Origin of the sequence: Pantoea sp. C8B4, from assembly GCF_051336905.1 — a bacterium.
In the GTDB taxonomy this organism is placed as follows: Bacteria; Pseudomonadota; Gammaproteobacteria; order Enterobacterales; family Enterobacteriaceae; genus Pantoea; species Pantoea rwandensis_B.
The window spans coordinates 57,672-170,646 of record NZ_JBGMNK010000005.1; the positions used below are offsets into that span (position 1 = coordinate 57,672).

Consider the following 112,975-nt stretch of genomic DNA (forward strand, 5'->3'; position numbering starts at 1 on the left):
CACCGCACTGTCATACAGGCGCTCCAGCTCATCCAGTGCTTGCTGGCTACTCAATCCGTTCCGTTGCGTATTCATAGATTCTCCTTCAGGAAACGTGGACCGATTTGACCAGAGCATAGCGGATAAACACCCCAGCACGATGAATAATCTGTGATCGACCGCATTCTGCACCATCACGGTGCTGGTATGCGGCTTAACTCTGGCTATGTTTATGATTAGCAGGGATGTCAGCTCGCGCCTTGTCTGCCCTGGCGCGATGTCACTGCAAAAAGCTGCCACCGACCGTCTTCTTTGGCGAGTTTCTTGCTTATTTCATAACCGTGGCCCTACCAGCCACACAATGCGCTGCAAAAGTTTCAGAAATTGATTTCTCCCAGGCCGTGGTATGGCTCCGTTCCTGACCCGTTGAGGATTGAAAGCATGTCTTTGAAATTCATGAAACACCCAGTGAAGGTGGTACTTGCAGGTTGCCTGAGCATGGCATTTTACGCTCAGGCAGATATCAAGATTGGTGTGGCAGGCCCGTTCTCTGGCCCGAATGCGACCTACGGGGCGCAATATTGGAAGGGCGCAAGTCAGGCAGCCGATGATATCAATGCCGCTGGCGGTATTAACGGCGAAAAAATTGTGCTGGTGCAGGGCGATGATGCCTGTGAACCCAAGCAGGCGGTGTCGGTAGCAAACCGACTCGTCGATCAGGACAAAGTGATGGCGGTGGTGGGGCACTTCTGCTCCTCTTCCACCATGCCCGCGTCAGAGGTGTATGACGAAGCTGGCGTGCTGGCGATTACTCCCGGATCAACCAACCCGCAAATTACCGAGCGCGGCATGAAAACCATGTTCCGCATGTGTGGCCGTGACGATCAGCAAGGTGCGATTGCAGCGGACTTCATTATCGACAAACTGAAAGCGAAAAAGGTGGCGGTCATCCATGACAAAGACACTTACGGTCAGGGGCTGGCCGATGCCACCAAAGCTGCGCTGGAAAAACGCGGAGTAAAAGAGGTGCTTTATGAAGGGCTTTCTCGCGGTGAGAAGGACTTCAATGCGCTGGTCACCAAGATTGGCGCGGTGAAACCCGACGTGGTCTATTTTGGTGGCTGTCACCCGGAAGCCGGTCCTCTGGTGCGCCAGATGCGTGAACAAGGTGTGAATGCCGCCTTCTTCTCCGGTGACTGCATCGTGACGGAAGAGATGGTAACAGCGGCAGGCGGCCCTCAGTACACCAAAGGGGTATACATGACCTTTGGCAATGACCCGCGCACCATCCCGGATGGCAAAGCGGTGATTGAGAAGTTCCGTGCCAGCGGTTTCGAACCGGAAGGTTACACCCTGTACGCTTACGCCTCTGTGCAGGCCATTGCGGCGGCTTACAAAGCGGCGGGTAAAGACAACGCGAAAGCCAGCGATTGGTTGAAAGCGAATAGCGTTGACACCGTCATGGGTAAAAAAGCCTGGGATGGTAAAGGCGATCTGAAAGTCTCGGATTATGTGGTTTATCAGTGGGATGACAAAGGCAAATATCACCAACTGTAATTCGATACGCGGCCCCATATCACGGGGCCTTTCGCCATTGGGCGCGAGGTATGCGCTCCCTTTACGCGCGGGATGGATTTATGGACGCCTTCTTCTTACAGCAGTTGATCAACGGCCTGACGCTGGGCGCAGTGTATGGGTTGATCGCCATCGGTTACACCATGGTTTACGGCATTATCGGCATGATCAACTTCGCGCATGGCGAGGTGTATATGATCTCCGCCTATTTGTGCGCGATAGGCTTAGCACTCCTGAGCTTCTTCGGTATTCACTCCTTCCCGTTGCTGATTTTTGGCACTTTGCTGTTCACCATTATTGTCACGGCGGCTTATGGCTGGGCCATCGAGCGTATTGCTTATCGCCCCCTGCGTAACTCGACACGTCTTGCACCGTTGATTTCCGCCATCGGCATGTCGCTGATTCTGCAAAACTACGTGCAGCTCAGCCAGGGCCCTAACCAGCAGGGCATTCCGACGCTGCTCACGGGGGTGTTGCGCATGGAAGTGGATGGCGGCATTGTGCAAATCACCTGGACCAAGGTCTTTATCCTGATTGCCGCGTTCTGCGGTATGGCGCTGCTCACCTGGATTATTCAGTACACCAAACTTGGGCGCATCTGCCGGGCTGTTCAGCAGGATCGGCGCATGGCATCCATTCTCGGCATTAACACTGATCGCGTGATTTCGCTGGTGTTTGTCATCGGCGCAGCCATGGCCGGACTGGCGGGTGTGCTGGTGACCATGAACTACGGCACGTTTGATTTTTATGCAGGATTCATCATTGGTATCAAAGCCTTTACGGCGGCGGTACTGGGCGGTATCGGTTCTCTACCCGGTGCTATGCTCGGTGGATTGCTGCTTGGGGTAGCGGAAGCGCAGTTTGCGGGGCTGGTTAACTCTGACTACAAAGATGTGTTCTCGTTTTCGCTGCTGGTGGTGATTTTAATCTTCCGTCCGCAGGGACTGCTGGGTCGTCCGCTGGTCGCGAAAGTGTGAGGAAGCCACGATGAATGCAATGACGCAAAAAGCGGGCGTGCGTGAAGCATTGCTCGACACGCTGCTGGCGGGAGTAATTGCGCTGGTGGTGTTTGGTCCGATTGTGGGTGTGGTGCTGGATGGTTACAGCTTCAAACTGTCGCCGCAACGTGTGGCGCTGTTGGTGGGACTGGTGATGGCAGGGCGCTTAATGCTCAGCCTGTTCAGCAGTACGCCTTATGGTCAACGCTTTACACGCAAGTTTGAAGGCAATGATGATGGTGTATATGTCCGCGAGCCGGGTTATCGCTCGCGGATGCGCTGGATATTGCCGCTGATACTGATTGCTGCACTGGCCTTTCCTTTTCTCTCCAGTAAATACCTGCTAACGGTCGCTATTCTGGGGCTGATTTATGTGCTGCTGGGGCTAGGGCTCAATATTGTGGTGGGGTTGGCCGGATTACTCGATTTGGGTTATGTCGCATTTTATGCCATCGGCGCTTATGGCCTGGCACTGGGCTACGAGTATCTCGGCCTGGGGTTCTGGAGTATGTTGCCGATCGCGGCATTAATGGCGGCGTTTGCCGGAGCGTTGCTGGGGTTTCCGGTGCTGCGCATGCATGGTGACTATCTGGCGATTGTGACCCTCGGCTTTGGTGAAATCATCCGTCTGGTCTTAACCAACTGGTTGTCATTTACCGGCGGCCCCAATGGCGTATCGGTGCCTTCACCGACATTTTTTGGCCTCGAATTTGCTCGCCGGGCGCGGGACGGGGGTGTGCCTTATCACGAGTTTCTGCATCTCGATTACAACCCCAATATGAAATTCATCTTCATTTATGTGGTGCTGGTACTCGTGGTGCTGCTGGTGCTGTTGATCAAGCATCGGTTAACGCGCATGCCCATTGGCCGCGCCTGGGAAGCATTGCGGGAAGATGAAATTGCCTGCCGCGCCATGGGGCTTAATCATGTACTGGTCAAACTCTCCGCCTTTATGTTGGGTGCCTCGACAGCCGGGATTGCCGGGGTGTTTTTCGCCAGCTATCAGGGGTTCGTCAATCCCACTTCCTTTACTTTCTTCGAATCGGCGTTAATCCTGGCGATTGTAGTTCTGGGGGGGATGGGCTCGACACTCGGCGTGGTGCTTGCCGCCTTTGTGCTGACGGTCGCGCCGGAACTGCTGCGTAGTTTTGCCGAATATCGCGTGCTGCTGTTTGGCATGCTGATGGTGTTAATGATGATTTGGCGACCACGCGGATTGGTTCGTACCGCGCGTGTGGGTGTTCCGCTGCGGAAAGGAGTGCGCCATGAGTGATGCCATTCTACAAGTTGATCACTTAATGATGCGCTTTGGCGGCATCAAAGCCCTGAACGATGTCAGCCTTTCTGTGGCGCGCGGTTCGGTTACCTCATTAATCGGTCCGAACGGGGCGGGAAAAACCACGGTGTTCAACTGCCTGACCGGGTTTTATCGCGCCACCGGCGGGCGCATCATACTCAATGCCCACCAGCGCAGTACCGACGTGATTCAGGTACTGGGGCAAAAAATTCACCCGCAGGACTGGCTTCATCCGGCACGGTTGGGATCGCGTGTTTGGTACAAAATGTTTGGCGGCGCGCATCTGGTTAACCGTGCTGGACTGGCGCGGACGTTCCAGAACATCCGCTTGTTTCGTGAAATGTCGGTGGTAGAGAACCTGCTGGTGGCGCAGCACATGCAGGTCAATCGTCAACTGCTAGCCGGTGTATTGAATACCCGTGGTTATCGCGAAGCGGAAAACCGCGCGTTAGACCGCGCGTTCTACTGGCTGGAAAATGTGGATTTGGTCTCCAGTGCCAATCGACTGGCTGGCACGCTCTCGTATGGTCAGCAGCGCCGACTGGAGATTGCGCGCGCCATGTGTACGCGACCGGAACTCATTTGCCTGGACGAGCCCGCAGCGGGACTCAATCCCGTTGAAACCGATGCGCTGAGTCAGATATTGCATCGCTTACGCGCCGATCACCGTATCAGCGTGTTGCTGATTGAGCACGACATGCCGATGGTCATGCGCATCTCCGATCACATTGTGGTACTGGATCATGGCGATGTCATTGCACAGGGGACGCCGCAGCAAATTCGCCACGATCCCAACGTTATCGCCGCTTATCTCGGCGCAGATGAGGAGAGCGACCATGACTGAACCGATGTTAAGTTTTGAACAGGTGGACGTATTTTATGGTCCGGTTCAGGCGCTCAGACAGGTTTCCCTGACGGTGAACCAGGGGGAAACGGTGGCACTGATCGGTGCTAACGGCGCGGGAAAATCTACGCTGCTGATGTCGATTTTTGGCCAGCCGCGCATTGCCAGTGGTGACATTCGCTTACGCGGCGAGTCGATCAGCCATCGCAGCACCCATTTTATCGCCGCCAGCGGCATTGCGCAGGCGCCCGAAGGCCGCCGCATCTTTCCCGATATGACGGTGGAGGAGAACCTGCTGATGGGCACGATTGCGGTGGGCGACCGCTTTGTGAAAGAGGACAAGGAGCGGATGTACCAGCTGTTCCCACGTCTGCTCGAACGCCGCAAACAGCGTGCGATGACGCTTTCCGGGGGGGAGCAGCAGATGCTGGCGATTGCGCGTGCGCTGATGAGCCGCCCTAAATTGTTACTGCTGGATGAACCGAGTCTCGGACTGGCGCCGATTGTGGTGAAGCAGATCTTCAGCATCCTGCGTGAATTGACTCAGCAGGGCATGACGCTGTTCCTGGTAGAACAAAATGCCCGTCATGCACTGCGACTGGCCGATCGCGGTTATGTGATGGTCAACGGAGAGATAAAACTGAGCGGCAGTGGGGAAGAACTCCTAAATAACGATGAGGTGCGCAGCGCTTATCTCGGTGGTGCAGCGGATCCTGCGGTGGTGGCGACAAAAAGTTTGTAATAATGATTAAATGGTGATGGGAAACACTTTGCATATTTCTCAGTGGCCTATCATCATTATTACTCATCTTCCTCTCCAAAGTGATTTGGTACTCCCTTGCAAAATCCTGGCGTAGCAGTGATGCGGGCGGTCAGAAATACGGCGTGGTATCCGAAACGTCGCTCTTATCGCACGCTGTTGTGGCGTGAAATTACCCCGTTAGCCGTGCCCATCTTTATTGAAAACCTGTGCGTGATGCTGATGGGCGTCCTGAGTACTTTCCTCGTGAGCTGGCTGGGGAAAGAGGCGATGGCGGGCGTGGGTCTGGCCGACAGCTTCAACATGGTGATTATCTCCTTCTTTGCGGCGATTGATCTCGGCACTACGGTGGTGGTGGCTTTTAGCCTCGCCAAGCGCAACGGCAAACGTGCGCGCGCAGCTACGCGGCAGTCGCTAGGCTTGATGACGGTGCTGGCATTCGTGCTGGTGATTGTGATTGAGATCTGGGGGCATCTGATTATCGATGTTATTGCGGGCAGCGCGGAACCCAAGGTGAAGGAACTGGCGCTGAGCTACCTGCAAACGTCGGCGTGGAGCTATCCGGCCGCGGCGATCGCCCTGATCGGTAGCGGTTCGCTGCGCGGAGCGGGAAACACCAAAATTCCGATGCTGATTAATGGCGGCATGAATATCCTTAACATCGTGATCAGTAGCGTACTGATTTATGGTGCGATGGGGTGGGAAGGGATGGGCTTTGTCGGGGCCGGGTTGGGATTAACCATCTCACGCTATATCGGCGCGGCGGCCGCCATTTATGTGCTGTATCGTGGCATTACGCCGGCATTAAGAATCAGTATCGCCAGCTATTTCCGTCGCTGGGATCGCAACATCCTGATGGAAGTACTGGGGATTGGGGTGCCGGCCAGTATTGAGTCGGTGCTGTTTAACGGCGGTAAATTGCTGACGCAGATTTTTGTGGCAGGTATGGGCACCAATGAAATCGCCGGTAACTTTATCGCCTTCTCGATTGCCACTTTAATTAACCTTCCGGGCAACGCCCTCGGTTCGGCTTCCACCATCATTACCGGTAAGCGGCTGGGTAAAAATCAGGTGATGCAGGCGGAAAGGCAGATAAAACATGTGTTCTGGCTGGCGATGATTGGGCTGTGCACACTGGCATTGATCACCGTACCACTGGCGGGCACGCTGGCTAAATTTTACACCCGCGATCCCGAAGTTATCGAAGTCACCAAACACCTCATCTGGCTCAATGCGGCCTTTATGCCAATCTGGACCGCATCCTGGGTGCTGCCTGCTGGTTTGAAAGGCGCGCGCGATGCGCGTTACACCATGTACGTGTCGATGTTCAGCATGTGGGGGGCGCGCGTAGTTGCCGGCTACGTGCTGGGGATCATGCTCGGTATGGGTGTGGTCGGGGTGTGGCTGGGTATGTTCCTCGATTGGACGGTGCGCGGTGTGTTCTTCTGGTTCCGTTTGACCAGTGGCAAGTGGCTTAACAATTATCGACGCATGCTGGCCAAGAGCCGGGCATAACCTGCATGGCCGCCGCAGTAGAAGGCGGCCATGAATATATGCATTAATTGGGATTCCAACGCATATCTAATCGTTTTGGTTATAAAGCAAGTTACGCTTTACTGTCAGGGTCAACCATTACTGGAGAACCTGACGATGAAAACGATGCTGTCACAGTGGTTCCATCGCCTGATCAACGCCACATCGACACCCGCTGAAGAGCGTGAATTCGATCTCAGCAATCATATTGATCTGCTGATCCCGGTCAGCCAGCTTTATGGCATTGAATTCCACCCGTCGGTTTATCGCTACTATGAGCGATGAACGTCTGCATCACGCTATGCGTTACAGTTACTGGAATGAACTGTGCGCGCTGCTTAAAAACCCGCTGCCCTGTCCAGCGGGTTTTTTGTGCCTGAAAGACAGCCCTTCCTGACGACTTCTTGAGCAAACCCTGACGAAACTCTCCTGCTGGCACTGATTGTATTAATTATGTAAGGCCACCGTAAAGAAATGTATTCCCAAGCCGCTGCGCTCATGCAAGAATAAAAAAGTAAATGATAACCATTGGCGTTATCATTTAGGTGTTGCATCCCGAGGCAGTGGACGTCAGGGCAGGTTACATGCGCTGATTTGCCGGATGCGATGAGCCCGTCAATAACGATAAGAAATTTACCTTTTAAATGGATAACAATCGCAATTTGCCGTTTGGCAGTTTCAATTCGCTGACCCTGTTCACCGGGCTATGTATTGGTATTTCACCTGCTGCCGCTCTGGCCGCTGATAATGCCAACAAAAAAACAGACGATACTCTCGTGGTGACGGCGCAAACGCCTTCACTTTATGCGCCTAATATATCTGCCGATCCCAAATTCACGCGCCCGCTGGTGGATACCACCCGCACCATGACGGTGATTCCTGATCAGGTAATTAAAGATCAAGGCGTCAATAACCTTACCGATGCACTGAAAAATGTGCCAGGTGTGGGGGCGTTTTATGCCGGGGAAAATGGCAGTTCTTCGACCGGTGATGCCGTGTATATGCGTGGCATGGATACGTCGAACAGCATCTATGTGGATGGTATTCGTGATATTGGTAGCGTGACACGCGATACCTTTAATACTCAGCAGATTGAGGTGATTAAAGGGCCGTCTGGCACCGATTACGGTCGCAGCGCGCCGTCGGGTTCAATCAACATGATCAGTAAGCAGCCGCGTCTGGACACGGGCCTGGATGCATCGGTCAGTGTCGGTAGTGCGTGGATGCGCCGCGGTACGCTGGACTATAACCAGGCTATCAACGACAACAGCGCGTTTCGCCTCAATCTGATGGGCGAGAAAACCCACGATGCCGCACGCGATAATGTACAAAATGAGCGTTATGGTGTCGCGCCTTCACTGGCATTGGGTCTGGATACGTCAACACGTTTATACCTGAACTATCTGCATGTACATCAGAACAATACGCCAGATGGTGGCATCCCAACCATTGGCCTGCCAGGATACGCTTCGCCGACGGCAGCCACTTCTGCACTCAACCATTCTGGCAAAGTGGCGACCAGCAATTATTACGGCACCGATTCCGATTTCGATAAATCCACCACGGATAGCGGCACCGTTCGCTTCGAGCACGATCTCAGCGACAGCACCACGATTCGTAACACCACACGCTGGTCGCGCGTGAAGCAGGAATATCTGCTGACCGCGGTAATGGGCAGCACCATTACCACGCCAAATCCTAATGATGTTGGCACCTGGACCTGGACGCGCAACGCAAACCTGAAAGATGTCAGTAACCGCATCCTTACCAACCAGACCAATATTACCTCGAAATTCTATACCGGTTCAGTGGGACATGATGTCAGTGCTGGCGTGGAATTCACGCGTGAAAACCAGACCAACTACGGCGTCAACGCCATTACTGCGCCTGCGGTTAACATCTACCATCCGATCAGCAGCATTTCTGTGGGAGGGCTGGATCGCAACGGCGCCAATGCCAACGGGCAGACCGATACCACCGGAATTTATGCCTTCGATACGCTGGCTATGACCAAAAACTTCGAGCTCAACGGCGGCATTCGTCTTGATAGCTATCACACCGATTATGACAGTGCCACGGCGTGTGGCGGCAGCGGGCGCGGTGCACTGGCGTGTCCGACGGGCATCGCACGCGGCACGCCGCTCACCACCGTTGATACGGCCAAGTCTGGCAATCTGGTGAACTGGAAAGCGGGTGCGCTCTATCGCCTGACCGAGCAGGGCAATGTTTACGTCAACTATGCTATTTCTCAGCAGCCTCCGGGCGGTAGCAGCTTTGCGCTGGCGGCAGGTGGCGCCGGCAATAGTGCTAACCGCACTGATTTCAAACCGCAAAAAGCCAAATCAAGCGAAGTGGGAACCAAATGGCAGGTGCTGGATAAACGCCTGTTGTTGAATGCTGCACTGTTCCGTACCGATATCGAGAATGAAGTGGACGCCAACGACGACGGCACTTATTCGCAAGCCGGTAAAAAACGCGTGGAGGGCTATGAGCTTTCAGCGACCGGCAACATCACCCCAGATTGGGAAGTGATCGCTGGTTACACCCAGCAGCACGCGTCGGTGAAAGAGGGCGCAGCGGTTGCTCAGGATGGCTCCTCTGCTATCGCTTATACACCGAAACACGCCTTCACCTTGTGGACGCAATATCAGGCCACTGATGCGATTTCTGTTGGGGCGGGTGCGCGTTACGTAGGCAGCCTGCGTCGCGGCAGCGATGGTGCGGTAGGCACGCCAGACCATACAGAAGGTTATTGGGTGGCCGATGCGAAGCTGGGCTACAAGGTTAATAACAACCTCGATCTGCAGCTCAACGCGTACAATATTTTCGATACCGACTATGTGGCTTCCATCAATAAGAGTGGTTACCGCTACCATCCGGGTGAGCCGCGTACCTTCCTGTTAACGGCAAACGTGCACTTCTAAGATTCAACGTGGGGCGTTCGCGCCCCTATTTATGAGAGAACACCGCGATGATGTATCACATTCCTGCAGTGCTGACGCCAGAAGACGTGGCGAATTTCAGTTCGCTGCTGCAACAGGCCGAATGGATTGACGGACGCGCCACGGTGGGCAGTCAGGGCGCCACGGTAAAAAATAATCAGCAGATTGATACGCGTACGCCGCTTTATGATCGGTTGCAAACCGCAGTGATGCAGGCTTTAAACAACAACCCGCTGTTCTTCTCTGCTGCACTACCGCGCTCCATTTCTACACCGCTGTTTAACCGTTACGAACAGGGTGAAACCTACGGTTTTCACGTTGATGGCGCGGTGAGACATAACGGTGCCGCTGGGTGGATGCGTACCGATCTGTCGGCCACACTCTTTCTCAGTGAACCTGACAGTTATGACGGCGGCGAACTGGTGATTGAAGACACCTATGGTCAACATAAGGTGAAATTGCCTGCCGGCCATCTGGTGCTTTACCCTTCGAGCAGTCTGCACTGTGTCACACCGGTGACGCGCGGCGCACGTGTGGCGTCGTTTCTGTGGATTCAGTCGATGGTGCGTGATGATAAGCAACGCGCCATGCTGTTCGAACTGGACCGCAATATCCAAAGCCTCAAAGCGCGTCATGGTGATAGCGATGAGCTGCTGTCCCTGCTGAACATGTATCACAACCTGTTGCGGGGTTGGACGGAAGTGTAACGAATGAGGGGGCTTGCAGAGTGTGACCCTCCCCCGAAATCCTGCTCCATTCAGAAACAGAATTCCGGCATGATATTCACTCCCCTGAGTGGAGGTTGTGCCGATGAAAAAGTCAGCGCTTTTGCGACAGGCAGGTCTTGGTGTCCTCCATGCTGGCTAGTCGGCTCATCCACCACTGGCCTATAGGCGAAAGACTGATTGCTGATGCTCCTCCAAAGCAGCTCCGATCCGGAAGCCGCCTCGCATTTCATTTACCTGAACCGCGATAATCCTTTGAACCACAAAAACAGTTTTCTATTATCGGCCTTCTTTGTTACGCACTAAGCTCACGTCTGTACGAATTGCTTCATGATCTCAAAGAAGCGCCTGATGTATCTGGATGGTTGCCTTTTTGCCGGCAACGTTGCCTTCGAAAACTGCCGGATCTGTCCTTTAATGGATTACGGCTTTTTTCACGCTTTATTACGAAAAGGAAATCGCCATGAATCTGATGAATAATTGTGCACCGCCTGCCGTAGATGTTATATTAAAATATAATATTCGGAGGTGCTCTATGTATACCACTCGCCTGAAAAAGGTCGGCGGATCCATCATGTTGGCGGTTCCTCCCGCCGTGCTAAAAACGCTGGAGCTGTCGACGGACAGCGAAGTCGGCATGACCATTAGTAATGGCTGCCTGATTATTGAACCCCAGAAACGACCTCATTATTCGCTTGAGGAGCTGCTGGCGCAGTGCGATCCGCACGCCGAAATGAGCGAAGAGGATCGGGAATGGATTGATGCGCCTGCGGTGGGCAAGGAGATCCTGTAAATGGACAGAGGAGAAATCTGGCTCGTTTCACTGGATCCGATTGCCGGTCACGAGCAAAGCGGAAAACGTCCGGTGCTTATCGTATCGAAGGCATCGTTTAACAAGCTCACCCGGCTACCCGTTGTAGTTCCCATCACCAGCGGCGGAAACTTTGCTCGCACGGCAGGTTTCACCGTTTCAATGGAAGGGGCAGGGACAAAAACAATTGGCGTTATTCGCTGCGACCAGCCCAGAACCATTGATATGGCTGCCCGGAACGGTAAGCGGCTGGAACGCATACCAGACGATGTGGTGGATGAAGTGCTTGCCAGACTGGATGCTATTTTGAGTTAATAGCCAAGACGCGGAAAAACAAAAAGCCCGCTCAGGTTTCCCTGAGCGGGCTTCTCTAAATATGGCTCCTCTGACTGGACTCGAACCAGTGACATACGGATTAACAGTCCGCCGTTCTACCGACTGAACTACAGAGGAATCGTGTGAACGAGGCGCATATTAATGGCACCTCCTGAATGTGTCAACAGCTAAAAATACATTTGTATTCAACTGGCTAGCAATAGTACAAAGCGATCGCGATTTAATCAGAACCTGCTGAAAGACGCGCCATCGGATCCTGACGATAAAACAGTTGTAAGTGGCGATACATCGCAGGGAAGCGATCCGCCAGTAAATCAGGGGCGCTGAAAAAGTATTCCGATAGCACAGCAAAGCATTCGGCAGGATCGCTGGCAGCGTAGGGATCGATAGTCGCCGCCTGTTCACCGACCAATTCCACTTCCGCCTCTATCTCTTCCATCGCCCGTAGCAAGTCCTTCTCCCATTGGGCGACATCTCGTAAGGCAATAGCGGGAATACCGCTGGTATAGCCGCTGCCGCGTGCATCGAGTTTATGCGCGATTTCATGGATGACGAGGTTGTAGCCGGAAAGGTCGTAAGAGTCCTGAATATCCAGGGCATTTAACACCACCGGACCTTGTGTCCAGCTTTGACCAGCATGCACTGCAGGTGCCTGGTGGACTAAGCCGCTGCTGTCTTCCCAACGGTCGTCAACATTGAAGGGCTCGGGATAAATTAACACTTCATGAAAGCCATCCAGCCACTCCAGACCGAGCTTCAACACGGGCAGGCAAAACAGCAAGGCAAGGCGTGCAAGCTGTCGTTCGTCGAGTTGCAGTCCATTCAACAGCGAGATTTTTTTTTGTTGCAGAAAGCGTTGGGCAAGTGTGGTCAGGACGCTTTGCTCTTCAGTCGTGAGCAGCGAGAAGATCGGTTGCGCCAGCGCCTGTTGCCAGGGAAGTGCCGTGACGGTGGTATCTACCTGCGCATTCCATGGCCATTTGAACATCGCGCGACTCACTCTGCAGGGCGGAAAGGTTTATCCTGGCGCGACAAAAAAGAAAATGCCAGCGCGGAATCAAAGCCGTGTATTCAATCAGTTACTACAGGATTTTTCTGTGATTAAGATGGCAAAGCAGGAAAATTGCCCTCACCCAGGCGGGTGAGGGCTGAAGACAGTTAACTCTCGCGATCAACACGTTGAAACTCGATCACCCATACCCACGGGTTCACTTCCCAACTGGTGGCGCCATACTGCTTCTGCCACGCTTTACGATAGGCTTCTTTCGGCGATTCTGCGTTCATGTTCATCGTGAAGAAGTTATTCAGGAAGTGCGTATCTGTTTGTACGCCTTCAGCCATGATGTCATCTTCACTGATGTCCTGAATCTTTTCAGCACGTACCGAGGTAATCGCCAAATCAATACGGCTGGCCCAGCGCGGCATATGAATCGCCGTTTGCCAGCCAAACTGCTCGGCGTGCTCCACATCGTCATCCAACTGACCCAGCTCATTGCTGTCGGAACGATACTGACAGAAAGCCGGGCTACGGAACGGCAGTGGATCGCGTTCATATTCGGCGAGTTGCTCTTCTGGCACGATGGGGCCGCGCCAGGTTTCACGCACCCACAATCGGTCACCTGCCTGGCCAAACGGGCAGTGAGAGCTGACATCTGCCATCGACATCAATTTATAGCCATGCAAATGGTTGGCGCTAACGTCAAATGCATGCACGCCTTCGTGATGATCCTGGCCTGGGCCAAAAGCCTGGGTTTTCATAATGCGCCGGGTTTGCGTCTGCTGGCCAACCAGCAGGGCGCGGACCCGCTGTTCGGAAAAAAGAATCGGCCGTTCTTTCATTACGTACCTCATGTAGTGTTACTCACCCGGAAAACTTCGACGAATCACCCGCATCAGCAGATGTGAGAGTTAGCATAATGGGTTTGAATCAATTTGCTTAATAATTTGTCGCCTCAGTATCAGGCTATTCCTGCATATTCCGGTTTTAAAAATGGCGCTTAAGCAAAATACATGCTGGAAATGCCTTCTCAGGCGAGAGAAAACCAGAAATATCCCCTATACAGTACGTTATAACGGCCTGCATGGGAATCTTTTCAGATTTTCCCGTGAGCGTTTATCGCTTTTACCTTGTGATAGTTAGCATCATTAACTGGAATAATTCAAAAGCGTGAATACTGTTGATGGTAGAAATAGATTACGCCTGTTTAACAGAGTTATTTAACTGCAATGACGCTAAGGAAATGCCTAAAACGTGATCTCCGCTGGGAAAGCGACATTAACAGCGCTATAACAAGATCGGGATCGCATTTTTACGCTTTGCACATCCAGGAAGGATGTAAAAAAAGTGTCACGACCAGACCGCTATGATGTCCCCAGGAGCAGCACCCTGAATTGGCGGTGCTTTTATAACAGCAATAAGGAGAAGCACGATGTCACTCACCCGCTGGCAACAACGCTACGAGAACTGGCTGCAGCAAAACTGGCTGCACGATGATAAAGCCCATGATATCGCGCACCTGCGTCGTGTCTGGATGAGCGCCACGCGCATCATGCAGCATAGTGCAGCCGATCCTATGGTGGTCCTCACCGCCTGTTACTTCCATGACGTGGTTAACCTTCCCAAAAACCATCCAGAGCGCCATCTGGCTTCCACCTATGCCGCTGAAGAGACACGCCGAATTTTGCAGCAGTACTTTCCAGACTTCCCACAGGAATTGCTCGAGGGTGTCGCCCATGCTGTCCAGGCGCACAGTTTCAGCGCACGCATCACGCCACTGACCTTGGAAGCAAAAATTGTTCAGGATGCCGATCGCCTCGAGTCTTTAGGTGCTATCGGCCTCGCACGTGTTTTCTACACGGCCGGGGCGTTGGGCCGTCCGCTGTTTGACAGTGAAGATCCATTAGGAAAAGAACGTGAATTAGACGATGTGAAATGGACGCTGGACCACTTCCAGAAGAAACTTTTACGCTTGCCCGAAACCATGCAAACCGAAGCGGGGCGCATGCTGGCGGAGCATAATGCGGATTTCCTGGTGCACTATATGGCTAAGCTGTGCGCGGAATTGCAGGGCAATCTCACCAGCATTGATGAGTCTGTATTAAGGGATTTCAGCCCTATACACTCTTAATATTAAATTTTTATGACAGTCTGTTAACTTTCATCTTCTTCCGCTACGTTGTTGTAAATCAAAAGGGAGTATGAAGATGACCGAGACCGTTAACTTAACCATTAAAATTGACCCGGCGCTGAAAGAGCACATCAAACAGTTAGCCGCCGATAACCAAATCTCCATGAGTCAGGAGATCGTTAACCGCCTGCAGGCCAGTTTACATGCGGTTGAGCAACCGGCTGTTGATAGTCTGAATACCGAAGAAGCGGTGGCTGAACAACTCTCCGCGTCTGAGCTGAAGCAGGTACGTGCACTGCTGAAGAAAGGCAAAAAGAAAAAATAAGCGATATACAAAGACCCGTCATTGACGGGTTTTTTTTATCTTTGTACTCAAGCGGCATCGACGCGGAATTGCTGTGCCCGCTGGGCGAGGCGATCAGAGAGTTCACGCAATTGCGTAGCCGAATTGACCTGATGGGCGTTGAGCGCTTCGTTTTGCTGTAGCTGATTACTCATCTCCACCACTTCGTGCGCAATTTTACTGACGCGGTGACTTTGCGCAGTGCTATTTTGCTGCAACTCATCGAGTTGCGTTACGACCCCCGACACCGCGCCGCTGATTTGTGTAAACAACACTTCCAGCGCTTTCACTTTGTCAAAACCATCATTCACATGCTGCTGAGTGTGCTGAATTAAACCATCAATCTGACGCGTTGATTCACCACTCTTTTGCGACAGCAGCCCCATCTCTTTGGCGACAACGGAGAAACTGCGACCGTACGATCCGGCGTGGGCGGATTCAATCGCGGCATTCAACGACAGCAAACGGGTTTGCATCGACAGGCTATCCAGCATGCCGACAATTCCGGCGATATCACCCGAAGCTGTAACGATCTGCTGCATTTTGAGTTCCATATTGTCGACTTCCGTGGCGCAGTTGCGCATCAGGGCATCGGCTGACTGCGCCTCCTGCGTGGCCTGCTGCGAGAACTGCGCACCAATTTCGACCTCTTCAGACACGCGATGTAAACGCTGTGACAAATGGTGGAAGCTGGCATTCTGCGCCTGATGTTGTTGCATGACTTGTTCGTTATGCTGCTGCATATCTTCTGCACCGGCCGCCACGCTGACCGCAACAGTATTAATGTCACTGACAATCTGCTGCAGACCGAAGCGCATCGACTCGATCGACTGAAACAGCTGGCGCGTCTCTAAGCACTGGCGGCGTGGCGTATCATGACTCGGGACTAAATCACCGGTGGCAATCTGCTCCAGCTGCCGGTTGGCACGACGCAGCGGCAACAGCACGCCGCGCATCAACAGACTGGAGGCCAGCACCAGCAGCGCCATCAAAATGGCACTGACGATCAGCGACATGTTGCGACTCTGCTTTAGCGTACTGAGGGTATTTTGATTGACGCTGCTCAACTGATGGTTGGCTTGTTCAATCTCGCTGAACCAGGCATCGTTAAACTGCTGCTGGAATGCCTGCATCGGCACCATAAAGAAGGCATTGATGTCATTGGCCGCTAACCCTTTCAACTGCTCTTGCAAACCTTCCGCTAACATTGCAAAGCCCTGAGCCAGGGGGCTGTCCGCTTTAGCATGGTAGGCGGTGAACAGCGACTGGGCTTTTTTTAACGAATCATCGGAGGCGGCCGCCAGACTTTTCCAGCTATCGACCGAGCCGCTTTGCTGATCCTGCATTAAATAGATACCGGCACGGTGGCTGTTATCACTGGCGGTGAGCAACTCGATACGCGCTTTATCCAACAGGGCCAATCTTTCCCGCAGTTGATTGGCTTGCTGGAGTGAAATTTGCGTCTGATTAACGTGATTACTGAGCAGCAGTACGCCCGCGAACTGCAGTAAACAAAACAGCACGATAAACAGCAAAAACTGGCTGCGCAGGCTGGTCAGCCAAAGCGGCATACGCCAGGTAAGACGAGTACGTAAACGCAGCGGTAACGAGATTACAGAAAGGAGTGACATCTAACGCCCCCAAAAATAAAAAGGAGTATTGGGAGCGGGCGTGACAGTTCGGTGACAGCGGACGCGATTCAGCGCAAAACAGCATAATGCGCGTCCCTAAAGGAAATTATGGCCCTGTGGCGCTAAGTGTTTTGGCTAAGATGTTGTTCGATGAGCGGCAAAAGTAGCTGCGCCACAGCAGCAAAAACCGGCACCACCACGGAGTTGCCAAATTGCTTATAAGCCTGGGTATCCGAGACCGGAATACGGAACTGGCTTTGTCCCGGCGCCTCAAACCCCATCAGTCGGGCGCATTCCCGCGGTGTTAAACGACGCGGACGCTGAGCCATATTGCTGGCGTGCTGGAAATCCGCTTCACCTTGCGCCTGATCCCAGCCGCGATCGATCAGAATTTCTGAACCGTCTTTATAGTAGCGTGCTGACAAGGTGCGTACGCATACGTTGGGATTACGGGGATCGTTAAGACCAAAGCCGAAGCCATTACCTTTGGCCTTGTGCTTTTTGGCGTATTGATAGAGGTAATTCCACAACGTCGGTGACAGGGTGTACTTCGCGTCCGGTGTCGGCTCAAGCAAACTCTGTAACGTGGGTACCTGCTGCGGATAGTGTTGAGAGAGCGCGCGCAGTGAAAAGCCGTCGCTCAATCCGGTGTCACGACGAATACCCACCAGCACAATGCGTTCGCGATGTTGCGGCAGAAAATGGCGTGCATCCACCACTTTTGCATCCGGTGTCGCGCTGTCGGCGGCATCGGCAACGTCGTATCCGAGTTCGTCCAGCGTCGCCATGATGATGGCAAAGGTGCGTCCTTTGTCGTGGCTCTTGAGGTTTTTCACGTTCTCCAATACGAAGAACGGTGGTTTTTTGGCAGCCAAAATCCGCGCCACATCAAAGAACAAGGTGCCTTGTGCTTCACACTCGAAACCGTGTGCACGGCCTAACGCATTTTTTTTGCTGACGCCGGCCAGTGAAAACGGCTGGCAGGGAAAGCCAGCCAGTAGCACCTGATGGTCCGGGATGGTTTGGTCGATGTGCTGATAAATCGCCTGTTCGTCAGCGAGTCCTGCGGGCTGCGTCACCAATCGGATATCGCTGTTGAACTGGTGTCGTTGCGGATCGCTATAGTGATTGGCTTTATACGTGCGTACCGCTTCTTTATTCCATTCACTTGTGAACACGCACTGGCCGCCAATCTGTTCAAAGCCGCGACGAATCCCGCCGATACCGGCAAACAGATCGACAAATTGAAATTTAGGCGCGGCGTAATGTGCAGGGCGCGAAGGCAGTAACGCTTGCAGGCTGCTGACTTCACGGCTGGAAAGCGCAGGCACGCTGCTTTTGCCCTGACGAATGCGATTCAGACGCGGCACGCTCCAGTCGCATCCGCCCGCTTCGGTTAAGGTGTGCACCACATCGCGTGCGGCATAGATATCGAGAACCTGCAATAACAGCGATGTGGCGTCATCCGAAGGGGCAGAAAATGAGGAGGGTGAAACCGTCGCGGCGGGATCGATAGCAAGCATGCGTTTTTCCTTAACAGTGAAGCCGCTATGCTATCACTCCTCGCGCCTTCACACACTTGTTGCGCGTGCCTTTCGCTTTTACGCCAAACCGCTAAAGTTGAAAGAGCCTCATTAAAAAGGAGACGCCATGGTCGACGTCCACTCGCAAGCCATTCGCAGCAAAAATATGCGTGCCATTCGCAATCAGGACACGGCGATAGAGCAGCGTATCGCGTTGATTTTAAAAGATCGTGGCTTTAGCTATCGTGTGCAGGATAAAGCGTTGCCGGGTCGGCCTGACTTTGTCCTGCCACAGGAACGAGCGATTATCTTTGTCCATGGCTGTTTCTGGCATCGGCATCACTGCTATTTATTCAAGATGCCTGCGACGCGCACCGAGTTCTGGAATGGCAAAATTAACAGCAATGTTGAACGTGACCGCCGTTATATCGGCCAATTACAACAAAGCGGCTGGAAAGTGCTGATTGTCTGGGAATGCGCGCTACGCGGTAAATTGCGCCTTGAAGACGAGGCGCTGATTGAACGACTGGAAGAGTGGCTGCTGACCGCTACGCACAGTGGCGAAATCGATCATCAAGGCTTGCATCACTATCGCGTTGAATAGCGTGTGATTGTTGCTTTTAGCCGCCATAACGGTTTAGATCTTCTCTTTCTCTGGGACGCGGAATCGAGCCATGAGCAGCATCAAACTGACCGTCAAACGCCTGTATCAACTCCGTGATGAGCGGATGGTGAACACCCACGCAACGGCACGCATTTATTTGGGCGAGCAACTGGTGGCCACCGAGGAGATCAGCGGAATGACGGAAAGTCCGGTGAGCAAATATGTGCACGCTGGCGATCTGGCCGGGCAAACACTTCGCGTCGAATGGGACTGTGCGGGCATCGCTGATATGTCAGTGACGGCGGTTGAGCGATGCCCCTGTTGTCAGGATCACGAACCGGAATAAGGATAACTATTTTGGCAGGAACCAGTTTACTCACGCTTCTGGACGACATTGCAACGCTGCTTGATGATATTTCAGTGATGGGTAAGGTCGCGGCAAAGAAGACCGCTGGCGTATTGGGGGATGATCTCTCACTCAATGCGCAGCAGGTTACCGGCGTAAAAGCCAACCGTGAATTACCCGTGGTCTGGAGTGTAGCGAAAGGCTCTTTTCTCAATAAATTAATCCTGGTACCGCTGGCGCTGATTATCTCGGCGTTTGCGTCCTGGCTAATCACACCGCTGTTGATGCTCGGCGGCGCTTACCTTTGCTATGAAGGCGTGGAAAAGGTGCTTCATAGCCTGAATCACGATAAAGCAGAAAGCAGCCCGGAGGCACGTCAACAGCGCCTGGACAAGCTGGCGCAGCAGGACCCGCGCCAGTTCGAAAAAGATAAAGTGAAAGGTGCTGTACGCACCGATTTTATCCTTTCAGCGGAAATTGTGGCGATTACCTTAGGGATTGTCTCTGAAGCACCGCTGCTGAATCAGGTACTGATTCTGGCGGGTATCGCGATTCTGGTCACGATTGGCGTTTACGGCATCGTGGCGATGATCGTGAAAATCGACGACCTCGGGTACTGGCTGCGGGAAAAATCCTCCACGCTGGCTCAGGCGATCGGCAGTGCGCTATTAGCCCTGGCGCCCTGGCTGATGAAGGTGTTATCAGTGGTGGGTACGGTAGCGATGTTTCTGGTCGGTGGCGGCATCATTGTGCACGGTATTGCCCCGTTACATCATGCCATCAGTGAGTACAGCAGCGGCTTCCATGGCGTTATCTCCGCCTTGCTGAGCAACGGTGCCAATCTGGTACTCGGCTTTATCATTGGGTCGATCGTGCTGTTGGCGGTAAATCTGGTTGCGAAAGTGCGCGGTAAATCGGTATAAAGCGCAGGAATTTATCAATCACGGGTCAGGAGAACGATGATGAACGACGATATGTTTGAATTTGATATCGATGCACAGCTGGAACAGGCTGAAGCGAAAGCAGCTGAAAAAGCCAATGAAGTCCCGGCTGATATCAGTGATGAAGCAGACTGTGAAGGTTGCAAAATCTGATTTTCCCACCCGGGAAAGCATTCAAAGCCGATAATAATTTTTATCGGCTTTTTTTATAAACAACATTTTACACTGCTTATTCCGATTTCGTCACAGTAATAACATTATCCTATAGGCACAAATGGGGTTCAGCTGCTATAACTTTATTCGTTCATTCAACGGAAAAAGGGAGGGCGCGGTATGACCTTTGCGATCAGTGACGAAGTTCAGCATAAAGAGGGCGGACCCACGATGGTGGTGACCGGCTATGCCAGCGGAATGGTAGAGTGTCGTTGGTATGATGGCTACAGCGTGCGCCGTGAGGCGTTCCGTAGTGACGAACTGAGTCACTTATCCGGAGCGCGCCAGCTGGCCAGCTAAGCGTGTGCGGGACGGTGATGCCGTCCCGTTGCGTTTTTTACCTATTTGATTTTCCTTTGATCCCTGCCTGTACGACTTTTCTCCTGCTGACTACACTTTTCGCATCCGCCCTTTGCCGAATAACTGTTGCCCATGCCCACTTCGCCTTTGACGCCCCGCACAGGTAATCCTTTTTTGCCGGTGCATCTCTGCTTTCTGGCGGTCTTTTTGTTCTCTGCTTTTCTCACCGTGCATGAAGCGATTGAACTGAAAAATAACTATGAAGTGCGACAGCGCGCACAGCTGGCTGAAATCCAGAAAAGCCTCGACAGTCAGTTTCAGGAAAGCATCGATGAGCTGATGTTTTACGAGAAAATGCTCAACTATGCGTTGATGCATCCGCTCGATTCGAGCCAAACGCGCGAAGCGATTACCCGCTTTGAGCAGTTGCGGCAGCAAACCACCTGGCAATTAAAATTAGCCAGCCTGCGCAGTATGCCGCTCAATGGGGTGAGTGACAGTTGGCTGGCGCGTGATCCCTTGCTGCTGCGAAAAAACGATAAATTGATTGCAGAACTGCGCGCTGCAATGGAATTCAGCTTTATCATGCAGTTCAGCGATCCCGCGCAGGACTTTCACTCACGCTTTTGGTATATCTCGCGCGCTGGTTTCTTTATCAGCTCACGTCCGCCGCAAAGCCCGCAAGAGCTGGAAGAGAGTTATAGCACCATGACGCAGCGTCCCTATTTTCGCGACCAGGCACCCAATAATCCATTACATGCCCGGTTGCGCTGGACGGAAGCCTATCAGGGCGAATTTAACGAAGGGCTGATGATGACGGTAAGCACGCCGATCGTCAGTAATGGTTATTGGTATGGTGTGCTGTCAATGGATTTCACCCAGTCACGCATCCATGCGTTGATGGCCGAAGCACGACACAGCTTGCTGCAAGGCAAGCTGCTGATAGTGGACCGCTCGCTGAAAGAAATCACCCGCTTGCATGCACCCAACGATGAGCCGTTGACGCCTGAACAGCAGGCGCGTCTGGAGAGCCGAATTCGGCAACTCCCCGGTGGTGTCATGCGCCTTGGCACTCAGTTTGCCAGTTGGAGCAAATTAAAGAATGTGGACGCGTATATCGTTAATATTCAGAGCCTGAGCCAGGGGATGTCACAGGAGCTGGGCCGCGTTTCACTCTTCTTACTCAGCATGTGGCTGCTGTTTGTTCTGCTGCTGCTGGTGGCGCATCAGGTGATTATTCGTCTGGTACGTCGTATGGACGATCTTTCCGCCAAACTCACCTGGCGCGCCAACTACGACGGTATGACGCGACTACTCAACCGTAATGCATTCTTTGAACAGTTTGTCGCGATCTCTGCCCACAGTCAGCAGCAGCAAACGCCGCTTGCGGTGATTCAGCTGGATGTCGATCACTTCAAGAAAGTGAACGATACCTGGGGCCATGCGGCGGGCGATCAGGCGCTGATCAGAGTGGCAGGTGTGATTAGCCATACGCTGCGCAAATATGATGTGGCGGGTCGTATTGGTGGGGAGGAGTTTTGCATCGTGTTGCCGGAAACCACGCTGGCGGATGCGATTGCCGTCGCTGAGCGCATCCGTACGCGTTTAGCGGCAAAAACCATTCTGGTCAATTGTAATTCGACTTTCAACATTACCCTGTCTGCCGGCGTGACCGGCAGCGAAGAGCAGGGCGATTATGATGCGGAGAGCCTGCAAGCCACCGCCGATCGCCGCCTGTATCTGGCGAAAACCGGCGGCCGCAACCGCGTGGTAGCAGAAGATTAAACGTTGCCTTCGTTATCCTCTTCCACTGCCTGATAAATGCGCTGCAGAATATCCGGGAAAGCCGATTGCACGCGGCTCCAGCTCGGAATGAAAGGTTTTTCATTAGGCCGCTCAATAAAGGATTGTCCGGCATCGAGTATCGCCTGGGTGAACATCTCGACCGCCGCTTCCTCAATATGCTGATCGAACTTCAGGCCATTCATTGTCGCTTCGTGGTTGTAAATCTCCATCATATCCAGCGCGTTGCGATAATAAGTGGCTTTGAGCACGCGGAATGAATCACTGGTGAGCGGCACGCCCATGGTCGCCAGCTTACGCAGCAACGATTGCACAATATCATTGCTCATACGTTTCAGGCCGCCGGTGCCATCTTCTTCTGCCAGCGGCTGATGCTTGTGATCGTAGTTATTGGCAATCTCCACCTGACAGGTTTGTCGCGTGGTGTAGTTGCGGTAAATCTCCGATAGCACGCCAATTTCCAGCCCCCAGTCGCCAGGAATTTTGATGCCGTTCAGCACATGGGTGCGCATGGCAAATTCGCCGGAAAGTGGGTAGCGGAAGCTGGTGAGGTAATCCAGATATTCAGAATGGCCATACACTTTTTGTAGCGAGCGCAGCAACGGGCCTACCAGCAAGCGACCCACGCGGCCATTCAGTTTGCCGTCCGCAACGCGCGCATAGAACCCCTTACAAAATTCGTATTGAAACGAGGGGTTGGCGAGCGGGTAGAGTAAGCGCGCCAGCATGCTGCGCTCATAGGTGACGATATCGCAGTCATGCAGCGCCACGCACTGGGTGCGATCCGAGGCGAGCGTATACCCGGTGCAGAACCACACGTTACGGCCTTTGCCCGGCTGGCTCGGCGACAACCCTTCTTTATCCAGTTCAGCATCCAGCGCTTTCAATCGCGGGCCATCATTCCACAGGATGCGATGGCGTTGTGGCAAACGAGAAAAGAACTCACGAGCAAAGAGAAACTGGTCGCGGTCAGCACGGTCGAGACCAATGACGATCTCATCCAGATAAGGCACTTTAGCCAGCTCATTGACGATGTTATCCAGCGCCGGACCCTCCAGTTCTGAGAACAGGGAGGGCAGAATCAGCCCCATTTTGCGTTTGCGCGCGAAACGTACCATCTCTTTTTCCAGCGATTCAACGCTGCGTTGGGTGAGATTATGAAAGTTAGTAATGACACCATTTTGGTAAAAATCACTCATTTTCTCATCCTTAGGTCAGAGGGTTATTCGGGTTGCGCGAGAAAATAGTCCAGCCCTTCACGCCAGCCCTGCGGGCCGACATGCGCGGTGTGATAGACATTCTGTTGATCGCGCCGTGAGAGGATCACCGGGGTTTTACTGAATCCTTTAATCACCACGGCATAATCCACCTGCTCCAGCATCGGCACATCATTGGGGCCATCGCCGAGGCCGATGGTGGTGCGCTTCTCCCCGGTGCGTTGTTCGAGATGCTGCTGGAGCTGATGCAGTGCAATGCCTTTACCGCAGCCCGCTGGCATCACATGCCAGAATCGTCCTCCCTGGGTGAGCGCCAGGTTGTGTTCCGCCAGCGCCGCGCGAAAATCATCCAGCTTTTCGCCATCATCGCGCCAAAGTATGACTTCTGAAGCATCGCGCAAGCGGCTCTGGCTGGCTTCGGCCAGGGTTAATCCAGTGAAGCGGGCCACGTCCGCATCACTGAAGTCGTGAAAACCGGTGAAACGGAAGGTGGGTTGCAGTGTTTTCAATGAGCGGCACAGCGCAAGATAGTTTTCGCCCGGTTCCTCCGCTGCAATCTGCTCGCCATTAAAAGCAATAAACGCCCCGTTTTCAGCGATGAAAGGGGTACCGGAAAGACCCAGGCGTTTCTGTAAGGGGATCATTTCAGCGGCCGTTTTACTGGAACAGAACACCACGGGAATCGCCTGCTGCTTGAGGCGCTGCAACCATTCACTGGCGGCATCCCAGTTGTAATCATGATGATCCAACAGCGAGCCATCGAGATCGGTCACAATCATCAGCGACGAATTAAGTCTGAGCATCAACACACTCCTTACGCCAGGCGCGTCCGTAAAGCAGAGAGTAATCAGTATAATAGCGTTATGACGATCACACTTTTTATGCGAGTGGTTCACGTCAACTTCCAGGATAAATCCTAAATCAACAGGGTGAAGATTAGGGACGTGCACACATTGCGCATAAAAGAAACACAGTAGGCACACGGTGTTTTCGGTAACAAATGGGGAAGGTCATGCTTTTTAGTTCGTTTTACACGCAAGATTGGGACTTGTCTTGTGTTGACTAAAGCGTAGTCTGACTCAGGTGTTAAGAATTTCCTGGTGTAACGAATTTACTGAATTATTTTACCCGGCCATCCCGCCGGGTATTTTTTTATGAAATCGATTTCAACGGTTAACTTCAGTGATCGAGAAGTCACGGATATCGAGTTCAAATGCCTCAGCCAGTTCGATGTAAGAGTCATAGGCTTCACCATTCACTTTCACCCGGTGAGCGTGTTCCGCTTCCATGAACTCTTTAACCTCGCCTGAGGTTTTCTTCTGAATCGCTTCCAGCAATGCTTCAACGTCGATGTTCACTTCGCGCTGCACGTTGTCACTGTACTCTTTTGCGGTTGTCATAGTCGGCCTCCCAGAGGCGATGAGATTCTTTATCAGTATAGACAACGGGGAGAATGGGCAGGAAAGGGCGGATTTCAGGCAAAAAAAAGCCCGCGCTGCGCGGGCAAAAATCCTTGTTACTTTTAGGTTGACTGCGCCTTTGGGGTTGGTGCAGTACGAAGAAGTGTACGGGCTGCCCGCGTCAGAAGTCTCTCTGCGTACTGTTAAGAAAGTGAAAAGCCGCGTTCTGACAGAACTTTACCCGCCTGTCATCTCAATAATCGAATCAGCGGCTATGCTTAGAGCTTGACGATAAATAAGTGATATCAGGGAGTTAGTATGGATTTTATTCGAATTGTGATTGCGATTTTACTGCCACCACTGGGTGTATTTCTGCAGGTGGGCTTTGGCGGCGCCTTCTGGCTGAATATCCTGCTCACGCTGTGCGGTTATATCCCAGGCATTGTGCATGCCGTGTGGGTAATCGCCCGACGCTGATCCGGATCAGGCAGCCGCCATTTTCTTCCGTTACACTGTATTCAGGACAATATCTGGAGAGTAATCAATGCAGGTGAATGACCGCGTAACGGTAAAAACCGATGGCGGCCCACGTCGCGTGGGTACGGTACTGGCAGTCGAAGGTTTTAATGAAGGGACCATGTATCTGGTGGCGCTGGAGGATTATCCGCTGGGGATTTGGTTCTTTAATGAAAGCGACCATGCGGAAGGGGTGTTTGTTGAGCCCTACGAGGGTGCTTAAGACTGCTTAAAAAAAATCAGGTGCACATAAGGTGCACCTGTTGCGTATCAACCCCTGCCATTAATCACGGTGAGAGGGTTTAGAATGTTTCCCAGTTGTCATTACTGTTCGCCGCTGCCAATGCTGGACGCGGTGTCAGCGTAGGGGACTTCAGGGTGGCTGATGAAGGTGCCATCACACGCGATGCGGGCGAATCGTTAAGTTTAAATGCTGCAACGGCCTGCGTCAGACGGCCCGCCTGATCTTCCAGCGAGGCTGCCGCTGAAGAGGCTTCTTCCACCAGCGAGGCGTTCTGCTGGGTCACGTTGTCCATCTCGGTAACCGCCAGGCTCACCTGCTGAATGCCACGGCTCTGCTCATCGGAGGCGGCGGCAATTTCCGACATAATATCGGTGACGCGACGCACCGCCTCGACGATCTCACCCATGGTCGAGCCGGCTTCACCCACCTGATGTGAACCGTTATTAATCAGGTCAACCGACTCGGCAATCAGCGATTCAATCTCTTTCGCGGCCTGGGCACTGCGCTGGGCCAGATTGCGCACTTCGCTCGCCACGACAGCGAAACCACGTCCTTGCTCACCAGCACGCGCTGCTTCTACCGCCGCGTTCAGCGCCAGGATATTGGTCTGGAAGGCGATACTGTTAATGACGTTGGTGATCTCAGCAATTTTCTTCGAGCTGCCAGAGATATTGTTCATGGTTTTCACTACGCCATGCACCAACTCGCCACCGCTACGGGCTTTGCCGGAAGCATCCGCAGCCAGTTGACTGGCATGGTGGGCGTTCTCCGCATTTTGCTTCACGGTCGCGGTGAGCTGTTCCATGCTGGCAGCGGTTTGCTCCAGCGCAGAAGCCTGCTCTTCAGTGCGTGAGGACAAATCGGTGTTACCGGCGGAAATCTCGCTTGATCCTTGATAGATCGCAACGGCGCCTTCGCGGACGGTGCCGACGGTACGCACCAGTGCGGCCTGCATCAGTTGCAGATTATGCAACAGGCTGCCGATCTCGCTACGGCCGTACGCTTGTTCCGGTGCGGTCAGATCGCCCTGAGCAATGCGCCCGATGCGCTCAACCGACTGACGCAGTGGGCTGATCACCACACGGCGCAGGAAGACGAAGGTGAGGAGCACCAATACCAGTGCAGCAGCAAAGGCCACAGCCATGGCAATAAAGCCGACGCGGGACTGGTGCGCTGCTTCCGCGTTGATCGCTTCGGCACGATCAGTACGAATTTTTATCGCTTTTAGTAATACCGCGTTATACGCATCATCCAACTTGCGTGTCACGTCGGTTTCCTGTGCAACGATCCCTTCGAAGCTGCCTTGCTTAGCCGACTCAATCATCGGCTTCAATCCCTTATCGATATAGTCATTGAATGCCGCGGTGAGTGGCGCATCCAGCGCGATATCTTCTGGCGTTTTCGCCTTGCGGTCCATATAAGTTTTAAAACCGTCACGCGCTTGCTTGATGCGGGTCTCGGTTCGCGCCAGATCGGCACGATAGCCGTCCATTTCCCCAATACGGGCAGCGGCGCCGGATTGCAGCACGTTCAGGCGAGCGGTACGCAGATGATTCGAGCTATTAGAGATGCCCATTCGGATTTGAATTTCATCCGTCGCATCGTTGAGGGAATTATTACTCTGGATTAAAAAATAGCTGGCGAGGCCGATACACAGGGCAAAAAGCAGCAGAATGCCACCAAAGATCATGCTGAAAAGAGGCATCAGGCGCAGGTTCTGCCAGATGCTGAGCTTATATTGCTCATCAATCGATGCTGTTTTCATATCCTTGCTCTCATTTTGGGTAGGTGTTCTGAGAACAAGCATCGGCAGTTCAGGCCAAAGGATTAGGGGGCGAAATGAGACCTGGCTCGCAGATCCAGGCAAAACGACAAAGGGCCAATCTGCGGATTGGCCCTTTGTCGGCTACGGCTATTTACTCAAACTGTTCACATGCAGGACTATCGCACGTTGACATAAATACCGGAGGTCACGTTATCGGTAAGTCGCACCACATGATAAATAACCTGTTTATTATGTGTCTTAATTTTGCGTTTTATATTACCTTTGTGTGACGATACCGTTTTGGCTTTAATTTGCATCTTGTCTGAAATCTGAATGGTGTCATGTCCTGACATCCACATTTTCAGCATATTTGATTCAGTCTGACTTAATGTCAGCGGGTGAATATCCAGGCCTGCTGAAATACGCGGGGTAGCGCTGAGTTTCTTTTGCAGGTAAGTGCCGAGCAGTGAGTCCAGAGTCGAGGTTTTCACCGATTTTGATGTAATAATCAGGTTCTTACGAACGTAGAGGTATTCCTCAAAATGGATGTTCGAGATCGCCATAAAGATAAAAAATAGCGTGTCTGGATGCTGCATAATAATGGCACGAATACGATCGCTAGAATCGGATTCATGAATGAAGCATTCTTCGTTAATAAATACGACACCAGGCTTTAACTGTTCACATCTTTGTTGCAGTTGTTCAATATCAGAGACCGGAGTAATATTTTTCTTTTTAACTCCTTTGGCCGACATATAGTCTGATAATCCCAGGCGTGTGTAGTTACATGAATCCATAATAATCGTTGGCATTATAGCGACCCTCACCAATTTGTTATCCGTTTAAATCAACGATGAATACGCGTTTGCGGTACGAGAGAGATTTCCAAAGACACTTTTTTATTCTGCTCGGCAGATTGGCGAATGATATCCGTGCGCCATCATGACTCTATCCCTGAACCCTTCTGCGAAGTTTGTTGTGTTACTTCCACGTCACTCTTGTCCCCGCGATAGTGGGAATCGCCGGGAGTTTGCATTAAGTGTGTAATTCGCTCTGTTTTTGAGAGCCCTGTCACTATCGCGCAAGTCACAGACAAATCTGATAGGACAATTCTTAAAAACATTTGAATCGCGAAAGTGTGACGTTTCAGCGAGTGTTGACAATGCCGGAAAAAAGGGATTTAGACAAGAAAAATCGCTGTAAAATTTTTTTTGTTTAAAAACAGCCCTTTGAGCATTTATTCAACCAATTCACAAGGTTTACCACCTTAGGAATCGTCTGACTAAAATACGCGAAGCGCCGTTTAATAAGAATAATTTTCACCTGAAATGCGCATTTATCAGAATAACCTCAGTTGATTTCTGAGAAATATGGTTCGAAAAATGCACAGATTGATTTTGAATACTTAACTATCGCATAAGAACTTCTACAGAATCGTTAATTAGCGTGCGCGGGAGAGTTCTGAGACAAACTGCGCGAGTAAATCAAAGACTTCGCCGAAGAGATGTTCGCAGAAGGGGGCGAGCAGCGGCATCATCATACCCAGGCTGAGGATCCCCACCGTTAAGGTAATCGGGAAGCCAATCGCGAAAACCGACAGTTGTGGTGAAACACGGTTTAACAAACCTAGTGCCATGTTTAGCGTGAGCAATAAAACAATTAAGGGCAGCGCTAACATCATCCCATTAAGGAAAATTAACCCGGCGGACTTCACCAGCGCCATAAAAGCATTGGCGTTGAGGGGTTGATCGTTAATCGGCAGGGTATGAAAACTGTCCACCAGCAGCGAAATCAGCCACAGGTGTCCGTTGAAGGTCAGAAACAGCAGCATCGCCAGCATATCGAGAAAACGCGCCAGCACCGGCATGTTAAGGCGGCTGCCAGGATCAAAGAAGGTGGCAAAGGATAAGCCCATCTGTAAACCCACGACTTCACCGGCCATACGCACCGCGGCAAACGCCAGCTGCATCGTCAGGCCAATCCCCACACCAATCAGTAATTGCTGTAACAGGATCCAAAAACCGGCGGGGGTAAATAACGTGACTTCTACCGGGGGCAACACGGGAATGACGATCCAGGTCGTCAAAACCGCGAGGCCCACTTTCACGCGCTTGGGAATGGATTTCTCACTCAGCACTGGCGCACTGGCGAAGAGTGCCAGCAAACGTACCATCGGCCAGAAAAATTGCGCGACCCAATGGACCAGCTGGCTGCTATCGAGATTAATCATCAGCCGATGATATAAGGCAAGTTGGTCAACAGATTACGCATGTAATCCAGTATCAGGTTCAGCATCCACGGGCCGGCAATCACCGCGGTGGCGGCAACGGCAAGGATCTTAGGAATAAAGGAGAGTGTCTGTTCGTTGACCTGCGTGGCCGCCTGTAACAGGCTGATGATCAGACCGCTGACCAGTGCCGCCAGCAACAGCGGGGCGGCGAGCATCAGGGCAATTCGCATTGCTTCCTGACCGATGACCATAACCGATTCGGGTGTCATGCTGCGCTCCTGGCGTTATATGCTGCGGCTTTCAGGCCGACCGGATTGAGAGTTGCCATCGAGTTTTCTCTGCGCCGCTAGGAGTAGAAACTTTGTGCCAGTGAACCCACCAGCAGCTGCCAGCCATCCACCAACACAAATAACATCAGCTTGAATGGCAGAGAAATGGTCGCCGGCGGCACCATCATCATCCCCAACGCCATCAACACGCTGGCAACCACCAGGTCGATGATCAGGAACGGGATGAATACAGTAAAACCAATCTGGAAAGCGGTTTTCAGTTCACTGGTGACGTAAGCCGGCAGCAAAATGCGCATCGGCACGGCTTCCGGGCCTTGAATCGGCGCGGTGTTGGCAAGACGAGCAAACAGCGCTAAATCGGCTTCACGTGTCTGACGCAGCATAAACTCACGCAGTGGCTGAGCGCCTTTGTCGATCGCTACGTCCATGCTGATTTTGTCCTGGCTGAACGGCAAATAGGCATCGCTGTAAATCTTGTCGAAGGTCGGCGCCATAATAAAGAAGGTTAAAAACAGCGCAAGGCCAAGCAAAACCTGATTGGGTGGCGCAGAAGGCGTGCCTAAGGCGTTACGCAGCAAGCCAAAAACAATGATGATGCGCGTAAAGCTGGTCATCATCAGCAAAATGGCCGGAATAAAGGTCAGCGAGGTGATAAACACCAGCGTCTGCACCGGCAGTGACCAGCTCTGGCCGCCATTCGCCAGAGGCTGGCTGACCAGTCCTGGCAATTGCGCATGGGCAACCGGTGCCAGCAACAGCAGTGGCAAGAGGGGAAACAATCGACGCATCATTGGGGTTTTCCGGGACGTTTAACCAGGTTCTGCAACAGCTGACGAAAATCCTGCGGCGCCACGGTTTTGTTCACCAGATCTTCAGGTGGCAGCGGCGGCAGTGAATGCAGATGGGTAATTTGCTGGGCGGTGACGCCCAGCACTAAACGCGCATCGGCGGTATCAACAATCACCACCCGCTCCTGACGACCCACCTGCACGCTGGCGCTGATTTTTAGCGCCTGGGTGTTGACGGTTTTGGGCGCAAAGCCAAGGCGTTTTGCCAGCCAGCCACAGGCCAGAATCAGCAGAACAATCACAGCCAGCACGCTGCTGACTTGTCCAATCACCGAACCGGTAGAGACCACCGGCTGGCTATGAACAGGCTGGCCGATTTGCGCGTTCTTTAACATGCTTAACGGCTCAGACGACGCATACGTTCAGATGGCGTAATAATGTCGGTGATACGCACGCCATATTTGTCGTTCACGACCACGACTTCGCCCTGCGCAATCAGGTAGCCGTTGATCAGAATATCCAGGGGTTCACCCGCCAGGCCATCCAATGCCACCACGGAACCCTGCGTCAGGCGCAACAGTTCTTTGATGGTCATCTTGGTGCGACCCAGTTCCACGGTGAGTTTGACCGGAATATCCATAATCAGATCGATGTCTTGCAGCGAGCCACTGGCGCCGTTGCTTTCAAACGATTTGAAAACGTTCTCTGTTGGATCAGGCGTGCTGGTGGTTGCCTGCTCGTTCATTGCCTCAGCCCACAGGTCGTCCGCAGAAATATCATCGGACGGTTTTTTGCTGTCACTCATCGGGCTGTTCCTCGTTCAGCGAATTCAAAATCGGGTTAATCAGGTGTTCAACACGCAGCGCGTACTGGCCATTCATGGTGCCATATTGGCTGGTCAGCACGGGTACGCCATCGACGTGAGCAATGATGCGGTCCGGCTTCTCAATGGGCAGGACGTCACCAGGTTTCAATTGCAAAATACGTGACAGGCGCATGGATGTTTCCGCGAAGTGGGCAATCAGCTCCAGCTCCGAGTGCTGCACCTGTTTCACCAGATTGTCGCGCCAGTGCGTATCTTCCTGACGGGAGTTTTCCAGTGGTGGATTGACCAGCAGCTCGCGCAGCGGCTCAATCATTGAAAACGGAATACAGATATTAAATTCACCCACCAGGTTACCAATCTCTACCTGGAACGGGGTGTTGACGACGATATCGTTCGGCGAAGTGGTGATGTTGGTAAATTTCACCTGCATTTCCGAACGGACGTACTCAACATCCAGCGGGTAAATCGCTTTCCAGGCATCGCTGTAACCATCCAGCGCCAGCTTCAGCATGCGGCGGATGACGCGTTGCTCGGTATGGGTAAACTCACGGCCTTCCACTTTGGTCGGGAAACGGCCATCACCACCAAACAGGTTATCTACGGCGATAAACACCAGACTCGGTGAAAATACCACCAGCGCAGTACCGCGCAGCGGTTTCAGGTGGATCAGGTTCAGGTTAGTTGGCACCGGTAAATTGCGGGCAAACTCATGGTAAGGCTGAATCTTGATCGCACCGACACTGATATCCGGGCTACGGCGCAGCAGGTTAAACAGCGCCATACGAAAATGACGGGCAAAACGCTCGTTAATGATCTCCAGCGCCTGCAGACGCTCGCGCACCACGCGACGCTGGGTATTGGGATCATAGGGACGGATATCGCCATCGGTCCCTTTGGAACTGTTCTCTACTTCCGCGCTGTCACTGTCGCCATTAAGCAGCGCGTCAATCTCAGCCTGGGAGAGAATGCTATCGCCCATTAAATCACCTCAAAATGAAGGCGGTAAACAGCACGTCACTGACCACCTGTGGCGGTTGCGTTTTTACCAGCGGTGGCGCCAATGCCTGTTTGATCTGCTCAACCAGGGCCTGCTTACCTTGTTCGGTGGCAAGCTGCGCGGCACTTTGACGTGAGAGTAGCAGCAGTAAACGGCTGCGCACCTCAGGCAGGTAATCATTCAACCGACGACGGGTATCCTCATCGGGCAGACGCAGGGTAAAGCCTACGTACAACACACGGTCGGGATCGTTGTCAGGATTGACCAGGTTAACCGTAAACGTATCCATTGCAAAAAATACAGGGGCGGCCGGTGGCTCAACTTTCGCCGCTTCCGGTTTGTCATCCCCGTGTTTATTCATCATTCGCCAGACTGCATAGCCTGCCACGCTGCAAGCGGCCAGCGTTACAATCAGTAACACCGGTATTAGTAGTGAACGTTTGCGGCCTTTAGCTTTCGCGTTATCAGACATGTTTGCAGTTACTTCCTGTGAATTATGGGCAAGCCTCTCGGCTCGCCTGGACAGATTATCCCGCGTCTTAAGTCAAACAATGGGAAGAAAAGACGCGGGTTTTACGCTTACCTTCAGCGTTTAGCCGCTGTCAGGCAAAGATATCGACAGCGCCGTTACCTGTCGCGCGCGCCTGAAGGGCTGCCGGGACGGCAATAGGCGTTATCTCGTTTTCACTGTCCTGGGAGAGGGTAAAGCTGCCGTGCTGGCCATCACGACGTCCTTCCTGCTGGCCCTGATAATTCTGGCTTTGTGCGAAGGCGTCGCTGCTGACATTACTCTGTCCCAGGTTAATACCGCTCTCCGCCAGCGCTGTACGCAGCTGAGGGAGAGCCGCTTCCAGCGCGGCCCTCACTTGGCTGTGGCTGGAAACCATACTTAACTGCGCCTGATCCTTGTCGAGGGTCAGGTTGATCTGGATAGCACCCAAATCTTCGGGATGTAAGCGCAATTCGGCATTTTGCTGACCGTTGCGACTAAACATCACGATTTGCTGGCTTAACGCCTGCTGCCACTCATTGCTGCCGAGTTGGGCATTCAGCATCGGCGTCGACGGAGTGGTGCTGGTCGTCGCCGTACTGTTGGTCAGTGTGCTACTGCTGCTGACCGGGGCGCTGGTTAATGCTGTTGCCGTGTCGCTCTGAGTATTACGATGTTCTTCCGGTTTGCTGAGCGTGCTCAGCACCTGCTTAAAGCTTTCATCCAGTGACAGTGCGCTGTTACTGTTGCTGGCCGTGGTGCTGGCGGCAGCGGCACTGCTACTGGTTGGCGTTGTACTGGCATCACGGCTAACACCGCTCAGCACATCGCTGGATTTCTTATGAGGCGTACTGTCGGACTGTGCCTCTTGTTCATCTTTCACGGCGCTCTGCAGCGTTCGACTTAACAATGATCCGTTTAGCGTAGTCCCTGCATCGGCAGATGTTTTATCCGTGCTGGCGCTGACGGCGCTCTGACTGTTTCGCGCTTCAACCGCAACCGGTAACATCGCGAACAGTGCCTGAACATTCTGTAAGTCGCTGGCACTTAACGAACTTGCTTCAGACTTGTCTTTATCATCGGCTGATTTCAGCGTGGCTTTAGTGTTTTCCGGTTGTAAAAGTGCGTTTAACGCCTCTGGTTTGTCCAGTGCCTGCAATAACGCGCTTAATGACGCTTTTGTGACGCCTTTTTCATCGACTTCTGCTGTCAGATCAGTCGATTGCGTGTTAACACCTTGTTGCTGAGCCAGTGTCAGTAAGCGGTTACCCAGTTCAGTGATAAAACCCTGTGGCAGCGCATCTGTACCCAGCAAATTGTCCGATGCAACAGCACTGTCTGCATCGCTGACTTTAGAGGTTTGCGTAACCATAGTTGGCAGCGTAATCATTCGCCTCTCCTCATAGCGGCCCGTTGGGCAAATTCATCCATCCGTTTCTGATCGAGACGGTTTTCTTGTCGTAATGCGTTTTCGGCAGCCCGAGTGATCAGCGTTTGATAAGCATTCAATCGCTTATGCTTTTCTTGCCAGCTGCTCAGCGCCTGATCCAAACGTTGATTCCACTGATTCAGCTGTTGCCGATGCTGTTCAATGGCTTTTTCCAGCGTCTGGATAAACTGGTGATAATTGGTCCAGCGCAGGCTGGAAATACCGCCAGACATATCGGTGTTGAGCTTATTGCGATACTCATCCTGATAGTCGAGCAGCATGGTGAGCTGCTCATCTGCCTGCTTTACGCCACGGCGCATGTCACCTAAATGAATCACGGCCTGTTCCAGGTCCTGCTCCGCCATATCGCGCAGCTTATCTATTGCACTGGCAGTTTTCATGGCTTACCTCGCTTGGGCTCGCGCTAGCCGAACATGGCCTGCAGGTGCAGACTGGCGTCGTCATAGTCGCTGCGTTCGAAAATACCCTGTTGCAGGAAGGCTTCCATCTCAGGGTAAAGCTTGATGGCTTTATCGAGCATCGGATCGCTTCCAGCGGCATACGCGCCTACACTCACCAGATCGCGGTTACGCTGGAAACTGGAGAGCAGTTGTTTGAACTGACGCACTCGCGCGTAGTGGGTGTCATCAATTAACGCGGTCATCGCACGGCTGATTGAGGCTTCAATATCGATCGCCGGATAGTGACCGGCTTCGGCCAGACGGCGCGACAAGACAATGTGACCATCAAGAATGGCGCGCGCCGAGTCGGCAATCGGGTCTTGCTGATCGTCACCTTCGGTAAGCACGGTATAGAACGCCGTAATCGAACCGCCGCCGTGGGTGCCGTTACCGGCGCGTTCCACCAGGGCGGGGAGCTTCGCGAACACGGAAGGCGGATAACCTTTGGTGGCCGGTGGCTCACCAATCGCCAGGGCGATCTCACGCTGCGCCATGGCGTAGCGGGTGAGGGAGTCCATGATCAGCAGCACGTGCTGGCCGCGATCGCGGAAATCTTCCGCGATGCGTGTGGCATACGCGGCACCCTGCATACGCAGCAGCGGTGAAACGTCAGCCGGTGCGGCGATCACCACCGAGCGCGCACGACCTTCAGCGCCGAGGATGTTCTCAATGAATTCCTTAACTTCACGGCCACGTTCACCGATCAGGCCAACCACAATCACATCGGCTTTGGTATAGCGCGCCATCATGCCAAGCAGCACCGACTTACCGACGCCGGAACCCGCAAACAGGCCCATACGCTGACCGCGCCCGACAGTCAGCAGGGCGTTGATCGCCCGTACGCCGGTATCCAGCACATCGTGGATTGGCGTACGTTGCAGTGGGTTGAACGGTGCGGTGATCAATGGCGCGCGATAGCCGGTATCCGGCGCAGGTAAACCATCCAGCGGTTTGCCTGCGCCATCCAGCACGCGGCCGAGCAGTTCTGGCCCAAGCAGCAGTTGTTTGCCGCCTTGTGCGTTGTCACCGCTAAAACGGGCATAAACGCGCGCACCTGGCAAAATGCCGTCCACTTCTTCCAGTGGCATCATCAACAGTTTCTGACCGTTGAAACCCACTACTTCACTCTCTACTTCAGTGATGTTGTTGCCGTCGTGGCGTTCGATGATGCAGGTCGCACCGAGCGGCAGTTGCAGTCCGGTGGCTTCCAGTACTAAACCGGTGGCCCGGGTCAGACGACCATAACGGCGCACGGTCTGCACCTGCGAAATACGATCCTCGAAGGCATCGAGTGCGCCAAGCCAGCGGGAAAGACGCGACGAGGTCATTACAAGGTCCCCGGTGCGGCCAGACGGCACAGTTCCTGCCAGCGGGTTGCCACGCTGGCATCGAGATCACCATCTTCGGCGCTGAGTTTACAGCCGCCGGGATGCAGTGAGTTATCGGCGAGCAGTTTCCAGCCGTGCAGATCCAGCGTCGGGCCCAGTGTCTGCTCAATGCGCTGTAAATCATCAGGATGCACGCGCAGCTGCGGTTTGCCGCTGAACATCGGTTCTTGCTGAATCAGTTGCTGAATCTGGCGCAGCAGGGCGGTGCCATCCACTTGTGTGGCCTGGCCAATCACCGTGCGCGCCGCTTCCAGCGCCAGCTGCATCAGACGTGAGGCGATGACGCTATCCAGCGCTTCCAGCGTGTGATGGAACTCGGTCACTAACTGCTGCATACGCGCCTGCAAGGGCGCCTGCTGCTGTTGGGCATCGGCCAGTCCCTGCTGGAAACCGGCGTCGTAACCGTTTTGCTGCGACTCAGCAAAACCCTTTTGATAGCCTTCGCTGTAGCCTTGCGTCTGTGCATCTTTGCGCATCTGCTGCTGCATGCGCTCCAGCATCTGCTGTTGCTCAGCTTCGGCACTCATTTCGACATCCACAGCCGGCTCTTCCTGCGGCGGTTCTTCTGCCACTTTGAAGGTGCTGCCTAGATCATCAGGCTGCCAGCGCTGCCACGCACGGGCGGAAAAGGCATCAGACATAAGTTTCCTCGCCACCACCAATTACCATTTCGCCGGATTCTGCCAGGCGACGGACCACCAGCAGGATTGCTTTCTGTTCGTTCTCCACGGCCGACATACGCACCGGGCCACGGTTGGCCAGATCGTCGCGCAGGATATCGGCTGCACGCGCTGACATGTTCTTGAGGAACTTCTCGCGCAGCGGCTGTTCGGCGCCTTTCAGGGCGATCAGCAACTGCTCGGACTCCACTTCCTGCAGCAGGCGCTGGATGCTGCGATCGTCCACTTCCACCAGGTTTTCGAACAGGAACATCTCGTCGATGATCTTCTGTGCCAGCTCGCCGTCGAAGTCGCGTACCGCTTCGATAACCGCTTCTTCCTGCTGTGTTTTCATCAGGTTGATAATTTCGGCTGCGGTTCTCACGCCGCCCATCTTCGCACGCTTGAGGTTGGTACCATCCAGCAGGCCGTTCAGCACCTCGGTCAGTTCTGCCAGCGCCGCTGGCTGGACACCACCGAAGGTGGCAATACGCAGCATCACGTCGTGGCGCAGACGTTCGTCGAACAGCGCCAGAATATCCGCAGCCTGGCCACGTTTGAGGTGCACCAGGATGGTGGCGATAATCTGCGGATGTTCGTCGCGGATAAGATCGGCCGCTGCCTGCGGTTCCATAAAGTTGAGCGTTTCCATGCCGCTGGTGGTCTCGTTTTTCTCGAGGATATCTTCCAGCAGGCTGGATGCTCGCTCTTCGCCCAGCGCTTTTACCAGTACCGAACGCAGGTACTCGTTGGAGTTGAGGCTGAGTGCTGCAAACTGCTCAGCATCGACTTCAAACTCGCGCAGCACTTCGGTCAGTTGCTTGTGCGACACCTGACGCATCCCCGCCATCGCGGCGCTCAGGTGCTGCACCTCACGCTGGTTGAGGTGTTTGAACACCTCGGCCGCACGCTCTTCGCCAATGGTCATCATCAGAATGGCGCTTTTTTCAGTACCGGTCAGACTCATAGTTCTTTACTCATCCATTCGCGGATAACCAGCGCCACAACGCGCGGATCGTTTTCAGACATATCGCGGATGCGCTGGCTCATCACCTCGGCGCTCATGCGGTTATTCGATTTACGCTCTTGATCCAACTCATCTTTACTGAGCTGCACGTTGTAGGCTTCTTCAGATTCCAGCGCTTCCGCACGTGCTGCCGCCGCCTCTGCTGCCGCCTGCTCCTGCGCTTTCTTACGCATCAGCTGCGGACGAACCAGTTTGCGATACAGGATGAAGGCAACCAACGCCACCAGCAGCCAGCGACCACCGCTCATCAACATGTCGAAGAAGGCTTGCGATTGCCAGAACGGCAGGTCACCGCCAGACGGCTCAGTCATGTTGAACTGCGAGTTCACCACGTTGACGCTGTCGCCACGATTCTGCGAGTAGCCCATCGCTTCACGTGTCAGGTCTTCAATCTGTTTGATCTGCTGATCGTTCAGTGCAACGGCTTTGCCTTTGCCGTCATCACGGTAGTTCACCACCACGGCCACTGACAGACGCTGCACATCGCCGACGTTCACCTTGGTGTGGCGAATGGTGCGGTCCAGCTCGTAGTTCACGGTGTCGTTACGGCTTGAACTGCTCGGGCCGCTGCTTTGCTGCGTGCTGGTGGTGCTGCCGTTGTTGTTTGCCGCGTTGTTCTGGCCATTTGCATTCTGACCATTGGCATTCTGGCCGTTGGCATTTTGCTGCTGCGGATTGGTAACCGGCGCAGTATTCGCAGGGGCAGGTTGATTCGACAACGCACCCGGCACGCCGCCCGGGTAAGGGCTACCGTTCTGCTGGTTAGTATTGGTCTGACGCGAGCGAATGGCCGTGCTGTTCGGATCGGCGTTCGGTTTGTACTTCTCGTCAGTTTGTTCGCTGCGGTCAAAGTTGATCTGCGCTGTCACCTGCGCATGCACATTGCCCTGGCCAACGATCGGATTCAGGATGGCTTCGATACGTTGCTGGTAACGCGCTTCCACTTCAGACGCGTACTTCAGCTGTGCATCATTCAGGTCACGACCTTCGCTGTCAGAACGGGTCAGCAGGCGACCGGCCTGATCCACCACGGTCACGTTGCCTGGCGGCAGACCGGCGACGCTGCTCGACACCATATGCTGAATGGCCTGAATCTGGCCTTCATCTAATGCACGACCCGGTTGCAGGTTCAATGTCACGGAGGCCGAAGGCGCTTTCTGCTCACGCACGAACAGCGTGGGTTTTGGCATCGCCAGATGCACGCGCGCGCTCTTGACCGGGCCGAGCGTTTCAATGGTGCGGGCCAGCTCACCTTCCAGCGCACGCTGGTAGTTGATCTGCTCGCTGAACTGGCTGATGCCGAACTTCTCTTTGTCCATCAGCTCAAAGCCAACAGAGCCACCTTTCGGCAGCCCCTGTTGCGCCAGACGCAGACGCAGTTCATGTACCTTATCGGCAGGCACCATCAAGGCACCGCCGTTTTCGGCGAACTGGTAAGGAATGTTCATTTGCGTCAGCTGGGTAACAATCGCGCCGCCATCCTCATCGGAGAGGTTGTTATAAAGGACGCGATAGTCAGGGGCTTTAGCCCACAGCACCAATGCAAAAACCACTGCGATAGCGGCAGCGGCAGCAACAATGATAGGAATTCGCGGATTGGCGCGCAGGCGGGCCAGAAGGTCATTGAAACCTTTCTTTGCGGTATCTTGTGTGGCGGCTGCACTCGCATTCATGACCGATTCCTGCCTGACATAATTGACCGGGTAAGTTGTGGTGACAAAACAGACTCCCTGACTTCCCCCATCATATTTCGCGTTGTAGGTGCGTTGGCTGCGTTCGTTCACCCCAGTCACTTACTCGAGTAAGCTCTTGGGGATTCGCGAACTTGCCGCCTTGCTACAGCGCGAACTATTTTGGGGGCCAAATGAAAAATGAAATTCCAATCTTATGGCTGGCATTATTGATGAATCGGGTCACTTCGATGGCTGGATAAGCTGGGTTTTTTACGTTTATTTAGCGCCTTTGTCCTATTGACAGTGTGTTAACTTTTGCAGCGTGAAAATTTAAACCCTTCTTTAATGAGGTACAGGCAATGTCGATTCAGGCAATTGATGGTGTGTTGCAGCAGCTGCAGTTAACGTCGTTACAGGCCAGCGGCAAGCAGGCCGAGTCAACCAATCAGGTAGATTTTGGTGCCACCATGAAAGCAGCACTGGATAAGATTAGCGACACGCAAACCGCGGCTCGCACCCAGGCGCAGGATTTTGAAATGGGCAAACCGGGCATCCAGTTAAACGATGTGATGGTCGATCTGCAGAAATCCTCCATTTCCATGCAAATGGGGATTCAGGTGCGTAACAAACTGGTCTCGGCGTACACCGATATCATGAATATGCAGGTGTAGTAGCTGCACAGATTGTTGCGGTGTCAGGCGGGAAAGCATTTATCTTTTTCAGTAACAGCGGCATGATGCTGGCCTGACACACAGCGTATATCGAGAAGAGGATTCTCACGTGAAGCCCACCCTGCTGCTGATGATGGCAACGATCATGCTATCCGGCTGTGATAATAAAAATGCGGACTTTGCACCGCAGATGAAAAATTACGCTTACCTCTATCAGTTCGAAGCCATTCCCGGCAAAGTCAAAAGCACTCATCAGCGCCTGTTTAGCGCCGACGACACGCCAATCTTTGATGTCGATATCGCGTTCGATGAGCAAGGCTGCATTTCCCATGTGAAATCGATCGATAAAGCCGGGGAGATCACCGAAGTGACGCGGGAAGGCGATAAACTGACTGGCACTGAGAACGGTCAGGATGTGGTCGTCACGCTGAATAAGCAGTGCGCGCTAATAAAAAAAGTCACTCCCACCATGACAGTGGATATTGGCTATAACGAACAGGGTTGGGTCGATCAAATCTCCTCTCCCGCCTCTGATGTTAAATTCCATCTGACCTACAATAACGTCGGTGATATGACGCTGTTAAGTATTAAGAAGGGCGATGAGGAAGTTTCACGCGCCAGTGCCAAACATGATACGGACGCGAAAAAGATATCCGACGTGATCACGACGGTGCAAAGAAACGAGCAGAGCAAGACGGTCACCACCCAGTGCCAATATAAGAATGATGTCCCTTTCCGTTGCGACACCGTCACCACGGACGGCGCAGGGCAAGTGACGGACAGGCAGTACGGCACCATAGATGTCACCTATTATTGATGCCTGAGTAAGCCGCGAATGCGGCTTTTTTTATGCCGTTAATATCGGTGTCGATAAGCGAAGCGCTAAATAAAACAACAACTTACTGATCAAATACGCCTTCGGTATGATAGAGTGTGCCAGTCAGGTAAGCATTCTTCAGAGCAGGGAACTCGGTGGGCAACATGCACATCACGCAACGTGTTGAAGAGTGTTGAGTAAGGGTTGCAGCGATAAGAAGCGTGTAAGTATGAAAGAAGGTTATTACTGGGTTCGAGATAAAGATAATCCGCCAGAAGTCTGGCGATATATAAGGCAGTTTGGCTGGTATCGACCCTGCGTTGCCGTGCCCATCACGCTAAGCTCTTTCAAGTTGATGAATTACCAAATCATCAGCGATAGATTATTACCGCCGGGTTATTCACCACTTTAAATACAAAAAACCGCCGGTTGATGGGCGGTTTTTATCATTTCTCAGTCTCAGGCTTTAATTTCCGGCCAGGCGATTGCAGGGAAGCCGTTTAACTGCGGACGGGCGAACAAATATCCCTGGAACTGGCTAATGCCCGCGGCTTCCAGCCACATCCACTCTTCCGCTTTCTCTACGCCTTCGGCGATGACCGCAATTTCCAGCGAGTTACAGCACTTAATGATGGCATGCAAAATGGCCTGTTTAGGACCGCTTTTGTGCACATCGCTAATCAACTCACGATCAATCTTAATTTTGTCCGGCTGGAATCGCGATAACAGTGACAGGCCAGCAAAGCCCGCGCCGAAATCATCCAATGCCAGACTGATACCCGCCGATTTCAGTTTGCGCACCTGTGCCGCAAACTCATCGGTGCGCGAGATGATCTCATTTTCAGTGACTTCAACAATCACTTGCTCGGGTACCAAACCATTGGCTTCAATCTGCGTCAGCAGAAACTCCACCGCGCCAGGCACTGTGACCAAAGACATTGGCAGCAGGTTAATGGAAATACTGTGTTCGCCAATACCTAACTTTTTCGCCAGTTCGAACGCCAGCTTTTTAGACTGAATATCCGCATGATAAACAGCCTCGCCACCGAAGGCAGAAAAGTATTCGCCAGGAGAACCGCCATTCGGGGTGCGGATTAACGCCTCATATGACGCCACGCGGCGTGCAAACGGATCGATAATCGGCTGAAAGGCAAAGTGGCACTCTTTCAGTGAGTCAATGACTTCATCCTGAAGGGTACGAGATGGCTCATCCGCAATGAATTCCCAGGTGCTGGCGGCGGGGATTTCAAAGTAGTTCTCTTTATCACGAGCGATAACAAAGGTGCGCAGGAACTGCAATGCGCGATCATCGTAGGTCAGTTGATAGCGCGAGGTGCCTTTGTCTAACACGGCTTGTAGCACCATGGATTTATCATGCTCGCGTAAATCAAACAGCTCCATCCCCACTTTGCCAAAGCGGCGAGCGGGAGCAAAGTCATGCATTAACTCCACCAGATTGTGGTGGCGGGCGTCCTGGCAGATGCGATCATAAATACCCTGTACGGCTTCACGTGGTCCTTCAAGTAGCTGAAAGAAGTGCAGCCCATCAAAAAGCAGAATCCCTGTGACATCGTGCGAGCTGTTTTTGTTATTCGCTTTTTTCACCATGTCTTCGAGTGTCTTGATAGGAACATGGTCATGGAGGTGGCTGCGATAAATGATGGTGGTAAGCATAGCGATTGTCCGGACAGCTTTTTATTGTGGGGCCTACAGTAGCAGGCCAGGGGCGGGGGCTGTCCACCAATATAGACTCGAATCGTAAACTATTTTCCAATTAATGAGTTAACCGAAACGGCTAGCGAAACGGCGTCAAATCGAATTGTTAATTAATTGCACCGTGGGAGCATCTACGATAAATAATTTCGATTGAATGGATAAATAAAAAGCGTATCTTGGCCCTCGTTAACCAGAGGTGAGCATAATGTTACGCGACTATTTAAAGATTGATGATAGCGACCGTTTAGTTGAACAGAGCGTATTAAGACTCAACAACCGCGGTCAGGAAGATGTCACTGAATGGCATATTGTTAGCGTAGACGGCAAGCAAAAAGGCAGCGTGACGCTGTTCGATAAGCTCTGCAACCGCCGCTCATATTGTGTTAACTATCGCATTACGCAGAAGGATGTGCACGGGAGGGTTGTCGTCGATCATCTGACCGACGTTTTGTAATAATTGCCGTAGTTTTGCTTGTTTTGACCCGCTCATAGGCGGGTTTTTTGCATTCTTTTACCTGACGCGATAGCGGCGCATTTCCATCATAGTTCCGATTAATTCAATCTTTTTCTCAGACGATATCTGCACAGGAAAATCCTCATTCAACGGTCGTAACGAGAAAATTTGTTCGTCGTGCTGTTCAGTCATCAGGCGATAAATACGTACCAGAACCTCGCCATTGATGTGCGCCAGCACCACATCACCCGGTTGCGGCGCAACAGCTGGGTCGAAAATCAGCGTATCGCCGGGTCGGTAGTCAGGTTGCATCGCGGCATCATCCAGAGTGATCGCCAACGCCGATTCACTCAGTTTGCTGTCGCTAAAGAGAAAGCGGGTTGCCTGCTGCCGAATCAATAAGCGCTGCTCCTGCATCCATGCTGCCGCTTGTGCCAGGGTGATCAACGGCAGGGCGCTGACGTCACTGACTGTAGACGGGGTGGTAAACACCTCGCCCTCACCATCAATAATCCATGCGGCGGTACATTGCAGCAGTTCTGCCAGCCTTAACAGATTCTCGCCACGCGGGAGGGTCTCCTCCTTTTCCCATTGTGAAACAGCAACGTGTGACACGCCAATGCCGCTTGCCACTCCTTGCTGTGTAAGCTTCAGGGTTTTACGACGGCTGCGGATGCGCTCACCCACAGATTCTTTTTTCATCATCTTGACAACTCCTCTGTGCTTTACTTAAGTATACTTAAATTCATTAATTAAAGTAAACTTAAATTCTGATGTTGACCGCATCACTGGCAAGGGCGGGCAACATGTTCCTCAGGTGGATCCCTTGCCAGTAAAGAGAGGTGAGGCATGGAAAGTAGTTTGGTGACCAGCGTCGGTGCGCTGCTTCTCGGTGGCGGTGCGGCAGCTGTGTTCTGGAAACCCTTAATGGCAGGCATCGCGGCCATCGTCACCAGCAATCGCGCCGGCGGCGAGATCATCACCAGCTACAAAGAGCAGGTGATGCTTCTCAAAGAGAGCCATGCGTTGATGCGCCAGGAGAATGATGACCTGCGTATTCGCCACGACAAAAACCTGCGGCGCATCTCTTCGCTGGAGACCGATCTACGGCTGATAAAGAACGCGTTGGGCATTCTGTTAGCCACCACGGAATCTGATCATAGCGATAAATTCCGCAGTCAGATCAATCAACTGATCACCACCTTAGAGGAGAGTCGCGATGGTGCAGATAAACAGTGAGTTTTCAGTGCGAGGCCACCGGCGCCAGCTACTGCTAGGCGGCCTGCTACTGATGCTGTCGCTGCTGTGTGTGGCGATGACAATTATGTTCGTGTTCGTGAATAACAGCGCCAATCGCCGGGTGGAAGACATTCGCCAGCAGTACCGTGCGATTTCGGACCGGAGGGAAGCGCGGGTGGCCGAACTGACCAGCCAATTAGTCGCGCTGCAGAAAAAACTCGACGGCTTGCCCGATCGCACCGCGAACAAAACGGCGGACAAAGTGAAGCAAGTGGTGGGAGAGGACGCGCCGCCCGAATCGACGCATTAAGGAGGCCATGATGAGTATTACCGAGCGGATTGCAGTTAGCTTCGGCCGATTGCAGTCTTTATTAAGCAAGAAGGAGAAAATTATGAGCGACCAAACTGTTATCGAAAATAGTGCATCAGCGGATGCCAGCACGCTATCACCGTTAGAGAGTTTTGCTAATGAGGTGGCGGGGAAGGCGGAGAGCAGTGCACCAGCACAGGACGTCTCAACAGCAGCCGTGAGTAGCGTGCCAGCGTCGGATGCTTCAACGCCTGCGGTGAATAGTGTGCCAGCAGCTGACGCCACACTTCCCGCTGTAGACAGTGCACCTGTCTCTGGCTCCACAACGCCAGCAGTGAATGCTGGCAGCGAGCCACAACCTGCAGCGGCCGTAGCGGATGCAACGGATCTCACCCAGCAGTTGGCCACGCCGGATACGCTAGCAAACGGTTCTGCCAGCGCCGGGCCTTCATCGGCTTCTACCGTCGGCAATCTGGCTGAGCAGCCTGTAGCGGGAATCATTACGGATGCTGTCAGTCAGGATATCAGCGCCAGCGTGAAGGACTTCACTCAGGCATTCAACTTTGTCGAAAGTGGGGTTGAGAAGTTAGGTACGGCTGCGAAGGATGAGCTGATTGCCCTCGCGCGCAAGTATCTTTAATTCTGTGGCGGCCTTCGGGTCGCCTTTTCATCTTCCGATTATTCTTAGTGCGGTCTCGCTATTTTCTACTAACTTTAATCATTCAGACGTTATTTAAACGGGTTTAATTAGCGAAAAGGAAGATAGCATGAGTGATACAGAGGCAATCAAAACCAAAACTGACTACCTGCGTGATGTCACCTCCCAGTTAAAAGAGATGCGTCACTATGCGCAGACCAATACTGAGACGCTATCCAGCCACTGGTTGGCATTTGATGCAGGCGAGTACAAAGATAAAGAGTATGCGGGACGTTTTGACACGCTGCTCAACAAGCAGGGACAGCTGTTAGATGATATTGAGCTGGCGATTCAGGATTTAGAGATCGCCATCAATCACAGCGAGCAAGAAAGGTGACTGCTCCCCGCCGTAAACGGCGAGGCTTCCCACTTCTCAGGCTGCAACTGGCTTAAAGCCAGAATTATGCAAGCCTCCATGGGCTTTGACGACGTGACCCGCCGCCATTAATTCTGTTATGCCCTTGTGCTGTATGTTGATCGCCGCGTTTATATCTCGGTCATGATCGGCACTACAGCCGGGGCATTTCCATTCGCGCACATTTAGCGGCATTTCCGGCATTTTGTGACCGCAACAATGGCACGTTTTTGAGCTGGCGAACCGCTGATCCAGTTTGACCAGGTGAACCCCTGCCGACTCCGCTTTGTAGGCAAGTTTAGCCACAAATCCAGACCATGCCGCATCCCCGATATGACGGGCAAGTCGACGGTTTTTCATCATGTTTGCCGATTTCAGCGTTTCCACAATCACCGCTTGGTTTTCGTCGATAATGCGTCTGGAAAGTTTGTGCTGGAAATCAGCGCGGGCATTGGCTACCCGTTCGTGTTGGGCGGCAAGGCGTAAGCGAGCCTTGCCGCGGTTTGCGCTGCCCATCTTCTTACGGGATAGCGCCTTGCTGTCACGGCGCAAGCGGCGGTATGCGTTGACCAGATGGCGTGGATTCGCCACCTTGCCGCCGTCATTGTCGATCAGGTAGTGCGATAGCCCCAGATCATAGCCCGCTACGGTAGTGATGTAAGTCGGCTTTGCTGCTGCCTCTTGTCCATCATCTGCGAGTATCGAGGCATAGTATTTGCCCGCTGCGGTGCGGGTGATCGTGATGCTGGAAACCTTGCCGACAATCTCCCGGTGGATGTTCGCCCGGACAGGCTTCAACTTCGGTAACTGGATAGCATCAGTTAACACCTTCCCGTTGGGATGGTAGCTGGATTGCTTGCCATGTTTGCTTTTGAAAGTGGGGAATCCGGCTCGTTTCTGGAAGAAGTTAGTAAACGCCCGGTCCAGATTGATGACCGCTTGCTGTAGCGCCAGTGAGTCATATTCTTTGAGCCAGGCATAGCGACGTGACTTCTTCGCCACGGCCAGCAGCGGCTTTATGTCACGTACTGGCTTGAGGGAAACGCCGTGATGCTGGTACATATGACGGCTGATATGAAGGGCTTTATTGTAGGCAAAGCGCACCGCGCCGAACTGCGCATTTAAGAATGCGGCTTGTTCTGCGGTGGGATAAATGCGTACTTTGGTTGCTCTCTTCATTTTCAGGTCCAGAGCGAATTGTCGCTCACTTTACGCGCGGCAGAATGCGTGTTCAATGGGCTATACATAACCAGACATTTGCGGTTATCTCTCACGACGCCATAGCGTCAGTAAACGGGTCGTGCATCTGATATTGACGACGAAATACCGACGAAATATTTTCGACGGCATGATGATCCAGCAGATAGATAAGGGAAGCGTTTCAAGCGCCGCGGAGAAGCGGGAAATTGAGATGTTGGAAATGGACGGGAGAGCAGTTCACGTTCACGTTTTGATAGCGTACCCGCCGAAACTGTCTATCAGTGTGCTGGTGAATAATTTGAAGTCGATCAGTAGCCGCCGTGTGCGCATTCTGAACACACACTTACGCAAGGCGAGTAATAGCGGGGTGCTCTGGTCACGCTCCTCTTTCGCCTGTAATGCTGGCGGCGCTACAATTGAAACATTGAAGGCTTACGTAGCCTCGCAGACCCCCCCCTGTTTAGCTCCCCCTTATATCCCCGCCCAATTGGGCGAGGGTTTACGGGGCATTTGCTAAGTTCCCCCGCGCTAGTGGCTTAATCGGCCATTAGCCACATCTCTGCTTCATCGAACATCTCTTCGACAATACGTGCCACCGTCGCTTTATCATTCTTACTCAGATCGGTATCAATGGCGTTTCGCTCCATTGGCTTGACGCGTACCTCGATCTCAGGAAATACGCGTTGCACGCGCTTCTCCAATTCCTGCAATATCATCTCACGTGCGCCCGGCAAACCGGCGACGTTGCGCTTATCGTAAATCAGCTCCACAAACATCAGGGCAGTCCATTCTTCAAAGAGGGTGCGTCATATTACTGTAAATAAAAACAGTGGCAAGGCTCGAAGCCCTACAGGGAAGAATATTTTTCTATCTGAGATACAGTTAGCGGGATTTGCACTGATGCTCAACAGCGTTACACAGGGAATTGGCTTATTTAGGGGGTAAACATGCGGCAACTGGTGATCGATATTCTGCTGAAAATGGCAAAGATGGATACGGATGCAAAAGAACTGGTGGCACAGGTGGAGGCACAATCACTGCTGCTGGCGGCATTATTGATTCAGGCTAAAGATGATAATTCGCTGACCATCACGGAAACCGTGCAGGACGCCATCGTTACCGCATCGCGTTCTGGTGAGTTATTTCTACAGTCAGACGTGGATCTGCTATTGACGCACATTAACCGCCTACTAGCCGTTGCGCGTTATGTCGAAGTGAAGGGAGTCGAGCGAGAAGGATAGGGGGAAAAAATACTACCTCTGGAGGGGAAATCCAGCAACTCCTCCAGAGGCGGCGCAATAGCACCTTCGTTCAAGGACAATCTACGACCGAAGCCGTCAGATATAAGTTATACAACTTAATCTAAATTGTACAACTTTTTCCTTGCCGATTTGTGTGGTTGGAGGTGTGTATGAGATATATTTTTAGGGCCGCAGCGCTTAAAGTTCGTTCTTGATGCAAAACTCTTCCCACGTCATGCCGAGCGCTTCCGCATGTGATTTCAGGTAAGTTTCAATGGCTTCAGCCGCAACCGCTTTATCAGGCTCTGCCAGTTGAATGGAAAACAGCATGCCATCCAGCTTTTTCTGGCGTAAGAATGCGGCGTAGATGCGCTCAGCGTGCCATTCACGCAGCTGACGCAGTGACAAGTTGGCCGCGCGTGCGTCGCTCTCGGTCAGTTCATCCAGCGCGGCTTGAAAATCGGCGTGCGCGGCAAAAAACATCGTGCGTGCCTGGGCGTAATACTCTTCTGGGGTTTTCATGCGAATTTCCTGCTTATCGACTTGCGCGCTAGTGTAACGTGCGCGAGCCGTATTGTCAGGCTCAGCCGGCTTTTCGCCGAGATTCCTTGCGTAACTTACGCGAAAAATTATAACGTAGCCGCCATTGAGGCGAGTGTAGGGACCAGGAATGAAAAAGTGGATGGTATTGGCCGCGCTGGGCTTGAGCGGATGTGCGCAAATCAGCAATTACGATGAAGCGGTAAAAACCCCGGCACCAGTGGAATTGCAAGGTAACTGGCAAACTGTCGGACCGCAGAGCAAGTTGATCAGTGGTCAGGCGATGGGCAGCCTGATCATTGGTGCAGAAGGCGACACGCTGGACTGCCGTCAGTGGCAGCGCGTGATTGCCAAACCGGGCAAGTTAACCCGCCTGAGCGATGAGTGGGTCAACGTGACGCGGCAGATGCGCGTCATGCCGATAACGCTGGAGAACGGTGAACTGCGTTATGACGGCTTGCGCATGCGCAAGGTCGATCAACCCACTGTTGAGTGCCAGCAGGCGCTGGAGCAGGTGGCGAAGCGTCCGAAGGATGCGGTGATTCAGAATATTCAGCCGCAGATTATGGAGCCGGTGTCGGTCCCTGCGCAGAAGTGATGCCGTAGGCAAAGCATAAAAAAACGGGTGAGCATCAGCTCACCCGTTTCTCATTCAGCCCGCCGCGCATTAATTCTGCGGCAGATACACATTTCCTTGCTTGCCGTAAGCACTCATCACCGACTTTTGCATCGTGGATTGACCAATCAACTGCGACAGTTCGTCCATGCGCGCCTGTAGTAGACGTCTGACTTCACTCTCATTGTCCAGGATATGGCGCAGTACCGGGCGCAGTTGTTCTTGCATAGAGTTGGATGGTGGCGAGGCCTCAGTCGAGCGGGCCAACGTTTGCACCGCACTGACGTAATCCACTTCCTTAATAATCAGGTCATCCCATTCGCCGTCTGCGGCCAGGCGCAGCATTCCATGGCTGAGATCGAGTAGCTGTTGGTAAACGTTTATCAGTTGCGGTGCGTTATTCATTAAACGGCGTCCTGAAGGTGTTGAGGTTGTGCGACTTCTTTCCAGGCATCCGCGATGTTACGCAGAAGGCCTTCTACTTCTTCGAGAGCTTCAACATCATTACGCAGATTCGCCTGAATCAAACGGCGAACCATATAGGCATAAAGACCTAACAGATTGTCGGTGAGGTCATCGCCTGACTGCTCATCCAGACCCTGCTTCAGTCCGCTTTCGATGATGTTAATCGCTTTGGAAATCGAATTACCTTTTCCCTGAATATTGCCATCCTGCATAAACAGGCGAGCACGGATCAGTGCACTGATCGCACCGTCAAACAGCAGCGTGATCAGTTGCTGTTGGTTGGCGCTCATTACGGAGCTTTCCACACCAATTTTTGCATAGGCCTGAGTGCCATTTGCGCTGTACATGTTCACTCCTTACGATTTCGAGCTAGAGCTGCTTGACGTATCGAACTGCTGCGTCAGATAAGAGCTGGTGCTGTTCAGCGAGCTCATGGTGACGTCGAGCTGGGTAAACTGCGCTTTGTAACGCGCGATCATATTGTTGATACGTGTGTTCATGTCGTTGTACTGCTGAGTCAGATTGTTCAGCGTTTTACTGACACCGTCTTTCGCTGACTGAATGCTGCCAGTGGAAGAGAGCCAGCTGGTGAGGTTAGTGGCCAAGGTGGTGGTGATGCCGGTGGTTTTACCGTCACCCACAATCATCTGCTTGATGCCATCCGGATCTTTCGTCAGCTCGGTTTTGAGCTTGTCGGAATCCAGCGTCAACTCACCCGTCGTCGGGTCAGTCGTGATGCCAATCTGTGCCAGCGTTTTATAGGTTGAAGAGCTGGACGAGTTGGTCAGCATGCTCTTGATCTGCGTCTGGATGCTGCGCAGTGTGCTATCACCCACCAGAGCGCCGTTGCTGGAGTCCTGAGTATCAGAACCGACATCCACCGCGGTGTATTTGGTCAGCGTGTTGAACTGATCCAGCAGGGTGTTGTAAGCAGTGACAAAGTTTGAGATCGCGGTGGTCGCTTTCGATGTATCTTGCGCGACGGTCAGCGTTTGGTTACCGGAAGTGGTGTCGGTCAGGTTCAGCGTGATCCCTTCCAGCGCATCACTGATGGTGTTGCTGCTGTTGGTGATCTCAACGTTATTCACCGTCAATTTGGCATCCTGCGCCGCCACGCTCACGTCCATCGGGTTATCGGCATCGGTCTTGGTCGAATCAAAACCGACGATATTGTTCAGGGTGTCATCACCCGTCACGCTAATCGATGATACGGCGTTGGCCTCCCCCGTTTTGGAAGAGGTCAGTGACAAGCGGTAAGAACCGTCGGCCACTTTGATAATACTTGCGCTGACGCCGGCACTGGCACCGTTGATGGCATCACGCATGCCAGTCAGTGAAGTCTGGTCGGTGGTCAGCGAGATATCTTTACTGGTGCCATCAGAAAGTTTGATGGTCAAGGTGCGGCTGGTGGCAGAGCTGTCGCCCAATGCGGTGGTGTTGCTGGTTTGCACCGCAGAGGTGAGTGTCTGTGCCTGAGCCAGTTGCGTAACAGCCACGCTGTATTTGCCAGCAACCACGGTACCCGAGGTGGTGGCGCTGAAGGCGCTGCTGCTACTGGTGGCGGTGGTGGCAGAGAACAGGTCTGCACTGTTCAGCGCGGTGTTGGCGGTCTGGAAAGTCGTCAACGCACTGGAGAGCGTACCGTAGGCACTCAGCTTTGCGGTATAAGCGCTCTGCTGATTGGAGATCGGTGTTAAGGAGGCTTTTTCCGCAGTGGATAAGCTATCCAGGATACTACTTAAGTCGAGGCCTGAACCGACACCGAGGGTAGTGATACTAGCCATGTTGTTTCCTTTTCATGTCGACACGGAGAGTGAATACCGCGGTTATCGGCTTATTTGAGGCAAAGTTTAGATTTATTTACCAGCGAGTGATAAAGCGAATAAAGGCTATAGAGAAGGGTATTTCTGGCGCTAGAAAAATGATCAAGTTGCACTAAAGAAGTGCGGGGGCAGGGCGATAAAGATAAGCGTGACAGGTTGAAGGGAAAAATTTTCGCCTGGTACTAAAAAAAATCTAAAGGTTGTTTGAAGGCAGACGATAACAACTTTGACGGCGCTGAAGCCGGCGGGTTGAAGCCCACACCTTAACCAAAGACTTGATTAATAGGAACTTAACCATGGCTCAAGTAATTAACACCAACAGCCTCTCGCTGATCACCCAGAACAACATCAACAAAAACCAGTCAGCGCTCTCAACTTCTATCGAGCGTCTGTCATCTGGTCTGCGTATCAACAGCGCAAAAGACGATGCAGCAGGTCAGGCAATTGCCAACCGCTTCCAGTCTAACATCACCGGCTTGACTCAGGCTGCTCGTAACGCCAACGACGGTATCTCTGCTGCGCAGACTACTGAAGGCGCACTGTCAGAAATCAACAACAACTTACAGCGTGTTCGTGAACTGACTGTACAGTCTCAGAACGGCACCAACAGCCAGTCTGACCTGGACTCAATCCAGGACGAAATCAAATCACGTCTGGACGAGATTGACCGCGTATCAGGTCAGACTACCTTCAACGGCGTGAACGTACTGTCTAAAGACGGCTCCCTGAAAATTCAGGTAGGCGCGAACGATGGCCAGACCATCTCTATCGACCTGAAGAAGATCGACTCTTCTACTCTGGGTCTGAATGGCTTCAACGTTAATGGTACTGGTACTATCACCAACAAAACTGCCACCATCAGTGACCTGTCTGCTGCTGGTGCAGACGTTTCTGGTACTGGTCCATATGCTGTTACCACCAACTTCGACAAACTGACTGCAGATACTGCATTCAGCAAACTGAGCGATGGCGACCAGGTTACCATTAGCAACACTTCAGCTGCTTCAGGTACTTACACCTATAATGCAGCAACTAACAATTTCTCAATCGACAAGACTGTTGCTTCTGGTGATGCCGGCACTTATGGTGCAACACTGAAAGCTGACGCTGGCCAGACTAAATCAGGTACTTATACCTCATCTACCGGTTCAGTAAGCTTCGATACCGATGCTAATGGTAACATCACCATCGGCGGTAAAGCTGCCTATATCAGCAATGGTGCACTGACTACCAACAACGTGTCAGGCTCTACTGCTGCAACCATGTCAAGCCTGTTCACTGCAGCGTCTTCTGGTACCACTGCAGGTAGCGTCACCTTTGATGATAAGACTTACAACTTCACAGCAACTGCTAACAGCGGCCTGACTTACAAAGACACCGTATCTTCAGATGCTCTGCTGGCTAACGTTAAAGCGGATAGCTCTACATCTATCACGTTCAACAAAGAAGCCTTGACGTACACTGCCACCCTGGCAAGTGGTACCTCTGCAGCGACTTATGTTGATGGTGATGGCGTGATGACTGCGACTTCTGGTTACACCATTAACTACAATGTTGACAAAGACACAGGTGCTGTGACTGTTGCTTCTAACGGTGCTGGTGCTTCAGGCAAATACGCAGCGACCGAAGGTGCGTCTGTTTATGTGAGCAGCGCGGGTAAACTGACCACTTCTTCTACCAGCACAGGTACCCAGACTGCTGACCCATTAGCGGCACTGGATGCGGCAATCTCTTCTGTAGATAAATTCCGTAGCTCCCTGGGTGCGATTCAGAACCGTCTGGATTCAGCGGTAACGAACCTGAACAACACCACCACTAACCTGTCTGAAGCACAGTCTCGTATTCAGGATGCTGATTACGCCACTGAAGTTTCAAACATGTCTAAAGCACAGATCATCCAGCAGGCGGGTAACTCAGTGTTGGCTAAAGCTAACCAGGTTCCACAGCAGGTTCTGTCTCTGCTGCAGGGCTAATCAACTTAAACAAGTTGCTCCGCAAACCCCGCTTCGGCGGGGTTTTTTTTTGCAATCATAAAAATAAACGGCAGGAATGGCACTATTTCAGGGGGATGATATGACGATTGTTTTTGACGCGACAACTTATAGTCAAGAGTATCAAAAATTATGCACTCCCTTGCTAACAGCGCGAAATCAGCATCAGCCCGAGGCCTTTGTTATGGAAAAGTACCCACTCGTCAGTATTATTATTCCGGCATATAAACCCATGTGGTTCAAGGAGTGCATTGAAAGTGCGCTTGCGCAAACCTATCCTCACTGTGAAATCATTGTGGGTGATGATAGTCCCGATGAACATATTGAATCACTAGCCGCTGAATATCTGAATGATGGTCGTTTTCCTGTACGTTATATTCGCACAGGAAATTCAAGTGGATCCATTGAAAACTGCCAAAAAAGCTTATCTTACGCCAAAGGAAAATATGTTAAGTTCTTGAACGATGATGACCTGATTTTGCCAAATAATATAGCTCAACAGGTCGCAGTGATGGAACAACATCCTTCGCTGTCTTTGGCGACTTCACGCCGAAATCTCATTGATCCATTGGGAAATATAAAACCTGAAGCTTTTGCAACAGGAGAGGCTGTAAAGTATGACTGCATTATGCTTGGAGAAGATATCATTCGCTGGCAAAGCATTCACCTTAAAAACTTTATCGGCGAGCCATGTTGTGTGTTGTTTAAAAATGAGTTGTTGCAGGAGTTGATGTTAAATGAGGGCTCCCTTTTTGACATAGAGGGTAAAATAATTAATTTTGTGGATGATCTCACGCTTTACTTGAAAATGCTGCGCTACGGAAATTTAGCGTACCTCACTGAGAAAACCGCCTCATTCCGACTATCTGCCCTGCAGATTAGCCATATTGCGCGAGAAAACGATCGTTCAGCATCAGAGCATGCGACTTACCTTTGTGAGTATCTGAAAAGGTCTGGTTGGTTTACCCAACGACAGCTCAGTGGTGATTATATTCAGGTTTCTCCAATGGCAAAACCTAATGAGCATCAATTGATCAATGTTCATCACAATCTTCAAAATAGTTTGACCCAAAGCATATTAAAAAACTGGACCAAGACAAGGAATATATCTTTAGTTGAAAGAAAACTCCTCGGCGAATATCATCAACAAAATAATATTAACGTCAGTTTAAATATATGTATTCACCATAGCAGCAGCGAATTAGAATTAATACAGGAAACAATTGATTCCATTAATGATGAGTTTCTTCAAGGCCTGCATTACACGGTGACAATATTCAGTGATAGAAATTTCGACACTAAACATGAGGTAATAGTTTTCTCCGATGAGATAGAATATGTTGATTCTATCAATGCATTAGTTGCCAGGAGCGAATGCGAGTGGTTGGTCTTCGTCGATTCCGGAACGAAATTTACTGATTCAGGGCAGAAGAGTCTGCAATTCAACCTGTCCCGGTATCGCGAAAATCTTGCATTGTATGCTGATGAGTTAAATTATGTCGGTGACTATATTACTGGCGCTTCATTCCGCCCTGAATTCAATCTGGATTTATTACTGAGTAACCCGGATGAGCAATCCCGAAACTGGTTTTTCCGACGAGAATTAATATTGGCAGTCGGTGGATTCGATGCTAAATCAGGCTTAGGTGCAGAATTTGGCTTAATCCTCAAACTTATCGAGAGCAACCATGCTCATTCCATTGGACATATCGCTGAACCCATGTTTATTAGCAGAGCGTATTCGCAGCGTATGCATCGGGTCGAGCCTTTACTATTGCAGCATCTGGAGAATCGCGGCTACAATGACGCTGTCGCATTAAAATATGAAGATAGATATTTTAATATTAATTATCAACATGCAGAAAAGCCGTTAGTATCGATCATCATTATTTCGCAACGGGATCAAGTTGCGATGATGAAAACTTTGGCCAGTATCGTTGAAAATACCCGCTATGAATCTTATCAACTAATTGTATCGACCAGTTATCAATTGTCCTCCACACAAAAGGCTCAACTGCAGCAGATTGGCATTTTAGTCAATAAAGAAATTAAGGGGTGTGGGAACAATGACGATGCGAATTATTCGGCGTTGTGCAATCAGGGTATTTTATCCAGTGATGGAGATTTTTGCGTTTTCATTACTGATGATTTAAGCATAACTAAGCCAGAATGGTTAATTGATCTACTCAATCATGGACAGCGGCCTGAAGTTGGAATAGTGGGTGGAAAACAGATTGATGAGCAGGGCATTGTACTCCATGCAGGATATATTTTGGGTAGTTCGGATATTGCTATGCACGCTTTTGAGGGAAAGCATGAGAGTCATTTAACCCACATGGCTCGTTTGCGACTGACTCAGAATTATAGTGCTGTTTCAGGCAGGTTTATGTTAGCAAAGAAAAGCCTGCTTATCGAAATTAATGGCTTTGATAGTTCACTCACAAATCATGCTGATATTGACCTATGTCTTCGTGTTCGTGAAACTGGACATTTAATCGTCTGGACGCCATTTGCACAGGCGGTAGCCCAGAATTCAGGTCAGGCACCAAAATCACAAATTAAAAACCTGGAAGAAGACCGTAAAACTATATTTGAACGCTGGATGCCAATATTAAGCCATGATCCAGCCTACAACGTCAATTTATCGGTAAGTAGTGATTCATTTGATATTGCGCTGGACAGTCAACGCAGCTGGCAACCTCTTTACTGGAAGCCATTACCTGTGGTGATACCAGCTGCAGCAGACTTAAGCGGGTGTGGTTTTTACCGAATTATTGAACCCTTCTCGGCAATGCAGGAAGCCGGTTTAGTTGGGGGGCAAATGCTCCCAGGCTGGCAAGGTGTGCCAGTTCTCAATCAATATCAAGCTGATAGTCTGATTTTGCAGCGCCAGTTTTCTGAAAGCTTTCATGAATGGGTGAGTGATGTTAAGAAATATACCAACCTCTATAAGGTTTTTGAGCTGGACGATTATCTGCCTAATGTTCCGGTAAAGAACGTCCACCGGGAAAACTTTAAGGGTGATACCCTTAAAATGCTGCGTAAAAGCTTTAGTTTCGTTGACCGTTTCGTTGTCTCAACGGCTGAATTAGGAAATGCATTTGAGGGTATGCACCCTAATATTGTCGTGGTGAATAACCGTCTACCTGAACGCTGGTGGGGCAACTTGAAGAGCACGCGTAATCAAGGAAGAAAACCACGAGTTGGTTGGGCTGGAGGATCCAGTCATACTGGTGACCTGGAGATGATTTTTGATGTAGTGAAAGCTTTCGCTGATGAAGTAGAGTGGGTATTTCTTGGTATGTGCCCAGCTAAAATGAAACCCTATTTGCACGAATTTCATATGGGGACGGATATTAACCTTTACCCAGAAAAATTGGCCTCCTTAAATCTCGATCTTGCTCTGGCTCCAGTGGAAGAAAATATTTTCAATAACTGCAAGAGCAACCTGCGCCTACTGGAATATGGTGCTTGCGGTTACCCAGTGATTGCAAGTGATGTGGCTTGCTATCGTGGTGATCTGCCCGTAACGTTAGTCCGTAACCGATTTAAAGACTGGAGTGATGCAGTGCGTATGCATCTTGATGACAGAAAGGCTAGTGAGAAGATGGGTGATGAGCTGCGTTTAGCTGTGCTTAAAAACTGGATGTTAACCGGTGATAATGTGAGTGAATGGGCGAGAGCTTGGCTACCTGATTAAAAAATTAATGTAATTTATAACGCATTCAGAATTATTCTGAATGCGTTTTATTAAGGCTGGAATGAATTCAAGCAGGATATTACATAATCCACTTCCTCTGAGGTCATTGCTGCCGATAAGGGCAGAGAGAGGATTTTTTCATGTAATTGTTCAGTGACAGGGAATTGTAGATGTTTTAAATGTTGAAATGCGGGTTGCTTATGAATTGCAATAGGATAATGAACTAATGTTTTAATATTGTGATTAGCCAACCAGTTTTGTAATGCGTCTCTATGTTCGGATTGAATGACAAATAAATGCCACACATGTGATTCCTCAATGGCCGCTGTAGGTAGTTTGATTAGAGGATTCTTAATAGTGTGAAGATAACGTTCTATAATCACTCGGCGCTGAGTGGTTTCTTCTTTTAAATAGCGTAGCTTAACGCGCAGCATTGCAGCTTGTATTTCGTCGAGGCGACTGTTAACACCTGCATACTGATGATGATATTTTTCTGATGAGCCGTAATTGCGCATGGCCGAGACGAGAGCCGCAAGCTCGTCATCATTCGTTGTGACTGCACCAGCATCACCTAAAGCACCCAAATTCTTACCGGGATAAAAACTAAAAGCAGCTGCGTGTCCCCAACTACCAGCGGGTTGTGAATCAATTTTAGCACCGTGAGCTTGTGCTGCATCTTCCAGAACTAGCAGATTGTGAGCATTAGCCAAATCAATGAGTTCTTTCATTGGTGCCATTTGCCCATAGAGATGTACTGGCAGAATAACACGCGTGCGTGGTGTTATTGCTTTATTTACTGCTTGAGCAGTGATGTTGAAGGTTGTGGGATCTGGCTCGACCATCACGGGCGTCAAACCATTTTCATTGATTGCTAGCACGGTGGCGATGAAAGTATTTGCTGGCACGATAACTTCATCACCAACCTGGAGTTTACCCATTTTTTTCCATGCGCGCAGAACCAAGCTCAATGCATCAAGCCCGTTCCCAGTGCCTATACAGTGGCGTGTACAGCAAAAGTGTGCGAATTCATGTTCAAATGCCTTAACCTCGTTACCGTCAATAAAGTACCCTGAATTGATTACTTTCGTACAAGCTTCAATTAACTCATTTTGATACCGCTGATTGACTTTTTTCAAACTCAAAAATTCTACATTCATTGGTTTTCTTCTTTTAATCGTGATGGAAAATGTTTTTTTGTGAAACACGACAACCTATGTCAAATTTAAAATTTACTAAGCCTTCATTAGGGACTGAATGATTAGTTGATATGCCGATATCTAAAATTTTAAAGTTATTTTCTATTGCGTATTGATATAGGCATTCACAGATTTTCACAACGGGAGAACGCGCACGGTGGGCTGGACTTTCACCCCAATAGAAAACATATAATACCGAATTATTAAGGCGAAGGACAATAGCGGATGCTACCAGTTCCTTGTTTTCAGCTAAAGAGAAAAAAAGCACATCTTCCTTCATCTCATGGAATAGATCGGATATTGCTTCATAGCTCATGGTTACCGGATAATTTTGCGCTTCTCTATTTTCTCTAATGACTCGATAACAGGCTTCTCTATCGTGTTCGTTTTCAGCAAGCGCGAAAATGCTATTACTGCGATTCCATTTATTAAGTTCTTTTCGTTTAGTACTGTTCAGCCCGCGGCGAAAATTTTCCAGGGTAGTTACCTCAAAATGGAAATTGAGTTCGCTAGAAAGTGTTTTCCAGCCAGTTCTAAACATGATGTTGTGTATTTTATGGTTGATGAACTCATCAAAGTATAAAGGGGGTGTTTTCCAAATTATTTCACTTGCGTTTTTTTGTTTTTTTAAATGACTTATCACTTGATTAATGAAGAGTTCAAGTGATGATGAAGAAGTTTTGCTTTCAGATGAAATATGGCTGAATGCACCTGTGACGGGAGTGAACCATTTTGAATTATCAAGCACACTTGCAAAATCAATGCTTGCTAATAATTTATTTTTCTCATTGCTGAATAGCTTAAATATGATTACCGATGCGCCAAGTTTTTGACTTTGATAGTTAAGGAAGCTGGTTTTGTTAAACAAAGTGGTATTGGTGTTCATTACATCAATTTTAATATGATGCAAGGTGTCTTTATAAATCTCAGTCATTATCAATTCCTTTGAATAAGGAAGGGTCTAGTTTTCTAATCAGCCTGGCCGGACAGCCACCAATAACGCTATATTCAGGGAATGATCTGTTTACAAAGCTCATTGCAGCGACAACACAATATTTACCCAAAGTTACGCCAGGCATAATTATAGAGGAAGCGCCAATCCAACAATGATCACTGATAACGACAGGTTCGGCAATAAGAGGATAAGCTAGTTGTAACTCATTACTAGCATTTGGCCCAGAATCCGACATAATGTTGACGTTTTGCGCGATACTGACACAGGCACCTATTGATACCGGAGCAGAAAAACCATTGATAAGGGTATTCATGCCAATATAACTATGCTCTCCAATATGCAGAAGATGTTCTGCTGAGCCAAATATTGAACAACGCTTTGCTATCTTTACATTGTCAGCAATCACAACATTGTTGATAGTTGTGCCTTCAGAAATATCGGCCGTACCTTTTAAAGTAATGTTCCTATATTTCATTTTTACTCTCTGGCTATCAAGAAATTACTATAGGCTGCAATAAAGTAGTCAAGGTCCACTTTTTTTAATCGATGATGCAGCGGAATGAAAAATGCATGTTCACCATAGAATACACTCGACTCAATCCCTTGCTGTTGCATAAATTCCTTCAATGCAATCAAATCAACTCCTTTTGGAGGAGCGAACATGAAAACAGAGGGCGTTTCATTATCTTGCCAGGAAAAATAACTTGAGCAGCCCAGTTCGAGGAATCTTTCGCTAAGATACTTTTGGTTGTTGAGACGCTCTTGGCGATATTCATCAATATGATTAATGTGGCAGGATAAGACTTTTTTTAGATAACTTAGCGTTTCACTCTCAAGTTTGTAGTCACTATGTAATTTATTTTTAGTCAGTAACATTCCGCCATACTGAATCGGGAAATACTTTGGGAAACTATAGATAATGAAATCTGCCTGATGAGTTACAGGCGGGCGTAATAAAAAACCATGTGCGAAATCTTCTATGATCGGTAAGTTAAGTTGATAGTAGCTCTCTGAATTTTCAATTCTCTTACCAAACTCATGAATTAATAAGACCGCACAGGTGTCATCAGTAATCTTACGATTCCAATTGCAAATGCTCTCAATTGCTTTAGTTACACACCCGCTAATATATTTATTTTGACTGCTGGTAATGATTGTGACCACACTTTGTGGTGTGGGTTTTAAACTTTCTAAAGCAAGCGTAATACCATCTCGTGCTTTCAGTGTCCAAAAGGGGTTGTATGCGGAAAAATTTTCATCGAACCACGCATCAATATAATTTGATCGGGGCAGTTGCGAATTTAAAGCAATGTCAGTAGTTGAAAATGGACTTACACGATAGCAAGGTTTCATGAATTGGTCATGAGTGAAAATCCAATTAGGCTGTAACATTCCAGAATTCTCTTCTCATGATTTCGACATAATCGCTGTAGCTTCGTATGTAGTCTGTTTCATCATAAACCTGATCCGCAAGTACCATAAGTACACAATCTTCACTGAACTCGTGCATCTCCCGCCAAATCAAAGAATCAAGTAATAATCCCTGCCCAGGATTATCCAGTAATAGCTCAATCCGCTCATGCCCATTATCCAAAATGAATCGACATGAACCACGCACCGCGATTACTAATTGCTTCAGGTTACGGTGAGCGTGGCAACCTCGACGCACATCATTGCGGGTATTGAACATGTAATATACCCGCTTGATATCAAAGTGAATGTTATTGTTATGTTCAAGAGAAATTAGCGAGCCGCGTTCATCACCATGGGTCTGTAGACGAATTAATTTTATATCCATGTGAGGTTATCCCCGTGAGATAGGTTTACATGATTATGAGGATTGAAAATCGCTATTCGCCGATTCTAGGTGTTAAGGTTGGGAGTTGATCTGTTGAATAGCGAGGTTTTTCGAGTGCTTTTCACCAGTTATTGCCTCTGCCCAAAACCAAATTATCTGTCACTTTTCACCACGATTTCCCCCAGCACCCTATAACCCCCAAAAAAGTAACCAACCTGTTACAGTCCGGTGCTGAAATGCCGATAACTACCCCAGAATCATTCCCATTTTTTGCACGACTTTTTTCTGTTTCTGGGGTGTCTATGCGCTTCAATTATGACTTGTTACCGGGTGAGCTACTGACCTTCGAAGAGATCGCGTTGCGCTATGCGCAGCAGCATCCTGATGAGAAAGAACTCACCGCACGCGGGTTACTGAGCCCGTCGACCAGCTTTCGCAATTTGGTGATCCGCGCGGTGTTCGCGCAGGAGGAGATCAACAGTCCGTTGGAGGATCTGCTGTTCGTCTCTGACGATAACGAGCGCAAAAACTATCTGCGCCGTTTTGAGCACTATCTCAAAAGCCAACAAGCTTTCCTTTATTTCCGCCGTAACGATGAAATAAAGAAGGAAGGGCGCTGGAAGGTGGTGGGTGAAACCCAGGTTTACGCCATGCTGGATCCGAATTCGGCAGAAGCGCAGAACCTGCTCACCAGCCGGGGCTTCAAGCTAGTGCTGATGCGACAGACGGAAGAGGAGGAGTACTGGCAGCTGTTCGACCCGCATGCACACCCTTGCTTCCCGCTGTCGCGCAAAATTCAGTTTCTGGTGGTGCTGAGTACGCCGCAGCATAAAGTGCCGACGGCGGTGATGCCAGGCGCAGAAGTCGGGCGGCGCGTAAAGGCGAAAGTGTTCCAGCGTGCCAGCCAGGCAGAGTTTAATTCAGCCGTTAAAGCGCGCTACGGCGCCTGTATTATCACGGGCACGCAGCTTACGGAACGCCACAGCTGGCCGTGGGTGGAGGCCTGCTATATCGATACACAGGAAAATGAAGAAGGTTTTCTTGCCGATAACAGCGTCGATAACGGCTTGTTCCTGCGCAGCGACTTACAGCGCTTGTTTATCAATAAAATGATAAGTATCGACGCGGAAACCGGACAGGTGCTGTTTAATCCACTGCTGGAAACTGAAGCGCCGATTAGCGATTTTTATCAGGCTCTTGATGGTAAAACCTGTGCATTGTGGGACGCCGTGCCGCCCGGCACGCGGGAACGGCTGCGTAATCTGCGCTAGCGGCAGTGAATCTGGCGGTGCGATCCACCGCCATCCATAACAAATTTGAAATAACCTCGCTTTTGCCCGCCTATTCTGCCAATCGAAACCCCTACAGAATTGGATAATCATGCCGATAACTTTATTAACGCAGGGTAGTCACCGTGAACGATCTCTATACGCCCGAAGGCGTGATGGATAAACATTCGCTCTGGCAGCGCTACGTTCCTCTGGTGCGACACGAAGCGTTGCGCTTGCAGGTACGTCTGCCAGCCAGCGTTGAGCTTGACGATCTGCTGCAGGCCGGTGGCATTGGTTTATTAAATGCCGTGGAGCGCTACGACGCGCTGCAAGGCACCGCCTTTACCACTTATGCCGTGCAGCGTATCCGGGGCGCAATGCTGGATGAACTGCGCAGCCGCGACTGGGCACCTCGCAGCGTGCGTCGTAATGCGCGCGAAGTGGCCGGTGCGATGCATCAGGTAGAACAAGCGTTGGGGCGCTCGGCTACTGAGCAGGAAGTGGCTGAACAGTTGAATGTTTCGCTGGAAGAGTATCGGCAGATTCTGCTCGATACCAATAACAGCCAACTCTTCTCCTACGACGAGTATCGGGAAGAACACGGTGACAGCGCGGAGCTGGTGACGGATGGGCATGAAGAAGCCAACCCGCTTCATCAGTTAATGGAAGGAAACCTGCGTGATCGCGTGATTGAAGCCATCGAGGCATTGCCCGATCGTGAAAAATTAGTGCTCACACTGTACTACCAGGAAGAACTGAACCTGAAAGAGATTGGCGCAGTGCTGGAAGTGGGGGAATCCCGCGTCAGTCAACTGCACAGTCAGGCGATTAAACGCCTGCGTGCCCGGTTAGCGGGGGCGCGCTGACAGACTCAGTACCTGGCATCGAAAAAATAAAAATACCGGGGACTCAGCAATGGGAGCCAAAGCCAAAGCCAGACCTTTAAGTCGTTATCTTAAAGACTATAAACACAGCCAAAGCAACTGTTCACATTGTGGCAAAGTTTTAGATCGTATGGCGTTAGTGTTTCGTGGACAGATCATCAATAAAGAGGCCATCGCGCGGATGGACCAGATGATTGATGACCAGGTATGGATGAAACTCCAGCCGGAACTGACCGCGTTATGTCGTTTCTGCAGCGATATTTTTTGTAATACCCATCCTAATTACTTCGACATTATGGCGTTCAAACAGTATCTGTTTGAGCAGACCGAGATGAGTCACAGCACCATTCGCGAGTATGTGGTGCGGCTGCGTCGTCTTGATGACATGCTGAAAGCGAAAAATTTCCCGGCCGACAGATTACGGGGCAACAGCTGGCATGAATGTCTGGAAAACGATTTGCCGGATGCGGGTAACAACAATTACCGCATCGCACTGCGTAAATATGACCAGTTTTTAGGCTGGCAGCAGGGCTGATTGTGATCCTGCCCTTGTTGTTGCTGAGCATAGCAGCAACAGGGGCCGCACTCGCAGAATTCCGGGTGCGACTTGTCTCATCTTCTGCAACACTGTATGGATAATTGCACATTGCCCGAATGGAGGCTGCATTGTCTTTACATCTCTTGCACCAGTTCCCACGTCTTGAATTACTCGGTGCACCTACGCCGCTTGAGCATCTGCCACGGCTTTCTGATTATCTCGGTCGCGATATCTTTATCAAGCGCGATGACTTCACGCCTGTGGCGATGGGCGGCAACAAACTGCGCAAACTCGAATTCCTGGCGGCCGATGCGCTGCGCGAGGGCGCGGATGTTCTGCTGACGGCGGGCGCGATTCAATCCAACCATGTGCGCCAGACGGCGGCGGTGGCGGCGCGCCTTGGCCTCAAGTGTGTGGCGCTGCTGGAAAATCCGATTGGCACGACCTCAGAAAACTACCTCACCAACGGCAATCGCCTGATGCTCGATCTGATGGACGTCGAGGTGGTGATGGTCGATGCGTTGCACAATCCCACTGAACAGCTGGCCGAACAGGCTGAACGTCTCGAAGCTCAGGGTTTCCGTCCTTATATCGTGCCGGTTGGCGGTTCCAACGCACTGGGCGCGCTCGGCTACGTGGAGTGTGCGCAGGAGATCGCGCATCAAAGCGAAGGCGTGGTGGATTTCGCCGCTGTGGTGGTGGCATCGGGCAGCGCCGGCACCCATGCAGGTTTAGCGGTGGGGCTGGAGCAGTTGCTGCCCAATACCGAGCTGGTCGGCGTGACGGTTTCACGCAAAGTCGACGCGCAGTTGCCGGTGGTAGAGCGCATCCGCAGCGCGCTGGCTGAACAGCTGGAAGTGCAGACGCACGCGCCGATCACGCTTTGGGATGACTATTTCGCGCCGCGTTACGGTGAACCTAATGATGAAGGCATGGAAGCGGTGAAACTGCTGGCGCGTCTTGAAGGCATCATGCTGGACCCGGTCTACACCGGTAAAGCGATGGCCGGATTGATTGATGGCATTGCCCAGAATCGCTTCCGTCGTGAAGGGCCGCTGCTGTTTATTCATACTGGCGGCGCGCCTGCGTTATTTGCTTATCATCCTTCGGTCTAAGGCTAAGATAAAAAAGGTTTATAATCCGGCAGTTGCTGTTCTGGCCTGAAATGGGCCTGAATGCAGCGCCAATAACGAAAAGGCGGCAAACCCCGGTTTCGCTGCTTCATAGCACACAACACATCACAATAAATGGGGTAAACATGGCTTTCTATCCAATTCGTCGCCAACTGGTGATGGGCATGATGGCGGTCGCGCTGGTCGCGGGCGTTAACGTTAAAACGTTCGCCGCAGAAGATCTGCTGGCACAGGTGAAGAGTAAAGGTGAGCTGCGCGTGGGTCTGGAAGGCACCTATCCGCCGTTCAGTTTCCAGGATGAGAGCGGCAAGCTGACCGGTTTCGAAGTGGAGTTCGCGCAAGAGCTGGCGCAACACCTTGGCGTCAAAGCGGATCTGAAACCGACCAAGTGGGATGGCATGCTGGCGGCACTGGATTCTAAGCGTATCGACGTGGTGATCAATCAGGTAACGATTTCACCCGAGCGTAAGAAGAAGTATGACTTCTCTACGCCATACACCATCTCTGGCGTTCAGGCGCTGACGATGAAGAAAAATGCCGGCAGCATCACCAAGCCAGAGGATCTCTCTGGTAAGAAAGTCGGTGTCGGCCTTGGCTCTAACTACGAGCAATGGCTGCGTGACAACGTCAAAGGCGTCGATATCCGTACCTATGATGATGACCCAACCAAATACCAGGATCTGCGTTCAGGCCGTGTTGATGCCATTCTGGTGGACCGTTTAGCGGCGTTGGATTTGGTGAAGAAAACCGGTGATACCATGGCGGTTGCGGGCCCGGCCTTCTCCCGTCTGGAATCCGGCGTGGCGCTGCGTAAAGGCAATGACGACCTGCTGAAAGCCATTGATGCGGCGATTGCTGATATGCAGAAAGATGGCTCGCTGAGCAAACTCTCTGAGAAATGGTTCGGCGCGGACGTCACTAAATAATGCAGGAAAGCTTACAACTGGTGCTGGATTCAGCACCATTCTTACTCAAAGGCGCGCTGTTCACGCTGCAGCTGAGTATCGGCGGGATGTTCTTCGGTCTGGTACTCGGCTTTGTGCTGGCGCTGATGCGCCTGTCACATTTCTGGCCAGTAAACTGGCTGGCGCGTATCTATGTGTCTATTTTCCGTGGCACGCCGCTGATCGCCCAGCTGTTTATGATTTACTACGGCTTGCCGCAGTTCGGTATCGAGCTGGATCCTATCCCATCAGCGATGATCGGCCTGTCACTCAATACCGCCGCTTACGCCTCTGAATCACTGCGTGGTGCGATTGCTGCCATCGAACGTGGACAGTGGGAAGCCGCGGCCAGTATCGGCATGACGCCATGGCAAACCTTGCGCCGCGTGATCCTGCCGCAAGCAGCGCGCACTGCTTTGCCGCCGCTGGGTAACAGCTTTATCAGCCTGGTGAAAGACACCTCGCTGGCGGCCACCATTCAGGTGCCAGAACTGTTCCGTCAGGCGCAATTGATCACCTCACGTACGCTGGAAGTGTTCACCATGTATCTGGCTGCCTCGCTGATTTACTGGATCATGGCGACCGTGCTGTCGGCATTGCAAAATCGCCTGGAAGCGCATGTGAATCGACAGGATCGGGAGGCAAAATGAGTGCGATTGAAGTACGTCAGCTGGTCAAGCAGTTCCACGGCCAGACCGTGTTGCACGGCATCGATCTGGATGTGGCACCGGGCGAAGTGGTGGCGATTATTGGGCCAAGCGGTTCGGGGAAAACCACCTTGCTGCGCAGTATCAATCTGCTGGAAGTGCCCGATAGCGGTCGCGTCACGGTGGGTAATATCACCATTGATGCCAGTATCGGGCTTAATAAGCAGAAGGAGCAGGTTCGCCGTTTGCGTCAGCAGGTGGGCTTCGTGTTCCAGAACTTCAATTTGTTCCCGCATCGTTCAGTGCTGGAGAACATCATTGAAGGGCCGGTGATCGTGAAGGGTGAACCGAAAGCGGAAGCCATTGCCCGCGCTCGCAGCTTACTGGAAAAGGTCGGTCTGCACGGCAAAGAGGATAGTTTTCCGCGTCGTCTGTCCGGTGGGCAGCAGCAGCGTGTTGCGATTGCGCGTGCGCTGGCGATGCGCCCGGAAGTGATTCTGTTTGATGAGCCGACTTCGGCGCTGGACCCAGAGTTGGTGGGCGAAGTGCTGAATACCATTCGCGCGCTGGCGCAGGAGAAGCGCACCATGGTGATCGTCACGCATGAGATGAGTTTTGCGCGTGACGTGGCCGATCGAGCGATCTTTATGGATCAGGGCCGTATCGTGGAGCAGGGCGCAGCGAAAGAGCTGTTCAGCCATCCGCAGCAGGCACGCACCCGGCAATTTCTTGACAAGTTTCTTAACCAATAGTCTCAAGCGTCGTCTGGAACTGACGGCGCTTTCTCTTCTCCTGTCTGAATTCTTCCTCTCAGTTTCCTCTGAAAATTGCCAAAGAACTTTCAATTAACCAACTGAAAAATAATGTTTTATTGTCAGCAGAATTTTACTGGCAACAGGCAGAATGATTTTTAAGACGCCCCCGATTGAGACATTTTTGTAAATATAAATAATTCTTTACAAATTCATGGCGCAATCAGGATCATAAAATGACACATGCCAGAAATGAAGTCCTCTGGATCAACACGCTAAAAGGGGCCTGCATCTTACTCGTGGTGTTGCACCACTCGATCATCACCACTTTCGCTCCCTCTCTGCATCACCTCACGGCCGGTATGGTGCCTGCTCACTGGTGGGTGACCTTCAATACCTATCTTTCACCGCTGCGTATGCCCGCCTTTTTCTTTGTCTCGGGCCTGCTGGCGGCCAGTTCGATCGTCAAGAAGAACTGGAAAGAGGTGTTCACCAAGAAGTTCAGCAATATCGTGTATCTCTATTTGCTGTGGGGAGTGATTCAGTGGCTAAGCATTCACTATATCTCCACGCACCTCGGTGAGCGGCTATCCAGCACCAAAAACGCTGCCTATGCCGACACGCCGTTTGAGTTCCTTAAACTGCTGCTGACCTCCATGACCAGCCTGTGGTATTTGTACGCGCTGGCGGGTTTCTTCCTGTTCACCAAGCTGTTCCATCGCCAGAAAATGGCGCTGATGGCACTGGCGATTGTCGCGACCTACGCGGCGCAGTTTAGCCTGATCCCTGGTTGGGGCCCGGCCAGCGTGGCGCAAAACTATCTCTACTTCCTGCTTGGGGTGTTCTTCAGCCAGTCTCTGATTGAGATCAGCCAGCTTAAGCGCCAACACTGGCTGCTGCTGGCAGGCATCGCGGTAATTGGCGTGGTGCATCATGTGGGGGGGATCTATAAAAATCCGTTCTACAGTCTGTTGACCATCGTGTTTGGTATCGTTGTGTGCCGTTTCCTCAATGAGCGCCTGAACATGGCGTGGCTGAACTGGATTGGCCGTAACACGCTGCAGATTTATGTCCTGCACCGCATCTTCATTGAGTTGCTGGGACTGAGCGCGATTGCCCTGGCGCTGCATTACGGCTGGTTTGGTCATGCGGCCTTCAGTTGGGCATGGGCGCTGCTGATGCCGATAACAGGCGTGGCGCTCTGCGTGACGATCTCCCTGGCGGTGTGGTCACTGCTGAATCGCGGTCCAGGCAGAATGTTATTCCTCTATCCGCGACTGTTGCGAAAACCAGTGCCAGAGACAAAAGCGGCACCGCTGCAATAATCAAATAGGGCCAGTTCGCTGGCCCTAATTATTTTCGCTTAGCACAATATTAATATCCGCGTTTATCCATCTGCCACATTTCATAATTATCCGAATAAAATTTGATTTTAATTTGGTTTGTTTGTGGTGGATTGCTCTTAATTTCCCTGTATTAATTGCTAACCTTATTTCCCTCGCCATGCCCTTAGTGACTCTAATATGGGAAGATATTGTTAGCCTGCTTAGCATTTGATTAATGTCTGGAACTGTAAAGTATTGTTATATCAGGACCAGTAAAAAACTTTTAGGACTTTCGCTAGAGTCATCCCCCGCCAGCTTGTTTAATAATCGTTGAATAACCAGAAATGCATCATTGTTTATTTCCTCATACTTCTCCTTAAAGACCTACACAGCAGCGGGAGTTAATCATATGAATAACGCCAGGAAAGAAGATATTGCATGGGTCAATACCCTGAAAGGGGCCTGCATATTGCTGGTGGTGTTGTACCACACCGTATTGCCCGGATTTGAAGGAACGGTGAAATTATTGACGGCGGGTTGGATACCGGCAGAAATATGGGTGCAGTTTAATACCGTTTTATCTCCGCTGCGTATGCCAGCCTTTTTCTTTGTTTCGGGCTTGCTGGCAACCAACGGGATTCTTAATCGTCCCTGGAAGCAGGTATTTACCAGTCGTATTACCAATCTGTTCTATCTCTATATTTTGTGGGGCTTTATTCAGTGGTGGTCGATTGTGGGTATCTCGACAGAGATTACCGGCCAGCGTATCTCACACAATCTGAATGCCGCCTATGCGGGTTCACTGTTTGAGTTCCTGAAGCTGACGTTTATGGCGATGAGCACCTCGTGGTATCTGTACGGACTGGCACTGTATTTCCTGTGTGCGAAGATCTTCCACAAACAGAAAGTGGCGTTGCTGGTGGTCGCGATTGCGCTTAACTATCTGGCGGTGGAGAAGATCATTCCATACTGGGGACCGCAAAGCGTGGCGCAGTACTTCCTGTTCTTCCTGCTGGGCGCGTTCTGGAGCCCGCTGATGCTGCGTATGAGCGAATGGCGTCGTGAAAATCTCGTGCCATGGGCGCTGCTGGCGGCGGTCTCAGGGATTCACATCATCTTCGGTCTGGATAAGAGCCTGTTCCTGTGCATCATCGCGGTGCTGGCGAGTGTGGCGGCCTGCCGCTGGCTCAACGCGCACTTTAAGATGACGTACTTTAACTGGATTGGCCGTAACACCCTGCAAATCTACGTGATTCATCGCATTTTCATTGAGTATTTTGGCATGTCAGCGATTCTGTTCGCTCAGCGCCATCATCTGTTTGACTATGCGTGGTTCTCCGTGCTGTGGGCGTGTTTCTATCCGGTTGCGATTGTGGGGATTTGCTCGCTGCTGTCGGTGGCGGTGTGGTCTGTCACCAATCGTGGGTTGGGGCAGTCGCTGTTTGTTTTCCCGACCTTGATTGGCATGAAGCGCAACAAGTCTGCGGCGTAAATACAAAGCCTCAAGAACAACGCCGCAACGAATAGGTAAATTCGTCGCGGCGCGTCATGGAAAAGGGCCCGTTTGGGCCCTTATCTTTTTAACCAATGGTCATCAAACTGGCGTTACCACCCGCTGCGGCGGTATTCACGCTCAGTGAGCGCTCTATCAACAGACGTTCCAGCAGCAGATTGGTTTCGCCACGCGCGAAGCCCTGCACCGAAACAATCGCACCGTCCCGCGCGGCAACCTGCTCGCACAGCACGCGCAATTGATCCGCGTCCCCGTGATAGATCACCGCATCAAACCCGGCTGCCAGCACATCTTTCACCAGCACTACGTGTTTTTGTACGGCCGCAGGCAGAGATTTGCGCAGCGCGCGATGCAACTCATCATCCTGCCACAGCGCCTGGCTGCCCACGCTGGTCACTGCCGCCAGTTGCGTCAGTGCATCCTGCTCGTTATCCGCAATACAGAGGACGTGATCGCGCGGCAGAAGCGTGAAGGTGTTACGTTCACCGGTTGGACCCGGCAGCAGTCGCACCGTACCCGCCTGCGCCAGCTCGTCATAACGCTGACAGAGTGCCAGCAGCTCGGGTTTATCCTGCGCCCAACTCTGCAATGCCTGGTGCGCGCTCATCAGCTCAGCACGCACGGAACTGTCAACCGGACGCTCGGCATCCTGACGATCGAAGGTCTTACGCAGTGCATTGTCCGGGCGGTTTGCCAGCAGGCGATAGAGATACAAAGGACCGCCGGCTTTTGGACCGGTACCCGATAAACCTTCACCACCAAAGGGCTGCACGCCGACGACCGCGCCGACCATATTGCGGTTCACATACAGGTTACCGACCTTAGCGCTAGCCGTGACTTGCGCGATGGTTTCATCGATACGCGTATGCACACCCAGCGTCAGACCGTAACCAGAGGCGTTAATCTGATCGATCAGCTGTGGCAGGTTGTTACGCGCATAACGCACCACGTGCAGCACCGGGCCGAACACTTCTTTATCCAGATCGCTGACCTGACCCAGTTCGATCAGGGTTGGCTTGATAAAGGTACCGCTGGTCCACTCTTTGCTGTCTTGCGGATTGTCCTGCGCCGCCTGATACACGGTGAAACCTTTATTGCGCATCGCCTGAATGTGGCGCTCGATGTTGCCTTTGGCTTCGGCATCGATCACCGGGCCGATATCCGTTGAGAGACGTTCCGGATTGCCCATGCGGCATTCGGCCATCGCGCCACGCAGCATTTTCAGGGTGTGATCGGCGACATCATCTTGTACGCACAGCAGACGCAGCGCCGAGCAACGTTGCCCGGCGCTGTCGAAGGCGGAGGCAACGATATCGATCACCACCTGCTCAGTCAGCGCCGAGGAATCCACGATCATGGCGTTCATGCCGCCGGTTTCAGCAATCAGCGGCGTTGGGCGGCCTTGCGGATCGAGACGACCCGCCAGATTGCGTTGCAGCAGCGTCGCGACGGCGGTGGAACCGGTGAACATCACACCGCGTACTCGCTCGTCACCCGTTAACTGTGCACCGACAGTCTCGCCCTGGCCTGGCAGCAGTTGCAGCACGCCTGACGGTACGCCCGCATCCAGCATGATCTGTACCGCCTGTGTGGCAATCAGCGGCGTCTGCTCAGCGGGTTTTGCCAGCACGCTGTTACCGGCTGCCAGTGCTGCAGCAATCTGACCGGTGAAGATCGCCAGCGGGAAGTTCCATGGGCTGATGCACACCACCGGGCCGAGCGGACGATGGGTTTCGTTATCGAAATCATCACGCACCATACCGGCGTAGTAATAGAGGAAATCGACCGCTTCGCGCACTTCGGCAATGGCGTTGTTGTAGGTCTTACCTGCTTCACGCACCAGCAGGCCAATCAGCTGCTGCATCTGGCCTTCCATCGCTTCGGCGGCGCGCTCCAGAATCGCAGCTCGTTCTTGTGGCGGGGTGGCAAACCAGATTGGACCGGCATTCACTGCGGCATCCAGCGCTTCCGAGACTTCTGCTTCGCTGGCTTCGCGCACGCTGCCCACCATATCGGCTGGCGCAGAAGGGTTGAGTACCGGACGGCTCACGCCGTCACCCAGCTCACCCTCGACCAACGGCTGGGCAATCCATGGCTGGCTGGCGCTATTGAGCAGGGCGCTGGAGAGTGACGCCAGACGATGTTCGTTCGCCAAATCCAGACCGGCTGAGTTGGCGCGCTTCTCACCATACAGATCGCGCGGCAGCGGGATTTTCGGATGCGGTAAACCGACTGCGCCTTCGGTCAGCGCCATCTTCTCCACCGCAGAAACCGGATCGGCAACCAGCTCATCCAGCGGCAGGGTGTTATCCGCGATGCGGTTAACAAACGAGGTGTTGGCCCCATTTTCCAGTAAGCGACGGACCAGATAGGCGAGCAGGGTTTCATGGGTGCCGACCGGTGCGTAGATACGGCACGGACGGTTCAGTTTGCCGTCTGCCACTTTGCCGACCACCTGCTCATACAGCGGTTCGCCCATGCCGTGCAGGCACTGGAACTCGTACTGACCCGGATAGTAATTATTGCCTGCCAGCTGATAGATTGCTGCCAGCGTGTGGGCGTTATGGGTGGCAAATTGCGGATAGATCAGATTCGGTACCGCCAGCAGTTTGCGGGCGCAAGCCAGGTAAGAGATGTCGGTGTACACCTTACGGGTATAAACCGGATAACCTTCCAGCCCTTCAATCTGCGCGCGTTTGATTTCGCTATCCCAATACGCGCCTTTCACCAGACGGATCATCAGGCGACGGCGGCTGCGTTGGGCGAGATCGATCAGGGAGTCGATCACAAACGGACAGCGCTTCTGATATGCCTGAATGACAAAGCCAATCCCGTTCCAGCCGTCCAGTTCCGGCTCGAAGCACAGCTTTTCCAGCAGATCGAGCGAGAGTTCCAGACGGTCTGCTTCTTCCGCATCGATGTTGATACCGATGTCGTAAGAGCGCGCCAGTAAGGTCAGTGATTTGAGGATCGGATACAGCTCTTCCATCACGCGCTCATACTGCGCGCGGCTATAGCGAGGATGCAGGGCCGACAGTTTGATCGAGATGCCTGGACCTTCATAGATGCCACGACCATTGGAAGCTTTACCAATGGCATGGATCGCCTGCTGATAAGACACCAGATAAGCTTTAGCATCGCTGGCGGTCAGCGCCGCTTCACCCAGCATATCGTAGGAGTAGCGGAAGCCTTTCTCTTCCAGCTTGCGCGCATTGGCCAGTGCTTCCGCAATGGTTTCGCCGGTGACGAACTGCTCGCCCATCAGACGCATCGCCATATCCACACCTTTGCGGATCAGCGGTTCGCCACTCTTGCCAATAATGCGGTTAAGCGAACGCGACAGATTGGCTTCATTGTGGGTCGATACCAGACGCCCGGTAAACAGCAATCCCCAGGTCGCAGCATTGACGAACATCGACGGGCTGCGGCCGAGGTGCGACTGCCAGTTACCGTTACTGATTTTGTCGCGAATCAGCGCATCGCGGGTTGGTTTGTCGGGAATACGCAGTAGCGCCTCCGCCAGACACATCAGCGCCACGCCTTCCTGTGAAGAAAGGGAGAACTCCTGCAACAGGCTTTGCACCATTCCGGCGCGTCCGGTTGCACCTTTTTGGTGCCGCAGCTTATCCGCCAGGCTGTAAGCAAGCTGATGGGTTTTCTCGGCCAGCGGGGCAGGGAGACGCGCCTGCTCCAGCAGCATCGGTACCGCATCGGTCTCCGGACGACGCCACGCAGCGGTGATGGCTGAGCGCGTGACCGACTGCGGCAAAATATGTTCAGCGAAGTCGAGGAAGGGCTGGAATGACTCGTCTGGCGTGCCTTCTTCACTGGCGGCATCGGCAAGCTGCAGGGGAATTTCTGGCAAAGATTCACCGGCTTCCAGCTGCGAAAGGTAGTTAAAAATCGCCTGTTTGATCAGCCAGTGTGGCGTGCGGTCAATTTTACCTGCCGCCAGTTTAATGCGATCGCGGGTGGCTTCATCCAGCTTCACCCCCATGGTGGTGGTTCCCATGATTTCCTCGTCCTCAAAAATATGATTCGACATCAGCGTGGGCTGCACTATCACTCATGTTGCAACTTTGTGCAACCATGTTAAATGTGACCTGAGTTGCACGTTTATCACCGCTTAAAATCAATCTGATGAAAAAGCGGCACAGAACTTGCTGCAAGAAGCTCGCCAAAGTTGCAACTCCGGTCAACGAGAGCACTCTCATGTTGAATAAGGTGCAACTCAAAGTGTGAGCGTGTGCAACCTATTGGCATTAAATCATCGAAGTCAGGTGAAACCATTGTGACAGCTGTGTTAAATGCATTGTGCGCGCCGCCCCTTTGCGGCAGGATACCGCGCCTTAAGAGAAATCGCTTTCTCTGGATGCGGTAAAGCCCTGCGTTATCACGTTCCGATGACGCAGGAAAAAGATTTCTCTTAACGGATTAAATAATAAGTGGAGAGAGTATGAGTATCAGTACACCGATGTTGGTGACCTTTGTAATTTATATCCTGGGAATGGTGCTGATTGGCTTTATTGCCTACCGTTCAACCAAAAACTTTGACGACTACATTCTGGGCGGACGCAGTTTAGGCAGCGTGGTCACCGCACTGTCAGCGGGTGCATCAGATATGAGCGGTTGGTTGCTGATGGGCTTACCTGGTGCCATCTTCCTTTCCGGCATTTCAGAAAGCTGGATCGCCATTGGTCTGACTATCGGTGCCTGGCTGAACTGGAAAATTGTGGCAGGTCGCCTGCGCGTGCAGACCGAACATCACGATAACGCCTTAACACTGCCGGACTTCTTCTCCAGCCGTTTCGAGGACAAAAGCAAGCTGCTGCGTGTCATCTCCGCTGTGGTCATCCTCATCTTCTTCACCATTTATTGCGCATCTGGCGTGGTTGCGGGTGCACGTCTGTTTGAAAGCACCTTCGGTATGGATTACCAGACCGCGCTGTGGGCCGGTGCTGCTGCCACCATTCTTTATACGCTGGTGGGCGGATTCCTGGCGGTCAGCTGGACCGATACCGTGCAGGCCAGCCTGATGATCTTCGCGCTGATTCTCACTCCGGTGTTTGTGATTATCGCGGTAGGTGGTTTCGATGATTCACTGGCGGTGATCGAAGCGAAAAGTCTTGAGAACCTCGACATGCTGAAAGGGCTCAACTTTGTTGCCGTGATCTCCTTACTCGGCTGGGGCCTGGGCTACTTTGGACAACCGCATATCCTGGCGCGCTTTATGGCGGCGGATTCACATCACTCGATTCGCACTGCGCGTCGCATTGGCATGACCTGGATGATCCTGTGCCTGGCCGGTGCCGTGGCGGTTGGCTTCTTCGGCATCGCCTACTTCCAGAACCACCCAGAACAAGCGGCAGGCGTTAGCCAGAACGGCGAACGCGTGTTCATTGAACTGGCGCGTATCCTGTTTAACCCATGGATTGCTGGCATCCTGCTGTCTGCGATTCTGGCAGCGGTGATGTCCACCCTGAGCTGCCAATTGCTGGTGTGCTCAAGCGCCCTGACAGAAGACCTCTATAAAGGCTTCCTGCGTAAAAATGCCAGCCAGAAAGAGCTGGTGTGGGTAGGGCGTTTGATGGTGCTGCTGATTGCGTTGATCGCTATCGCGCTGGCGGCCAACCCGGAAAACCGCGTGCTGGGTCTGGTCAGCTATGCATGGGCGGGCTTTGGTGCCGCCTTCGGTCCGGTTGTCCTGTTCGGGGTGTGCTGGAAGCGTATGACACGCAACGGCGCGCTGGCAGGGATGGTGATTGGTGCACTGACGGTGCTGCTGTGGAAACAGTATGGTTACACCGAACTGTATGAAATCATTCCTGGCTTCATCTTCGCCAGCATCGCGATTGTGGTGTTCAGCCTAATCGGCAAAGGCCCATCAGAAGAAGCGCAAGCGCGCTTTGCTGCGGCTGAAGCGGAATTCAACACGAAGTAATGTGGTCTCTGACAGATCAAGCCCGCCCGTTAAACGGCGGGCTTTTTTATTGAATCGACAGGGCTTCAACGCTCAATTCAAAGCGATGACATAGCTCAGCGTCCAATAAAGGCCATGCCGAGGAGCGAAGCGTCCGCACTTTGAACTGCCGACGGTTAAACGGCGGTTTTTAGTATCGAATCATTAAGGCTTAACCCCTCAATTCAAAGCAATACCACAGCCAAATGTCCAATAAAGGCCATGCCGAAGAGCGAAGCGTCCGCGCCATGGACGGCGCGGCCGATCTGCAGGGATGCGTGGTTTCTTCGCGATCGGGATGGCCTTTAGTGGGCAGAGCCCTGAACGTGCAGCGATACCACCGCACTGAACATGAATTCATGCCCATCCACTGCAGGCTTCGCGGCGATCGACGACTTAAAACTCCACTTACCAGACGAAACGCCGCGATCCCCTTTGCATAGAATCCGTCGCCCTCCCCGCAAATGAGGAATAATTTCATTAAGTGACTTGTAATTTTACCCGCGATAATGATAATCGATATCGTTTGCACTTTACGTATTTTTACCTAAGGTTTACCCTGCTTAACAATCAAGAGGTTGGTGATGTTCGTACCGTTTCTCATTATGCTGCGTGAAGGTCTTGAAGCAGCTCTCATCGTCAGCCTGATTGCCAGCTACCTGAAACGCACCCAGCGTACACAGTGGTTCCCCGCGATGTGGGCGGGTGTCTTCATTGCCGCAGCACTCTGCTTAGGCCTTGGCATCTTCATCAATGAAACCACCGGCGAATTTCCGCAGAAACAACAAGAACTGTTTGAAGGCATCGTGGCGGTCGTCGCGGTGGTCATCCTCACGTCCATGGTGTTCTGGATGCGCAAAGTCTCGCGCAACATCAAAGCCACACTGGAACGCTCGGTGGATCAGGCATTGCAAAAACAGGGCGGCGGTGGCTTCCCGCTGGTTCTCATGGTCTTTCTGGCCGTTGCTCGTGAAGGGCTGGAATCGGTATTCTTCCTGCTCGCCGCTTTCACCCAGGATGTCGGCTACGCGCCGCCGATTGGTGCGGTACTTGGCCTGTTAACGGCGATTGTATTGGGTATGCTGCTTTACTACGGCGGCATCCGCCTCAACCTGGCGAGCTTCTTCCGCTGGACCAGCTTATTCATTCTCTTTGTTGCCGCAGGCCTCGCGGCAGGTGCGATCCGTGCTTTCCACGAAGCAGGGCTCTGGAACCACTTCCAGGACATTGCTTTCGACCTCAGCAATACGCTCTCCACCCACTCGGTGGTCGGTACGCTGCTGGAAGGCATTCTCGGTTATCAGGAAACGCCAAGCGTCAGTGAAGTGGCAGCCTGGCTTATCTACCTGATTCCGGCGCTGCTGCTGTTCTTCTTCCCGGCGCGACCAACGGCCAGTGCTGCACGCACCACACGCTGAAATTAAATCAGGCGCGATTGCGCGCCTGTTCTTCCATGTAACAGGGATATCACTATGACGATTCGCTTCCGCCGTAAGGCGCTGTTGGTTTCAATGCTGGCTCTCTCAGGCGCTGCATCTGCTGCATCCATCCCGCAAGTCACGGTTACCGTCACTGACAAACAGTGTGAGCCGATGTCACTCAATGTGCAGGCGGGTAAAACCCAGTTCATCATCAAAAACAACAGCCAGAAAGCGCTGGAGTGGGAAATCCTGAAAGGGGTGATGGTGGTGGAAGAGCGTGAAAACATCGCGCCGGGCTTTAGCCAGAAACTGACCGCGAACCTCGAAGCAGGCGAATATGACATGACCTGTGGCTTACTGACCAACCCGAAAGGCAAACTGGTGGTATCGGGTGAGTCGAAAACCGCTGCCAAAGGCAAAACCGACATCATGCAGCTGGCTGGCCCAATCACGGACTACAAAACCTACGTGATGAGCGAAGTCAAAGAGCTGGTGGCGGGCACTCAGGCCTTCACCGATGCAGTAAAAGCGGGCGATCTGGAAAAAGCCAAAGCACTGTACGCACCGACCCGTGCGCACTACGAGCGTATCGAACCGATTGCTGAACTGTTCTCCGATCTGGACAGCAGCATCGATGCCCGTGAAGATGACTTCGAGAAGAAAGCCGAAGATCCGAAATTCACCGGTTTCCACCGCATCGAAAAAATCCTCTGGGCTGACAAAACCACCAAAGGTGCTGAAGAGTTTGCCACTAAGCTGAATCAGGACGTGCTGGATCTGCAGACTCGCATCAGCGAACTGGCATTCCCACCGGCGAAAGTCGTCGGCGGCGCAGCAGGCCTGATCGAAGAAGTGGCGGCCAGCAAAATCTCGGGTGAAGAAGATCGTTATAGCCGTACCGACCTGTCTGACTTCCAGGCCAATATCGACGGTGCACAGAAAATCGTTGATCTGCTGCGCCCGCAACTGCAAAAAGCTAACCCGCAGCTGCTGGCGAAAGTCGATGCCAACTTCAAGAAAGTGGACAGCATCCTCAGCAAATACCGCACCAAAGACGGTTTCGAATCTTACGAGAAACTGACTACCGCTGACCGCAATGCGCTGAAAGGGCCGATCACCACTCTGGCGGAAGATCTCTCCCTGCTGCGCGGTACTTTAGGTCTCGACTAATCATGAGCCATAAAAATGACGCGGCGCAGCCGTCGCGTCGTCGTTTATTGCAGGGATTAGGCATGTTGGGCGGCGCGGCTGCCCTGAGTGGCGGCTGTCCGTTCCATACGGCAGCCGCGGCTGACAGCTTCTCTCCCGGCACGGTTGCACCCGATGCGCGCCAGCAGGCGCAACCCTTCTATGGCCCGCATCAGGCTGGCATTATCACCCCGCAGCAGGCTTCCATGATGCTGGTGGCTTTTGACGTCTTAGCCAGTGACAAAAGTGACCTCGAACGTTTGTTCCGTCTGCTCACAGAGCGCTTCGCTTTCCTGACCAAAGGAGGCGCCGCGCCAGTTGTCACCAACCCGCAGCTGCCGCCAATGGATTCCGGCATTCTTGGCGCTGATATCGCACCCGATAATCTCACCATGACGCTGTCCGTGGGCACCTCGTTGTTTGATGAGCGCTTTGGTTTAAGTGCACACAAACCGACGCAACTGCAAAGCATGACGCGCTTCCCCAACGATTCGCTGGATGCCGATCAGTGTCACGGCGATGTACTGCTGCAAATCTGCGCCAATACGCAAGACACGGTGATTCATGCACTGCGCGACATCATTAAGTACACGCCCGATCTGCTGGCCGTGCGCTGGCGGCGTGATGGTTTTATTGCCGATCATGCCGCACGCAGCCATGGCAAGGAAACGCCGATCAATCTGCTGGGCTTCAAAGATGGCACCGCCAACCCTGATACGCATAATCCTGCGCTCATGGATCAATTGCTATGGGTGACGGCGAACCAGCAGGAACCTGCCTGGACTCAGGGCGGTAGCTATCAGGCGGTGCGTATCATTCGTTTCCACGTTGAAATGTGGGATCGCACTCCGCTGGGTGAACAGCAAACCATATTCGGTCGTGAGAAACTTTCCGGTGCGCCGCTGGGCATGAAAGAGGAACATGACGTGCCGGATTACAGTAAAGATCCGGATGGCGATGTCATCGCGCTGGATGCGCATATCCGTCTCGCCAACCCACGCACGCCGGAAACCGACAGCAGTTTAATGCTGCGCAGGGGTTACAGTTACTCCTCAGGGATTACCGGTTCGGGGCAGTTGGATATGGGACTCTTGTTCGTTTGCTATCAGCATGATTTAGCCAAAGGCTTTATCACGGTGCAAAAACGTCTCAATGGCGAAGCGCTGGAAGAATATATTCGTCCGATTGGCGGCGGATACTTTTTCGTTTTGCCGGGCGTCCCTGACGAAAAACATTACCTTGGCCAGCCTTTACTGCAGGCCTGATTAATAAACGCACCGCGCCAGCGCAGCGATAAGGTTGTGCTGGCGCTTTTTTCACCGACCGTAAACTTTCCCCTGGTCGCTTCCACTTCCGAATGTTCTGAAAAAGTTCGTCGCGCGTCAAATAATCCATCCAACTGAAAAATAGAGATAATTTAATTTAAGACGAAAATTCTCATGCTTCGCTTATCTGTTTTTCTTTGTCGTGACGTAAAAATACTGTTGCAAAGCATGGTTAATATGATGCACTTTACTCATAAGCGTTGTCAGTTGTGTGGCTAAGTCCACTGGAGTTCGCGCATGACCCGGTCCTTCTATGGACAGTTAAATACACTTCAGCTAGCGCAGTACACTGCGGGGGATTTCTTCCCTCCAAAGTATCCTCTTCACTTTTCAATTATCGTTCCCGGACTATCGCCATTTCTTTACCGGTGCGCTTCAGCGCTTCGTCGTTGTTGCACACTACTCTCAATGGCCAGACCCGGCTTACAAGGAAGCCAAACAAACCTCTAAAGCGTTCAAGTCATCGCCGCGGGTGATCCGCCGCGATAAATGAAACCAACTGTAAGGTGCCACTATGGGAAGACAGAAAGCAGTGATCAAAGCGCGTCGTGAAGCAAGAAGAGTCGTTCGTAGTGATTCTCGCAGTCACCGTCAGCGTGAAGAAGAATCGGTCACTTCGCTGGTGCAGATGGGTGGGTTGGACTCAATTGGCATGGCGCGTGATTCACGCGATCGTGGTCCGATTGAAGCCAGAAATGAAGCTCAAGCGCACTATCTTAATGCCATAGAAACGAAACAGCTGATATTCGCCACCGGTGAAGCCGGTTGCGGTAAAACCTGGATTAGCGCAGCCAAAGCGGCTGAGGCCCTGATCAATAAGGATATCGAAAGGATTATTGTGACGCGCCCGGTTCTGCAGGCGGATGAAGACCTCGGTTTCCTTCCTGGGGATATTTCCGAGAAGTTCGCCCCGTATTTCCGACCGGTATACGACGTTCTGGTTAAACGTCTCGGCGCTTCCTTTATGCAGTACTGCCTGAGGCCTGAAATTGCCAAGGTAGAGATTGCGCCCTTCGCATATATGCGCGGACGTACGTTTGAGAATGCGGTAGTGATCCTTGATGAGGCACAAAACGTCACTGCGGCACAGATGAAGATGTTCCTGACACGCTTAGGCGAGAACGTGACGGTTATCGTCAACGGTGATATCACCCAGTGTGACTTGCCGTCCCACGTCAAATCTGGTCTGGCCGATGCGCTGGCGCGTTTCGAAGAAGACGAGATGATTGGTGTGGTGCGTTTCGACAAAAACGACTGCGTCCGTTCGGCACTTTGCCAGCGCACGCTGCTGGCTTACGGTTAACGATTGAGAAGTTGATTGAGAGTGTAGCGAAGCAAAACCCGGCGCATGCCGGGTTTTTTTGTTGCTGCTCAGCCAGGTTCATTGGCGCGTATCAATAACTGCTGGGCAGGAAAATCGACCAGAACACGATGATGTTGTAAAAAATTAGTGCCTGATAAACCCCCTGGATAATGCATAAATCCTTTCATTTTATTGTTTTTTCCCTAAGTTGGTATTTACCTCAACCAAATATCTTCAGCGTCGGTATAAATAAAACGCGAAAGGTTTACTCTTCGTGTGGCTTTATGTTTTGTCCAAAGATGTTTTACGCGTCATTTTGTGATCGAACACAGGAACATCTTCGGAAAATCGTGCAGTGCGTGCATCCCGCTCATAGCCTTGTGGTTCACAGAGCAGGTGATAAAGTTCTGGCCGTCTGCCGTGAATCCAGCGGCGTCCGGTAGACATCGCCAGTAACGAAAGGTCCAGATCGGCGCTCACCAGCGTATCTCTGAATGAAGTGGTTTCGTTGACGATGCGACCATAGGGATCAATCACCATCGCATTGCCGGTACGAATCTCACCGTTATCCAGTCCTACGCCATTACTGAACAGGATGAACAGTCCATTATCGTGTGCACGCGAGGGCAGCCAGCGCATCAACCAGCCTCGTCCGCTGTCACCCACTAATGCGGCTTCCAGCGCTTCAGGGTCTTGCTGGCGATTTTCCCAAAGGCTTACAGGGATGGGTTTCATGCCGAAGGGGCTGCGCGAGTGCGTGCCGCCCGTTTGATGTGGCGCAATCAAAATATCGGCACCCAGCAGGGCGGTGACGCGAACGTTATCGGTGAGGTTATTGTCCCAGCAGATAAGAATCGCTATTCGCACACCCCACGGCGTATCAAACACCGTAAATGCATTCCCCTGGGAAATGGATGGATGCTCGAAAGCGTGGATCTTACGATGTATATGGCGTTGACCATCAGGCATGCAAACCGCGTAAGCATTGTAGAGCTGGCCGTTTTGATGCTTTTCAATATAGCCCGCCCCGATCGCCATCTGATAGCGCTCTGCCAGCGCCGCTATCCGTGCCAGTGACGGGCTGTCATCGCTGCGCTCGGCGAGGGCTGCCACCTCATCATGCGAGAGCTGAGGCACATGCCAGTAACCCGTGATACACATCTCAGGAAAAGCCAAAACCTGAGTATCTGTCTGAGCGGCCTGTTCAATAAACTGTTCCATCAGCGCTAAGTTGTACTGCTTGTCTCCGGCGCGATGACAAAACTGTACGGTGGCAACACGAAGCTGTTTGTTCATGATGGTTTCTCTCGTAGGGGAATAGCGTGCTATTTCACCAGAGAGAAATCCACCGTGTATAATCACAACTTCGCTCACTTCGATAACCGAATGGAATGGATATTAAACTGCTCCGAGCCTTCGTCACGTTGGCTCAAACCCGTGCTTATCACACTGCTGCTGAACAGCTGTGCGTGACGCAACCCGCGCTGACGAAACAAATCCAAACGCTTGAGCACCTTGCGGGTGTCACGCTTTTCCAGCGCGGGCGGCATGGCGCCCGCCTCACTGTGGCGGGAGAGCAGTTTTTGTCCGGTGCGCGGGATATCGTGGAGCGTCATGCGCAGTTTTGTGCCTCGATAGCGGAACGGCAGCGGGGCCAGACGGGAACGTTGACCATTGGATTTGGTATCTCGTCCTTTCGCATGGCACCTGAAAGGGTAGCGGCGTTCCGCACTGCGTATCCTGGCGTGCAGGTTTTATTAAACGACATGCCTTCTGCGGTGCAATGCCAGCAACTGATGGAAGGGCGGCTGCAAATTGGATTTGTGCGCTTGCCGGTAACCGAAACGTTGCAAAGTCTTGTGCTGGATGAGGAGCGCTTAGTGCTGGCGATGACGACAGACCAGCCTTCCGATCTGGCCGAAGCGAAGGTGTTTATTGAAACTCACCAACTGCTCCAGCTCTCACCCGATCGCGGCAATGGCTTAACGGCTCAGGCGCAGCGTTATCTGTGCGGGCAAGGTTTTCCGCCGTGTAGGATTGCAGCCGCCGATGATATCCAGACATTGCTAGCGCGAGTGGCGGCAGGGGATGGTGTTGCGTTATTGCCGGCGAGTGTGAAATACATCCTTCCTGCTGGCGTCAGGCTATTGCCGCTGGAGGGTGAACATACGCATTGGCAAACAGGTTTGGCCTGGAACGCACAGATCAAAGACCCACTCAGAGACAAGTTCCTGGCGATGGCAATCGGGGATGGTCAGGTAAGTTAATGATGTGGCTGAACTGAAGACAAAAAAAAGCCTGAACTTTCGTTCAGGCTCTTCTTCAAAATGATGGCGGTGAGAGGGGGATTCGAACCCCCGATACGTTGCCGTATACACACTTTCCAGGCGTGCTCCTTCAGCCACTCGGACATCTCACCACATTTTTTCTGCCAACCGCACTGGGTCAACGGGGCGCTACTATAGGGAGTTACCTGAAAACGGTCAAGCCCTATTTTCTCCTTTTGTTCTATCCGCTTAAGCTCTGTGCAGCTTGCTGCATCTCTCGCCGAACTGCGTGTTCTGTCATCAAATTATTCCTTCTCTGACACAAAAGTGTCACCAGACTGTCGCAGACTTGTCTGCGGAAACATTTGGTTATATTTACTGATAAGGATGCTTATAAATGAAACACATACCTCTTTTCACGGTTTCTCTGCTGGCTTCACTCATCGCGACGTCAGCAGTGGCAGATTCAACAACGTATACCCGCGCCGCTACCGGTGATATCACCGAACACGGTGGCGCGCGCCGCCTCAGCAGCGATCAGACGGAAGCGCTGAAAGCCTCACTCATCAATACCACGGCCAAAAACGTCATCTTGTTGATCGGCGATGGCATGGGTGACTCGGAAATCACCGCCGCACGAAATCAGGCGATGGGCGCAGGTGGTTTTTTCCCAGGCATTGATGCACTGCCGTTAACCGGCCAGTACACCCACTACTCGTTAGACAAGAAAACCCACAAACCGAACTACGTGACAGATTCCGCTGCCTCCGCTACCGCCTGGGCAACGGGCACCAAGTCTTATAACGGTGCCATCGGCGTAGACGTCAATGGCAAGGATCAGGCCACTATTCTGGAGTTGGCGAAAGCTGCCGGCAAAGCCACTGGCAACGTCTCAACCGCAGAATTACAGGATGCCACGCCCGCCGCTCTGATGGCGCATGTCACTTCACGTAAATGTTATGGCCCGGAGAAAACCAGCGAGCTGTGTCCAACGAATGCGCTGGAGCAGGGCGGTAAAGGGTCGATCAGCGAGCAGATGCTGAAGACTCGTCCAGATGTCACGCTCGGCGGCGGGGCGAAATCGTTCACGGAAAGCGCCAAAGCCGGTGAGTATCAGGGAAAAACCCTGCGCGAGCAGGCTCAGGCGCTGGGCTTCCAGCTGGTCGATAACCTGGATGGCATGAATGCCATCCAACAGGCCGACCAAAGCAAACCGGTACTGGGTCTGTTCTCCGACGGCAATATGCCGGTTCGTTGGCAAGGGCCAAAAGCCAGCTATCACGGCAACATTGATAAACCCGTAGTGACCTGCGAAGTGAATAAAGATCGCCCGGCATCAACACCGACACTGGCGCAGATGACCAAAAAGGCGATTGATTTGCTGAGCACCAATGAGAAAGGTTTCTTCCTGCAGGTGGAAGGTGCGTCGATTGATAAACAGGATCATGCAGCAAACCCATGTGGTCAGATTGGTGAAACGGTGGATCTGGATGAAGCCGTGCAGCAGGCGCTGGCCTTTGCGCGTGAACACGGCGATACCCTGGTGGTGGTGACGGCTGACCATGCGCACAGCAGCCAGATTATTGAAAATGGCAGCAAAGCGCCGGGCCTGACGCAGGCGGTAAACACCAAAGATGGTGCGGTCATGACCATCAGCTACGGCAACTCTGAGGAGGATTCTCAGGGGCATACCGGCACACAACTGCGTATCGCGGCCTATGGTCCTTATGCGGCTAACGTGGTGGGCCTGACCGATCAGACGGACTTGTTCTTTACGCTGAAGGATGCAATGGGCATTAAGTAACTGCGCCCGTCAGCAACGAGAATCCCCGCATTAGCGGGGATTTTTTTAGTTGAGGAGGAGGGCGAATTACAATCCGCGCTGCGCCATCAAACGCGCGAGATCCACCAGACGGTTCGAGAAGCCCCACTCGTTATCGTACCAGGCAAGAATTTTCACCAGGTTGCCGCCAATCACCAGCGTGGAAAGGCCGTCGATGATGGATGAACGGGGATCGCCCTGATAATCACTGGAAACCAGTGGTTCATCGCTGTACCCCAAAATCCCTTTCAGCGGACCTTCTGCTGCTGCGGCTTTAAAGGCATCATTGACTTCCTCCGCAGTGACATCACGTTTAAGCGTCACGGTTAAATCGACAATTGACACCACCGGCACCGGTACGCGCAGTGAATAGCCCGTCAAACGTCCATCCAACTCGGGGATAACACGCCCCAACGCTTTAGCCGCACCGCTGGAGTAAGGCACGATTGACAGCGCCGCCGCGCGCGCGCCGCGTAGATCTTTCTCCGGCTGATCGTGCAGCACCTGGCTATTGGTATAAGCATGAGTGGTGTTCATCAGACCATGCTCAATACCGAAGGCCTGATGGAGAACCTGTGCAGCTGGGGCTAAGCCGTTGGTGGTGCAGCTGCCGTTGCTCACGACGAAATGCTGTTGAGGGTCGTAGCGCTGATCGTTCACGCCCAACACTATCGTCAAATCATCGTTTTTACCCGGCGCGGAGATAATGACGCGTTTCGCACCACCGCTGGTGATATGCACCGCTGCTTTGTCACGTTCAGTGAAGAATCCGGTGGCTTCGATAACAATATCGACACCCACATCGCTCCAGCGAATATTGGCCGGATCTCGTTCGCTGAACACGCGTACTGGCTTGCCATCAATGCGTAGTTCACCTTCACCTGCTTCCACTTCTGCAGGCATTCGGCCCAGCAGAGAGTCGTGTTTCAGCAGATGCGCCAGGGTTTTACTGTCGGTGAGATCGTTAATCGCCACAATCTCAATATCATCACTGCCCAGTGCGGCGCGGAATACGTTACGTCCGATACGGCCAAAACCGTTAATGCCTACCTTGATCATCATTGACTCCTTATCCGAAGTGGTTGCAGTCAATGTAGGACGATGTGTGATTGGCGTAAACGACAAAAAAGGATCACTTTACGCCATTTTACGGCAGTGAAAGCGTTGGCGATATTCACCAGGTGTGAGATGCAGCTGGCGCTCAAAACTGCGGCGCAAATTGATGCTGCTGCCAAATCCGGTGTCGAGGGCGATGCGTTCCAGCGTCGCGCGGCTCTGCTCCAACAGTTCGCGTGCGGCAGCCCGTCGCGCCTCTGCGACATAGCGCGCCGGTGACGCACCGGTTTCACGGGTGAATACGCGGGTGAAATTGCGTGGGCTCATCGCGACACGTTCGGCCAGCTTCTCAACCGACAGATCTTCCGCCAGGTTGGCGCGTATCCAGCTTTGCAGATCGTGGATCGGGCCGGTGCTGGTTTGTTGTAGCTGGTAGCGGCTGAACTGCATCTGTCCGCCGGGGCGGCGCAAATACATCACCATATCCTGAGCGATATAGCGTGCCACGCTGAAACCGAAATCCTCCTCAACCAGCGCCAGCGTGAGATCAAAGCCGGAACTCACGCCACCGGACGTCCAGATTGGGCCATCCTGGATGTACAGCGGGCCTCCTTCCACCTGGACGCGGGGAAAGCGGGTTTGCAGCGTTTCCAGCAGACGCCAGTGTGACGTGGCACGGCGTCCATCCAGCAAACCCGCTTCAGCGAGCAGCATCGCGCCACCACAAATTGACACCACGCGCCGAGCCTGCGGAGCCGCCAGCCTGATGAAATCCACCACCATGTTGCCCTCTTCGACGCTGTCACCGCGTCCGGTAATCATGATGGTATCCCAGGCGGTGCGGGGATCTAATTCGGCCAGCTTCAGGTCAGCCAGCAGGTTGAGGCCCGACTGACCGTGAATCACCTGATGTGACTGCGTGGTGGCGATACTGACGCGATAACGTGGCTGATCAACGCCTACGGGCAGGTGCAGGTTGGCGTGCATCAGGATGTCGGCAATACCGGCGGCTTCAAACAGCATGCCGCCATCGGGGACGATAACGAGAAAGTGCTTCATGGCGCAAAATGCTCATCATGGCAAAATAAGCCAGATTATCGCACGACAGCGTTATTTTTGCTGGTAATACGGTCCCTGGGTGATCGAATTGCGCAGCACCAGTCGGCCCGGCATCAGTGGCTGCGCCGTCACGCTTTCACCATCAAGCATTTTAGACAGTTGCGTTAACGCACTCGACACCATCTCAGCAACGGGAACATGCACCGTGGTTAACGCGGGCAGAAGATAAGGCGCAACCGGGATATCATCAAAGCCCAGCAATGAGACGTCATGCGGGATGCGCAAACCTGCGTTGTGCAACGCGCAGGCGGCGCCAATCGCCATATCATCATTGCTGGCGACAATCGCGGAAAATCTGACTTTACGACGTAACAGTGCTTCCACCGCCAGTTGCCCACTGGCGCTGGTCCAGCAGCCATCCAGCATCAGGTTTTCGTCGTATTCAATGCCATTTTCCATCAATGCTGAAATATAGCCTTTCAGGCGACTTAATCCGGTGTGCGAACTGCCCATCCCTTTGATAAAAGCGATCTCGCGGTGGCCCTGAGCAATCAAATGATTCACAGCGTTGAGGGTGTCATTTTCGTGATCGGCGCACACTGAATATTGCGGATGCTGCTTCAAACGGCGGTTTAATACAATTAACGGCTTACTCATGCCAGGAATCAGTGCATCAATTTCCTCCACGCTTAAATAGCGCGGGTAGATGATCACGGCATCGCAATAACTATCGATTAAAAAGTTTATGGCGTCGCGCTCTTGTTGCGCATTGTGTTTACCATCGGCCAGCACCAGTTGCGAACCGAGTTTTTCCGTCATGGTCGCGGCCTGGAATAACAGCTCGGTGAAAAACGGACCATTGTAAAGTGTATTGGGCACCATCAGACCAATGCTATGGGAACGGTTGGTCGCAAGATTTCGTGCCAGCAGATTAGGACGGTAATCCATCTCATCTATGGCCAGCATCACCCGATCCCGCACCGTTTTAGACACATAAGCGTGGCCAGCCAGCACCCGTGAAACCGTGGCTTTTGACACACCTGCGCGTTTTGCGACATCAAGCATTGTCGTCATTTATCTTCCTTCTCAGCGTTCTCGCGCATTGTAGCGCAAAAGCTCAATCTGAAAACCGCAGAGTGAGGCTCTTCTTACCGATAACGTTTTTTCTCATTATCATCCGATTTCATCACATATTTAAAAGGCTAACATAAAAATAATATGAAACCGGTCTCAGATTAATCATATTTTCACTCTTTAAATAAGGTTTAACGGTTTGAGTTATGGATCACAAAAAGAACAAATTGAATCTGTAACCGGTTGCAGAAACGATTCTCAGCGCGTAATTATTTAAAAAAAACGGAGGGTATCATGGTGAAAATTCTATTGTGTTGTTCCGCAGGTATGTCAACCAGCATGGTGGTACAAAGAATGCAGAAAGCCGCTACGCAGCTGGGTTTAGAAGCCAAAATTGATGCCGTTGGCATGGAAGAGTTTAACGAAAAAATCGCGGAGTATGACTGTTGTCTGTTAGGTCCGCAGATCAAATATAAGCTGGCAGATTTCGAACGTCAGGCGCAGGAATATCACAAACCGGTCACCGTCATTAACACCATGGATTACGGGATGTTAAATGGCGAAAAAATCCTGAAGTCGGCGCTCTCCCTGATTGATGCCAATAAGGGGGCATGATGAGTACACTGGCTGACTCTTTATTTGGCGTGATTGAGAACCGCATCAGTCCGATTGCAGCACGACTCTCCTCGCAACGGCATGTGGTGGCCATCAAGGACGGATTTATTGCCTCGATGCCGTTCCTGATTGTCGGCTCATTTATGCTGCTGTTCTCACATCCTCCTTTCAGTCAGGACAGCCAGTGGGGCTTTGCCCAGTGGTGGCTGGGCATGGTGAAGCAGTACAACGACCAGCTGATGATGCCCTACAACATGACGATGGGCATCATGGCAGTGTTTATTACTGGCGCAATTGCCTACAACCTGGCGCAAAGCTACAAACTGAATGGCCTGATGGCGGCGCTGCTGTCGCTGATGACCTTTTTGGTGGTGGCTGCACCGGAAAAGAACGGTGCATTGTCCGTCGCCTCGCTGGGCGGGGAAGGGATATTCACCGCCATCCTGATCAGCTTGTACTGCACGGAAGTGATGCACTGGCTGGTGAAGTACAACATTGGTTTCAAACTGCCAGAACAGGTGCCGCCGAAGATTCGTCAGTCATTTGACCTGCTGATCCCCATTATGGTGATTTTCCTGACACTCTATCCGCTGAACCTGTTTATGGAGAGCCACTTTGGCTTACTCATTCCTCAGGCCATTATGTCGGTGTTTGCGCCAATCATCTCCGCAGCCGATTCACTGCCCGCCGTGCTTATCGCCGTCTTGCTCTGTCATCTGCTGTGGTTTGCCGGTATTCACGGTGCGGCGATTGTCGGCGGGATTTTACAGGCATTCTGGCTGAGTAATCTGGGGCTGAACCAGGAAGCGCTAAATGCCGGCCAGGATATTCCTAAGATCTTTATCGAGCCGTTCTGGCAATTCTTCATCACCGTGGGCGGATCGGGCGCCACCATGGGGCTGGTGATTCTCTATCTGCGCAGTCGCTCCGCGCATCTGCGCGCCATCGGCCGCCTCGGCTTTGTACCCGGTATGTTTAACATCAATGAGCCGATTATTTTCGGTTCGCCGGTGGTGATGAATCCGCTGCTGTTTATTCCCTTTATCACCACGCCGTTGATCAACGCGGTTATCGCCTGGACCGCCACCCGCACCAACCTGATCAACCACGTCATTTCGCTGGCACCCTGGACCACGCCGGGACCGATTGGTGCGGCATGGTCAACCGGCTGGGACTGGCGCGCGGTAGTGCTAGTGGCTTTCCTGATTTGTTTATCCACGCTGATTTATTACCCGTTCTTCAAAATGTATGAACGCCAACTGCTTGCGCAGGAAGAAGAGATGGCGCAGGAACAACTGGCAGAGGAGATGAAGTAATGCAAGAGATGCAGGAAATGGAAAGCACGGTGATGGAACTGATTATTCATGCCGGGGAAGCCCGTTCATCATCGATGCAGGCACTGCAAGCAGCCCGAAAACACAACTGGCACGAAGCCGATGCGCTGCTGGCCAGTGCCCGAGATGCCGCACGCGAAGCTCACAAAATTCAAACCGCCTTAATCGGTGCCGATGAAGGCTGCGGCAAGATTCCCGTCAACCTGATTATGGTGCATGCGCAGGATCATCTGATGAACGCCATGCTGTGCCGTGATTTAGTCGAAGAACTGATTTATCTGCATCGTCAGGTGCAGGCGTTGTCGAAAACCCACGTGCAGTAAGACGCTGTTAATCACATAAAAGGATGGATTATGTCTCAGTTACCGGCTGATTTTTTATGGGGCGGCGCTGTTGCCGCGCATCAGGTTGAAGGTGGATGGAACGAAGGAGGTAAAGGGCCGAGCATCGTCGATGTGTTAACGGGCGGTGCGCATGGGGTTGAACGTGAAATTACTGATGGGATTGTCGAAGGGAAACACTATCCCAACCATCAGGCCACTGATTTTTATCATCACTACAAAGACGATATCGCGCTGTTTGCCGAGATGGGCTTTAAGTGCTTCCGTACCTCGATTGCCTGGACACGTATCTTCCCAAAAGGCGACGAGCAACACCCTAACGAAGCGGGCCTGCAATTTTACGACGACATGTTTGATGAGCTGCTCAAATATGGTATCGAACCGGTGATCACGCTGTCGCACTTCGAGATGCCATTGCATCTGGTGAAGGAGTATGGCGGCTGGCTCAATCGTGAGTTGATCGATCTCTTTGTGCGCTATAGCGAAGTGGTGATGAAGCGTTACAAAGGCAAAGTGAAATACTGGATGACCTTTAACGAGATCAACAACCAGCGTAACTGGCGCCGCCCGCTGTTCGGTTACAGCAACTCAGGGGTGATTTTCACCGATCATGAGAAGCCGGAAGAGGTGATGTATCAGGTACTGCATCATCAGTTTGTGGCCAGTGCCAAAGTGGTGAAGCTGGGGCATCAAATCAATCCTGAATTTAAGATCGGTTGCATGCTGGCGATGGTGCCGCTGTATCCGTGGTCATGCCATCCTGATGATGTGATGTACGCGCAAAAGTCGATGCAGGAACGTTATCTGTTTGGCGATGTGCACATGCGCGGTGCCTATCCTTCGTACATTTTGAAAGAGTGGGAACTGCGCGGTTTCAACATTGAGATTGCGCCGGAAGATGCACAAACGCTGCGTGAAGGCTGCACCGATTATCTCGGCTTTAGCTATTACATGAGCAATGCCGTGGAGTACACCAGCGCGACGCGCATGGACAGCGCGCTCGAGGCTTTCCCTGGCAGCCGAAAAAATCCACACGTGCAGGCGTCAGATTGGGGATGGCAGATCGATCCGGTCGGTCTGCGCTACACGCTGAACGCGCTGTATGAGCGTTATCAGAAGCCGCTGTTTATTGTGGAAAATGGTTTTGGCGCCGTTGATCAACGTGAAGCCAACGGCGAGGTGAATGATGACTATCGCATCGCCTATCTGCGTGAACACATCGAGCAAATGAAAAAAGCTGTACTGGAAGATGGCGTGGACCTGATGGGCTTTACGCCCTGGGGCTGCCTCGATTGCGTCTCTTTTGGCACCGGTCAATACAGCAAGCGCTACGGTTTTATTTACGTGGACCGCAATGACGATCAAACCGGCGATTTTTCGCGCTCGAAGAAGAAGAGTTTTGCCTGGTATAAAAAGGTCATCGCCTCGCAAGGTGAAGCGCTTTAAGTCGCATTGCCCGGGCAGGAGGCCCGGGTAAAACAGATGTGTCATCTCTTCGTCAGTGAATATCCTTTCCAGCCTGCGCAGGCTGGCTGAATAAATAATATGAACCTGAGCCAGGAAAAATATCATCCATGCGGTGAGGCGTAATGCTGCCTGAAACGGCGCTTTTGACTCACCTGATTGCAACCAAACGGAGTTATATCCTATGCCAAATAAGATCAAGATTGTCACTATCGGTGGGGGTTCCAGCTACACGCCAGAGTTGATTGAAGGGCTTATCCTGCGTCAGGCGCAGTTGCCGATTGCCGAGTTGTGGCTGGTGGATATTGAGGACGGCGCAGAGAAGATGGAAATTGTTGGCAACATGGCAAAGCGCATGATCGCGGCCGCCAAACTCGACTGGCAGGTGCATCTTTCACTCGATCGCAAGGAAGCGTTAAAGGATGCGGATTACGTAACCACGCAGTTCCGCGTGGGGTTACTAGATGCGCGCTTAAAAGATGAAGTGATTCCGTTGGCCAATGGTTTACTGGGTCAGGAAACCAACGGCCCGGGCGGAATATTTAAGGCGTTTCGCACGGTTCCGGTGATTCTCGATATTATCGAGGATATGCGTCAATTGTGCCCTAATGCCTGGCTGGTGGATTTCACTAATCCGGCAGGCATGGTGACCGAAGCGGCGATTAAATATGGCAAGTGGGAAAAAACCGTCGGCCTGTGCAATGTGCCGTTCGGTCATATCACGCAGGCCTGCAGCGTACTCGGTTTGGAAGAGAAAGATCTCTATTTTAAGTTTGCCGGTCTTAACCATTTCCACTGGCATCGCGTCTGGGATCAGCAGGGCAATGAACGCACCGCAGAGCTGATTGATAAAATCTACTCTCCAGAGCAGCAGGAAAAAAGTGATGAAGGGCTGAAAAATATTCATCAGATTCCGTTCAACTATGACCAGGTGAAACATCTCGGCCTGCTGCCCTGCGGCTATCACCGCTATTACTATTTGCAGGAACCGATGCTGGCGCATGCCATCGAAGAGTTCGAACAGTATGAAACCCGCGCTGAAGTGGTGAAGAAGACCGAAGCGCGGCTGTTCGAGTTGTATAAAGACGTCAATCTTAACTACAAGCCTGAAGAGTTAAGTCAGCGGGGCGGGGCGCATTACAGCGATGCGGCTTGCGATCTGATTGCATCGATTCAAAATAACAGCGGAAAATTGATGGTGGTCTCAACGCGCAATAACGGCGCGATTGCCGATTTGCCGTTTGATTGCGTGGTAGAGGTTACTGCCGCCATCACTTCTCATGGCGCAGAACCGCTGCGTTGGGGAGCGTTACCGCCTGCGGCGCGCGGCATGATTCAGTTAATGAAAGCCATGGAAGAAACGGTGATTGAAGCGGCCGTCAGTGGCGATTACGGCGCAGCATTACACGCCTTCACGATTAATCCGCTTATTCCGGCGGGCGATACGGCGATAAAAGTGCTGGATCAATTGTTGTATGCCCATAAAGACTATCTGCCGAAGTTCGCCGGTAAAATTGCCGAGATTGAGAAAACCCAACCGGAAATCGTCGCTTTCGTCGATCAGTTACTGGCCGACAGACATGCGCACAGGGCGTGATGAGGTTTTTTCAGGATTGGATGATGCAGGCAGGAGACGGAAGACGGTGCCCGAATGAACATCGCTGGGCACCGAAGTAAAGCACTCACCGTCCTGTTGGGCGGTGAGTCGATCAACATTACGCGGTGAGTTCGCTACGTACGATAGCTGCACCGGCGCTTAAGGCTTCCAGCTTACCTCTCGCCACGCGGCGCGACAGTGGCGTCATACCGCAGTTAGTAGAAGGATAAAGCTTATCGGCATCCACAAACTGCAGCGCTTTACGCAAGGTATCAGCCACTTCTTCTGCGGTTTCAATGGTGTTGGTCGCCACATCAATGGCACCGACCATCACTTTTTTGCCACGAATCAGCTCAATCAGATCCATTGGCACGCGCGAATTCTGGGCTTCAAGTGAAATGATATCGATAGAAGACTTTTGCAGTTTAGGGAACACTTCTTCATATTGACGCCACTCGGTACCGAGGGTCTTTTTCCAGTCGGTGTTCGCTTTAATGCCATAGCCATAGCAAATATGCACGGCGGTTTCGCACTTCAGACCTTCAACGGCTCTTTCCAGTGCGGCAATGCCCCAGTCATTCACTTCATCGAAGAACACGTTAAATGCGGGTTCATCAAACTGAATGATATCGACACCGGCTGCTTCTAACTCTTTGGCTTCCTGATTAAGAATTTTGGCAAATTCCCAGGCGAGTTTTTCACGGCTTTTGTAGTGACCATCATAGAGGGTATCGATCATGGTCATTGGGCCTGGCAAAGCCCACTTAATCTGTTGTTTGGTTTGCTGGCGCAAGAATTTAGCATCTTCAACAAACACCGGCTTTTTACGCACCACTTCACCGATCACACTTGGCACGCTGGCGTCATAGCGATTGCGGATCTTCACAATCTCACGCTTTTCAAAATCAACGCCGCTCAGATGTTCAATAAAGGTGGTGACGAAGTGCTGGCGCGTTTGCTCGCCATCACTGACGATATCAATGCCCGCTAATTGCTGATCCTGCAGGGATAACAGCAGAGCATCTCTTTTGCCCTCGATTAATTCATCACCCTGCAGTTTCCATGGCGACCACAGCGTTTCAGGTTGAGCAAGCCAGGCCGGTTTCGGTAAGCTTCCTGCCGTTGAAGTAGGCAATAACAATTTCATAATCAATAACCTTTTATATTGGCTTAATCAAAGAACGTATTGTGCAGACCACTGCTCAAGAATTTCTTGATAGGGTTTGATGAAGTGCTCTTCCGTAAACTTCCCCTGCTCAATTGCCAACTGGCTGCGTTCTTCTCGATCGTAAACAATGCGCGTTAATGAATGGTCGCCATGCGTCAGGCTTGGCTGATAGCACTGACCTGCGGCAGAGTTGGCATTGTAAATTTCCGGGCGGTAAATCTTCTGGAACGTCTCCATGGTGCTGATGGTGCCGATCAGTTCCAGATCCGTGTAATCATTCAGCAAGTCACCGGTGAAATAGAAGGCTAATGGCGCAACGCTGTTTTCAGGCATGAAATAGCGCGCCTGCAAACCCATTTTGCCGAAATAGTGGTCGGTGAGAGACAGCTCATCTTGCTGATATTCAAAGCCCAACACCGGATGCTGATAGTCAGTGCGGTGATAGGTGTTCTTGCTTGATACGCTCAGGCAGATTACTGGCTTTTTATTAAAGCGCTCCTGATAAGCCGCCGAGTTGACGAAGCTTTTAAAGATATTGCCGTGCAGATCGCCGAAACCTTCCGGCAGGCTAAAACCGGATTGGTTGTTATTGGCCGCCAGCAGACGCACGCTAAAATCGTAATCACGCACGTAAGAGGAGAAGTTATTGCCTACGATGCCGTCGGTACGCTGCTGAGTTTTGCGATCAACAATATTGGTTTTCAGGATCTCAATGACCGGGAAGGTTTTGCCATTGCCTTCAATATCAATTTCCGCAGAAATGATTTCCAGCTCAACGGCATAACGATCGCCTTTTGGGTTATCCGCGTGCGCCAGAGAGTTGAAACGGTTGTTCATCATCATTAAGGCATTGCGCAAATTCTGCTGGCGGTTGGTTCCACGTGCCAGGTTAGCGAAGTTCGTGGTGATACGCGTATTCTCAGAGGGGTTGTAGTTCTCATCGAAAACGCTGCTCTTAATTGAAAATGCAAAATCGTTGCTCATGATGCTCGGGTATCCTGATTTCTGCTGCAAAACCTCCCCGATTTCAGACGGGTTGCCTTGATGCCTGGCCTACCACCTGCGGGAGAATTCACATTGTCTTAAGTCAATAACAATGCGAATTTTATGCCAGAGTCCCTCAACGATTGATAGTGATTAAATTTCAAAGCTGCATGAGCCAATTTCATGAGCGGGCTCACACTCTGGGTCAGGGCCGTCAGAAGGGGGGATTCATGCGGAAAAGCGAGCGGTGGCGGTGGAATAGGTCAGCGACGGAAGCGAAGTGAGCGTGACGCTACGCGAGCGCGATGCGGAAGAATTTACTCAATGAGAAATAAAAAATCCACGCCAGGCGTGGATTTTTTTGCGGTGCTTAATCCATCAGGATTAAATCATCGACGTGAAGATTAGACGTTGAACAGGAAGTTCATCACGTCGCCATCTTTCACGATGTACTCTTTACCTTCTGAGCGCATCTTGCCGGCTTCTTTGGCGCCTTGTTCACCTTTGTAGGTAACAAAGTCATCAAACGCGATGGTCTGCGCACGGATAAAGCCTTTCTCGAAGTCGGTGTGAATTTTACCGGCAGCCTGCGGCGCGGTGGCACCGACTGGGATGGTCCATGCACGCACTTCTTTCACGCCAGCGGTGAAGTAAGTTTGCAGGTTGAGCAGGGCATAACCCGCACGGATCACGCGGTTCAGACCCGGCTCTTCCAGACCCAACTCCGCCATGAACTCGTCACGCTCTTCGTCATCCAGCTCAGCAATGTCGGATTCAACGGCCGCGCACACTGGCACCACCACTGAACCTTCGGCTTCCGCAATCGCACGCACCTGATCGAGGTACGGGTTATTTTCAAAACCGTCTTCGTTAACGTTGGCGATATACATGGTTGGCTTCAGGGTCAGGAAGCTCAGGTAGCGGATGGCCGCTTTCTCGTCTGCATCCAGTTTCAGCGCGCGCAACATGCCAGCTTCGGACAGGTGCGGCAGGCACTTCTCTAATGCAGCCAGTTCAGCTTTAGCATCTTTGTCGCCGCCTTTGGCTTTCTTCTGGCAACGCTGAATGGCACGTTCACAGGTATCCAGATCGGACAGCGCCAGCTCAGTGTTGATGACGTCAATATCTTCCGCCGGGTTCACTTTGCCGGAAACGTGAATAATATTGTCGTTCTCGAAGCAACGCACCACGTGGCCGATAGCTTCGGTTTCACGGATGTTGGTCAGGAACTGGTTACCGAGACCTTCACCTTTGGATGCGCCTTTCACCAGACCGGCGATATCGACGAATTCCATGGTGGTCGGCACAACACGCTGCGGCTTAACGATTTCGCTCAGCTGATCGAGGCGCAGATCGGGCATTGGCACCACACCGGTGTTAGGCTCGATGGTGCAGAACGGAAAGTTGGCTGCTTCGATACCCGCTTTGGTCAGCGCGTTGAACAGGGTGGATTTACCGACGTTCGGCAGGCCCACAATACCGCATTTAAATCCCATGGTCTGATTACCTTTCTCACTGAGTGTGCGGCACTGGCTGGCAGCGCCGACAGATTCAAAAAATTTCGCGCATTATACACAGAATTGCCTTCTGCGGCGCGGGAATTGGCCTTAGCCAGCCTTGAACGCATGCAGGCGGTTCATCGCCTTAATTTTGTCTTCTTTCAGCCACAGCTCAGTACAGCGCACCGCTTCATCCACGGCATCATCGATCAGCTTTTGCTCGCTGGCTGGGGGTTTGCCCAGCACGAAGCCGGTGACTTTATTGCGATCGCCGGGATGGCCGATGCCAACCCGCAGGCGATGGAAATTGTTGTTATTGCCCAGTTTACTGATGATGTCTTTCAGACCGTTGTGTCCGCCGTGACCACCGCCCTGTTTAAATTTGGCGATGCCCGGAGGCAGATCCAGTTCATCGTGTGCCACTAAAATCTCTTCCGGTGCGATGCGATAAAACGTCGCCATCGCGCCCACCGCTTTGCCGCTGAGGTTCATAAAGGTGGTGGGCACCAACAGGCGCACATCTTCACCCGCCAGTGACAGGCGCGCGGTATAGCCGAAAAATTTTGGCTCTTCTTTTAACGACTGATTATGTCTTTCGGCCAGCAAATCCACATACCAGGCACCCGCGTTATGACGCGTTGCGGCGTATTCAGCGCCGGGATTGGCCAGCCCCACAATCAGTTTAATGCTGCTCACGATGTTTATCCTGTCTTGCTGCGGAAAGGGCGATAGTTTACTGCCTGCAAGCGGCGATGACAAAGGGTGCTGAGCACAGATGATACCTCTGAGTGACTTATCAATTTCTATCGAAATCAAGCCTCTGGCCGTAAAGAAATGTCAGAGATTGTGAAGGATGTGTGATCCTGTCCGCAACTTAACCTGCGGTCATTGCCTAAACTTATGACAAGTTAACCATACGTGCTGTTTTGCTTTTTCATAAGGATGGAGGTGAATCATGAAACGTCAACAATGCCGCTATTTAGGTAATGGCCTGATGTGTTTAGGTTTACTGACGATGGTGTTAGGCGTCGGCTATTCCATTATTAATCAGCTGCCTGCGTTAAACCTGCCGCAATTCCTTGCCCATGGTGCCATGTTCAGTATCTTTGTCGGGGCACTGCTGTGGCTGGTCGGCGCGCGTGTCAGTGGACGTGAGCGTGTTGAAGACCGTTACTTCTGGTTGCGCCATTACGGTGACAAACGCTGCCGCCGCGATCACTCCTCACATTAAGAGAGAGCTGCTTCCTGCATAGGCTGTAACTGCACGAAATAACGCTCGACGCGGTTACGGCCACTGGCTTTTGCACGATACAGCGCTTCATCTGCCAGCCCGAGTAATATCGGGAAGGTGTGATCGCGATGATGAGCGGTGGCATAGCCAATACTCACCGTATAGCAAACATCGTTAGGCTGTGAGAGCTGCGTGGCCAGTCGGATTCGCTCACACACACGTTCCGCAGCTTCACTATCTCCTAGTAAAATCGCCGCAAACTCTTCGCCACCCAAACGGGCGAAGTGACCCTCTGCGGGTAATAACGCCTGCACCACCTGACAAAAATCGATCAATACGCGGTCACCCTGCTGATGGCCGTAACGATCGTTGATGCCTTTGAAATGGTCGAGATCAAACAGCACGGCCGAGTAAACCAGGGGTTGCGGATTGCGCGAGTTGCGTAACACTAATCTGTCGGCTTGCTCGAATAGGGCGCGACGATTCCAGACGCTGGTCAGGGGATCATGAAGCGAAGCGCGTTTGTGAGCTATCTGTGTGCGTTCGTTGACCATCGCCAGAATGGTAAAAGTCAGGCCAATCACAAACAGAATGGACTCCAGAATCACATAAACCGAAAAACTCGAGCCTGCTATTGCGCCGCGCACCGGTGTGGCGATGGCGTCATCCAGGAAAATACGCGCCACGTGAAACAACAGATGGATCCACAGCAACATCTGCGCGGGCCAAAAAGTCACTTGCAGGGCATCGCGTGATTGCCATAACAACCTTATCAGTGCGCCGGTGTAAATGATGCACAGCAGGCACAGCACTAAAACGCGTTTAGGCTGACTGGCATAAAACTGTGGGAAAGTGCAAAGAATAGCCCATAGCAGTGCGCCTGCTAACCAGCTGAAGCCTAAGGGTTTATTGCAGAAAGCACGAAAAGCATTGAGCAGATTGCCGTAGGCCAGCAGCATCACCACGTTGCCGACAGCAATAGGGAGAAAAACAAAGCCAGCACTGCGCAGACTGCTGAGGAAGACCGCCATCAGGGTTAACGTGAGCGCCAGCGTGGTGAACCCCAGCACGCGATCGTACTGTGCACCTACCCAGGCGAACACCAAAATAATGCTCAAAAAACCCAGCACATAGAGCTCGCAAACAAACAGCGTGTAGATGTCGAGAGTCATAGTGGTCGGAGTTCTCTGAAAAAAGTGTGGAGAAAATACCACTAATCAATGGCCCGCTAAAGCGAAGCATCGCATGTCGTTTGAAAAGAGTGTAAGGCAGGGAGAATAGCGAGTTTTAACGAAATTTATCGCGAAAATATCGGCGCTGAAAGCGGCTTAATCGGTAAATGAAGCGGATTGTCAGAAATAAAAACCGGGCGCGGGGCCCGGTTTCATGCAATGTATTAATGTTCGAACATTGCGGAGATGGACTCTTCGTTACTGATACGGCGAATCGCTTCGGCCAGCATGCCAGAGAGCGTTAAGGTACGCACGATTGGCAACGCTTTCATCTCGTCTGACAGTGGAATGGTATCGCACACGATAACCTGATCGATCACTGACTTACGCAGGTTTTCTACCGCGTTGCCAGAGAAGATGGGGTGAGTTGCATAAGCGAAGACACGTTTCGCCCCGCGTTCTTTCAACGCTTCAGCTGCTTTGCACAGCGTACCGCCGGTGTCGATCATATCGTCGACCAGTACACAGTCACGACCCGCCACGTCACCGATGATGTGCATCACCTGAGAAACGTTCGCACGCGGGCGACGTTTATCGATGATAGCCATGTCAGTGTCATTGAGCAGTTTAGCAATAGCACGTGCACGCACGACGCCGCCGATGTCCGGGGAAACCACAATCGGGTTTTCCAGGCCAATCTGCAGCATATCTTCCAGCAGGATTGGGCTACCGAACACGTTATCAACCGGGACATCGAAGAAGCCCTGAATCTGTTCGGCGTGCAGATCAACCGTCAGAACACGGTCAACACCTACGCTGGAGAGGAAATCGGCGACCACTTTGGCGGTGATAGGCACACGAGCAGAACGCACGCGGCGGTCCTGACGGGCATAACCAAAGTAAGGGATAACAGCAGTAATACGACCAGCAGAAGCCCGACGCAACGCGTCGACCATCACAACCAGCTCCATCAGATTATCATTGGTGGGGGCACAGGTGGACTGGATGATGAAAATATCACCACCGCGTACATTTTCGTTGATCTGTACACTTACTTCACCATCACTGAAACGGCCGACAGCGGCGTCTCCGAGGCTAGTGTAAAGGCGGTTGGCAATACGTTGTGCTAGTTCCGGGGTGGCGTTACCAGCAAATAGCTTCATATCAGGCACGAGAAGAACCTCAGGCTTGGCGTCCAGAGAATGAACGTTTCAAAAGTAACCGGCGAATACTTTTGAAGTCGTTCATACGGGTGTGTTAATGCGTCACGTGCAGTGCCTGGAACAGGGTGGCACTGTCACGCAAACGCTTAGAGCCCGGAAAGGGTACGTTGCAACGGCGAGTGATTAAGCCCGCGAGCCACAAATCCGTTAATCCATTTCGGGGCAAGCTCCAGCACCTGACGAGCAGCGGACTCGGTGTTAAATTCAGCAAACACACAAGCTCCCGTCCCGGTCAGGCGCGACGGCGCGTATTCTAGCAGCCAGGAAAGCAGCGCATCAACCTCGCGAAAACGTTTTCTTGCCACAGCTTCACAATCATTGTGAAAAGGACGCTGTAACAGTTCATCTAATGTGCGTATCGGTGAATTGCGCGTCAAGTCAGGATCGCGAAAGATATCCGGCGTGCCGATGCTGATGCCAGGATGCGCCACCAGATACCATTTTTCTTCCGGTTCGGCGGGCTGGATCTCTTCGCCAACCCCCTCAGCAAAGGCAGCGTGACCGCGCACGAACACCGGAACATCGGCACCGAGCTTGATACCCAGCGTGGCTAACTCATCCACGTTAAGACCGGTTTGCCACAAATGGTTGAGCGCCACCAGCACGGTCGCGGCGTCAGATGAGCCTCCGCCGAGACCGCCACCCATCGGCAGGCGTTTCTCCAGCGCAATTTGCGCACCCGCGTTTTCGGGCAGCGTACCGCGAACGGCCGCTGCCTGTTTTAACATTCGCGCCGCCCGCACTATCAGGTTCTCGTCGTCGGCAACGCCCGCCAGAGGCGTCAACAGCGTAATGTTCCCGCTGCTATCAGGCGTGATTTCCAGCGTGTCGCCGTGATCAAGAAACTGAAACAGCGTTTGCAGATTGTGGTAGCCGTCAGCTCGACGGCCAGTAATGTAGAGAAACAGATTCAGTTTTGCCGGAGCAGGCCAGGTGGTGATCATTGCGTGGTCCAGCTATCCATGCGCAGTTTGATACGCTGACCACCTTCTGTCAGTTCCAGGTTGGCCGGCAGCGGTGGATTGACCTTGCTGTCGTAATCAGAGATGTTCACTTTCCACTGCTGTCCATTACGGCTGTAATTCACACTCTGCAACTGATAGCTGCTGTTGAGCTGATAATCCGTGGCATCACCCGGCAGACCCATCATCCACTGACGCAGATTCGCCAGTGGGATATCCATGCCGGTCAACTGTGAAATCATCTTCTCAGCGTCATTGCTCACATAGCGCTTGCCTTTGTTATCGACGATTTGCACCACCGAACCCTGCGCATCAAGTTGCAACTCGGTGCTGCCCAGCGGATTGGTTAACAACAGACGATAGCGATCGGCGGCAGTTTGCTGCCAGTTAAAGCGCGCATAGACTTTTTGCTTGTCAGAGAGATAAGCAAAGGCGCCACGCGTTTGATATTGGGTGATTTTCTCAACGGCTTGTTGATGTTGCTGCCATTGCGGTGAGGTGGTGCTGGGGCCAGGACCTTGTGGTTTGTTGATGCTACAAGCAGCCAGCAATACGCTGGCTAGGGGCAAAAGGCGCAACAGCTTGCGCGGGGGCAAATGCATCACGTGGTCGTCTCCTCAGACACGTTTTTACTTCGTAACCGATAACGCTAACCATCCAATACTATGCCGTCAATGCCGATGTAAGGATAATTGCGCACGATCAGTTTAATCTTATTACAGTCATAGCCTTTGTATGGCTTTTCTTGATCTGTGGCATCTTGTAGAATGCGCTTCACAAAGCCCTGACAAATATTGGGACATCCCAACCCGAATCACCATGACGCTGCTTGCTCTCGGAATCAACCACAAAACCGCACCTGTTGCGCTGCGCGAACGCGTTGCGTTTCTGCCAGACACGCTGGATCAGGCTCTGAACAGCCTGCTATCTCAGCCGATGGTTCAGAGTGGTGTGGTGCTCTCAACTTGTAATCGTACTGAACTCTATCTCAGCGTAGAGCAGCAGACAGATTTGCAGGAGAGGTTGGTGCGTTGGTTGTGCGAGTATCACGATCTGCGTGAAGAGGATGTCCGCGCCAGCCTTTACTGGCATCAGGACAACGCCGCCGTCAGCCATCTGATGCGCGTGGCCAGCGGTCTGGATTCGCTGGTATTGGGCGAACCGCAAATCCTCGGCCAGGTGAAAAAGGCCCATGCTGATTCTTCGCGTGACCATGCGCTAAGCAGCGAGCTGGAACGCATGTTCCAGAAAACCTTCTCCGTCGCCAAACGTGTTCGCACCGAAACTGAAATCGGTGCCAGCGCGGTCTCTGTCGCCTTCGCCGCCTGTTCTCTGGCGCGTCAAATCTTCGAATCACTCAGCACGGTAAATGTGTTGCTGGTGGGCGCCGGGGAAACCATCGAGTTAGTGGCGCGTCATCTGCGTGAACATAAAGTGCAGAAGTTGATGATCGCCAACCGCACGCGCGAGCGTGCACAGTTGCTGGCCGATGAAGTGGGCGCCGAAGTGATTGGGTTGGGCGATATTGAAACGCGCCTCGCCGATGCGGATATCATTATTTCTTCTACCGCCAGCCCGCTGCCGATTATTGGCAAAGGCATGGTGGAGCGCGCGTTGAAAGCACGTCGCAACCAGCCGATGCTGCTGGTGGATATCGCCGTACCACGTGATGTCGAACCTGAAGTGGGCAAGCTGGCGAACGCCTATTTGTATAGCGTCGATGATCTGCAAGCGATCATCGAGCAGAATATGGCGCAGCGCAAAGCCGCTGCCGTCCAGGCCGAAAGCATTGTCGTGCAGGAAAGTGGCGAATTTATGGCGTGGCTGCGTGCGCAAAGCGCGGGCGACACCATTCGCGAATACCGCTCACAGGCTGACGACGTGCGTGCCGAGTTGCAGGAGCGTGCGATTGCCGCGCTGCGTCAGGGCGCGGATGCCGAGAAAGTTTTGCAAGAGTTAGCACACAAGCTGACCAATCGTCTTATTCATGCACCAACCAAATCACTGCAGCAGGCCGCGCGCGATGGCGACAGCGAACGCCTGCAGATCTTACGTGACAGCCTCGGTTTAGAGTAATCTGGTCTGTCACGACCTATCACTGGGATACCCTCTATTACATGAAGAGCTCTATTGTTGCCAAGCTGGAAGCCCTCCAGGAACGCCACGAAGAAGTTGAAGCGTTGCTGGGCGATGCCGGCGTCATTGGCGATCAGGAACGTTTTCGCGCGTTATCACGCGAATATGCACAGTTGACCGATGTGACCCGTTGCTTCCGCGACTGGCAGCAGGTGCAGGAAGATATCGAAACGGCTGAAATGATGCTCGACGATCCTGAAATGCGCGAAATGGCTAACGAAGAGTTAAAAATCTCGCGTGAGAAGCGTGAAGGTCTGGAGCAGCAGCTTCAGGTGCTGCTGCTGCCGAAAGATCCTGACGATGAACGTTCCTGCTTTGTTGAAGTGCGCGCTGGAACCGGTGGGGACGAAGCGGCAATTTTCGCGGGCGATCTGTTCCGTATGTACAGCCGTTATGCCGAAGCACGCCGCTGGCAGGTTGAGATCATCAGCGCCAACGAAGGTGAGCACGGCGGCTATAAAGAGGTGATCGCGCGTATTCATGGTGAAGGCGCTTATGGTCGCCTGAAGTTTGAATCCGGCGGTCATCGCGTTCAGCGTGTACCGGAAACCGAATCACAGGGCCGTATTCATACCTCTGCCTGTACCGTGGCGGTGATGCCGGAATTGCCTGAAGCAGAAATGCCAGAAATCAACGCGGGCGATCTGAAAATCGATACCTTCCGCTCTTCAGGGGCTGGTGGTCAGCACGTTAACACCACCGACTCGGCGATTCGTATTACCCACTTACCTACCGGTATTGTGGTGGAGTGCCAGGACGAACGTTCGCAGCACAAAAACAAAGCCAAAGCGTTGGCGGTGTTAGGTGCGCGTATTCATGCCGCCGAAACCGCCAAGCGTAATGCGGCAGAAGCCTCAACCCGCCGTAACCTGTTAGGCAGCGGCGATCGTTCCGACCGCAACCGTACTTACAACTTCCCGCAGGGACGAGTGACCGATCACCGCATTAACCTGACGCTATACCGCCTGGATGAAACCATGGAAGGCAAGCTGGATACGCTGATTGAGCCGATTGTGCAGGAGTATCAGGCCGATCAGCTGGCCGCGCTGGCTGGACAGGATTGATGATGATTCGCCACTGGCTCAAGCACGCAGTGGTCGCGCTCTGTGGCGGAGACAGCCCGAAACGGGATGCGGAGATTTTGCTGGGGTTCGTAACGGGAAAATCACGCAGTTGGCTGGTGGCGTTTGACGATCACGAACTGGACGCCTCTCAGCTTGCCCAGCTCGATGCGCTTCTGGCGCGTCGGGTAAACGGTGAACCGATTGCGCATCTGGTGGGCGAACGTGAGTTTTGGTCGCTGCCGCTGCGCGTTAATGATGCCACCTTGATTCCACGACCGGACACTGAAGTGCTGGTGGAGCAGGCGCTACTCCGCATACCTGCAACCGCATCCTCCTTACTCGATCTTGGCACCGGCACGGGTGCTATCGCGTTAGCGCTGGCGAGTGAACGTCCTGACTGCCAGGTGCTGGGCTGCGATCGAATCCCACCTGCTGTAACGTTAGCGGAAGAGAACGCGCAGCGGCTGCATATCAGCAATGCACGTTTCCTGCTTAGCCACTGGTTTAATGACATTCCCGCTCAGCGTTTCGATGTCATCGTCAGTAATCCTCCTTATATCGACGCTGCCGATGAACATCTGCAGCAGGGAGATGTGCGCTTTGAACCGCTCAGCGCACTGGTCGCCGACGAGGCCGGGCTGGCCGATTTACGTTTGATTATTCACCTTGCGCCGCAGTGGTTGCAGCCTGGCGGCTGGCTGTTGCTGGAGCACGGCTGGCAGCAGGATAAAGCGGTGCGCGAAATCATGACGCAGCACGGCTACCAGCAGGTCAGCAGCATTAACGATTATGGCGGCAATCCGCGCGTCACACTTGGGCAATTTTTTTGATTTGAGGAAGCACCATGGCAAGCTGGTATCCGCTGGTTAAACATTTTCACCTGCTGACGGTAGCGTTGACGATCAGCTTGTTTCTGCTGCGCTTTTACTGGTTAACCACCGGCTCAGCGATGCTTCAGCGCCGCTGGGTACGCATTGCGCCGCATATTAATGACACCTTTTTACTGCTCAGTGGCGTGTGGCTGGTGGTGATCACACACTTTTATCCGTTCTCACCACAAGGAAGCTGGCTGACGGAGAAGCTGTTAGGGGTTATTATCTACATCGCCTTAGGTTCCGTGGCATTGAGCCGTCGCCCACGCAAGATGGGGACACGTTGGATCGCTTGTCTGATTGCAATCGTAGCACTGCTGTTTGTGATTAAGCTGGCGATGACCAAAATGCCGTTATTGGGGATAGTATGACCTCGCCAGAGCTAGTTGATTACAGTGAAACACCGTTGAGTGAAGCGGTGATTGGCGCAACCTGCGCCATACGCAATGATTTTTCTGCACCATCCGTTCAGCAACAGCTGGCGGCATTAGTTGAAGAAGCACGGGAATACGTCAGCAGCGAACAGGATGCCGACTTGCAACTGGGCAAGTTGCTTGAATTGTTTTATCGCCAGTGGGGCTTTGGTGGCGCCAGCGGCGTCTACAATTTGTCCGATGCGCTGTGGATCGATAAAGTGCTGAAGAGCCGACAGGGCACCGCCGTATCGCTGGGGGTGATTCTGTTACACATCGCCGACGAGCTGGAGCTGCCGCTGATCCCGGTGATTTTCCCCACTCAGCTGATTCTGCGTGCAGACTGGCTGGACGGTGAAATGTGGTTGATCAACCCTTTCAACGGCGAAACGCTGGATACACATACGCTGGAAGTGTGGCTGAAGGGCAATATCAGCCCGACCGCGAAGCTCTACAATGATGATCTGGATGAAGCCAAAACCATCAACGTGATGCGTAAAATGCTGGACACGTTGAAAGCGGCGCTGATGGAAGAGAAGCAGATGGAACTGGCGCTCAACGTCAGCCAGGTACTGCTGCAGATTGATCCCGATGACCCGTATGAAATCCGCGATCGGGGGTTAATTTACGCTCAGCTTGAGTGTGAACATATCGCACTGACCGATTTGACCTACTTCGTTGAACAGTGTCCAGAAGACCCGGTCAGCGAAATGATTAAAGTGCAGATTCACGCAATTGAACAGAAACAGGTGACGCTGCACTAAGCGTCACCTCGACAATAAGGAAAGGGCATGACTCAGAAAGTAGTAAATATCGGCGATATCAAGGTCGCAAACGATCTGCCATTTGTTCTCTTTGGTGGCATGAACGTGCTGGAATCGCGCGACCTCGCCATGCGTATTTGCGAACACTATGTAAAAGTGACCGACAAACTCGGTATCCCTTACGTGTTCAAAGCCTCTTTTGACAAAGCTAACCGCTCTTCCATCAAATCCTACCGTGGTCCGGGTCTGGAAGAGGGCATGAAGATTTTCCAGGAGCTGAAACAGGCGTTCGGCGTGAAAATCATCACTGATGTGCATGAAGCTTCACAGGCGCAGCCGGTGGCGGATGTCGTTGATGTGATTCAGCTGCCTGCGTTCCTGGCGCGTCAGACCGATCTGGTGGAAGCGATGGCGAAAACCGGTGCAGTCATCAACGTTAAGAAACCGCAGTTCGTTAGCCCAGGCCAGATGGGTAACATTGTCGATAAATTCGCGGAAGGCGGTAACGACAAAGTGATCCTGTGCGACCGTGGCAGCAACTTCGGTTACGACAACCTGGTTGTTGATATGCTGGGCTTCAACGTGATGAAGAAGGTCACCAACAACAGCCCGGTGATCTTCGACGTGACCCATGCTCTGCAGACGCGCGATCCGTTCGGCGCGGCTTCAGGTGGACGTCGCGCGCAGGTGGCTGAACTGGCTCGCGCGGGTATGGCGGTGGGTATCGCCGGTCTGTTTATTGAAGCGCACCCAGAGCCGAACAGCGCGAAATGCGACGGTCCATCCGCGCTGCCGCTGGATAAGCTGGAGCCATTCCTGGTGCAGATGAAAGCGATTGATGATCTGGTGAAGAGCTTCCCGGAACTGGATACCAGCAACTAATTGCGCTATCCAGATGCAAGTAAGGCGCCGATGGGCGCCTTTTTTTTGCTTTAAATCTGAGCGTCACACGCTACAACATAATTGTCAGTAAATAGCCGGCGAACAGTGCCAGATGCGCGGCGCCGTTCAGCACATTGGTACGCCCGGTTGAGAACGAAATATGGCACAAAATCAGCGCGGCACTCATGATCACCATATGTGGTGGCTCAAGACCAAATATCAGCTGCTGACCGGTCAGGGTAGCGATGATGCTCACCGCCGGCACCGTCAGGGAGATGGTGGCTAATACCGAACCAAAGAACAGGTTCATCGCGCGCTGTACCTGGTTCATTAACACCGCTTTGATTGCCCCTAACCCCTCCGGCGACAGAATCAGCAACGCCACCAGGAAACCGGTGAACTGCTCAGGTGCATTGAGTTCTGTCAGCAGATGCTCCAGCGTGTTGGCGTTCATCTTGGTCACGCTGATCACGGCGATCAGATGAATGATCAACCATACCGTGTGCCACAGTGAGCTATGCGCGGAAGGTTTACCGTGATGCGGGTCGCCATCGTCACCGTCATCCTCATGCTCATAAACAAACAGGCTCTGATGCGTTTTGGTCTGAATCAGCAGGAACACGCCGTACATCGCAGCGGAGATCGCGGCAATGATCAGCGCCTGAGCCGTGGTGAAGTTACCGCCTGGCAGCGCATTCGGAAACACCAGCACCAGAATCGCCAGCGGGAAGATGGCAATCATGTACTGCTTTACGCCCGCCAGATTGACATATTGGGTGGCGAATTTGCGTCCGCCGAGCAGCAGCGCAAAGCCCACCAGACCGCCGGTCACAATCATGATGATGGAGTAGAGCGTGTCGCGCATTAGCGCAGGTGCGGCATCGCCGGTGGCCATCAAGGCGGAGATCAAACTGACCTCCAGAATCACCACGGACAAGCTCAAAATCAGCGAGCCATAGGGTTCACCCAGGCGGTGTGCCAGCACGTCAGCATGGCGCACCACGCTGAAAGCACTGCAAAGGATGGCGACCAGCGCCAACAGGTTGATGCCGATAACCGGCAATAATGCCGTCTGACCGCCAAAGAAGCTCAGCACCGTCAGCGCGACAATCGGGAATATCAGTGAGTACTCGGTATGTCGGGTTTTCTCATGTGTAGCCATTCACCATCCTCTCCGGCAAAAAGAACAAAACAGGCGATCAGTGCCTGATAAATATAATGACTTTTCTGACGCAGCGCAGTGTAACTTTTCAACAGTTGTGTTTCAGGCTTTTTACGCGACTTTACTTAGTCATGTTTTTTATTCTAATCCAACAAAAGAAGCTATTATCTGATAATAACATCGACTTTTCATCTTGTTGGGAATCGATAAAAGTAATTTAAAGATAAAATAATGCCTGTTTTAATCTGATTTCAATGCGGTTTATCGAAGCTTTATGGATTAAAAAAACCTTGTGTAACTAAAGTATATGTTTGGCATTTCATTGCTTTCTTCCTCATCACTCTGTTCAAGTTATCTGCCAGGCAGCCGATGCTATTTACAAAGAATTTCCCCTTTGTGATCGGGGTCAATCTTGAAACTTTTGTTAAAAATGCATTAATGTCTTCTCTTAAGTCGACGCAACGCGTGTTGCCTGTAAGACATCATCTTTGAGGAGCCGAACCGACAGGATGTCAGCGCAGTAGAGGAGGTCGCATTGTTAACCCGGGAATTTCTTTTAAAAGCGGATTGTAAAACATCGTTTGGCGATATCGACGAAGCGCTGCTGTGGAGCTGTGAAAAGCGTGCCGCGTCACTCGCTGCCACACTGGCTTGTCGCCCAGACCAAAGCCCGGTATGGATTTTTGGCTATGGCTCCCTGATGTGGAACCCGGTTTTTGAGGCGGAAGAAGTGGCTTCCGGACGACTCGAAGGCTGGCATCGTGCTTTCTGTCTGCGTCTGACCGCCGGCAGGGGCACGGTCTCGACGCCCGGTCGTATGCTGGCGCTAAAAGAAGGCGGTTCAACCAGTGGTCTGGCTTTCCGTTTACCCGAAGCGCGGCTGCATGACGAGCTGGAGCTGCTGTGGAAGCGCGAGATGATCACCGGCTGTTATCTGCCAACCTGGTGCGACCTGGAACTGGACGATGCACGCAAAGTGACGGCGTTGGTATTTATCATGGACCCGCGTCACCCGCTGTATGAAGCAGACTCCTGTCGCAGCACCATCGCACCGTTGATTGCCCAGGCCAGCGGACCATTGGGCACCAATGCTCAGTATCTCTACTCCCTCGAACAGGAGTTGGGTAAACGCGGCATGCAGGAAGACGCGTTGACGCGTCTGGCCGCTGAGGTGAGGGCGCTGCAGCAATCTGCAGCGCGTTAACTACGGTTTACCCGGATTAATCAGCCAGGTTCCGGGTTTGTCGATGGTCAGTGATTGGCTCATTACCTGGCTGCCATTTTGCACTTCAATTCGATAACTTCCCGCCGCCAGATTGAGTGAAGCAAAGCCACTGCTGGTGGGTTTCACATCCTTCGCTTCTCCGTTGAGCAGCACTTTCTCGCCCTCCTGCAAGCGCAGATAGACGGTTACCATACCTGGCGCGCTGGCTGCTGCACTCTGACTCGCCACCGGCGCTGACGCAGAAGGGGTAGCGGCTATCGGAGCGGTTTCACTGTGGCGATGGGTTTTCCACACCACCACCACCACGGCCAGAATGGCAATGGCAGCGGCGGCGACCAGACCAGGCGAAAGGCGACGCACGTTGCGTGGCGTGACAGGTTCAATCGCCGCCGCGGCATGATTCACCGCCATCACCTGCGGTTCAGGCACCGGCACTACGGCGACGGGTTCAGGCGTTGGGGCTTCCACGGTGACCGGGAAGGTGGTGACCAGTGCTTCAACATCACTCACCGGCAGATCGATCAGGCTGGCAAACGCATCAATACTCTGCGGACGGTCACCGGGTTTCATTGCCAGCGCACAGTCGATGGCATGCAGTAGCGGCAGCGAATAGCCTGCTGGCTTGCGTTCAACCAAGGGTTGATAGTTATCCTCGATGCAGCGCACCACGCTGACAGGCGGCGCGTGGCCGGTAATCAGATTGTGCAGCACCGCGCCTAGCGCATAGATATCGGTCCAGGGGCCTTGCTCTACCTCACCTTCTTCGCTGTATTGCTCAATCGGGGCAAAGCCGGGCTTCAGCATGATTTCGGTTTCATCAGAGAGATTACCGATCTCCTTACGGGCTGAACCAAAATCGAGTAACACCGGCAGCTGATTTTCCTGGATTTGGATGTTATCCAGCGAAATATCACGGTGCAGATAACCGGCAGTATGGATGGTGTTAATTGCGCCAAACAGCGGCGGTAACAGCCGACGAATCCAGGACTCATCGATACTGTCCGGGCTGGTCACCTGCCACTCTTTTAATGTCATCCCGCTGTAGTAGAGTGTGCCCATGTAGGCGGTGCCGTTCTCTTCCCAGAAGCGCAACACGTGCAGCAGGCCGGGATGATTGAAGCGTGCCAGCAGACGGGCTTCCTGAATAAAGCTGTTTCGTCCGGCATTGAACAGTTTCTGGAAACGTTCGCCGCGCAACTCCAGTGACAGATCCGCGGCACGTACTGCCAGCGAGACGGGCATGTACTCTTTGATGGCGATGGTGCGTTCCAGCTGATGGTCCCAGGCACGGTAAACAATGCCAAAGCCGCCGCCGCCAATCACTTCCTTGATTTCAAATTCATTAAACCGGTAACCCGCAGGCAGGGCATTCGGTGTGTGGTTTTCGTTTGCCGACATAGTGAACTCTCTGAACACGTCCTGTAGCGCCTGCCAGTCTGTTGACGTCAGGCGACGACTGCTAATTAATTAATGTTACGCCAGGCACCAATCGCCGGATCGGCAAGATCCGCATGCAGGGTGTCAATCAGTAACACAGTCACTTTTTGCTGTGGCATAAACTGCGACGACC

General features: G+C 52.3%; 114 protein-coding genes and 2 tRNA genes (2 of these 116 only partly in view). 62 read left to right on the forward strand and 54 right to left on the reverse strand.

Going from position 1 to position 112,975, the window contains the following annotated elements; genetic code table 11:
- On the reverse strand, positions 1-75 hold the 5' end (the start) of the coding sequence (locus ACCW76_RS08155; protein WP_038646283.1) for an AMP nucleosidase. 1,374 nt of this gene lie to the left of the window's left edge; the window shows 75 of its 1,449 coding nt (coding positions 1-75); its start codon is at positions 73-75; the stop codon falls past the left edge of the window.
- Positions 76-477: 402 nt separating this feature from the next.
- On the opposite strand from ACCW76_RS08155, the gene ACCW76_RS08160 reads away from it, so the two are divergent.
- The 11 genes from ACCW76_RS08160 (at position 478) to ACCW76_RS08210 (ending at position 11,779) form a co-directional block, all read left to right on the forward strand.
- Positions 478-1,536: a branched-chain amino acid ABC transporter substrate-binding protein gene (locus ACCW76_RS08160; protein ID WP_160868152.1), complete on the forward strand. Its 1,059-nt coding sequence runs from the start codon at positions 478-480 to the stop codon at positions 1,534-1,536.
- 80 nt (positions 1,537-1,616) lie between these two features.
- Entirely contained in the window at positions 1,617-2,531 is a 915-nt protein-coding gene (locus tag ACCW76_RS08165; protein WP_045832249.1) for an ABC transporter permease subunit, read from the forward strand.
- Positions 2,532-2,541: 10 nt separating this feature from the next.
- A complete protein-coding gene (gene livM / locus ACCW76_RS08170) occupies positions 2,542-3,825 on the forward strand; it encodes a high-affinity branched-chain amino acid ABC transporter permease LivM (RefSeq protein ID WP_436338268.1) in 1,284 nt (427 codons plus the stop codon).
- Positions 3,818-4,693, forward strand: a complete 876-nt coding sequence (locus tag ACCW76_RS08175) for an ATP-binding cassette domain-containing protein (RefSeq protein WP_045832247.1) — start codon at positions 3,818-3,820, stop codon at positions 4,691-4,693. The genes livM and ACCW76_RS08175 overlap by 8 nt, the downstream gene beginning before the upstream one ends.
- Positions 4,686-5,435 (forward strand): ABC transporter ATP-binding protein, encoded by a 750-nt coding sequence (locus ACCW76_RS08180; RefSeq protein ID WP_166932178.1) that lies wholly within the window; start codon positions 4,686-4,688, stop codon positions 5,433-5,435. The genes ACCW76_RS08175 and ACCW76_RS08180 overlap by 8 nt, the downstream gene beginning before the upstream one ends.
- Before the next feature lie 120 nt (positions 5,436-5,555).
- Complete coding sequence (locus ACCW76_RS08185; protein WP_034824533.1) at positions 5,556-6,968, forward strand: EmmdR/YeeO family multidrug/toxin efflux MATE transporter; 1,413 nt, start codon at positions 5,556-5,558, stop codon at positions 6,966-6,968.
- 135 nt (positions 6,969-7,103) lie between these two features.
- Complete coding sequence (locus ACCW76_RS08190) at positions 7,104-7,271, forward strand: hypothetical protein (protein ID WP_167540446.1); 168 nt, start codon at positions 7,104-7,106, stop codon at positions 7,269-7,271.
- A 359-nt stretch (positions 7,272-7,630) separates the two neighbouring features.
- Positions 7,631-9,910 carry a catecholate siderophore receptor Fiu gene (locus tag ACCW76_RS08195; RefSeq protein WP_436338270.1) on the forward strand — a complete coding sequence of 760 codons (2,280 nt, stop codon included), beginning with the start codon at positions 7,631-7,633 and terminating at the stop codon, positions 9,908-9,910.
- A 47-nt stretch (positions 9,911-9,957) separates the two neighbouring features.
- Positions 9,958-10,635: a PKHD-type hydroxylase YbiX gene (ybiX, locus tag ACCW76_RS08200; protein WP_038646295.1), complete on the forward strand. Its 678-nt coding sequence runs from the start codon at positions 9,958-9,960 to the stop codon at positions 10,633-10,635.
- Between the two features lie 553 nt (positions 10,636-11,188).
- Positions 11,189-11,446, forward strand: coding sequence for an AbrB/MazE/SpoVT family DNA-binding domain-containing protein (locus ACCW76_RS08205; RefSeq protein WP_045815147.1), 258 nt, complete (start codon positions 11,189-11,191; stop codon positions 11,444-11,446).
- The gene (locus ACCW76_RS08210) at positions 11,447-11,779 is read left to right on the forward strand and encodes a type II toxin-antitoxin system PemK/MazF family toxin (protein ID WP_436338272.1); all 333 of its coding nucleotides are present in this window, start codon (positions 11,447-11,449) and stop codon (positions 11,777-11,779) included. It abuts the gene before it with no gap.
- 62 nt (positions 11,780-11,841) lie between these two features.
- On the opposite strand, the gene ACCW76_RS08215 is transcribed toward ACCW76_RS08210, so the two are convergent.
- From ACCW76_RS08215 to ACCW76_RS08225, 3 genes are all read right to left on the reverse strand, one after another.
- A tRNA-Asn gene (locus ACCW76_RS08215) sits at positions 11,842-11,917 on the reverse strand.
- A gap of 103 nt (positions 11,918-12,020) precedes the next feature.
- Positions 12,021-12,788 carry a DgsA anti-repressor MtfA gene (gene mtfA / locus ACCW76_RS08220; RefSeq protein ID WP_436338274.1) on the reverse strand — a complete coding sequence of 256 codons (768 nt, stop codon included), beginning with the start codon at positions 12,786-12,788 and terminating at the stop codon, positions 12,021-12,023.
- Between the two features lie 170 nt (positions 12,789-12,958).
- A complete protein-coding gene (locus ACCW76_RS08225) occupies positions 12,959-13,639 on the reverse strand; it encodes a hypothetical protein (protein ID WP_038646300.1) in 681 nt (226 codons plus the stop codon).
- 590 nt (positions 13,640-14,229) lie between these two features.
- Between ACCW76_RS08225 and ACCW76_RS08230 the strand changes: the two genes are divergently transcribed.
- Both ACCW76_RS08230 and ACCW76_RS08235 read left to right on the forward strand, forming a co-directional pair.
- Complete coding sequence (locus ACCW76_RS08230) at positions 14,230-14,928, forward strand: phosphohydrolase (protein WP_436338276.1); 699 nt, start codon at positions 14,230-14,232, stop codon at positions 14,926-14,928.
- Positions 14,929-15,004: 76 nt separating this feature from the next.
- Positions 15,005-15,253 carry a hypothetical protein gene (locus ACCW76_RS08235; RefSeq protein WP_034824521.1) on the forward strand — a complete coding sequence of 83 codons (249 nt, stop codon included), beginning with the start codon at positions 15,005-15,007 and terminating at the stop codon, positions 15,251-15,253.
- Between the two features lie 47 nt (positions 15,254-15,300).
- Here ACCW76_RS08235 and ACCW76_RS08240 read toward each other — a convergent pair whose 3' ends face one another.
- Positions 15,301-16,902, reverse strand: coding sequence for a methyl-accepting chemotaxis protein (locus ACCW76_RS08240; protein ID WP_436338278.1), 1,602 nt, complete (start codon positions 16,900-16,902; stop codon positions 15,301-15,303).
- Positions 16,903-17,024: 122 nt separating this feature from the next.
- The gene (gene dcm, locus ACCW76_RS08245; RefSeq protein WP_436338279.1) at positions 17,025-18,425 is read right to left on the reverse strand and encodes a DNA (cytosine-5-)-methyltransferase; all 1,401 of its coding nucleotides are present in this window, start codon (positions 18,423-18,425) and stop codon (positions 17,025-17,027) included.
- Positions 18,426-18,552: 127 nt separating this feature from the next.
- On the opposite strand from dcm, the gene ACCW76_RS08250 reads away from it, so the two are divergent.
- The 6 genes from ACCW76_RS08250 (at position 18,553) to dgcQ (ending at position 22,614) form a co-directional block, all read left to right on the forward strand.
- On the forward strand, positions 18,553-19,029 hold the full coding sequence (locus tag ACCW76_RS08250) for a very short patch repair endonuclease (RefSeq protein WP_436338281.1): 477 nt from the start codon (positions 18,553-18,555) through the stop codon (positions 19,027-19,029).
- A 70-nt stretch (positions 19,030-19,099) separates the two neighbouring features.
- Complete coding sequence (locus ACCW76_RS08255) at positions 19,100-19,375, forward strand: hypothetical protein (protein WP_034824504.1); 276 nt, start codon at positions 19,100-19,102, stop codon at positions 19,373-19,375.
- An 11-nt stretch (positions 19,376-19,386) separates the two neighbouring features.
- Entirely contained in the window at positions 19,387-20,298 is a 912-nt protein-coding gene (locus ACCW76_RS08260) for a DUF808 domain-containing protein (protein ID WP_436338283.1), read from the forward strand.
- A 36-nt stretch (positions 20,299-20,334) separates the two neighbouring features.
- On the forward strand, positions 20,335-20,469 hold the full coding sequence (locus ACCW76_RS08265; RefSeq protein WP_255253243.1) for a hypothetical protein: 135 nt from the start codon (positions 20,335-20,337) through the stop codon (positions 20,467-20,469).
- Between the two features lie 180 nt (positions 20,470-20,649).
- Positions 20,650-20,829: a YodC family protein gene (locus ACCW76_RS08270; RefSeq protein ID WP_034824498.1), complete on the forward strand. Its 180-nt coding sequence runs from the start codon at positions 20,650-20,652 to the stop codon at positions 20,827-20,829.
- Positions 20,830-20,961: 132 nt separating this feature from the next.
- The gene (gene dgcQ, locus ACCW76_RS08275) at positions 20,962-22,614 is read left to right on the forward strand and encodes a cellulose biosynthesis regulator diguanylate cyclase DgcQ (RefSeq protein WP_436338285.1); all 1,653 of its coding nucleotides are present in this window, start codon (positions 20,962-20,964) and stop codon (positions 22,612-22,614) included.
- Here the strand turns inward: dgcQ and ACCW76_RS08280 are convergent.
- From ACCW76_RS08280 to yodD, 3 genes are all read right to left on the reverse strand, one after another.
- The gene (locus tag ACCW76_RS08280; protein ID WP_045815138.1) at positions 22,611-23,831 is read right to left on the reverse strand and encodes a glycosyl transferase; all 1,221 of its coding nucleotides are present in this window, start codon (positions 23,829-23,831) and stop codon (positions 22,611-22,613) included. The two genes, dgcQ and ACCW76_RS08280, sit on opposite strands and share 4 nt — an antisense overlap.
- A 23-nt stretch (positions 23,832-23,854) precedes the next feature.
- Positions 23,855-24,652, reverse strand: a complete 798-nt coding sequence (locus tag ACCW76_RS08285; RefSeq protein ID WP_045834035.1) for a mannosyl-3-phosphoglycerate phosphatase-related protein — start codon at positions 24,650-24,652, stop codon at positions 23,855-23,857.
- Between the two features lie 363 nt (positions 24,653-25,015).
- A complete protein-coding gene (gene yodD / locus ACCW76_RS08290) occupies positions 25,016-25,249 on the reverse strand; it encodes a YodD family peroxide/acid resistance protein (protein WP_038646324.1) in 234 nt (77 codons plus the stop codon).
- Positions 25,250-25,567: 318 nt separating this feature from the next.
- Between yodD and ACCW76_RS08295 the strand changes: the two genes are divergently transcribed.
- Positions 25,568-25,726 (forward strand): YqaE/Pmp3 family membrane protein, encoded by a 159-nt coding sequence (locus ACCW76_RS08295; RefSeq protein ID WP_034824466.1) that lies wholly within the window; start codon positions 25,568-25,570, stop codon positions 25,724-25,726.
- A 67-nt stretch (positions 25,727-25,793) separates the two neighbouring features.
- A complete protein-coding gene (gene dsrB / locus ACCW76_RS08300; protein WP_436338288.1) occupies positions 25,794-25,988 on the forward strand; it encodes a protein DsrB in 195 nt (64 codons plus the stop codon).
- Positions 25,989-26,067: 79 nt separating this feature from the next.
- On the opposite strand, the gene ACCW76_RS08305 is transcribed toward dsrB, so the two are convergent.
- The 15 genes from ACCW76_RS08305 to fliF all read right to left on the reverse strand — a co-directional run bounded on the left by ACCW76_RS08305 (position 26,068) and on the right by fliF (position 40,032).
- A complete protein-coding gene (locus ACCW76_RS08305; protein WP_038646329.1) occupies positions 26,068-27,774 on the reverse strand; it encodes a methyl-accepting chemotaxis protein in 1,707 nt (568 codons plus the stop codon).
- A gap of 176 nt (positions 27,775-27,950) precedes the next feature.
- A complete protein-coding gene (gene rcsA / locus ACCW76_RS08310) occupies positions 27,951-28,586 on the reverse strand; it encodes a transcriptional regulator RcsA (protein WP_058959884.1) in 636 nt (211 codons plus the stop codon).
- 629 nt (positions 28,587-29,215) lie between these two features.
- Positions 29,216-30,004 carry a flagellar biosynthetic protein FliR gene (gene fliR, locus ACCW76_RS08315; protein ID WP_160832785.1) on the reverse strand — a complete coding sequence of 263 codons (789 nt, stop codon included), beginning with the start codon at positions 30,002-30,004 and terminating at the stop codon, positions 29,216-29,218.
- Complete coding sequence (gene fliQ, locus ACCW76_RS08320; protein ID WP_034824451.1) at positions 30,004-30,273, reverse strand: flagellar biosynthesis protein FliQ; 270 nt, start codon at positions 30,271-30,273, stop codon at positions 30,004-30,006. Before fliQ ends, fliR begins: the two co-directional genes overlap by 1 nt.
- A 77-nt stretch (positions 30,274-30,350) precedes the next feature.
- Positions 30,351-31,082: a flagellar type III secretion system pore protein FliP gene (gene fliP / locus ACCW76_RS08325; protein ID WP_436338385.1), complete on the reverse strand. Its 732-nt coding sequence runs from the start codon at positions 31,080-31,082 to the stop codon at positions 30,351-30,353.
- Positions 31,082-31,477, reverse strand: coding sequence for a flagellar biosynthetic protein FliO (gene fliO / locus ACCW76_RS08330; protein WP_436338291.1), 396 nt, complete (start codon positions 31,475-31,477; stop codon positions 31,082-31,084). Before fliO ends, fliP begins: the two co-directional genes overlap by 1 nt.
- Before the next feature lie 2 nt (positions 31,478-31,479).
- Positions 31,480-31,887, reverse strand: coding sequence for a flagellar motor switch protein FliN (gene fliN / locus ACCW76_RS08335; RefSeq protein ID WP_034824445.1), 408 nt, complete (start codon positions 31,885-31,887; stop codon positions 31,480-31,482).
- On the reverse strand, positions 31,880-32,887 hold the full coding sequence (gene fliM, locus ACCW76_RS08340; RefSeq protein ID WP_034824442.1) for a flagellar motor switch protein FliM: 1,008 nt from the start codon (positions 32,885-32,887) through the stop codon (positions 31,880-31,882). The genes fliN and fliM overlap by 8 nt, the downstream gene beginning before the upstream one ends.
- Before the next feature lie 4 nt (positions 32,888-32,891).
- Positions 32,892-33,377, reverse strand: a complete 486-nt coding sequence (gene fliL, locus ACCW76_RS08345) for a flagellar basal body-associated protein FliL (RefSeq protein WP_034824439.1) — start codon at positions 33,375-33,377, stop codon at positions 32,892-32,894.
- Positions 33,378-33,507: 130 nt separating this feature from the next.
- A complete protein-coding gene (locus ACCW76_RS08350) occupies positions 33,508-34,785 on the reverse strand; it encodes a flagellar hook-length control protein FliK (RefSeq protein ID WP_436338294.1) in 1,278 nt (425 codons plus the stop codon).
- Complete coding sequence (gene fliJ, locus ACCW76_RS08355; RefSeq protein WP_038646338.1) at positions 34,782-35,225, reverse strand: flagellar export protein FliJ; 444 nt, start codon at positions 35,223-35,225, stop codon at positions 34,782-34,784. Before fliJ ends, ACCW76_RS08350 begins: the two co-directional genes overlap by 4 nt.
- A gap of 23 nt (positions 35,226-35,248) precedes the next feature.
- A complete protein-coding gene (fliI, locus tag ACCW76_RS08360) occupies positions 35,249-36,613 on the reverse strand; it encodes a flagellar protein export ATPase FliI (RefSeq protein ID WP_045815130.1) in 1,365 nt (454 codons plus the stop codon).
- Complete coding sequence (gene fliH / locus ACCW76_RS08365) at positions 36,613-37,314, reverse strand: flagellar assembly protein FliH (protein ID WP_045834039.1); 702 nt, start codon at positions 37,312-37,314, stop codon at positions 36,613-36,615. The genes fliI and fliH overlap by 1 nt, the downstream gene beginning before the upstream one ends.
- Positions 37,307-38,299, reverse strand: a complete 993-nt coding sequence (fliG, locus tag ACCW76_RS08370) for a flagellar motor switch protein FliG (RefSeq protein WP_166932199.1) — start codon at positions 38,297-38,299, stop codon at positions 37,307-37,309. The genes fliH and fliG overlap by 8 nt, the downstream gene beginning before the upstream one ends.
- Entirely contained in the window at positions 38,296-40,032 is a 1,737-nt protein-coding gene (gene fliF / locus ACCW76_RS08375) for a flagellar basal-body MS-ring/collar protein FliF (protein ID WP_436338297.1), read from the reverse strand. The genes fliG and fliF overlap by 4 nt, the downstream gene beginning before the upstream one ends.
- Positions 40,033-40,391: 359 nt before the next feature.
- On the opposite strand from fliF, the gene fliE reads away from it, so the two are divergent.
- Complete coding sequence (fliE, locus tag ACCW76_RS08380; RefSeq protein ID WP_034824419.1) at positions 40,392-40,703, forward strand: flagellar hook-basal body complex protein FliE; 312 nt, start codon at positions 40,392-40,394, stop codon at positions 40,701-40,703.
- Positions 40,704-40,812: 109 nt separating this feature from the next.
- Positions 40,813-41,520 carry a YnfC family lipoprotein gene (locus ACCW76_RS08385; protein ID WP_436338299.1) on the forward strand — a complete coding sequence of 236 codons (708 nt, stop codon included), beginning with the start codon at positions 40,813-40,815 and terminating at the stop codon, positions 41,518-41,520.
- A gap of 459 nt (positions 41,521-41,979) precedes the next feature.
- Here the strand turns inward: ACCW76_RS08385 and ACCW76_RS08390 are convergent, their stop codons facing one another.
- On the reverse strand, positions 41,980-43,194 hold the full coding sequence (locus tag ACCW76_RS08390; protein WP_436338301.1) for a diguanylate phosphodiesterase: 1,215 nt from the start codon (positions 43,192-43,194) through the stop codon (positions 41,980-41,982).
- A 247-nt stretch (positions 43,195-43,441) separates the two neighbouring features.
- Here ACCW76_RS08390 and ACCW76_RS08395 point away from each other — a divergent pair, with 247 nt between their 5' ends.
- A complete protein-coding gene (locus ACCW76_RS08395) occupies positions 43,442-43,690 on the forward strand; it encodes a hypothetical protein (RefSeq protein WP_038646357.1) in 249 nt (82 codons plus the stop codon).
- A gap of 57 nt (positions 43,691-43,747) precedes the next feature.
- On the opposite strand, the gene ACCW76_RS08400 is transcribed toward ACCW76_RS08395, so the two are convergent.
- A complete protein-coding gene (locus tag ACCW76_RS08400; protein WP_436338303.1) occupies positions 43,748-44,395 on the reverse strand; it encodes a helix-turn-helix domain-containing protein in 648 nt (215 codons plus the stop codon).
- Positions 44,396-44,539: 144 nt separating this feature from the next.
- Here ACCW76_RS08400 and ACCW76_RS08405 point away from each other — a divergent pair, with 144 nt between their 5' ends.
- From ACCW76_RS08405 to ACCW76_RS08420, 4 genes are all read left to right on the forward strand, one after another.
- A complete protein-coding gene (locus ACCW76_RS08405) occupies positions 44,540-44,929 on the forward strand; it encodes a hypothetical protein (RefSeq protein ID WP_034824400.1) in 390 nt (129 codons plus the stop codon).
- Positions 44,910-45,239 (forward strand): hypothetical protein, encoded by a 330-nt coding sequence (locus tag ACCW76_RS08410; RefSeq protein ID WP_045834044.1) that lies wholly within the window; start codon positions 44,910-44,912, stop codon positions 45,237-45,239. Before ACCW76_RS08405 ends, ACCW76_RS08410 begins: the two co-directional genes overlap by 20 nt.
- Before the next feature lie 82 nt (positions 45,240-45,321).
- A complete protein-coding gene (locus tag ACCW76_RS08415) occupies positions 45,322-45,879 on the forward strand; it encodes a hypothetical protein (protein ID WP_436338306.1) in 558 nt (185 codons plus the stop codon).
- 127 nt (positions 45,880-46,006) lie between these two features.
- The gene (locus tag ACCW76_RS08420; protein ID WP_436338308.1) at positions 46,007-46,273 is read left to right on the forward strand and encodes a hypothetical protein; all 267 of its coding nucleotides are present in this window, start codon (positions 46,007-46,009) and stop codon (positions 46,271-46,273) included.
- A 36-nt stretch (positions 46,274-46,309) separates the two neighbouring features.
- Here the strand turns inward: ACCW76_RS08420 and ACCW76_RS08425 are convergent, their stop codons facing one another.
- Positions 46,310-47,470, reverse strand: a complete 1,161-nt coding sequence (locus ACCW76_RS08425; RefSeq protein ID WP_436338310.1) for an RNA-guided endonuclease TnpB family protein — start codon at positions 47,468-47,470, stop codon at positions 46,310-46,312.
- 76 nt (positions 47,471-47,546) lie between these two features.
- On the opposite strand from ACCW76_RS08425, the gene tnpA reads away from it, so the two are divergent.
- Positions 47,547-48,008 (forward strand): IS200/IS605 family transposase, encoded by a 462-nt coding sequence (gene tnpA / locus ACCW76_RS08430; RefSeq protein ID WP_436338386.1) that lies wholly within the window; start codon positions 47,547-47,549, stop codon positions 48,006-48,008.
- Between the two features lie 19 nt (positions 48,009-48,027).
- Here the strand turns inward: tnpA and ACCW76_RS08435 are convergent, their stop codons facing one another.
- Entirely contained in the window at positions 48,028-48,267 is a 240-nt protein-coding gene (locus tag ACCW76_RS08435; RefSeq protein WP_436338312.1) for a DinI-like family protein, read from the reverse strand.
- A gap of 171 nt (positions 48,268-48,438) precedes the next feature.
- Here ACCW76_RS08435 and iraP point away from each other — a divergent pair, with 171 nt between their 5' ends.
- Positions 48,439-48,732, forward strand: coding sequence for an anti-adapter protein IraP (iraP, locus tag ACCW76_RS08440; RefSeq protein ID WP_436338313.1), 294 nt, complete (start codon positions 48,439-48,441; stop codon positions 48,730-48,732).
- A 198-nt stretch (positions 48,733-48,930) separates the two neighbouring features.
- Here iraP and ACCW76_RS08445 read toward each other — a convergent pair whose 3' ends face one another.
- Positions 48,931-49,254, reverse strand: a complete 324-nt coding sequence (locus ACCW76_RS08445) for a DUF6388 family protein (protein ID WP_034824381.1) — start codon at positions 49,252-49,254, stop codon at positions 48,931-48,933.
- Positions 49,255-49,402: 148 nt separating this feature from the next.
- On the opposite strand from ACCW76_RS08445, the gene yedD reads away from it, so the two are divergent.
- Positions 49,403-49,870: a lipoprotein YedD gene (gene yedD / locus ACCW76_RS08450; RefSeq protein WP_436338315.1), complete on the forward strand. Its 468-nt coding sequence runs from the start codon at positions 49,403-49,405 to the stop codon at positions 49,868-49,870.
- Positions 49,871-49,939: 69 nt separating this feature from the next.
- On the opposite strand, the gene fliT is transcribed toward yedD, so the two are convergent.
- From fliT to fliD, 3 genes are read right to left on the reverse strand one after another with little or no spacing between them, the layout of a single operon-like run.
- The gene (fliT, locus tag ACCW76_RS08455; RefSeq protein WP_038646372.1) at positions 49,940-50,293 is read right to left on the reverse strand and encodes a flagella biosynthesis regulatory protein FliT; all 354 of its coding nucleotides are present in this window, start codon (positions 50,291-50,293) and stop codon (positions 49,940-49,942) included.
- Entirely contained in the window at positions 50,293-50,700 is a 408-nt protein-coding gene (gene fliS, locus ACCW76_RS08460) for a flagellar export chaperone FliS (protein WP_038646375.1), read from the reverse strand. Before fliS ends, fliT begins: the two co-directional genes overlap by 1 nt.
- A 9-nt stretch (positions 50,701-50,709) precedes the next feature.
- Positions 50,710-52,137 (reverse strand): flagellar filament capping protein FliD, encoded by a 1,428-nt coding sequence (fliD, locus tag ACCW76_RS08465; RefSeq protein ID WP_436338316.1) that lies wholly within the window; start codon positions 52,135-52,137, stop codon positions 50,710-50,712.
- A 335-nt stretch (positions 52,138-52,472) separates the two neighbouring features.
- Here fliD and ACCW76_RS08470 point away from each other — a divergent pair, with 335 nt between their 5' ends.
- Both ACCW76_RS08470 and ACCW76_RS08475 read left to right on the forward strand, forming a co-directional pair.
- The gene (locus tag ACCW76_RS08470) at positions 52,473-54,149 is read left to right on the forward strand and encodes a FliC/FljB family flagellin (RefSeq protein WP_436338317.1); all 1,677 of its coding nucleotides are present in this window, start codon (positions 52,473-52,475) and stop codon (positions 54,147-54,149) included.
- Between the two features lie 100 nt (positions 54,150-54,249).
- Positions 54,250-57,867: a glycosyltransferase gene (locus tag ACCW76_RS08475; protein ID WP_436338318.1), complete on the forward strand. Its 3,618-nt coding sequence runs from the start codon at positions 54,250-54,252 to the stop codon at positions 57,865-57,867.
- Between the two features lie 50 nt (positions 57,868-57,917).
- Here ACCW76_RS08475 and ACCW76_RS08480 read toward each other — a convergent pair whose 3' ends face one another.
- Genes ACCW76_RS08480 through ACCW76_RS08500 form a run of 5 tightly spaced genes read right to left on the reverse strand, consistent with a single transcriptional unit; the run spans position 57,918 to position 61,816 of the window.
- Positions 57,918-59,024 carry a DegT/DnrJ/EryC1/StrS family aminotransferase gene (locus ACCW76_RS08480; protein WP_436338319.1) on the reverse strand — a complete coding sequence of 369 codons (1,107 nt, stop codon included), beginning with the start codon at positions 59,022-59,024 and terminating at the stop codon, positions 57,918-57,920.
- Positions 59,025-59,037: 13 nt separating this feature from the next.
- A complete protein-coding gene (locus ACCW76_RS08485; RefSeq protein ID WP_436338320.1) occupies positions 59,038-59,997 on the reverse strand; it encodes a peptidogalycan biosysnthesis protein in 960 nt (319 codons plus the stop codon).
- Positions 59,990-60,493 carry an acyltransferase gene (locus ACCW76_RS08490; RefSeq protein ID WP_436338321.1) on the reverse strand — a complete coding sequence of 168 codons (504 nt, stop codon included), beginning with the start codon at positions 60,491-60,493 and terminating at the stop codon, positions 59,990-59,992. The genes ACCW76_RS08485 and ACCW76_RS08490 overlap by 8 nt, the downstream gene beginning before the upstream one ends.
- A 2-nt stretch (positions 60,494-60,495) precedes the next feature.
- Positions 60,496-61,410, reverse strand: coding sequence for a hypothetical protein (locus ACCW76_RS08495; RefSeq protein WP_436338322.1), 915 nt, complete (start codon positions 61,408-61,410; stop codon positions 60,496-60,498).
- A complete protein-coding gene (locus ACCW76_RS08500; RefSeq protein ID WP_436338323.1) occupies positions 61,397-61,816 on the reverse strand; it encodes a sugar 3,4-ketoisomerase in 420 nt (139 codons plus the stop codon). The genes ACCW76_RS08495 and ACCW76_RS08500 overlap by 14 nt, the downstream gene beginning before the upstream one ends.
- A gap of 302 nt (positions 61,817-62,118) precedes the next feature.
- On the opposite strand from ACCW76_RS08500, the gene ACCW76_RS08505 reads away from it, so the two are divergent.
- The 9 genes from ACCW76_RS08505 to ACCW76_RS08545 all read left to right on the forward strand — a co-directional run bounded on the left by ACCW76_RS08505 (position 62,119) and on the right by ACCW76_RS08545 (position 70,802).
- Positions 62,119-63,087, forward strand: a complete 969-nt coding sequence (locus ACCW76_RS08505; protein ID WP_436338324.1) for an HNH endonuclease signature motif containing protein — start codon at positions 62,119-62,121, stop codon at positions 63,085-63,087.
- 143 nt (positions 63,088-63,230) lie between these two features.
- Positions 63,231-63,953: an RNA polymerase sigma factor FliA gene (locus ACCW76_RS08510; protein ID WP_034824356.1), complete on the forward strand. Its 723-nt coding sequence runs from the start codon at positions 63,231-63,233 to the stop codon at positions 63,951-63,953.
- A gap of 49 nt (positions 63,954-64,002) precedes the next feature.
- Positions 64,003-64,506, forward strand: coding sequence for a flagella biosynthesis regulatory protein FliZ (fliZ, locus tag ACCW76_RS08515; RefSeq protein ID WP_034824353.1), 504 nt, complete (start codon positions 64,003-64,005; stop codon positions 64,504-64,506).
- Between the two features lie 131 nt (positions 64,507-64,637).
- Entirely contained in the window at positions 64,638-65,624 is a 987-nt protein-coding gene (locus tag ACCW76_RS08520; protein ID WP_038650031.1) for a D-cysteine desulfhydrase, read from the forward strand.
- Positions 65,625-65,767: 143 nt separating this feature from the next.
- Positions 65,768-66,568, forward strand: a complete 801-nt coding sequence (gene tcyJ / locus ACCW76_RS08525; protein ID WP_436338325.1) for a cystine ABC transporter substrate-binding protein — start codon at positions 65,768-65,770, stop codon at positions 66,566-66,568.
- Complete coding sequence (tcyL, locus tag ACCW76_RS08530) at positions 66,568-67,236, forward strand: cystine ABC transporter permease (protein WP_436338326.1); 669 nt, start codon at positions 66,568-66,570, stop codon at positions 67,234-67,236. The genes tcyJ and tcyL overlap by 1 nt, the downstream gene beginning before the upstream one ends.
- Positions 67,233-67,985 carry an L-cystine ABC transporter ATP-binding protein TcyN gene (tcyN, locus tag ACCW76_RS08535; protein ID WP_436338327.1) on the forward strand — a complete coding sequence of 251 codons (753 nt, stop codon included), beginning with the start codon at positions 67,233-67,235 and terminating at the stop codon, positions 67,983-67,985. Before tcyL ends, tcyN begins: the two co-directional genes overlap by 4 nt.
- A gap of 236 nt (positions 67,986-68,221) precedes the next feature.
- The gene (locus ACCW76_RS08540) at positions 68,222-69,310 is read left to right on the forward strand and encodes an acyltransferase family protein (protein ID WP_436338328.1); all 1,089 of its coding nucleotides are present in this window, start codon (positions 68,222-68,224) and stop codon (positions 69,308-69,310) included.
- Between the two features lie 409 nt (positions 69,311-69,719).
- Entirely contained in the window at positions 69,720-70,802 is a 1,083-nt protein-coding gene (locus tag ACCW76_RS08545) for an acyltransferase family protein (RefSeq protein WP_182057367.1), read from the forward strand.
- A gap of 88 nt (positions 70,803-70,890) precedes the next feature.
- Here ACCW76_RS08545 and putA read toward each other — a convergent pair whose 3' ends face one another.
- Positions 70,891-74,835: a trifunctional transcriptional regulator/proline dehydrogenase/L-glutamate gamma-semialdehyde dehydrogenase gene (putA, locus tag ACCW76_RS08550; protein ID WP_436338329.1), complete on the reverse strand. Its 3,945-nt coding sequence runs from the start codon at positions 74,833-74,835 to the stop codon at positions 70,891-70,893.
- A gap of 444 nt (positions 74,836-75,279) precedes the next feature.
- On the opposite strand from putA, the gene putP reads away from it, so the two are divergent.
- The 5 genes from putP to phoH all read left to right on the forward strand — a co-directional run bounded on the left by putP (position 75,280) and on the right by phoH (position 82,019).
- Entirely contained in the window at positions 75,280-76,764 is a 1,485-nt protein-coding gene (gene putP, locus ACCW76_RS08555; RefSeq protein ID WP_045815113.1) for a sodium/proline symporter PutP, read from the forward strand.
- A gap of 602 nt (positions 76,765-77,366) precedes the next feature.
- Positions 77,367-78,200 carry an iron uptake transporter permease EfeU gene (efeU, locus tag ACCW76_RS08560; protein WP_058959854.1) on the forward strand — a complete coding sequence of 278 codons (834 nt, stop codon included), beginning with the start codon at positions 77,367-77,369 and terminating at the stop codon, positions 78,198-78,200.
- A 54-nt stretch (positions 78,201-78,254) separates the two neighbouring features.
- The gene (gene efeO / locus ACCW76_RS08565; protein ID WP_034824332.1) at positions 78,255-79,373 is read left to right on the forward strand and encodes an iron uptake system protein EfeO; all 1,119 of its coding nucleotides are present in this window, start codon (positions 78,255-78,257) and stop codon (positions 79,371-79,373) included.
- Between the two features lie 2 nt (positions 79,374-79,375).
- On the forward strand, positions 79,376-80,656 hold the full coding sequence (efeB, locus tag ACCW76_RS08570) for an iron uptake transporter deferrochelatase/peroxidase subunit (protein ID WP_436338330.1): 1,281 nt from the start codon (positions 79,376-79,378) through the stop codon (positions 80,654-80,656).
- Between the two features lie 574 nt (positions 80,657-81,230).
- Complete coding sequence (phoH, locus tag ACCW76_RS08575) at positions 81,231-82,019, forward strand: phosphate starvation-inducible protein PhoH (RefSeq protein ID WP_034824330.1); 789 nt, start codon at positions 81,231-81,233, stop codon at positions 82,017-82,019.
- Positions 82,020-82,301: 282 nt separating this feature from the next.
- On the opposite strand, the gene ACCW76_RS08580 is transcribed toward phoH, so the two are convergent.
- Positions 82,302-83,315, reverse strand: a complete 1,014-nt coding sequence (locus tag ACCW76_RS08580; RefSeq protein WP_436338331.1) for a nitrilase family protein — start codon at positions 83,313-83,315, stop codon at positions 82,302-82,304.
- 95 nt (positions 83,316-83,410) lie between these two features.
- Between ACCW76_RS08580 and ACCW76_RS08585 the strand changes: the two genes are divergently transcribed.
- Positions 83,411-84,286: a LysR family transcriptional regulator gene (locus ACCW76_RS08585; protein ID WP_436338332.1), complete on the forward strand. Its 876-nt coding sequence runs from the start codon at positions 83,411-83,413 to the stop codon at positions 84,284-84,286.
- Between the two features lie 64 nt (positions 84,287-84,350).
- Here the strand turns inward: ACCW76_RS08585 and ACCW76_RS08590 are convergent.
- Positions 84,351-84,438 (reverse strand) — tRNA-Ser (locus ACCW76_RS08590).
- A 245-nt stretch (positions 84,439-84,683) separates the two neighbouring features.
- Between ACCW76_RS08590 and phoA the strand changes: the two genes are divergently transcribed.
- On the forward strand, positions 84,684-86,090 hold the full coding sequence (gene phoA, locus ACCW76_RS08595; protein ID WP_436338333.1) for an alkaline phosphatase: 1,407 nt from the start codon (positions 84,684-84,686) through the stop codon (positions 86,088-86,090).
- Positions 86,091-86,156: 66 nt separating this feature from the next.
- Here phoA and gap read toward each other — a convergent pair whose 3' ends face one another.
- The 3 genes from gap to ACCW76_RS08610 form a co-directional block, all read right to left on the reverse strand.
- The gene (gene gap / locus ACCW76_RS08600; protein ID WP_436338387.1) at positions 86,157-87,167 is read right to left on the reverse strand and encodes a type I glyceraldehyde-3-phosphate dehydrogenase; all 1,011 of its coding nucleotides are present in this window, start codon (positions 87,165-87,167) and stop codon (positions 86,157-86,159) included.
- Between the two features lie 78 nt (positions 87,168-87,245).
- Positions 87,246-88,223 carry a GlxA family transcriptional regulator gene (locus ACCW76_RS08605; protein ID WP_436338334.1) on the reverse strand — a complete coding sequence of 326 codons (978 nt, stop codon included), beginning with the start codon at positions 88,221-88,223 and terminating at the stop codon, positions 87,246-87,248.
- Between the two features lie 51 nt (positions 88,224-88,274).
- Positions 88,275-89,297, reverse strand: coding sequence for a LacI family DNA-binding transcriptional regulator (locus tag ACCW76_RS08610; protein ID WP_436338335.1), 1,023 nt, complete (start codon positions 89,295-89,297; stop codon positions 88,275-88,277).
- A 294-nt stretch (positions 89,298-89,591) separates the two neighbouring features.
- Between ACCW76_RS08610 and ACCW76_RS08615 the strand changes: the two genes are divergently transcribed.
- From ACCW76_RS08615 to ACCW76_RS08635, 5 genes are all read left to right on the forward strand, one after another.
- A complete protein-coding gene (locus ACCW76_RS08615; protein WP_436338336.1) occupies positions 89,592-89,912 on the forward strand; it encodes a PTS sugar transporter subunit IIB in 321 nt (106 codons plus the stop codon).
- A complete protein-coding gene (locus ACCW76_RS08620; RefSeq protein ID WP_436338388.1) occupies positions 89,912-91,228 on the forward strand; it encodes a PTS sugar transporter subunit IIC in 1,317 nt (438 codons plus the stop codon). Before ACCW76_RS08615 ends, ACCW76_RS08620 begins: the two co-directional genes overlap by 1 nt.
- A gap of 8 nt (positions 91,229-91,236) precedes the next feature.
- The gene (locus ACCW76_RS08625; protein WP_436338389.1) at positions 91,237-91,569 is read left to right on the forward strand and encodes a PTS lactose/cellobiose transporter subunit IIA; all 333 of its coding nucleotides are present in this window, start codon (positions 91,237-91,239) and stop codon (positions 91,567-91,569) included.
- A gap of 30 nt (positions 91,570-91,599) precedes the next feature.
- On the forward strand, positions 91,600-93,033 hold the full coding sequence (locus ACCW76_RS08630) for a 6-phospho-beta-glucosidase (protein ID WP_436338337.1): 1,434 nt from the start codon (positions 91,600-91,602) through the stop codon (positions 93,031-93,033).
- A 202-nt stretch (positions 93,034-93,235) separates the two neighbouring features.
- A complete protein-coding gene (locus ACCW76_RS08635; protein ID WP_436338338.1) occupies positions 93,236-94,648 on the forward strand; it encodes a 6-phospho-beta-glucosidase in 1,413 nt (470 codons plus the stop codon).
- Positions 94,649-94,766: 118 nt separating this feature from the next.
- Here ACCW76_RS08635 and ACCW76_RS08640 read toward each other — a convergent pair whose 3' ends face one another.
- From ACCW76_RS08640 to pth, 4 genes are all read right to left on the reverse strand, one after another.
- Complete coding sequence (locus ACCW76_RS08640) at positions 94,767-95,795, reverse strand: methionine synthase (protein WP_436338339.1); 1,029 nt, start codon at positions 95,793-95,795, stop codon at positions 94,767-94,769.
- A gap of 27 nt (positions 95,796-95,822) precedes the next feature.
- A complete protein-coding gene (locus ACCW76_RS08645) occupies positions 95,823-96,800 on the reverse strand; it encodes a DUF1852 domain-containing protein (RefSeq protein WP_045814454.1) in 978 nt (325 codons plus the stop codon).
- A gap of 404 nt (positions 96,801-97,204) precedes the next feature.
- Positions 97,205-98,296: a redox-regulated ATPase YchF gene (ychF, locus tag ACCW76_RS08650; protein ID WP_034824290.1), complete on the reverse strand. Its 1,092-nt coding sequence runs from the start codon at positions 98,294-98,296 to the stop codon at positions 97,205-97,207.
- Positions 98,297-98,407: 111 nt separating this feature from the next.
- Positions 98,408-98,995, reverse strand: a complete 588-nt coding sequence (pth, locus tag ACCW76_RS08655) for an aminoacyl-tRNA hydrolase (protein WP_038646426.1) — start codon at positions 98,993-98,995, stop codon at positions 98,408-98,410.
- A gap of 259 nt (positions 98,996-99,254) precedes the next feature.
- On the opposite strand from pth, the gene ychH reads away from it, so the two are divergent.
- Entirely contained in the window at positions 99,255-99,530 is a 276-nt protein-coding gene (ychH, locus tag ACCW76_RS08660; protein WP_045816019.1) for a stress-induced protein YchH, read from the forward strand.
- On the opposite strand, the gene ACCW76_RS08665 is transcribed toward ychH, so the two are convergent.
- The 4 genes from ACCW76_RS08665 to lolB form a co-directional block, all read right to left on the reverse strand.
- Positions 99,527-100,702, reverse strand: coding sequence for a GGDEF domain-containing protein (locus tag ACCW76_RS08665; RefSeq protein ID WP_436338340.1), 1,176 nt, complete (start codon positions 100,700-100,702; stop codon positions 99,527-99,529). The genes ychH and ACCW76_RS08665 overlap by 4 nt on opposite strands.
- 224 nt (positions 100,703-100,926) lie before the next feature.
- Entirely contained in the window at positions 100,927-101,874 is a 948-nt protein-coding gene (prs, locus tag ACCW76_RS08670; RefSeq protein ID WP_034824282.1) for a ribose-phosphate diphosphokinase, read from the reverse strand.
- 137 nt (positions 101,875-102,011) lie between these two features.
- A complete protein-coding gene (ispE, locus tag ACCW76_RS08675; RefSeq protein ID WP_200680895.1) occupies positions 102,012-102,866 on the reverse strand; it encodes a 4-(cytidine 5'-diphospho)-2-C-methyl-D-erythritol kinase in 855 nt (284 codons plus the stop codon).
- Positions 102,866-103,489, reverse strand: a complete 624-nt coding sequence (gene lolB, locus ACCW76_RS08680) for a lipoprotein insertase outer membrane protein LolB (RefSeq protein WP_034824277.1) — start codon at positions 103,487-103,489, stop codon at positions 102,866-102,868. Before lolB ends, ispE begins: the two co-directional genes overlap by 1 nt.
- A gap of 217 nt (positions 103,490-103,706) precedes the next feature.
- On the opposite strand from lolB, the gene hemA reads away from it, so the two are divergent.
- The 6 genes from hemA to kdsA are packed head-to-tail and all read left to right on the forward strand — an operon-like array spanning position 103,707 to position 109,018.
- Positions 103,707-104,963, forward strand: coding sequence for a glutamyl-tRNA reductase (hemA, locus tag ACCW76_RS08685; RefSeq protein ID WP_038646436.1), 1,257 nt, complete (start codon positions 103,707-103,709; stop codon positions 104,961-104,963).
- A 41-nt stretch (positions 104,964-105,004) separates the two neighbouring features.
- Entirely contained in the window at positions 105,005-106,087 is a 1,083-nt protein-coding gene (prfA, locus tag ACCW76_RS08690) for a peptide chain release factor 1 (RefSeq protein WP_038646438.1), read from the forward strand.
- A complete protein-coding gene (gene prmC, locus ACCW76_RS08695; protein WP_200537908.1) occupies positions 106,087-106,917 on the forward strand; it encodes a peptide chain release factor N(5)-glutamine methyltransferase in 831 nt (276 codons plus the stop codon). Before prfA ends, prmC begins: the two co-directional genes overlap by 1 nt.
- 14 nt (positions 106,918-106,931) lie before the next feature.
- The gene (locus ACCW76_RS08700) at positions 106,932-107,330 is read left to right on the forward strand and encodes a SirB2 family protein (RefSeq protein ID WP_034824269.1); all 399 of its coding nucleotides are present in this window, start codon (positions 106,932-106,934) and stop codon (positions 107,328-107,330) included.
- Positions 107,327-108,136: an invasion regulator SirB1 gene (sirB1, locus tag ACCW76_RS08705; RefSeq protein WP_034824266.1), complete on the forward strand. Its 810-nt coding sequence runs from the start codon at positions 107,327-107,329 to the stop codon at positions 108,134-108,136. Before ACCW76_RS08700 ends, sirB1 begins: the two co-directional genes overlap by 4 nt.
- A gap of 27 nt (positions 108,137-108,163) precedes the next feature.
- Positions 108,164-109,018 carry a 3-deoxy-8-phosphooctulonate synthase gene (kdsA, locus tag ACCW76_RS08710; RefSeq protein ID WP_034824264.1) on the forward strand — a complete coding sequence of 285 codons (855 nt, stop codon included), beginning with the start codon at positions 108,164-108,166 and terminating at the stop codon, positions 109,016-109,018.
- Positions 109,019-109,088: 70 nt separating this feature from the next.
- Here kdsA and chaA read toward each other — a convergent pair whose 3' ends face one another.
- Positions 109,089-110,180, reverse strand: a complete 1,092-nt coding sequence (gene chaA / locus ACCW76_RS08715) for a sodium-potassium/proton antiporter ChaA (RefSeq protein ID WP_038646443.1) — start codon at positions 110,178-110,180, stop codon at positions 109,089-109,091.
- A 535-nt stretch (positions 110,181-110,715) separates the two neighbouring features.
- On the opposite strand from chaA, the gene ACCW76_RS08720 reads away from it, so the two are divergent.
- Positions 110,716-111,384 (forward strand): gamma-glutamylcyclotransferase, encoded by a 669-nt coding sequence (locus ACCW76_RS08720; protein WP_436338341.1) that lies wholly within the window; start codon positions 110,716-110,718, stop codon positions 111,382-111,384.
- On the opposite strand, the gene ACCW76_RS08725 is transcribed toward ACCW76_RS08720, so the two are convergent.
- Positions 111,385-112,803, reverse strand: coding sequence for a serine/threonine protein kinase (locus ACCW76_RS08725; protein WP_436338342.1), 1,419 nt, complete (start codon positions 112,801-112,803; stop codon positions 111,385-111,387).
- 65 nt (positions 112,804-112,868) lie between these two features.
- Positions 112,869-112,975, reverse strand: the final stretch of a protein-coding gene (locus ACCW76_RS08730; protein WP_038646453.1) for a hypothetical protein. The gene runs 844 nt beyond the window's last position; 107 of the gene's 951 nt are visible here — the last part of the coding sequence; the start codon falls outside the window, past its right edge — the gene reads right to left on this strand; its stop codon occupies positions 112,869-112,871.

Excerpts from the sequence above, each read along its gene's own strand:
- ACCW76_RS08160 (WP_160868152.1), top strand. The coding sequence starts at position 478 with ATGGCATTTTACGCTCAGGCAGATATCAAGATTGGTGTGGCAGGCCCG.
- ACCW76_RS08165 (WP_045832249.1), top strand. The coding sequence starts at position 1,617 with ATGGACGCCTTCTTCTTACAGCAGTTGATCAACGGCCTGACGCTGGGC.
- livM (WP_436338268.1), top strand. The coding sequence starts at position 2,542 with ATGAATGCAATGACGCAAAAAGCGGGCGTGCGTGAAGCATTGCTCGAC.
- ACCW76_RS08175 (WP_045832247.1), top strand. The coding sequence starts at position 3,818 with ATGAGTGATGCCATTCTACAAGTTGATCACTTAATGATGCGCTTTGGC.
- ACCW76_RS08180 (WP_166932178.1), top strand. The coding sequence starts at position 4,686 with ATGACTGAACCGATGTTAAGTTTTGAACAGGTGGACGTATTTTATGGT.
- ACCW76_RS08185 (WP_034824533.1), top strand. The coding sequence starts at position 5,556 with ATGCGGGCGGTCAGAAATACGGCGTGGTATCCGAAACGTCGCTCTTAT.
- ACCW76_RS08190 (WP_167540446.1), top strand. The coding sequence starts at position 7,104 with ATGAAAACGATGCTGTCACAGTGGTTCCATCGCCTGATCAACGCCACA.
- ACCW76_RS08195 (WP_436338270.1), top strand. The coding sequence starts at position 7,631 with ATGGATAACAATCGCAATTTGCCGTTTGGCAGTTTCAATTCGCTGACC.
- ybiX (WP_038646295.1), top strand. The coding sequence starts at position 9,958 with ATGATGTATCACATTCCTGCAGTGCTGACGCCAGAAGACGTGGCGAAT.
- ACCW76_RS08205 (WP_045815147.1), top strand. The coding sequence starts at position 11,189 with ATGTATACCACTCGCCTGAAAAAGGTCGGCGGATCCATCATGTTGGCG.
- ACCW76_RS08210 (WP_436338272.1), top strand. The coding sequence starts at position 11,447 with ATGGACAGAGGAGAAATCTGGCTCGTTTCACTGGATCCGATTGCCGGT.
- mtfA (WP_436338274.1), bottom strand. The coding sequence starts at position 12,788 with ATGTTCAAATGGCCATGGAATGCGCAGGTAGATACCACCGTCACGGCA.
- ACCW76_RS08225 (WP_038646300.1), bottom strand. The coding sequence starts at position 13,639 with ATGAAAGAACGGCCGATTCTTTTTTCCGAACAGCGGGTCCGCGCCCTG.
- ACCW76_RS08230 (WP_436338276.1), top strand. The coding sequence starts at position 14,230 with ATGTCACTCACCCGCTGGCAACAACGCTACGAGAACTGGCTGCAGCAA.
- ACCW76_RS08235 (WP_034824521.1), top strand. The coding sequence starts at position 15,005 with ATGACCGAGACCGTTAACTTAACCATTAAAATTGACCCGGCGCTGAAA.
- ACCW76_RS08240 (WP_436338278.1), bottom strand. The coding sequence starts at position 16,902 with ATGTCACTCCTTTCTGTAATCTCGTTACCGCTGCGTTTACGTACTCGT.
- dcm (WP_436338279.1), bottom strand. The coding sequence starts at position 18,425 with ATGCTTGCTATCGATCCCGCCGCGACGGTTTCACCCTCCTCATTTTCT.
- ACCW76_RS08250 (WP_436338281.1), top strand. The coding sequence starts at position 18,553 with ATGGTCGACGTCCACTCGCAAGCCATTCGCAGCAAAAATATGCGTGCC.
- ACCW76_RS08255 (WP_034824504.1), top strand. The coding sequence starts at position 19,100 with ATGAGCAGCATCAAACTGACCGTCAAACGCCTGTATCAACTCCGTGAT.
- ACCW76_RS08265 (WP_255253243.1), top strand. The coding sequence starts at position 20,335 with ATGATGAACGACGATATGTTTGAATTTGATATCGATGCACAGCTGGAA.
- ACCW76_RS08270 (WP_034824498.1), top strand. The coding sequence starts at position 20,650 with ATGACCTTTGCGATCAGTGACGAAGTTCAGCATAAAGAGGGCGGACCC.
- dgcQ (WP_436338285.1), top strand. The coding sequence starts at position 20,962 with ATGCCCACTTCGCCTTTGACGCCCCGCACAGGTAATCCTTTTTTGCCG.
- ACCW76_RS08280 (WP_045815138.1), bottom strand. The coding sequence starts at position 23,831 with ATGAGTGATTTTTACCAAAATGGTGTCATTACTAACTTTCATAATCTC.
- ACCW76_RS08285 (WP_045834035.1), bottom strand. The coding sequence starts at position 24,652 with ATGCTCAGACTTAATTCGTCGCTGATGATTGTGACCGATCTCGATGGC.
- yodD (WP_038646324.1), bottom strand. The coding sequence starts at position 25,249 with ATGACAACCGCAAAAGAGTACAGTGACAACGTGCAGCGCGAAGTGAAC.
- ACCW76_RS08295 (WP_034824466.1), top strand. The coding sequence starts at position 25,568 with ATGGATTTTATTCGAATTGTGATTGCGATTTTACTGCCACCACTGGGT.
- dsrB (WP_436338288.1), top strand. The coding sequence starts at position 25,794 with ATGCAGGTGAATGACCGCGTAACGGTAAAAACCGATGGCGGCCCACGT.
- ACCW76_RS08305 (WP_038646329.1), bottom strand. The coding sequence starts at position 27,774 with ATGAAAACAGCATCGATTGATGAGCAATATAAGCTCAGCATCTGGCAG.
- rcsA (WP_058959884.1), bottom strand. The coding sequence starts at position 28,586 with ATGCCAACGATTATTATGGATTCATGTAACTACACACGCCTGGGATTA.
- fliR (WP_160832785.1), bottom strand. The coding sequence starts at position 30,004 with ATGATTAATCTCGATAGCAGCCAGCTGGTCCATTGGGTCGCGCAATTT.
- fliQ (WP_034824451.1), bottom strand. The coding sequence starts at position 30,273 with ATGACACCCGAATCGGTTATGGTCATCGGTCAGGAAGCAATGCGAATT.
- fliP (WP_436338385.1), bottom strand. The coding sequence starts at position 31,082 with ATGCGTCGATTGTTTCCCCTCTTGCCACTGCTGTTGCTGGCACCGGTT.
- fliO (WP_436338291.1), bottom strand. The coding sequence starts at position 31,477 with ATGTTAAAGAACGCGCAAATCGGCCAGCCTGTTCATAGCCAGCCGGTG.
- fliN (WP_034824445.1), bottom strand. The coding sequence starts at position 31,887 with ATGAGTGACAGCAAAAAACCGTCCGATGATATTTCTGCGGACGACCTG.
- fliM (WP_034824442.1), bottom strand. The coding sequence starts at position 32,887 with ATGGGCGATAGCATTCTCTCCCAGGCTGAGATTGACGCGCTGCTTAAT.
- fliL (WP_034824439.1), bottom strand. The coding sequence starts at position 33,377 with ATGTCTGATAACGCGAAAGCTAAAGGCCGCAAACGTTCACTACTAATA.
- ACCW76_RS08350 (WP_436338294.1), bottom strand. The coding sequence starts at position 34,785 with ATGATTACGCTGCCAACTATGGTTACGCAAACCTCTAAAGTCAGCGAT.
- fliJ (WP_038646338.1), bottom strand. The coding sequence starts at position 35,225 with ATGAAAACTGCCAGTGCAATAGATAAGCTGCGCGATATGGCGGAGCAG.
- fliI (WP_045815130.1), bottom strand. The coding sequence starts at position 36,613 with ATGACCTCGTCGCGTCTTTCCCGCTGGCTTGGCGCACTCGATGCCTTC.
- fliH (WP_045834039.1), bottom strand. The coding sequence starts at position 37,314 with ATGTCTGATGCCTTTTCCGCCCGTGCGTGGCAGCGCTGGCAGCCTGAT.
- fliG (WP_166932199.1), bottom strand. The coding sequence starts at position 38,299 with ATGAGTCTGACCGGTACTGAAAAAAGCGCCATTCTGATGATGACCATT.
- fliF (WP_436338297.1), bottom strand. The coding sequence starts at position 40,032 with ATGAATGCGAGTGCAGCCGCCACACAAGATACCGCAAAGAAAGGTTTC.
- fliE (WP_034824419.1), top strand. The coding sequence starts at position 40,392 with ATGTCGATTCAGGCAATTGATGGTGTGTTGCAGCAGCTGCAGTTAACG.
- ACCW76_RS08390 (WP_436338301.1), bottom strand. The coding sequence starts at position 43,194 with ATGCTTACCACCATCATTTATCGCAGCCACCTCCATGACCATGTTCCT.
- ACCW76_RS08395 (WP_038646357.1), top strand. The coding sequence starts at position 43,442 with ATGTTACGCGACTATTTAAAGATTGATGATAGCGACCGTTTAGTTGAA.
- ACCW76_RS08400 (WP_436338303.1), bottom strand. The coding sequence starts at position 44,395 with ATGATGAAAAAAGAATCTGTGGGTGAGCGCATCCGCAGCCGTCGTAAA.
- ACCW76_RS08405 (WP_034824400.1), top strand. The coding sequence starts at position 44,540 with ATGGAAAGTAGTTTGGTGACCAGCGTCGGTGCGCTGCTTCTCGGTGGC.
- ACCW76_RS08410 (WP_045834044.1), top strand. The coding sequence starts at position 44,910 with ATGGTGCAGATAAACAGTGAGTTTTCAGTGCGAGGCCACCGGCGCCAG.
- ACCW76_RS08415 (WP_436338306.1), top strand. The coding sequence starts at position 45,322 with ATGAGCGACCAAACTGTTATCGAAAATAGTGCATCAGCGGATGCCAGC.
- ACCW76_RS08420 (WP_436338308.1), top strand. The coding sequence starts at position 46,007 with ATGAGTGATACAGAGGCAATCAAAACCAAAACTGACTACCTGCGTGAT.
- ACCW76_RS08425 (WP_436338310.1), bottom strand. The coding sequence starts at position 47,470 with ATGAAGAGAGCAACCAAAGTACGCATTTATCCCACCGCAGAACAAGCC.
- ACCW76_RS08435 (WP_436338312.1), bottom strand. The coding sequence starts at position 48,267 with ATGTTTGTGGAGCTGATTTACGATAAGCGCAACGTCGCCGGTTTGCCG.
- iraP (WP_436338313.1), top strand. The coding sequence starts at position 48,439 with ATGCGGCAACTGGTGATCGATATTCTGCTGAAAATGGCAAAGATGGAT.
- ACCW76_RS08445 (WP_034824381.1), bottom strand. The coding sequence starts at position 49,254 with ATGAAAACCCCAGAAGAGTATTACGCCCAGGCACGCACGATGTTTTTT.
- yedD (WP_436338315.1), top strand. The coding sequence starts at position 49,403 with ATGAAAAAGTGGATGGTATTGGCCGCGCTGGGCTTGAGCGGATGTGCG.
- fliT (WP_038646372.1), bottom strand. The coding sequence starts at position 50,293 with ATGAATAACGCACCGCAACTGATAAACGTTTACCAACAGCTACTCGAT.
- fliS (WP_038646375.1), bottom strand. The coding sequence starts at position 50,700 with ATGTACAGCGCAAATGGCACTCAGGCCTATGCAAAAATTGGTGTGGAA.
- fliD (WP_436338316.1), bottom strand. The coding sequence starts at position 52,137 with ATGGCTAGTATCACTACCCTCGGTGTCGGTTCAGGCCTCGACTTAAGT.
- ACCW76_RS08470 (WP_436338317.1), top strand. The coding sequence starts at position 52,473 with ATGGCTCAAGTAATTAACACCAACAGCCTCTCGCTGATCACCCAGAAC.
- ACCW76_RS08475 (WP_436338318.1), top strand. The coding sequence starts at position 54,250 with ATGACGATTGTTTTTGACGCGACAACTTATAGTCAAGAGTATCAAAAA.
- ACCW76_RS08480 (WP_436338319.1), bottom strand. The coding sequence starts at position 59,024 with ATGAATGTAGAATTTTTGAGTTTGAAAAAAGTCAATCAGCGGTATCAA.
- ACCW76_RS08485 (WP_436338320.1), bottom strand. The coding sequence starts at position 59,997 with ATGACTGAGATTTATAAAGACACCTTGCATCATATTAAAATTGATGTA.
- ACCW76_RS08490 (WP_436338321.1), bottom strand. The coding sequence starts at position 60,493 with ATGAAATATAGGAACATTACTTTAAAAGGTACGGCCGATATTTCTGAA.
- ACCW76_RS08495 (WP_436338322.1), bottom strand. The coding sequence starts at position 61,410 with ATGTTACAGCCTAATTGGATTTTCACTCATGACCAATTCATGAAACCT.
- ACCW76_RS08500 (WP_436338323.1), bottom strand. The coding sequence starts at position 61,816 with ATGGATATAAAATTAATTCGTCTACAGACCCATGGTGATGAACGCGGC.
- ACCW76_RS08505 (WP_436338324.1), top strand. The coding sequence starts at position 62,119 with ATGCGCTTCAATTATGACTTGTTACCGGGTGAGCTACTGACCTTCGAA.
- fliZ (WP_034824353.1), top strand. The coding sequence starts at position 64,003 with ATGGGAGCCAAAGCCAAAGCCAGACCTTTAAGTCGTTATCTTAAAGAC.
- tcyJ (WP_436338325.1), top strand. The coding sequence starts at position 65,768 with ATGGCTTTCTATCCAATTCGTCGCCAACTGGTGATGGGCATGATGGCG.
- tcyL (WP_436338326.1), top strand. The coding sequence starts at position 66,568 with ATGCAGGAAAGCTTACAACTGGTGCTGGATTCAGCACCATTCTTACTC.
- tcyN (WP_436338327.1), top strand. The coding sequence starts at position 67,233 with ATGAGTGCGATTGAAGTACGTCAGCTGGTCAAGCAGTTCCACGGCCAG.
- ACCW76_RS08540 (WP_436338328.1), top strand. The coding sequence starts at position 68,222 with ATGACACATGCCAGAAATGAAGTCCTCTGGATCAACACGCTAAAAGGG.
- ACCW76_RS08545 (WP_182057367.1), top strand. The coding sequence starts at position 69,720 with ATGAATAACGCCAGGAAAGAAGATATTGCATGGGTCAATACCCTGAAA.
- putA (WP_436338329.1), bottom strand. The coding sequence starts at position 74,835 with ATGGGAACCACCACCATGGGGGTGAAGCTGGATGAAGCCACCCGCGAT.
- putP (WP_045815113.1), top strand. The coding sequence starts at position 75,280 with ATGAGTATCAGTACACCGATGTTGGTGACCTTTGTAATTTATATCCTG.
- efeU (WP_058959854.1), top strand. The coding sequence starts at position 77,367 with ATGTTCGTACCGTTTCTCATTATGCTGCGTGAAGGTCTTGAAGCAGCT.
- efeO (WP_034824332.1), top strand. The coding sequence starts at position 78,255 with ATGACGATTCGCTTCCGCCGTAAGGCGCTGTTGGTTTCAATGCTGGCT.
- efeB (WP_436338330.1), top strand. The coding sequence starts at position 79,376 with ATGAGCCATAAAAATGACGCGGCGCAGCCGTCGCGTCGTCGTTTATTG.
- phoH (WP_034824330.1), top strand. The coding sequence starts at position 81,231 with ATGGGAAGACAGAAAGCAGTGATCAAAGCGCGTCGTGAAGCAAGAAGA.
- ACCW76_RS08580 (WP_436338331.1), bottom strand. The coding sequence starts at position 83,315 with ATGAACAAACAGCTTCGTGTTGCCACCGTACAGTTTTGTCATCGCGCC.
- ACCW76_RS08585 (WP_436338332.1), top strand. The coding sequence starts at position 83,411 with ATGGATATTAAACTGCTCCGAGCCTTCGTCACGTTGGCTCAAACCCGT.
- phoA (WP_436338333.1), top strand. The coding sequence starts at position 84,684 with ATGAAACACATACCTCTTTTCACGGTTTCTCTGCTGGCTTCACTCATC.
- gap (WP_436338387.1), bottom strand. The coding sequence starts at position 87,167 with ATGATCAAGGTAGGCATTAACGGTTTTGGCCGTATCGGACGTAACGTA.
- ACCW76_RS08605 (WP_436338334.1), bottom strand. The coding sequence starts at position 88,223 with ATGAAGCACTTTCTCGTTATCGTCCCCGATGGCGGCATGCTGTTTGAA.
- ACCW76_RS08610 (WP_436338335.1), bottom strand. The coding sequence starts at position 89,297 with ATGACGACAATGCTTGATGTCGCAAAACGCGCAGGTGTGTCAAAAGCC.
- ACCW76_RS08615 (WP_436338336.1), top strand. The coding sequence starts at position 89,592 with ATGGTGAAAATTCTATTGTGTTGTTCCGCAGGTATGTCAACCAGCATG.
- ACCW76_RS08620 (WP_436338388.1), top strand. The coding sequence starts at position 89,912 with ATGAGTACACTGGCTGACTCTTTATTTGGCGTGATTGAGAACCGCATC.
- ACCW76_RS08625 (WP_436338389.1), top strand. The coding sequence starts at position 91,237 with ATGCAGGAAATGGAAAGCACGGTGATGGAACTGATTATTCATGCCGGG.
- ACCW76_RS08630 (WP_436338337.1), top strand. The coding sequence starts at position 91,600 with ATGTCTCAGTTACCGGCTGATTTTTTATGGGGCGGCGCTGTTGCCGCG.
- ACCW76_RS08635 (WP_436338338.1), top strand. The coding sequence starts at position 93,236 with ATGCCAAATAAGATCAAGATTGTCACTATCGGTGGGGGTTCCAGCTAC.
- ACCW76_RS08640 (WP_436338339.1), bottom strand. The coding sequence starts at position 95,795 with ATGAAATTGTTATTGCCTACTTCAACGGCAGGAAGCTTACCGAAACCG.
- ACCW76_RS08645 (WP_045814454.1), bottom strand. The coding sequence starts at position 96,800 with ATGAGCAACGATTTTGCATTTTCAATTAAGAGCAGCGTTTTCGATGAG.
- ychF (WP_034824290.1), bottom strand. The coding sequence starts at position 98,296 with ATGGGATTTAAATGCGGTATTGTGGGCCTGCCGAACGTCGGTAAATCC.
- ychH (WP_045816019.1), top strand. The coding sequence starts at position 99,255 with ATGAAACGTCAACAATGCCGCTATTTAGGTAATGGCCTGATGTGTTTA.
- ACCW76_RS08665 (WP_436338340.1), bottom strand. The coding sequence starts at position 100,702 with ATGACTCTCGACATCTACACGCTGTTTGTTTGCGAGCTCTATGTGCTG.
- lolB (WP_034824277.1), bottom strand. The coding sequence starts at position 103,489 with ATGCATTTGCCCCCGCGCAAGCTGTTGCGCCTTTTGCCCCTAGCCAGC.
- hemA (WP_038646436.1), top strand. The coding sequence starts at position 103,707 with ATGACGCTGCTTGCTCTCGGAATCAACCACAAAACCGCACCTGTTGCG.
- prfA (WP_038646438.1), top strand. The coding sequence starts at position 105,005 with ATGAAGAGCTCTATTGTTGCCAAGCTGGAAGCCCTCCAGGAACGCCAC.
- prmC (WP_200537908.1), top strand. The coding sequence starts at position 106,087 with ATGATGATTCGCCACTGGCTCAAGCACGCAGTGGTCGCGCTCTGTGGC.
- ACCW76_RS08700 (WP_034824269.1), top strand. The coding sequence starts at position 106,932 with ATGGCAAGCTGGTATCCGCTGGTTAAACATTTTCACCTGCTGACGGTA.
- sirB1 (WP_034824266.1), top strand. The coding sequence starts at position 107,327 with ATGACCTCGCCAGAGCTAGTTGATTACAGTGAAACACCGTTGAGTGAA.
- kdsA (WP_034824264.1), top strand. The coding sequence starts at position 108,164 with ATGACTCAGAAAGTAGTAAATATCGGCGATATCAAGGTCGCAAACGAT.
- chaA (WP_038646443.1), bottom strand. The coding sequence starts at position 110,180 with ATGGCTACACATGAGAAAACCCGACATACCGAGTACTCACTGATATTC.
- ACCW76_RS08725 (WP_436338342.1), bottom strand. The coding sequence starts at position 112,803 with ATGTCGGCAAACGAAAACCACACACCGAATGCCCTGCCTGCGGGTTAC.